Raw genomic sequence first — 115,343 nt, 5'->3', positions numbered from 1 at the left:
GAGAATCTAAGGCTACATCTCAGTTTTTTCCTACATTTACGCATTCAAAAAATAAAAATTCTTTATAATGAAAAAGACTCTAATCCATTTAATGGCGCTCTCTGGCATCGTTGCGATGACCAGCTGTGCTGCAAGTAAAAAAGGAAAGAATCTCCATGCCAACTGCAAAACAGAATGTGCTAAGGAGAATAAAACCTGTAAATCCAAAGACAACCAATGCTGCTCTGCCAAAGATACAGAGAAGTACGATGGTATCAACCCTGCGTATATGGACACTTCCGTTCGCCCGCAGGATGATTTCTATAGCTTCGTTAATGGCGGTTGGATGAAAGATGCCGTTATCCCAGCTGATAAAGCCTCTTGGGGTAGCTTTAATGAACTCAGAGAGAAGACCGATGAAGATTGTATGAAAATCCTCAACAATCTACTTAAAACAAAATATGAGGCAGGCTCCGAAGGAGAAAAAATCCAAAACCTCTACGAGGCATATATGGATATGAGCAAGAGGAACCAAGAGGGATTAAATCCTGTAAAGGCAGATTTAGCGAAGATAGACGCTATTAAAAATCTAAAAGATTTGCAGAGCTACCTCTCCAAAGCGGTACAGTCTGGTGATAATCCGCTCTTCGGCTGGGGGGTATATTCTGACCTCAAAAACTCAAAGATGAATGCCGTGTATATCGGTGCTCCAAGACTCGGAATTGGCAAAGATTATTACCAAAAAGAGAGCAAAGCAAATGATGAGGTGATCGCAAGCTATACCCATTTCGTAAGCCAGCTCCTCACTGTATTGGGTTATAAGAATGCAGATGATACGGCGAAGAAAATCGTAGCCTTTGAGAAGTCCGTCGCTAAAAAACTCCTCACCAATGAAGAGGGGAGAGATGCCAACAAACGCTACAATCCTAAAACAATGGATGAGCTCGCTACTCTTTCTAAAAACATCAATTTGCCTGCATACCTCAAAGCATCGGGTGCAGATATCAATATCGCCATTGTAGGTGAGCAAAGATTCTATGAGAGCTTTGATACTTTCATCAATCAAAAAAATCTCCCTCTTCTTAAAGATTATTTAAAACTCAGATTAATTGCAGGGGCAGCGTCCGAGCTTGATGAGAAGATGGACAAAATCTCCTTTGATTTCTATGGAAAAACAATGCAGGGGCAGCAGGAGCAAAGGGCGAGGAATAAAAGAGCACTCTCGCTTATCAACGGCGTACTCGGTGAGGCATTCGGCAAGCTCTATGTAGACCAATACTTCCCTGCGGAGGCTAAGGCAGAGATGGAAGTGCTCATCAGCTACTTGCTGAAATCTTATAAACAGCACATCTCTAACCTCGACTGGATGTCCAGCGAAACCAAAGTAAAAGCACTTGACAAGCTCAGCAAATTCACCGTAAAAGTAGCCTATCCAGATAAGTGGAAGGATTATTCCGACCTCCATATACAAAAAGGGGAATCCCTCTACACGATGCTAAAAAAAGTCTCAGAATGGAGATTCCAGCGAATGCTAAAAGAAGACCTCAACAAGCCAGTGGATAGGTCTAAATGGGGAATGACACCGCAGACCGTAAACGCTTATTACAGCGCTACGAATAATGAAATCGTCTTCCCAGCAGCTATTTTGCAAGCGCCTTTCTTCGATTTCAAGGCAGACCCAGCGGTTAATTTCGGAGGCATAGGAGCCGTTATCGGGCACGAAATCTCTCACGGATTTGATGATGGAGGAGCAAGATTTGACGGCAATGGAAACCTCAACAACTGGTGGACGGATACCGACCGAAAGAACTTCGATGCAAAAGTAAAACAGCTTGCCGACCAGTACAGCAGCTACGAACCTGTGAAAGGGCACTTCGTGAACGGGACATTCACCAGTGGAGAAAATATCGCTGACCTCGGTGGCGTAGCTATCGGAATTGATGCACTGAAAATGTACCTCAAAGATAATGGCGAGGTAGGGAAAATCAATGGATTTACTCAGAGCCAGCGCTTCTTTATGAGCTGGGCAACCGTATGGCGCACAAAATCTACTGAGAAATATATGATGAACCAAGTAAAGACCGATCCGCACACCCCTGGCTATTTCAGGAGCTTCGGACCGATAGTAAATGTAGATGAGTGGTACAAAGCCTTCGATGTAAAGGAAGGCGATAAGCTCTACAAAAAACCTGCTGACAGGATTAAAATCTGGTAAGCCTCGATTTCTTTAAAATATTCGTCCGCTCCGTAGTGGGGCGGACTTTTTTTATCCCATTTCTTTTTTTAGAAACACTATTTAACATAATGTAAATTATAGTAAAATTATATTTAGTAATAAATTTATACAAACTAATGGAGCCTTCCATAATAAATCTTTCTATTATTTCCTTTTTTTAATCTTTCCTTTTTTTAATCAAAACAAGGCTACTTAGAATTCTAAGTAGCCTTATCAATAATATAGTTATGAAAGAAATTATTTCTTCTTCTTAGGAGCAACTTTCCTTACCGGTGCTTTCTTAGCAGGAGCTTTTCCTTTTGCAGAAGTAGCTACTTTTTTCTTAGCTACGGGTACATCTGACTTGGATAGAGCTTCCCACTCACTTCCCGTGATGTGGAGAACTTCTACTCTTCTGTCTTTTTGTCGTTCCGCATCACTTGCTGTTGCTGGGGTTGTCGCCTCCTTAGAACCTACACCTTTGGATTTTAATTGATCTGCTGGTACACCTCTCTCTTCAAGAGCTTGTACTACTGCTGCTGCTCGCTCTCTTGAAAGTTTCAAGTTGTAAGCTTCGTTACCTTTTTTATCGGTATGCCCCACAAGAAGATAAGTACCTCCTTTAGAATCTTTGATAATCTTAGCTGCAGTATCTAATTTCTTATTAGATTCTGGGTTGATGGTAGCTTTACCAAAGTTGAACAAGATATCTTTCAGAGCAAGAGTAACTTCTTTAGCTACAGTTTCGTGAGCTTTCGGACAACCGAAGTTTTCTACTAAACCAGGTACGGTAGGGCATTTATCATCTTTATCAAGTACGCCATCGCCGTCTGTATCTGGCCAAGGGCAGCCGTTGTTTTCAATAGCTCCTGCTACATCTGGGCAAGCATCGTCTTTATCGAGTACGCCATCGCCATCCGTATCTGGCCAAGGACAACCGTTGTTCTCCACTGGTCCTGCTATATATGGGCATTGATCATCCTTATCAAACACACCATCACCATCAGAATCTATCGGTGATTCTACAGGTGGCACAATAGCTTTGGCCTGCTTTTTAAATAATTCAAAATGCAATCCTAAATACGCATTAGCACCTTTTGATTCTGTAAACAATAATTTAAGGTCATCAGAGCCAAGGGACAGAGGTCCTACTCTAAAGGCTAAACCTGGTTTGAAATCTTTACTCATCAGATTATAGGATAAAGGCACGGAAACATCAAACCATTTGCTTTCGAATCTCGGAGCAACACCTACGAAATTATAATAATAAGGATTTGTAGAATTGGTTTTTACTACATTGATTGATGCATTAGCACTTATGAAAAATTTCTTAGTAATAGCATAATCTCCATAAACATTTAAGTTTGTAGGCAGGCTGGTTGTAAGCTCTCTATTTGTAGATCTTACAACACTAAGCCCTTTAGATTGTAAATAATCTGCTGTAGAATTAAGGTCTAAAAGGTCAATACTACTCGCATCTATATTTACACCAGAGCCCTTTATAGACATAAAGTTAAGATTCTTATACTTGATAGAACCTATATCATTAACCGCAATACCAAATTTGAAAGCATAGGGCTTCTCTGCGTTATTCCCTTTAAGTTCTAATTCAGCACCGAAATCCCCGCCAAAACCTGTTCCGGCATTAGGAGAAGAGAAAGGTTTCCTAAGGGTTTCTTCAAGATTTTCATTATCTAAATTTGTATAAAATTCCCAATCTATATTATTAAAATTGATAGTTGAATTTGTAATACTGAAATTATAGTTTAAATCATACCTCTTGCTGATAAAACTATTGTATGCTAATCCTCTATAATATTTAAGAGCCGCTCCTAATGATAGTCTGAGTTTATCATTATCTACAACAGTATAAGCTCCCTTTACTCCTAAATCTAAAATACCATTAGCATTAAGACTAAATTCTTGATTATCCTTTATTGCAATATTATTTTTGAAATTTTTATTGAGAACATTGATGAAATCAGAATTTATATTGTCCCCCTGTGCAAAAGTTCTTATTCTTGAACTGAAACCAAAGCCTAATCTATCTCCTGTAGTAAACTGGAAAGATGGGGCTAATGTCTCCCCTATTACACCAAAACTTAGCCTCTTCTGACCAGCATCATAAGATAATCCCTGACCAAGTGTACTAAGACCTAAGTCTTTAAAATTATCAACACCTGTGAACTTGTAATAATCATTATCAAGCATTGCATTAACACTAATAAGATTTACAGACAACCTCACTTTCTTATCTGCAACCTTTGCAGGGCTATACTGCCCGCCATAGACTCCTGAGTAATTGCTATTACTCAATCCTAAATACTTTTGAGCCGAGAGCTCAGTGGTAGAGAAAATTCCTAAAAGAACCCCTGCTACAATTACTTTCCTTTTCATTTTATATATAGTTTTTATCTACCGAACATTTTCCCAAGACCACCCAAGCCAGGCATATTACCGCCCATTTTGCTCATCATCTGCATCATTTGTTTTCCTTGTGGGCCCTGCATCATTTTCATTACTTTTCCCATTTGGTCAAACTGCTTCATCAGCTGATTTACTTCCTCCAACTTTCTTCCGGATCCTTTGGCAATACGGTTTTTCCTTTGGGTATTGATGATGGAAGGCTTCCTTCTCTCCTCTGGGGTCATAGAATAAATAATCGCTTCTATATGCTTAAAGGCATCGTCATTAATATCTATATCTTTCACCGCTTTCCCTACTCCTGGTATCATTCCTACAAGGTCTTTCATATTCCCCATCTTCTTGATCTGGTTGATTTGTTTAAGGAAGTCATCAAAGCCGAATTCATTCTTTGCAATTTTCTTTTGGAGTTTCTTTGCTTCCTCTTCATCAAACTGCTCCTGAGCTCTCTCTACAAGGGAAACCACATCTCCCATTCCGAGGATTCTATCCGCCATTCGCTCTGGATAGAAGAGGTCAAGAGCTTCCATTTTCTCACCTGTGGAGATAAACTTAATCGGCTTTTCTACTACGGAACGGATGGTAAGCGCTGCCCCCCCTCTCGTATCGCCATCTAATTTTGTGAGGACTACCCCATCAAAGTTAAGGACATCATTAAAGGCTTTTGCGGTATTTACGGCATCCTGACCCGTCATAGAATCTACTACAAAGAGGGTTTCCTGAGGTTTAATGGTCTGGTGAACGGTCTTTATCTCGTTCATCATCTCCTCATCTACCGCGAGGCGACCAGCCGTATCTATTATTACGACATCAAAGCCGTTGGATTTTGCATAATGAATTGCATTCTCTGCAATAAGGGCAGGATTTTTATTCCCCTCCTCAGTGTATACCTCTACGCCTGTCTGGGTACCGAGTACTTTCAGCTGGTCTATCGCTGCGGGTCTATACACATCGCAAGCTACGAGCAGAGGTTTCTTTGATTTTTTTGTCTTTAAGAAATTGGAGAGCTTGCCAGAGAAGGTCGTTTTTCCCGAACCTTGAAGCCCTGCGATAAGGATAATGCTCGGCTTTCCTGAGAGGTTGATGCCCTCCTGCGAGCCTCCCATCAGCTCTACAAGTTCATCGTGCACAATCTTCGTCATCAGCTGCCCTGGCGTAAGGGAGGTCAGCACATTCTGACCGATTGCCTTATCCTGCACCCTCTTCGTAAGGTCTTTTGCTACTTTATAATTTACATCGGCATCTACGAGTGCTCGTCGTATTTCCTTTACGGTTTCCGCTACATTAATCTCGGTAATCTTCCCCCTCCCTGAGAGGCTGTGCAATGCCTTGTCTAATTTATCTTGTAAGCTATTAAACATATTTCTTTTTTAACAATTTTTAATAATTAAATGCAAATATAATAAAATCCTTATTGGAATAGTTTAGCATCTAAGGCTTTTTTTATAAAGTATCTCCTGAAATTTTTACTTAAAAAATGTAGTCTATAATTATTAACAGATATCCATCACCCCAGCTTTCTTCACCTGTCAGAATGGGGCAAAAATAAGTTTGGGAATGTAGTCTGGGTGTCCTAATAGGATAAGTACTCATCATATAACGACAGGATAATTACCTGTTGCAGTGTTTTATTATATGATAAGAAATAATTACTTTTGCCAAATGATAACAGGAGTTATTAGAAATCATTTTCACTCAAAAGACTTAGGCTATCTGTATGGAGAGATACAGATGGCTGTTTTTGTAAGGTCTTTTCAATATCAATCCTTAAAAAAATAGCATAATGACCGTACCCAGCGCTTTATTTTACCTTCTAAAAAGTTTTTCGCAGAGCATTTGGGAGGCAGTGCGGTCTTTCTATTCATCCTATTGAGAAAAAGTTAATTTATATAATCATCATTAAAAAAGTAAAAATGAACCAGAAATTAGAAATGCTTTATGAAGGCAAAGCCAAACAGATTTATGCCACTGAAAACCCAGAGGAGATCATCGTTTATTTTAAAGATGATGCCACCGCTTTTAACGCTCAGAAGAAAGGGCAAGTAAAGCTGAAAGGCGAGATGAACAATGCGATTACTACCCTTATTTTTGAGTATTTGCAAACGAAGGGTATCCCTACGCATTTCATCAAACAATTGAATGAAAAGGAGCAGCTGGTGAAGAAAGTTACCATTATTCCATTGGAATTTGTGGTGAGGAACTATGCTGCGGGGAGTATGGCACAGCGACTGGGTGTGGAGGAAGGCATAAAATCCCCCGTTACCATCTTTGATATTTGCTATAAAGATGACGCCCTTGGAGACCCGCTCATCAATGACCATCACGCGGTATTCTTAGGTGCTGCTTCGTATGAGGAGCTCGGTGAGATGTATGCTCTGGCAGGGAAAATCAATGATGCACTCAAAGAGCTGTTTGATAAAATCAATATTATCCTCGTTGATTTCAAGATTGAGCTCGGGAAGACGGCAGATGGGAAAATCATCCTCGCCGATGAAATCTCCCCAGATACTTGCAGGCTTTGGGATAAAGACACACTGAAAAAATTAGATAAAGACCGCTTCCGAAGAGACCTTGGCGATGTTACAGAAGCCTATGTAGAAATCTACCACCGATTGAAAGCGCTTTTAGGATAAGCAAGAAAAAAAGAGATGAAAGACTTAGAAGTTTTCAAAAAAGAATACCTCCAGCGAATCAAAAAACAGAGCTATGGCAGGAATACCTTCCGAACCAAAGACGAGGAGAGATTAGATGCTCCGAATGAAGAGTGCGGGATTTTTGGGCTCTACTCCGAGAATGAGGTGGATACCTTCTCACTCTCTCAGTTTGGGCTCTTTGCTCTTCAGCACCGAGGTCAGGAGGCGTGTGGTATTTCTGTGAGCAAGAATGGGCATATCGTTAATATTAAAGATGAAGGGCTCGTTCTCGATGTTTTTAAAGGCATCAATGAGCCTGAAACCTTTATGGGCAACTCTGTTATCGGTCATACTCGATATACCACCGCAGGCGATAAGAAGAAGTATAATTATCAGCCTTTTTTTGCGAAGAATGAATGGGATCAAATCATCCTCTCCATCGCTCACAATGGGAATCTCACCAATGCTAAACAGCTCCGCACCGAACTTGAAGCCGAAGGTGTAGTCTTTAAAGCGACTTCCGACTCGGAGATTATCCTAAGGCTGATTCAGAAGAACCTCGATTTGGGGCTTCGTGGGGCGATTAAACACACGATGGAACGAATAGAAGGAGCTTTCTCGGTAGTGGGAATGACCCGCAATAAGTTCTTTGCATTTAGGGATTTTAATGGTATTCGCCCACTCGTTCTGGGGGCATTGGATGAGAAAACTTTCGTAGTAGCATCGGAGTCGGCAGCATTAGATGCGGTAGGTGCGGCTTATGTTCGTGATATTCTCCCTGGCGAAATCATCTATACTTCATCGGATGAGAAAGGGCTGAAGTCTTACTTGGTAAAGGACGACTGCGTCAATAGAATTTGTGCTTTTGAATACATCTACTTTGCACGACCAGACACCACTTTGGAGAATATTAATGTCTATGAAGTAAGGGAAAAATCGGGAATGAAAATCTGGGAGCAGTCCCCCGTGGAAGCAGATATCGTTATCGGTGTGCCGGACTCGGGGGTGCCTGCAGCTATTGGTTTTTCAAAGGCATCGGGGATACCTTTCAGCCCTGTTTTGGTTAAGAACAGATACATCGGGAGGAGCTTCATCGTCCCTACCCAAGAGATGAGGGAGAGAATCGTTAATCTCAAGCTAAACCCCATTGTATCCGAAATTAAAGGCAAGAGAATCGTAATTATCGATGACTCTATCGTACGGGGAACAACCTCTAAACGATTGGTGAAAATCCTCAAAGATGCAGGCGTAAAAGAAATACACTTCCGAAGCGTGTCTCCACCCATTATAGCGCCTTGCTTTCTCGGAATAGATACCCCCTCTAAAGATGACCTCATCTCCGCAAATATGAGTGTCGAAGAGCTAAGAGACTATCTGGGAGTAGATTCATTAGACTTTCTCAGTTTGGAAAATCTAAAAGATATCCTCGGCAGCTCCGACCACTGCTTCGGATGCTTTACAGAGATTTATCCCGTGAAATCACCGTAAATTTTAGGTAGCAGGTATTTCTCCTGTTTAAATCATAATAGTGAGAACTTTGGTTAATAATTAGAAAATACCCGAAATGATAATAAAAAAAACAGTGCCCTATAAGGCGCTGTTTTTTTGTCTCTATTAGTTAATCCCTATTGTATAACTCACCCCGATATGAAACCATCGGCCTGGCATTTCTATACCGAAGGCATCGGTGTATTTATTATTTGTAAGGTTGTTGATGACCACATAGGTTTCAAAACCGTTTTTCCTATAGCTGAGCTTTTCATCAAGGGTATTGATGCTGTAGCCCCCCATCTGCCGGTCTTGGTAGCGGTAAATGGTTTGGTTATAGAAATTGCCCAAAACTCGGTTCTCCATCTTTGCTACGAGCTGGTGTCTCAGGTTTTCTAAAATGTATTTGGATTTATCGGAAACCTTATCGGATTTCAGCTCATTGTTAAGGTAGGTATAGCTAAGCCCAAAAGTGGTATTAATGAATGGAAGGCTCAGCTCGGAGCTGGCTTCAAAGCCTGTAACTCGGGTGGCAACCAAATTTTGGCTGTGCCATTTATTATCGAGGGTCTCAAAATTCCAATCAATCATATTATCGGTATCTCTACCGAAGCCGCTCACCTTAAAACTAAAATTCTTCATCTGAAAGGCATAGCCTACCTCGGCAGAAAGGGCAGATTCTGACTTTAAATCTGGATTTCCTTCCTCTGTTTTGCTCTTATAATAGAGGTCGGTAAAGGTAGGTACGCGGTGCACCTTCGCAATATTACCGTATATTTTATGGTGAGGATTAAACCTAAAACCTATATCTACCCCAGGATAGAAATAATCTCCTACGGAGGAGTATTTAGCCCAAGTAACCCCTGGTGTAATCTTTAAATTATCATTAAAGAAAGAGAAATTATGCTCAAAAAACACTTGGGTGATGAATCGGTCTCTCTCGCCTAAGTTGTTGGAGACAATTCCCTCGTTTCTCACCTCCGTACCCAAGCCCGTAGTACCGAGCAGCCACTGATAGCTGGCATTGAGCGTACCCCCGATATTATGGGTGATGTGCATATTTCGGTAGATCTCGGGCTTTTGTCGGTTATAGAGGTACATATCCTGCCCCCTACGCCAGTACACCGATGAATTAAGAGCAAAGTGCTGAAACTTCTGTGCATAATTAAAGCTCACGAGCGAGGTTTGGACTTCTTCATACTGCTCGGTAGCCTTTCTGCTCGCATAGAAACCATTTGCTCCGAATTTTTTCTCGGAGAAACCCGCTTGTACCCCAAAGCTGCCATTATTGAGGGGTATTTTCCCTTGATAGAAAACATTCCTCACGGTATAGTCGGTATTGTGCTTATAACCTTGCGAACCTGTGGAGGTGGTTTGGAGCAAGTTCTGGAATTTATCCGTTCCAAACGAGGAAACCAATCCCAAAGCATAGGTCTGGAAATCTCCTCCCTCTGCTTTTATCTTTACTTTTTCCTCCGCAGAAGGTTTTGTAATGATGTTAATAGCTCCAGCATAGGCATTATTTCCGAATCTCCTTGCTGCTGGGCCTTTCAGAATCTCTATTTTTTCTATTGCTGAGAGGTCTATCGGGAGGTTCATTACATTATGCCCCGTTTGAGCATCATTCATCGGAATGCCATTAACGAGGATTAATACCTGATCAAAAGTACCCCCACGAAGGGATATATCTGATTGTACGCCATTCGCTCCTCGTTTGCGAATGTCTAACCCAGAGAACTGCTGGAGTAGCTCATCTATACTCTGAGCGGGGGAGTTTTCTATCTCCTTTTTAGAAATCACTTCTATATTCTCTACAATCTTCTGATAGGGCGTGCTGAGGAATTTCCCCTGTATGAGTACCTCTTCTACTTCTTTGGTGTCTTCTTGAGCGAAAGATACCGTTGCAGCGAGGATTAGCACGGTTAAAAAAGTCTTTTTCACGGTTGATTTTTTCAATTAAACGGGGCAAATGTAATAAAATTTCTTTTCCAAGATTTATCTTTGCAGGCATTAACCCCTTTCCCAATGGCGAAACTTAAAACTTCTTATTTCTGTCAGAACTGTGGTATGCAGTACTCCAAATGGCTTGGGCAGTGCCAGAACTGCGGTGAGTGGAATACGATAGTAGAAGAGGTTGTGGAGAAGAAATCAAAGTCCATCCTTCCCAAAACTAAGCAGCACATCATCAATATTATTGAGGTAGAAACCAGTGAAGAGCCTCGCATTAAAACCCCTTCTGAGGAGCTCAACAGGGTGCTTGGTGGAGGCATTGTTCTCGGCTCGGTTACCCTTATCGGTGGGGAGCCCGGCATTGGTAAATCTACTTTACTGCTTCAGCTGGCACTCAAAATGAAGAAGAGAATCCTCTATGTATCGGGGGAAGAAAGCGCTTCGCAAATCAAAATGAGGGCAGACAGGCTTACGGAACTTCAAAACCCGAACTGCTATCTCTTCACCGAGACTTCCATAGAGAAAATCATCTACGAGGCAAAGAAACTCCAGCCCGACTTTATGATTATAGACTCCATTCAGACCCTTCATTCGGCGGAGATAGAGAGTTCGGCAGGTTCGGTATCTCAAATCCGAGAATGTTCTAATGAGATTATAAAGTACGCAAAGGAGAATAATACCCCCGTTTTCCTCGTGGGGCATATCACGAAGGACGGTCAGATTGCGGGTCCAAAGGTTTTAGAGCATATGGTAGATGTAGTCCTCAACTTTGATGGTGATAGGAACCACCTTTTCCGTCTCCTCAGGGCGAATAAAAACCGTTTCGGTTCTACCTCCGAGATTGGTATCTATGAAATGATTTCTCAAGGGCTGAAAGAGATTAAAAACCCATCGCAAATCCTTATTACCAAGAAATTAGAAGAGCTTTCGGGCAATGCTATTGCTGTAACTTTGGAGGGGAACCGGCCGATGCTTCTGGAGATTCAAGCATTGGTGAGCACAGCAGTCTATGGCACGCCACAGCGGAGCAGTACGGGTTTTGATGCCAAGAGGCTGAATATGCTCCTCGCCGTTTTAGAAAAGCGCGCGGGCTTCCAGCTCGGAGCGAAAGATGTTTTCCTCAACATTACGGGAGGCATTAAAACCGATGACCCCGCTCTTGACCTTGCCGTTATCGCCTCTATCCTTTCCAGTAATGAGGATATTGCCATCTCCGAGCGCTATTGCTTTGCGGGAGAGATTGGTCTTAGTGGAGAAATTCGCCCTGTTTCTCAGATAGAGCAGCGCATCTCCGAAGCCGAAAAGTTAGGGTATGAGAAAATTTTTGTCTCCTCCCTCAATAAAATTTCCAAAAAGAAATACGGCATCAAGATAGAAGAAGTAGGCAAAATAGAGGATTTCGTAGAACTGCTTTTTTAACCGATGGGCTTATTCTTATTAATATTTATCCTGCAAAAGCCTACTGCTTATTGCCTACCGCCTAAAGCAAATTAAAGTGAATTACTTAGCACATTCTTACCTCAATGAAACGGAGGAGCAGCTCGTAGGGCAGTTCTTGAACGACTATATCCGAAACCGAGACCGCCACCTCTTGCCCGAAGGCATACAGGACGGCATCCGCAGGCACAGGGCTATTGATTCTTTTACCGACACCCACCCCGCTATTATAGAGGCTAAAAAAGTATTTGCCCCACTCACGAGGCTCTATGCTGGGGCTTTTGTAGATGTAGCGATGGATTACTTCCTCGCCAATGACCCAAAAATCCTCTCCACAACCGAATGGAAAGCCCATTCACAAGCCACCTACGCCACCCTCCGAAACTACCTTTACCTCTTTCCAGAGAACTTTAAGACTGTGCTCCATTATATGGAGAAGGACGACTGGCTCTACAACTACCGTACGGATTGGGGGATGAAGCACAGCCTGCAAAATGTGCTCAACAAAGCGAAATACCTCGATAAATCCCTCCCCATCTTTGATGCTTTCTTAAAAGAAAAACCTTTCCTCCAATCCTGCTATGATGCCTTCTTCCCAGAATTAAGAGCAACTGTGGTTGTTTTAGACTTTAAACCGTAGTAGGCAGAATATTTAATTAATAAACACCTCACTTACTAAGGTGTGCTGTGCTATAGCTGAAATGATTAATCAATAGTCGGATTTCATGGAACTCAAATTCGGGAGGGAGGATTTTTTTCCAATCGGTGAGCGTGGTGGGATGAGTGGGCTTATGAAATTCCTGCTCGAAAAGGAGGAGCTTCTCTTGAGTCACGATTCTCCCAATATCCAAAACGCCTTGCTCGGCAAATTTTGCAAGATGTCCGTATATAGTACTGATTGCTAATCCTCTCTCCTTAACTATTTCTGGAATACTCTTCTCAGCCTCGAAGAGTTGGTAAGTGATGATATGGGTAGGGATTTTAGCAATTTTCTTGGAAACTTTCACCTCGTTCTTTTCCTCAAAGAGCTTCATTTCAAGGAGGCGTATCTGTTTTAAATCATTCAAATAGTCTTCTAAATCATCTATTAAAATTCTTATCTCCTCATTGTAGAGTTTTAGCCCTTTTACGCCTTTGGTTTCTGCATAGAACTGCTTGAGCTCCTCAAAGATTTTGGAATAAATGGTGGTAAAAAAGAAATTAACTGCTCCTTTTGCCTTGCTCTCTATCTCCTGCCAAAGTATCTCTCCATAGATGAACTTTTGGAGCTTCTGTAAAACTATTTTCTCAAACTTTGTATAAATCTGGATGAGGTTTTTATTCTCTTGGTTAATGATATGATAAAGGGTTTTTGCCTTGTCTTTATCCAGATTCTTGCTGGTAATGGCAACTGAATACCAGCGCTCCAACTGCTCTTGTAACCAATGGGAATCTATGCTCATCAGCATTTTATTTATTGCATAATCGTACTTTTCAGATTCGAGGATTTCCTCTATCCGCTCATTGGCATTAGTGGCGTATTGGAAGTTGTCTACTTGATAATTGGCAAAAATAATCTCGGGAGTTATCTTGGATTTGAGGACGATGCCCTCCAAAGTACGGCATCTGGAGAGAGCTACATAGACCTGTCCAGAGGTAAAGGACTTGCCAGCATCTACAATCACCCTATCGAAAGTGAGCCCCTGAGATTTGTGTATGGTAACCGCCCAAGCGAGGCGTATCGGGTACTGCTCGAAGCTGCCCAGCACATCTTCTACAATGTTTTTTTCGGTATCTAATGAATAGGCTTTCTGCTCCCAGCTTTCGGTTCGGAGTTTAAATTCCTCATCGCTGTCTTCCAGCCTCACCCAAACTTCATCCTCTGCAAGGCGGGTTACCTGTGCCAGCTTCCCGTTGTAGTATCTCCTGTCTCCACTTGTATCATTTCGTATGAACATTACTTGTGCACCTACTCTTAGCTCTATCTCAACATCGTTCGGGTATTGAGTTTCCTTAAAATCTCCCACTACTCTCGCTCCATAGAAATAACTTTTACCTCCGAGCTCGGAGAGTTTTTTCCTATTGACCTCGTCCGCCATTCTATTGTGGGAAGTGAGATAGACAAAGGATTCTTTTGTAGGTTCAAAATCGGGGTCATAACGCTCATTTAGCAGGTTGAAATCTATCTTCTCCCGCTCTCTATCTCGGATAGCATTAAGGAGATTGACGAATATTTCATCCGTTTGCCGATAGACAGTTGTGAGCTCTACGGTGATGAGGGGGAGCTGCTGAAGGGCAAGGCTACTGAAAAAGAAACTCGAATCGTAGTACTGCATCAGGATATTCTCGTCTCTCACCACTGGGGGTAGCTGGTATAGGTCGCCTATAAAAAGCATCTGTACTCCTCCGAAAGGTTTGGTACTCCTTCGGGTAAAGCGTAGTGAGAAGTCCATCATATCTAGAACATCGGCACGAAGCATAGAGACTTCATCTATAATAATAATTTCCAACTCGCGGAAGAGCTTGAGCTTATCTTTTCTATACTTGAAATGATGGGTAAGGTCTGCGATATTATTTGCCAGGTTTTGATCTATCCGCTCGGAAGTTGGCACAAAGGTTCGCAATGGGAGCCCAAACATAGAGTGAATGGTTACCCCACCTGCATTAATCGCTGCAATCCCCGTAGGTGCTACAATAATGTGTTTTTTCCGTGTCTTTTGCACAAAATTATTGAGGAAAGTTGTCTTCCCTGTGCCTGCCTTTCCTGTCAGGAAGATGCTTCTATTCGTATGCTCTATAAGCTGAAAAATGGACTCCTGCTGATTCATAGCCTCAAAAGTAGCTATTTTTTAAATATTAATTTTATATTATTTATAAAAAAAACAGCTGTTCGTCTATCTTATAAAGTATTAATAAATATATTTGTAATCCATTGTTTATAAAATTTAGTTTTTTTTATGTATTAATTTTGAAAATAAATAATAAACATATAAAGTTTTTTTTATATATTAGCATCTTCTAAAAGATATTAATATTTGCAAATAATTTTTACTAATCTTATCTTGTTGAAGATATTAAGCATATACTAAGAATAATATGACTCTTAATTTAGAAATAGATAACACTACACTTGATATCTTGACTACAAAACTAAAAGTTGTGAGTCAACTTGACATTCTAAAATGGTTGAGCAACTTTCCAAAGTCAGAACATAAATTTGCATTAAATATCCTTCAAAATCTCACAGTTTACACCATTGACGATATTGAAAATATATTAAACGATTCTTTTTCTGATTTGATTAAAGAAATTCCAGGAACCAATCAAGTAATAGTTATACCTCTTGGAAAGTTTGGTAAGAGCGGAAGTATGATTTCATATTTTTTTCAAAAGACAAGTACTTCTAAAAAAAACAAGAGAATTCATCTTAAAAGCAGTTTAGATAACATTGAAGACATTAGTAAACCCTATTCCTTGGTTATTATTGACGATTTCATCGGAACAGGTTCTTCCTTTGTTTCATTTTTTAATGAAAAAATATTAGTTCATAAAGAGAAATTCAGTGAAATTTATTTTATTGGTATTGCAGGAATGGACTTTGGGGTAAAAGAAGTAAAAAAGTATGTGTCAGTTCGTATTCCAATATCAAATATTTTCAAAAAAGCATTTTCAAGCGAAGCGAGTTATTTTGGTTATAGAAATTACAGCAAACATAGAGAATTTTGCTATAAATACGGGTCCAAGCTTGTTGCACCTAAAAAAAGTAAATCAGAAAAAGACAATGTCTTGGGATATGGCAATTCCCAATCTTTAGTCTCATTCTCATACGGAACACCCAATAACACGCTCCCTATTATTTGGGCAAACAAAGAAGATTGGATTCCACTAATACCAAGATTTTCCATAGATAGAATTAGTAATTCAAAGAATTTGAGAAAATCTATTTTGCACGAGCTTTCAATTTTAAGAGAGTTTGGTAGCGACCAATTGAAAGAAACCTTTTTTTCGTTTTCAATAAAAAGAGGAAAACGACATTTTTCATCAGTTAATAAAATTGACTTTTCAATTTATTCAATCATAAAATTGTCAAGGAGAAAATATACATCGGTTAGTATTTGTCAGATTTTAGGGATTTTACACAAGGATTATGAGGCAATCATTTCTGAATGTATAACCAAAAAGATTATGAATATAGATGGTTCGTTGACGTTGCTTGGACTTAATTTATATAATGACGCAAAAAAATGCATTGAATCAAGAAAAAGATATGCAGAGAAAGAATCACAAGATTATTATAAAATTAGAGAAGTTAAGTATTTACCTAAAATATTCAATGGAAAGTCATAAAGGGCAAGCCGTTTCAAGTCAATTTGTATTTAAAGGACGAGAATGCTTGGGTAGTAATCCGAGTTGGACTGAAGCATCTTTTCAACATTTTCAGCACAACACCTCACTGCGTGTGGGTCGTGCTGAAGACGCTTCGCATCTTCTTAAATTAGAGTTGCCCTTATGACTTCCCCATCAAATAAAACAATAGAGGATTACTCAGCTGAATATCAAAATGAAATTAATGCTTACCAAAGCGTTTTAAATAAAAATAACCTTCCAGTCATTTATTCATTAAATCATTTGTGCTTAATGGCTGAAGTTAATTTTGAAAAAATAAAAATTATTTGCGATTCCAATCGACAAGATAGCTATAAAAGATTTAAACTCAGAAAAAAAAGAGGCGGGTTTAGAGTTATTCAAACACCTCAAGATGAATTAAAATACTTACAAAGATGGATTCTTGAAAATATTCTTAATAAAAAATCTTCTCATAATGCTTGCAAAGGTTTTGACCCCAATACATCAATTAAACTCAATGCAGAAAAACATCTGGGACAAGATGGAATTTTAAAAATAGACTTGTTGAGATTTTACGATTCAATAAATGAAAAAAGGGTTTATGGTTTGTTCAAATCATTGGGATATCATCCAAATCTAAGTGTTTCGTTAGCTAAAATCTGTACAATAGTTCCAGACAATACCTTTTTATGTTCCTTCAAAAAAAAGGAACGACATTTAAAACAGAAAATACAACGACAAAGTAACTTAGGTGTTGTGCCACAGGGGGCACCATCAAGCCCTAAAATATCAAACCTTATTGCGATTAGCCTTGACAATAGATTACAAAAGTTAGCAAATAAACATGATTTGAATTACACTAGATATGCTGACGATTTAACTTTTTCGGGCAAGATTGAAATCTTATCTAAAATCAAAAAGGCTATTTACAGAATAATTAAAGAAGAAAATCTGTATCCAAACTATTCTAAAACTAAAATACTTAAGCGTGGCAATCCTTTTTTTGTAACAGGTTTATCTGTTCACAACAATATAGTGACTGTTCCAAAAAAGAAGAAACTTGAAATTGAACATCATTTACATCATTGTATTAAAAACGGAGTTCAAAGCCATCTAATAACTTCAAAAATTACAAATAGAAACTTTAAGGATTGGCTTTTAGGAAATATTGCTTTCGTAAATAGCGTAGAAAAAGAATTAGGAGAAAAATATTTTAAACAATTCAATGAAATACAATGGCCAATTTGAGATAATATTAATAAATCGGGTGATATTAAATTACTTAATTCATTATTTAGCTTTAAAAATAAAAGTTCTAAAGAATTATCTTTTTCATAAATATAAATTTGTACAAAGATAACTATAAACCTTATAAAAGAAATCGGTTTTTTAATTAAATATTTTAACTAATTTTTAGACATTGGCACTTAAATTGAAGGGAGGGAGAAGTGTTTTTTAATTAAATATTTTAAAATGAGAAAAAAAATCGCAGTAGCGGGTTTACTTTTAGGTATGCTTTCCGCTCATCAGCTATCAGCTCAGAAGTATTTAGGACTGAGCAATAGTAATTATTCTGGCGTGTATGGTAGCCAGTACAACCCAGCTAAACTGGCAGGAAACAAGTATGTATTCTCTATGAATTTCCTTAGTGTAAATGGGCTTGTGGATAATGATCTCTACAAGTTCAGCAGCATTGAAGCATTTAGGAATATGAACCTGAATAACTTTGGAAATATTGCTTCTAAGGAAAATCAAAATTTAGTTTCTACGCTTTATGTAGGTGAGGTATTAGGTCCGTCATTACAATTTACCGTGAATGACAGGCTGGGCTTTGGAGTGAGTAGCAGGCTGAGAACCTTTGGTCAGTCTGATAATCTGACTTCTGATTTCGTTAATATCATAAATAGCAATAGGGGAACTACTTCTGCAACAGGGCTTTTGAGTAACTCAGCAGGTAGCTTTACGGCAAGCTCTCTTTCAGACTTAGGCGTGAGTGGTGCTTATTCTGTTATTAATAATGATAAATTCAGATTAACATTAGGTGCTGGCGTAAAATTATACAGAGGTTTAAAACTCAACAACTTCAAATCTAACAACTACAACCTTGATTATAACTATAACAGTACTACAAATACCTCTACATTTGATGTAAATAGTGCCAATTGGGAATTCTATACCAATGTGCCTTCTGGAGGTAGTATAAGCAACCCTCTGGGAAGCATAGCTACTTCTATTGGTGATATGTATGATTTCAGCTCTGGTTCTACAGCAGTTGGTGGAAACTTTGGTGCAGAGGCAGTATTCAAAGGAAGTAACTCCGAAAAGCCCTATGCTTTTAAATTGGGAGCTGCCATCCACGATTTGGGTTCTATTAGCTATAAAGATGTAACTAAATATACCGTTAAAGGAAATGGAGCAGGTATTAACCCTCTTGAATTTAATCTTGCAGATGTTAATTCTACCGTAAATTACTTACAATCTAAAGGGCTTACAGTTACTAAAACTGCAAATCAAGAATTTAAATCTGATCTACCTACTCATGTAACAGCTTATGCTGATTATGCATTTACTAAGAAATTTTTTGTTAGTGCAAATGCATTGGTAAACTTGGCCGAAAAAGGAGCAAATTCTGTACATTATAATAGCTCTGTGAGCTTGGCACCAAGATGGGAAAGCAAGTGGTTTGATGTTTCTGTACCACTTACATATCAATTAGATAACAGTGATTTTAAACCAGGTTTAGCCTTTAGAGTTGGTCCTCTATCTGTAGGCTCTGATGATATAAAAGTACTCTTTACTGATGCAAAAGGTGCTAATGTATATGCTGGATTGAACTTCTCGCTTGGTAGGAAAAAAACAGCAGAACCTGAAGTTGTACCAGCAGAACCTGTACGAGAAGTAGATTCTGATGGTGATGGTATAGTAGACAATAAAGATAGATGTCCTTATGAGGCTGGTCCAGCAGAGAACCAAGGCTGCCCTTGGCCAGATACAGACGGCGATGGCGTACTTGATAAAGATGATAAATGCCCTACCGTACCTGGTTTAGCGAGCAATCAAGGTTGTCCGAAAGCTCACGAAACTGTAGCTAAAGAAGTTACTCTTGCTCTGAAAGATATCTTGTTCAACTTTGGTAAAGCTACCATCAACCCAGAATCTAATAAGAAATTAGATACTGCAGCTAAGATTATCAAAGATTCTAAAGGAGGTACTTATCTTCTTGTGGGGCATACCGATAAAAAAGGTAACGAGGCTTACAACTTGAAACTTTCAAGAGAGCGAGCAGTAGCAGTAGTACAAGCTCTTGAAGAGAGAGGTGTACCAGCAGATCAATTAAAATCCAAAGGTGTAGGTTCTAAGGAGGCGACAACCCCAGCAACAGCAAGTGATGCGGAACGACAAAAAGACAGAAGAGTAGAAGTTCTCCACATCACGGGAAGTGAGTGGGAAGCTCTATCCAAGTCAGATGTACCCGTAGCTAAGAAAAAAGTAGCTACTTCTGCAAAAGGAAAAGCTTCTGCTAAGAAAGCACCGGTAAGGAAAGCTGCTCCTAAGAAGAAGAAATAATTTCTTTCATAACTATATTATTGATAAGGCTACTTAGAATTCTAAGTAGCCTTGTTTTGTATATTTTTCCATCTCAATTATAAAAAAAATAAAGCCTAAAAAAATCATCAAACTGCCCTGTTAGAAAATAAAAAACTTTAAATTTGGCATTCTAATTATTTCCGTTATGAAAAGTTTAAAAGGTCTTGGTGTAGCTCTTGTAACACCTTTCAATGAAGATTTATCAGTAGATTTTAGTTCGCTTACTCGTCTTGTAGAGTATAATATTGCAAATGGCTGTAATTTCCTTGTGGTTTTAGGAACTACGGCAGAGGCTGCTACCCTATCCAAAGAGGAGAAAAAGCAGGTTACCGAGCATATTATAAAGGTTAATAATGGTAGATTACCACTCGTGCTGGGTATTGGTGGGAATAATACCGCTGAGGTAAAGAAACAGATAGAGGAAACCGACCTCAGTGCTTTTGAGGCAGTGCTTTCGGTATCGCCATATTATAACAAACCCAACCAAGAGGGCATTTATCAGCATTATAGAGCTTTGGCAGAAACAGGCAAGCAAATCATTATCTATAATGTACCTGGCAGAACGGGGCAGAATGTAGAGGCATCTACCACCCTAAGGTTAGCAAAAGATTTCACTAACCTTTCCATTATAAAAGAAGCGGCGCCTAACATCGCCCAGTATTTTGATATCCTAAGGAAAAAGCCTGCTGGGTTTAGCCTACTCTCTGGGGATGATGAATTTACCCTCCCTGTAACCTTAGCTGGGGGAAGTGGAGTGATTTCTGTGATTGGGCAAGCCTACCCTAAGCAGTTCTCCGATATGCTGAAGCTCGCTTTTGAAAGGAGAGTAGATGATGCCTATGCCATCCACAATTCATTAGTAGAAATCACCCGACTGATTTTTGCGGAAGGCAATCCAGTAGGGATAAAAACAGTACTCGCAGAGATGGGGCTTATAAAAAATGTGCTGAGGCTCCCCCTTGTAAAAGCCTCTAAAGACTTAGAGGAAAGAATCAAAGCTGAAATGAAGAACCTCTAACCCTCCGCCATCTAAAGAAATAAAAAGTGAAAGCAGATAAAAGGCTTTCGCTTTTTTATTTATAAGGTTGTAATGTTTCGCCCTAAGGCTTGGGATTTCAGCTCGGTTTCTCGCCACTCTTTCTCTGGGCTGCTCATACGGGTAATCCCCCCACCAACGAATAGCACTGCCGAGTTCTTATAAAACTTCCCACAGCGCAAATTCACGAAATAGTAAATCTTTTCATCTATCTCCACTTTGGAGTATCCCGCATAAAATTCCCTATCAAAGCCCTCTATCTCTCGGATTTTCTCTTTACAGAAGTCCTTCGGGATGCCGCAGACGGCAGGCGTAGGGTGGAGGTCATTAATTACATCATCGAGGGAGCTCTCCTCTATCTTTATGCTGAAGTCTGTTCTCAGGTGCTTGATATTCCCTGATACGAAATCATAGGTCTCTGAAGTTCTCACTTCCTGAGCATAGCGGCTCAAGATATTGTGGATATAGCTGCTCACGGGCTTTTGCTCTTCGATTTCCTTCTTCGTCCAGCTTTCTTCTACGGGGAGGGTTCCCGCAAGGCTCATCGTCTCAAAGAGGTGGGATTTCTTATCGTACTTTCCTAAAACTTCAGAGAATGCCCCCATCCACACGCCTCCTTTGTGCTGAAAGGCATAGACGAATGCCGAAGGATAAAATTCTGCTAAGTTTTTAAGAGTTTGCGGGATATCCACCTCATTAATATTGATGATTTTTCGCCTTGCGATGACGAGCTTGGGCAGTTGATGAGCATTAATCACCTGAATCGTTTGGCTGAGTTTATCAAAATATTCCTCCCTGCTCTCCCCTGCTTCATCGTTATTTTCGGAAAGGATGAAAGGCAGCTGCCCCACTTCATCAAGAGGAATTTCTTTAATATTTCCTTTGAAGCTGAGGGTTTCGGATAAATCAAAAGAGGAAAAGCTCACGAGAGACTCCTCCCCGAAAAGGTCTGTGCTAAGAAAGCGAGCCTCAAACGGCATTCTAAATACGAGCATTGCGGTGGTTTAGTGTGAGAGGATGGTATTGGTCATCGTCGTATGGTTGATGAGCTTGCCTTGCTCATCTCGAATTTCAATCTGGGAAATGTGCATCGTTCGCCCCTTTCGGATAAAGGTTGCCCTACCTGTAACGGTGCCTTCTTTCTTGGGTCTGAGGTGGTTGCTATTGATATTCGTGCCCACAGGATAAAACTTCTCTGGGTCTATGCTAAGGAAAGAGAGGCAGGAGCCTAAGGTCTCTGCCAGTGCCACGCTTGCGCCGCCGTGCAAGATACCATACGGCTGGTGAATTTTGGGGTTTACGGGCATTGTAGCCGAAAGCGAGTCCTCACTAACATCTGTAAATACGATTCCGAGTGTTTTTGCAAGGGTTTCGGTGCCCCAATTGTTGAGCCTTTCTAGAATCTCTTTTTTGTTTTCTTCGTCCATTACTATTCTTTTTGCAAAAGTAATGATTTTGTTGCTGGCTATTGGCTTCTGGCTTTTAGCAGTAATCTGTTTGAAATGGTTTTTATGCAGAAACCTTCCCTCATCAACAGGTAGGATATTAAAAAAATGTGTAGGAGGAGTTCCTACACCTGTCGGGGGAGTACCGACACCTTGTAAGGATATAAGTGCCTGCCACGCTGTGGCTCGGGGGATAATTGTGGCTAAGTGCGCCCCCTGCAAGGGGCCACGCGAGTAGGGAGATAAAAAAAAAACACCCCAATCTTGGGGTGTTTTATATTTTAGAAATGGGTGGGAGATTATTTCCCTTCTTCCATTTTCTTTTTAAGCTCTGCAAGAGCATCGATGTCTCCGAGGGTTGTTTTCTCTTCGGAAGAAGATTTAGCTGCTGCGTCTTTCACATTCTTTCTTTCTTCTTCACGGAAGATTCCTGTGTGAGAAACCACTACTCTCTTGAATTCTTTATTGAATTCTATTACTTTGAAGTCTGCCGTTTCTCCTTTTTTGATTTTAGAACCATCTTCTTTTTCTAACAATCTTGAAGGGCAGAATGCTTCTACTTCGGCATCTTCAAACTGTACTTGAGCACCTTTATCAAATACATCAAGAGCTACACCAGAGTGTACAGTACCTTCTGCATATTTAGTCTCGAATACATCCCAAGGGTTTTCTGTAAGCTGCTTATGACCAAGAGAGATTCTTCTTGCTTCTTTATCAAGCTCGAGAACTACTACATCCATTTTATCTCCTACGGAGCAGAACTCTGATGGATGCTTGATTTTCTTAGTCCAAGAAAGGTCAGAGATATATACAAGACCATCGATACCCTCTTCCAACTCTACAAATACACCAAAGTTTGTGAAGTTTCTTACGGCACCATTGTGCTTAGAACCTACTGGATACTTAGCTTCAATATCTGCCCAAGGGTCGTTGGTTAATTGCTTAATACCAAGAGAGATTTTTCTTTCATCTCTGTCGAGGGTAAGGATTTCAGCTTCTACTTCATCTCCTACTTTTACGAAATCTCCAGCGCTTCTAAGGTGGGTAGACCAAGACATTTCAGATACATGGATAAGCCCTTCTACACCTGGAGCAATCTCTACGAATGCACCATAATCTGCAAGAACTACTACTTTACCTTTTACTTTGTCTCCTACTTTCAAGTTAGCATCAAGAGCTTCCCAAGGGTGTGGCTCAAGCTGCTTCATACCCAACTGGATTCTTGTTTTCTCATCATCGAAATCGAGGATAACCACTTTTACCGTTTGACCATCTTCCAAGATTTCTGTCGGATGATTTACTCTTGACCAAGAAAGGTCAGTGATATGGATAAGACCATCTACTCCGCCAAGGTCTATAAACACACCGTAAGAAGTGATGTTTTTAACCGTTCCTTCAAGAACTTGACCTTTTTCTAGCTGAGCGATGATTTCTTTTTTCTGATCTTCGATATCAGCTTCGATAAGAGCTTTGTGGGAAACTACAACATTTTTGAACTCAGGGTTAATCTTCACCACTTTGAATTCCATTGTTTTTCCTACAAACTGATCATAGTCTTTAATAGGCTTAACATCGATTTGGGAACCAGGCAAGAAGGCTTCAATACCGTGTACATCTACAATCATACCTCCTTTTGTTCTTGATTTCACAAAACCATTTACAACCTCGCCAGACTGGTGCAGTTCATTTACTTTATCCCACGCTCTAAGCGTTCTTGCTTTTTTGTGAGAAAGCTGAAGCTGCCCTGTTTTGTCTTCTCTTCTATCTACCATTACTTCTACTTCATCGCCTACTTTAAGGCCAGCATTGTAACGGAATTCGTTAAGAGAGATAACACCTTCGGATTTGAAATTGATGTCTACAATCGCTTCTTTGTCTGTAAGTCTTACAACTTTACCTACTAAAACATCATTGTCTTCAAGGTCGTTTAAAGAGCCTTTGTAGATTTCTTCAAGATCAGATTTCTCTTTTCTTGCTTCTGCATCAAGACCAGATTCAAAAGAATCCCAATCAAATTGTTCAGGTGCCACATTTTGGTTCATTAGAACCTCTTCTTTGTTTGTCAATTCAGACATAAAAAAATAAATTTTGTATTCCTTAGTTTCTAATGGTTTGATGATTTACAGCTTAAAAACTCAGGAAGATGTTAATTATAATTCATTCGCTTTCCAAACCTCTACTGCAAAAAAGCGGTGCAAAAGTATTAAAAATAATTGATAATTATACTTTTAATTCAAAATTATTTCCCTACAAAGGTTGTACAAGTTGGAGGAACCAGTCTTTTACTTCTCCATCGAGGTGTTTAGAGAGTTTTTCTTCGCAGAGTTTGTGGTAATTATTCAGCCACTGAATTTCTTCTTCGGAGAGGAGTTCTCTTATGATAACATCTTTGAAGAATGGACAAATGGTAAGGGTTTCAAAGCCGTAGAACACACCGAAATCTGTAGTTTCAACTTCTCTTACTGCGATGAGGTTTTCCAAACGAATACCATATTCTCCTACTAGATAGAAGCCAGGCTCGTTAGACACCACCATACCTGGCATTAGCTCTACGGGGTTAAGGTCTTTCCTAATATTTTGAGGACCTTCGTGTACATTCATAAAACTACCTACACCGTGCCCTGTACCGTGGTTGTAGTCCTTCCCAGCCTGCCAAAGAGGGAGCCTTGCAAAGGCATCGAGCTGTACGCCTCTTGTCCCTTTGGGGAACTTCACCATAGAGAGGTTTATCATTCCTTTGAGTACAAGGGTATAATTTATTTTAAAATCTTGGGATACATCATTTCCTAAGGCAAAAGTTCGGGTGATATCTGTCGTGCCTTCTAAGTATTGTCCCCCTGAATCCACTAATATTGTCCCAGAGTTGGTTATTTCCTTACTCCCCTCAGATTTTGCTGAATAATGGATAATTGCACCATTTTCTTTATAACCGATAATACTATCAAAGCTCACTCCTACGAAATTCTCTTGCTCGGCTCTTAGGGAGGTGAGTTTTTCTCCTATGCTGTATTCATTCATCTCGATTTTCCCTGCGTTATGAGTAAGCCAGTGGAGGAATTTTACCATCGCAACGCCATCTTTCTCCATTGCGATACGGAAGCCTTCCAATTCTGTTTCATTCTTTTGGGCTTTCATCAGATTTCCTGGCACTGCTGCTTTTATGAAGGTATTTTTAGCTTTTAGTGCTTCAAATACGAGCTGATTGGTATTAGGCGAGATGAGAATTTTCTCCCCATCAATTCCCGAGAGGAAATGGAAGAAATCGTGATAAGAAACCGCTTTTACGCCCGATTTATCGAGCTGTTCCTTAGCATCGGTTTCCAGTTTTTCTAAATCTACGAACAGCACCGCATCATTCAAACTGAGGTAGATGTATCCTAAGAATACAGGATTTGCATTCACATCGCTTCCTCGGAGGTTGAGCGTCCAAGCGACATCATCGAGGCTGGAAATAATATGCGCCGTAGCCCCTGCTTCCTGTACTTTTGCTCTAATGGTGGAGAGCTTGTCCTGTACGGACTTTCCAGCCCTCTCTACGGGTTGTGTGAAGACTTTGTTTTTAGACGGCGAAGGTCTGTCGCTCCATATTTCATCAATGAGGGGGAGGTGGATGAGCGATGCACCGCCATTCTGTAGCTTGGAGGAGATTTGCTCCCAGTTTGCGTGGGATGTCGCTAGTGCGTTTACGGCTACCTTACCGCCCTGCGGAATATTCTCGAGAATCCAATCAATATAGTTCGGAGTACCTTCTACTCCATCTTTCATCAGGGTGATTCCGGTATCCTTCAGCTCTACTCCTGCTTGGGTGAAGTACCTTCCATCCGTCCAAAGCCCAGCTTTATCTCGGGTGAAGACCACAAAACCCGCAGAGCCCGTAAAGCCCGATACCCACGCTCTTTCTTGCCACTCGTGTGGGAGGTATTCGCTCATATGAGGGTCGGCAGAGAATACGATAAACGCATCTACATTATTGTCTCGCATTTTTGTGCGCAGTACTGAGATTTTTTCTGTTGTATTCATTATAATAGATTTTTTAGTATCATTAGAAATAAGTTATTTACCTTTATTTGGGGACAATGAGATGTGGTTCATCTGCTGCATTATCCACTTATGTTTTTTGTTGAGTTTTTTGGTCGGGTTCTTTGGGTCGTATTTTTTGGGATTGGGGAGTACTGCCGCTATCCACGCGGCTTCGCTTTTGGTTAAGTTTTTAGCTGGCTTATGGAAATAATAATCTGCAGCGGCTTCTATACCGTAGACCCCTTGCCCCATTTCTATCGAGTTCAGATACCTTTCGAGGATGATTTCCTTCGTCCAAACTCTTTCTATAATAAAGGTATAGATTGCTTCCAGACCTTTTCTCAGCCAGCTTCTTCCTTGCCAGAGGAAGACATTCTTTGCCGTCTGTTGGGAGATGGTGCTCCCGCCCTGCATCTTCCCTGAGGTAGATTTTTCATTAAACTTCATCGCGCGCTCTATCGCCTTAAAGTCAAAGCCCTGATGTATAAAAAAATTCTGGTCTTCGGAGGCTATCACTGCTTTTTTTATATTCTCGCCCATTTCATCGTAGGGGATATACTCACGCTGGAGCTTTCCGTAGTCTAAATACCCTCCGATTTGGGTAATTGTAATGGGAGGATTAAAAAACCTACCCCAAACGATAAAGAGAATATTCGCCAGAATGAGGATGAGGATTAATCTTTTGAGGGTTTTCCACATATTATTATGAAGGATTTAAAGCAATGCAAAAAAACGAAAAAATCTCGTCTTTCAAAAAAGAATTTCACATCTTATTTAGCTTAGTATGTGATAAAAATCATATTCGATTTTTTGAGAACTTTATGGATATTCTTATTTTTGTACAAATTCTAAATAAAAATTACAATGAAAAAAATCTATTGCTCAATTGGATTGTTGGCTTTCATCGGTATGAAAGCTCAGGTGTTTGAAGAAGTAACCCCTTCACCATTTAAGAACTCTTATTACTCCTCAATAGCCGTCGGGGATTATAATAATGACGGATATAAAGATGTATTCTTCGCAGGTGCATTAGATACTGATAATGACAATGATGTAGATACCACTATTAATGAACTCTACAAAAACAATAATGGAGTTTTCGAGCTTGCCCAAGTTATTGAAGATTATCCTGTGCATTTAAGTTCGGTTAAATTTATAGACTTCGATAACGATGGACTTTTAGATATTATAGATACTGGGCTTAGCTATAAAAATGTAGTTGATTACAGGCATTATCGCTTCAAGAATAATGGAAGTTCTTTTGAATTAGTCGATAATCTCCCAGGTAAAATTTATGGAAATATAGATGTATTTGATTTTAACCACGATGGTAAAATGGACTATTCCTTAAATGGAGTAAGATATGTGCAAGGTGTGGGATTTACTAAGTATGTAGATTTATACACAAACAGTAAATCTGGATTTACAAAAGAGGAAAATTGGATATTGGGAAGCCAGAACGGAAAAATGAAAGCGTTTGATTTCAATAATGATAATGAACTCGATGCCGTAGTAACAGGAGTAGATAATAAGAATAATTTCAGCTTCTTTATTTACAAAAATAATGGAAAAAAAATGGAGCTCCATTCCGAGCAAAAAGGCTTAATATCGGGAGATGTAACCTTCGCAGACTTTAATGCTGATGGATTCTTAGACATCGTAGTATCTGGTAAGGATAGCAATCATGACTCCCACCTAATAGTCCTTTGGAACGACGGTAATGGCAACTTTACAGAATCTGAAATTCCTAATGAAGGTTTAGAAATGGCTTCAATAGATGTAGGAGACCTTAATAATGATGGCTACTACGACTTTATTATCATTGGTAACGCTAAAGATGCAAACTCCCGCTATGTTCCAAACATTAATGTATTTATATACGACCCTAAAGGAAATAATTTCTCCAAATTTGATGATACTGATATCTATCACTTAGGCAGTAATGGCAGTATTGAACTCGTAGATTATAATAATGATAACCACCTCGATATCATTGCTACTGGCTTTGACTGGAAACTCCCTGATACACCCCTTTTCAGTAAGTTATTTAAGAACAAGGAAACCAAACCTAACGAAAAGCCTAATCCGCCTAAAAACCTCTCTGCAACAGTAAAAGATGACAGAGTTGTATTTGAGTGGAGCGGAGCTTCGGATGATAAAACCCCGGAAAAAGCTCTCAGATATGAAATAAGCGTAGGAAGCGAATCTGGAAAATCAGACATCGCCAAATATGAAGTAACCACCCCAAGTTGGTATTTGAAAAAAGAAAACCTGCCAAATACCATTTATTGGAGTATAAAATCTATTGACGCATCCAAAGTATTATCTGTAAGTTCCAAAGAGCAAATGGCTTATGACCTATCTGTAGATGACAGGGATATAAAGCACAAGGCACTCTATCCTAACCCTGTGAAAGATATTCTCAACATCAGCACAGATGCTAAGGTGAAATCTTATAAACTTACCAATATGTTAGGACAAACGGTAAAAGAAGGCAGCCTATCTGGTAAAGAGATTGACTTATCTGTATTAGAAAGCGGAATCTACATCATTGATATCCAGCTTCAAAATGGAGAGAATATCAATCAGAAAATTATTAAAAATTAATTTCATAAAACTCTAATATTCTTAAAAAGACTGCTGAAATCAGCAGTCTTTTTTTTTATTAATAAAATCTTATTCAGCCCATTATATGATAAAAATCATATTCGGTTTTTTGGAGACTCTATATATATCCTTATTTTTGTATAAATTCTAAATAAAAATTACAATGAAAAAATTCTATTGCTCAATTGGATTGTTGGCTTTCATCGGTATGAAAGCTCAGGTGTTTGAAGAAGTAACCCCTTCACCATTTAAGAACTCTTATTACTCCTCAATAGCCGTCGGGGATTATAATAATGACGGATATAAAGATGTATTCTTTGCCGGCGCACTGGATACGGACGGTAATGGCAAGGTGGATACTACTATTAATGAACTCTACAAAAACAATAACGGTGTTTTTGAACTTGCTCAGGTTATTGAGGATTATCCTGTGCATTTAAGTTCGGTTAAATTTATAGATTTTGATAATGATGGGCTCTTGGATATTATAGATACTGGGCTTAGCTATAAAAATGTAGTTGATTATAGACATTATCGTTTCAAGAATAATGGGACTTCATTTGAATTAGTGGATAATCTCCCTGGAAAAATCTTCGGAAATATAGATGTATTTGACTTTAACCACGATGGTAGAATGGATTATTCCTTAAACGGAATACGATATATACCTGGAGTAGGATTTACTAAGTATGTAGATTTATACACAAACACTAAATCTGGTTTCACGAAACAGGAGAACTGGATATCAGGAAGCCAAAATGGAAAAATGAAGGCATTTGATTTCAATAATGATAATGAACTTGATGCCGTAGTAACAGGAGTTGATGCTAAGAATAAATTTAGCTTCTATGTCTATAAAAATAATGGGAAGACGATGGAATTCCATTCCGAACACATAGGCTTAATATCAGGAGATGTAGCTTTTGCAGACTTCAATGCCGATGGATTTCTAGATATGGTGATTTCAGGTAGAAACAATAAATATACAGAACAACTCGTAGTGCTTTGGAATGACGGTAATGGTAACTTTACAGAATCTGAAATACTCGGCGAAGGTATAGAAATGGCATCAATAGATGTAGGAGACCTTAATAATGATGGCTATTACGACTTTATTATTATCGGTAATGCTAAAGATGCAAACTCTCACTATGTTCCAAACATTAATGTATTTATATACAACCCCAAAGAAAATAAATTCTCCAAATTTGATGACACCGATCTCTACCACTTAGGAAGTAATGGCGGTATTGAGCTTGTAGATTATAATAATGATAATCACCTTGACATTATCGCTACTGGCTTTGACTGGAAACTCGATGATAATCCTCTTTTCAGTAAGCTATTTAAAAACAAGGAAACTGAGCCTAACCAAAAACCTAAGCCTCCTAAAAATCTCTCCGCAACTGTAAAAGATGATAGAGTTTTTTTTGAATGGAGCGGAGCTTCAGATGATAAAACCCCAGAAAAAGCCCTCAGATATGAAATAAGTGTAGGTAGCGAGTCGGGTAAATCAGACATTGCCAAGTATCAAGTAACCACTCCAAGCTGGTACTTAAAAAAAGATGCTCTTCCAAATACTATTTATTGGAGTATAAAATCTATCGATGCCTCAAAAGTACTATCCGATAGCTCCAAAGAACAAGTAGTTTCTGATCTATCAGTAGATGATAGGGATATAAAACACAATGCACTCTATCCTAATCCAGTGAAAGATATTCTTAACATCAGCACAGATGCTAAGGTAAAATCTTATAGACTAACCAATATGCTAGGACAAACGGTACAAGAAGGTAGTCTGCTTGGTAAAGAGATAGATTTATCTGCATTAGAAAGCGGTGTTTATATCATCAACATCCAACTTCAAAATGGAGAGAATATCAATCAGAAGATTATTAAAAATTAATTTTATAGGACATATATTCTTAAACAGACTGCTGAAATTGGCAGTCTGTTTTTTATTAGTGATAATAGAAAGAGTTCCAAAATTTTGGAACTCTTTCTATTATTATACATTAAAAATACATTACCTCGCTATATTTACCGCTCTTGTTTCCCTGATAACGGTAACTTTCACCTGACCAGGATAGGTCAGCTCGTTTTGGATTTTCTCAGAGATATCATAAGAGAGTTGTGCTGCTACTTCATCATTTACTTTACCGCTTTCCACGATTACTCTGAGCTCCCTACCTGCTTGTATCGCGTAGGCACTGGATACTCCATCGAAGCTGAGGGCAGCAGCCTCAAGGTCTTTTAACCTTTGGATATAAGACTCGAGAACCTGTCTTCTGGCACCTGGTCTTGCCCCTGAAATAGCATCGGCAACTTGGACGATAGGCGATAAAAGTGAAGTCATTTCAATCTCATCGTGGTGCGCACCGATAGCGTTGAGAACCTCTGGATGCTCGCCGTACTTCTCTGCCCACTGCATACCGAGTAGGGCGTGCGGAAGTTCGGATTCCTGCTCTGGAACTTTCCCAATATCGTGAAGGAGACCTGCTCTTTTGGCTAATTTTACATTCAGACCGAGCTCGGCAGCCATAGTTGCAGCGATGTTTGCCACCTCTCGGGAGTGTTGTAGGAGGTTTTGACCGTAAGACGAACGGTACTTCATCCTGCCGACGATTTTCACAAGCTCTGGGTGTAGCCCATGGATGCCGAGGTCTATAATCGTCCTTTTACCAACTTCTATAATTTCCTCTTCGATATGTTTTCTGGTTTTCTCCACCACTTCTTCAATTCTTGCAGGGTGTATCCTGCCATCGGTTACGAGCCGGTGGAGAGAAAGCCTTGCAATCTCTCGCCTCACAGGGTCAAAGCAGGATAAAAGGATGGCTTCTGGGGTATCATCTACGATGATTTCTACCCCCGTAGCTGCTTCAAGAGCACGGATATTTCGTCCTTCCCTACCGATGATTCGTCCTTTTACTTCATCAGATTCTATATTAAAAACAGAAACTGAATTCTCAATAGCCTGTTCGGCTCCTATTCTTTGAATGGTTTGGATTACAATTTTCCTTGCCTCGTTCTTGGCATTCATCTGCGCTTCCTCCATTATACTCTGTACATGAGCTTGGGCTCTTGTTTTAGCTTCAGATTTGAGAGATTCTACAAGTTCGGCTCTAGCTTCCTCTGCTGAATAATTAGAAATTTTCTCTAAAATCTCCACTTTCTGTGCCGTAATAGCGTTGAGCTCAGCTTGCTTCTTTTCTACAATCTCATGCTTTTTAGTATAATCATAAATTTGCTTCTCAAGGTCTTTTTCCAATTTGCTGGTTTTAGAAAGCTCATCTACCAGCTTCTGTTCTTTTTCTTTTGCTCTCTTTTCTATCTCTTGGATTTTCTTTTCACGAGCTTGAATATCTGCATCGTGCTGAGATTTTAATTCTAAAAACTTTTCTTTGGTTTGTAGTTGTTTCTCTTTCTTGATTGCTTCTGCTTGTACTGTCGCTTTTTCTACTAAATTTTCTGCATTCTTCCTGGCATCTTCCATCATAAATTTCGCCTTAGAATTAAGGGAGCTTCTGGAAAATAGAATTCCTGCTGCAACCCCTACAATAAGGCCAATAATGCCCGCTATTATCTCTATCATAATTCAATTATTTATATCTCTTTTTTTAATCTTATTTCATAAAAAACCTACAATAGTTCAATGATTGAGAGTAAACTCCTAATCAACACGATTTGAGCTTATTTCTATCTTCTGTAATCTGGGTTACCAGCACGCCATAGGATAGACTTTTACTCGGTAATTGTTTAGCGTTGAGTTTACCTTTAATGTGTTAGAACTATTGTAGGCAATTCCTTTATAAATGACACTAATCTTCCTCAAAAAGTGAAAGTAAATGATCTACTTTCTCTTTAGAGGCTGAGATGATATTGTCATATTTCTGTTTATTAACTTCTACATTGGTACCCAATTGTAAGATACACAATGCCAAAGCATCTTGTTTATCTTTTATAGCATAATTTGCTTCAAATTTTTTAATCATACCCTCTACTTTTTTCTCTAAGTCTCTCAATATTTCCTCTTCTTCTGAAGGTATACTAAGCGGATAAAACCTTCCTCCTACCTTTATGTTAACTGATTTATTTTCCATAACATTATAATCCGCTATTTTGAAGCTCCGCAATACAGAAATCCACTTCTTTAATCAATCGGTTGAGATGATTCTTCATCAGTCTATTGTGCTCTGGATTGCCAGATATACTCGCTTGAAGTTTTATCTTTTTATTCTCTTCTTCCAATTCCTGATTCTTTTTTCTTTCATCTTCATATTTCTTTTTCATTTGCTCAAATTCCTTAGAAAGTTCTGTGTAGTCGTAATTTAAATTTTGAAAATTCTGCTTCATTTTCAAAATTTTTCTTTCCAACATCAAAAAACTATGTCCTAATTCATTGGGCATATCATCAGGTTATAATTCTAACTATATGCAAAAGTAAAAAAAAAATGCATTTTATACCTTATTTTTTTATTCAAATATTCAGTATTAGTCCAAAATAAAAAGAGAAAATGCAGTCAATTTTCTCTTCCAATGATATTTATAATAAAATATAAAACTACTCAAATTTAAGCACAAACATAAATGCTCTACTGCTAAGGTGGTTCATTGCACCTGCCCAATAAGGAGGCGTACCTGGGTTGTCTGGCACCAATTCATTATTGAGGAAAAAAGTACCTCTAACGGCTGGGGTAAGTTTAAATCTACTGAAATAGAACTGTATCCCAATCTCTCCCGTATAACCAAAATTATGAGTCTTTGTACGGAAAATCTGTTGCTGATTATCACTCTCAGAATTTTCATTACTCTGCAAATTCCCCAAATAATTCACCCCTAAAGCTACATAAGGGCGGGAATTATACCATCTGTTCCCGTGAAATTCTACAAGCAATGGCACATCTACATAAGTAGATTTTACATCTCTCTCGAGGTCTGTAGTGGCTGCACTTGGGTATAAGTCCTTAATATCAAAAGTTAATTTCCTTTGTACAAACTGCAAAGAGGGCTCAAGGCGGAGATCTATATATTCATTCACCCTCATTTTACCGATAAGCCCTGCCCCGAAACTTGCAGAACCTTTGGAAAGTACTCTGTTTTGATTCTTATTATTGAGTCCATTCTGAGGGTTCAAGTCTATTTTGTAATCAAAATAATTACCCGCGAGGAAGAAACCCCAACTGAATTTCTGATTATCAAAATCCACCAGATTATCCATCCTATCCCTTGTACGGAAGAGCTGTGCATCTACTGAATTAGAAAACAAAGCAGTAATGATGAGGGCAAGCACCCTGAATTTTCTTTTCATTTAGAGTAAAATTACTTCGTTGCCTTATATATCGTTGCAATACCGAGCGTGAGTTTTTTATATACCACAGTCGTAAAACCACAGTTAAGGAGAATTTTTCTCATTCCCTCTCCGTAAGGGAAGGCCTGCACAGAGTCTGGCAAATAGGTATAGGCTCTACTATCTTTGGAAATCATTTTACCGATTCTTGGCAGTATATTTTTAAAGTAAAACATATAGAAAGGTCTCATAAATCCTTCTACTTTGGAGAATTCCAGTATATAGACACTTCCTCCTGATTTTACTACTCTTTTCAGCTCGTTGAGCCCTTTTTCGAGGTTCTCAAAATTTCTTGCTCCAAAAGCAACGGTTACAGCATCAAAATTATTGTCCTCAAAGGGTAGATTTTCAGCATCGCCCTTCATCATTTTGATTTTTCCGTCCAGCTGTAGCCTTTTCACTTTATCTATCCCTACATTGAGCATTTGTTGGGAGAGGTCTAGCCCTACGATATCTGCCCCCGTACCTCTTTGAAGCGCTATCGCAAGGTCTCCCGTGCCTGTTGCTACATCAAGGATGGTTTTCGGCTGGTCGGCACTCAACCATTTTACTAATTTCTTCCTCCAAGATACATCAATATTCATCGAGAGGGTTCGGTTCAGGAAATCATATTTCTCGGCTATGTTATCAAACATATCCTCTACCTGCTGCTTCTTACTGCTATCGGTATTATATGGTGTTACTTGTTTCAAGGTCTAAAATTTATAGTATTCATTATAATAATTAAGGAAATCTCCTTTCCTAAAAATCTTGGTTCGGGATTCTAATTTGTCTATATTTTTAATGACTTTATCATAGTCTTCATCTACATTATAATAGAAATCCTCAGTATAGAGATTATGGAAATGTATAGGGTTTCCGTAGTATTTCTTACCGTCTATTTCGGTTTTTGGGAGTGCTGCAAGGAGGGAGTCTCTATCCACTCCATAGCCATAGTACTGCCGATTGATATAATAATCCGATTGGGAAATATTCAGTAGCCCACGAACTTTTTCCACTTGGAAGGTGGAGTCATAGAGGGGTTTCTTATCTTGGTCAAATACCTCCACTCTGTTTTTCCCTCTTCTGAGGTCTATTTTCAAGGACTGCCCCCCTGCAATAATCCTCTCCTCACCTCCATTAATCTTAAAATAATAGGTATTGGTCGTAGGATTATCTACCACATACTCATTTTTCTTGGCTAAGAACAAAAAATATATCCCAAACGCTACCATTAGAGCAAGCACTGAGATAATAAAACCCGAAACCGATGGATTCTTTTTAAGCATCAAGAAAATCTTTCGGCAAATGTAAGAATTATATTTACAATTTGCTTTATCCTCTTGTACCAAGAGACTTTTTTAATAAAAAACCACAGTAGAAATTCAGCTACTGTGGTTTAAAAATTAATCTTATGAAAATTGTATTATATCCTTCATCTTCTCATTTTCTTCTGCTACAAGCTGGTCATCTACCAGTATTTTTCCAGAATGCTCATCTATAATAATTTTTTTCCTTTGAGCGATTTCCATCTGCCTTTGTGGAGGTATCATAAAGAACGAACCTTTTGGCGCTCCTCTTTCTATACCTACTACTGCGAGACCATTTTTTGAATTATTACGAATTCTATTATAGGAAGCGAGCAATCTCTCATCGATTTTCTTAGAGAAATCTTTGGACTTTTCTACTAAATACTCCTCTTCTTTTTGGGTTTCAGCAATTAGGTCATCGAGTTCCTCTTTCTTGAATTTCAAATGCTCTTTAGAAGCAGAGATTCTATCATCAACTTGAGCAAGAGATTCATTTTGTTGAGAGATTTTAAGGTTAAATTCTTTTATTTTTTTCTCTGCAAGCTGAATTTCCAAGTCCTGATACTCTATTTCCTTTTCCAGAGACTCAAATTCTTTATTATTCCTTACATTATCCTGCTGAGATTTATATTTTTCAATAAGGGATTTTGATTGGTTAATCTCCTCATTTTTCCCTTTCACACTATCTTTAAGGTGTTTTATATCTTTTCGGAATTTATCGGCTCTCTTTTCAAGCCCCTCGATTTCATTCTCTAAATCTTCTACCTCTATCGGTAGCTCTCCTCTTGTATTTCGGATTTCATCTAATCTCGAATCGATGATTTGAAGGTCATACAATGCTCTTAGTTTCTCTTCAACTGAAATTTCGTTGCTCTTTTTCGCCATAATTTATAGAAAATAATTTACAGGGTTTGTATTCAAATTGGATTTTAAGACGGCAAATGTAGGAAATTTTTCCAATAAAATCTCAAAGATTTGTTGTACTACAAACTGTTCGGATTCGAAATGCCCAATATCACACAGTAGAACCTCCCCTTCAGCTTGAAAAAAATCGTGATATTTATAGTCGCCCGTGAGGTAGGCATCACAGTTTTTTGCTTTTGCAGCTACTATTCCTGAAGTTCCGCTCCCTCCGAGCACTCCTACTCTTTTTATTTTCTTTTTGGTGAAGTTCGAGTGGCGAATCACCTTTAAACCCAACTTCTCTTTTACCATTTTCAGAAAGTCGATTTCCTCCATTTCCTGTACTAAATCACCATATTTTCCTAAGCCAGAGTACGGGTTTTCATTATCTATTGAGATGATTTGATGCGCTACTTCCTCATAAGGATGCGCACTGTACATCGCTCTAAGGATTTTACTCATTTTATACTCCTCAAAGATGCAGGAGATAAGTTTCTCCTCCACATATTCCCTCTCGTTTTGCTTGCCGAGGAAAGGATTTGCCCCTTCCTTTGGGCGGAAACTCCCCTGCCCTTCCACTGAGAAACTACAATCATCATAGAAGCCAATCTCCCCTGCTCCAGCTTGTAAAATAGCATCTCTCACCGCTTCTGAATGCGTTTTGGGAACATAGACTTCCAGTTTTTTTAATGATGAAAATTTTGGCATCAATATCTTCTGATGATGAAGCCCAAGTGCATTGCAAATCGCATAATTCACTCCAAAATAATCGTTATCAAATGCCGTATGAATCGCATAGATTGCAATTTTGTTTTCAATCGCTTTCAAAACGGCTTTTTCTACATAATTTTTTGCTGTGATGGATTTCATCCCCGAGAAAATAATCGGATGAAAGGCAATGATAAGGTTTAGCTCCCTCTTGATGGCTTCATCTACCACCGTTTCCAAAGCATCGTGGCAAACGAGCATTCCACTGATTTCCCTCTCTGGATTACCGCAGAGCAGTCCTACATTATCAAAATGCTCTGCCGTTCTAATCTTAAAAATCTCATCCAGCCTGTGGGTAATTTCTCTTAAAATCATATTTAAAAGGTTTTAGCAAATATAAATATTTAGGTATAAAAGAAAACGGAATACCTTAGCAACACCAAATATAATTTGGTAATAGATTTATAAATAAGCTACACTATATATTAGAGACAAGTAGATAATCAGATTTTTAAAAGAAATACGCCTATTCTCTAAAATATTCGGAAAATTATAACTACATTTGTAAGCGTTCAACGAAAATGAAAAATAAATAATTAATAAAACAATAAACTATGGCTAATAAATCCAGAATTTACTACACGCTTACAGATGAAGCTCCTATGCTCGCAACACATTCATTTCTACCTATGGTAAAAGCATTTACCCGACTTGCAGAGGTAGAAATTTCTGTTCCAGACATCTCCCTCTCAGGAAGAATTTTGGCCAACTTCCCAGACTTTTTGAAGGAGGAACAAAAAGTTCCCGATGCCCTTGCAGAACTCGGCGAACTGGCAAAAACACCAGAAGCAAACATTATTAAATTACCAAATATCTCGGCTTCCGTACCGCAACTCGATGAAGCTATTGCCGAGCTTCAAAAGAAAGGATTCGCTGTGCCGAACTACCCTTCCGAACCGAAAAATGAAGAGGAGAAAGCAATTAAAACACGATATGCAAAAGTATTGGGCTCTGCCGTAAATCCTGTGCTGAGAGAGGGCAACTCCGATAGAAGAGCCCCAAAAGCAGTGAAAAATTATGCGAAGACCAACCCACACAGAATGGGTAGCTGGGCAAAAAACAGCAAAACCGATGTAGCCTATATGAGTAGTGGTGATTTCTACGGCACGGAAACTTCCACTACCGTTGAGAATGCTTGCGAATTCCGTATTGTATTTAAAAATGAAAATGGTGAGGAAAAAATTTTGAAAAACCTCGCTCCACTAAAAGTAGGAGAAGTGATTGACTCCTCTGTAATGAGTCTTAGGGCACTGAAATCTTTCGTGCAAACAGCCATTGAGGAAGCAAAAAAACGAAATGTACTCCTCTCTGCCCACCTGAAAGCTACAATGATGAAAGTCTCCGACCCGATTATCTTCGGAGCGATAGTAGAGACCTATTTTAAAGAAATTTTTACTGAATTTGCAGAGACTTTTAAGGCATTAGATATTAATCCGAATAACGGACTTGCTGATTTATTTGAGAAAATAAAGGGAAATACTAAAGAGGCAGAAATAAAATCAGCAATTGAGAAAGCCATCGAGAGCTCAGCAAGACTGGCAATGGTAAATTCCGATAAGGGCATTACCAATTTTCATATTCCATCAGATGTTATCGTAGATGCATCTATGGCAGCACTGATTCGTGGTGGTGGTAAAATGTGGAACAAAGAAGGAAAAGAGGAAGACACGGTTGCTATTATCCCAGACCGCTCCTATGCCCTCTTCTACCAAGCTGCAATTGATGATATGAAGGCAAACGGTGCATTAGACCCAACTACGATGGGGTCAGTGCCCAATGTAGGGCTAATGGCTCAAAAAGCCGAAGAGTATGGCTCCCACGATAAGACTTTCCAAGCAGAAGGAAACGGAAAGATAGAAGTGCAGGACGAAAATGGAACAGTCCTCCTAAGCCAAACTGTAGAAAAAGGCGATATTTTCAGAATGTGCCAAACCAAAGATGCCCCTATCCAGGATTGGGTAAAACTCGCGGTAAACCGCTCCCGACTCTCCAACACACCTGCTATTTTCTGGTTGGATAGCAACAGAGCGCACGACAGAGAAATCATCAAAAAAGTAGAAAAATACCTCAAAGACCACAACACCGAAGGCTTAGACATCAAAATATTAGATGTAACCGATGCAATGGCAGAAACCCTCAGAAGAGCGAGAGAGGGCAAGGATACCATCTCGGTTTCCGGAAATGTACTGAGGGATTACCTCACAGACCTCTTCCCTATTTTGGAATTAGGAACTTCGGCTAAGATGCTCTCCATTGTGCCGCTAATGAACGGTGGTGGCCTCTTTGAAACGGGTGCAGGTGGCTCTGCTCCTAAACATATAGAGCAGTTTCTGGAAGAGGGCTACCTCCGCTGGGATTCCTTAGGAGAGTTCCTCGCCTTGCAGGCTTCTTTGGAGCATCTGGCACAGACGCAAGGCAATGAAAAGGCTCAAATCCTTGCAGATGCCTTAGATGAAGCCAATGCCAAATTCCTCGCTAATGATAAATCACCTTCCAGAAAGTTAGGTGGGATAGACAATCGAGGCTCGCACTTCTACCTCGCGATGTATTGGGCAGAGGCTTTGGCAAATCAGACCAAAGACACGACACTCGCAGCCCATTTTAAGCCTATTGCCGATGAATTATCATCAAATGAAGCTAAAATTAATGAAGAACTTATCGGCTCACAGGGCAAAGCCCAAGACATCGGTGGGTACTACAAGCCCGATGAGGAAAAAACCTATTCAGCAATGAGACCAAGCCCTACTCTAAACTCAATTATAGATAAGATTTAAAGATGAAAACAAGACTCATAGCACCATCACTCCTCTCCGCAGACTTTGGAAACTTACAGAGAGACATAGAGATGCTCAACCGCTCGGTTGCCGACTGGCTACACATAGATGTTATGGATGGGCGGTTTGTACCGAATATCTCCTTCGGATTTCCTGTGATGAAAACCGTGAAAGAGCACAGTCAGAAGTTCATAGATGTACATTTAATGATTGTAGAGCCCGAGAAATATGTAGAAGAGTTCATTAATAGTGGTGCCGATTTGGTTTCTGTGCATTACGAGGCTTGTACCCACCTGCACAGAACGGTGCATCTCATCAAGAGCAAGGGTGCAAAAGCGGGTGTGGTTCTCAACCCCTCTACTCCCATTAGCTTTTTGGAGGATATTATTACCGATGCCGATTTAATCCTTCTAATGAGTGTAAATCCTGGGTTTGGAGGGCAGAAATTCATTGAGAATACTTATAAAAAGATCGGTCAGCTCCGAGATTTAATTGCCAAGACCCATTCTCAAGCTCTGATAGAGGTAGATGGTGGGGTAAATATGGAGAATGCAGGCAAGCTCTTCGATGTAGGAGCCGATGTTTTGGTGGCGGGCAATGCCGTCTTCTCGTCTGAAAGTCCAGAAGAGACCATCAGGCACCTCAAAGCCTAATAAAATAGGAATTTAATCTGTCTTAAATCCTATTATAGAGATAAAAAATAAATTCTCTATCATCCGCTGAGCAATATTGCCCAGCGGATGTATTTTTTACCCCTCTCCTATTCTACTATAGGAGCATTTTTTTTACATATAATCACCAAAATAAAATATCCAAAATTATTAAAAAGTATTTTAAAAGGTTTTGATTCTCATTTAATTTGTTTAGTTTTTGATTTGAGAGAGTAATATCAAAGAGGTGAAATATATAGAAGTAATAGTAGATAAAAAGATTATAAAATTACAAAGGTAGCCTTTCAGCTACCTTAAACCTTTATTTCAAGGGGGGCACAGTGGGAGGCATTACCCTGTCCCTCTGTGCTGCAAAGATATATAAACTTTTTTAATACCCAATTAAAAGTCTTTTAATTAGTAAAAAAATACAAGATATACAAAATGAAAGAAAAGAGATGAGATAAGTTATTTTAACAGTGTAGAGAAGAGAAAGTAATTTTATTAAATAGTAATTACCTCCTATGTTACAAATTATCCTTAATTTTTTAAAAAAAACATCAAAAAAAGGGATAAAAAAGATGAGGAATATCAGATGGAAATAAACCTTAGCATTAATAATAATAAGGAAGAGGAATTTATTATCTTTGCAAGCAAATAATTAATAATAATGAAAAATAGAAAATATGTTTGGCTATTATCATTAGCAATGCTCGCTTCGTGTAAATCACATTTGGGTATCAGCAATATAAAGCCTTACGAGAACACAAAGATTACAGCAGAGCTGGCAGAAGATCAGGAAATGGTGAAAACCATTATCCCATACAAAAAATCGATGGAAAGCCAGATGAATGAAAAGATTTCTCATACCAGCGTAGCGCTTACTAAGGACGGGGACGACAGCAATATGGGGAAAGTCTTGGTAGATTATACTTATGACGCCGCTGCAGAATGGGCAAAAAGCAATGGACTGCCAAGAGTAGATGCAGCGGTTATCAATATCGGAGGGATAAGGACGACCTTTGCGCCTGGCGATATTCTGCTCAAGCATATCTTTGAAGTAATGCCGTTTGAGAACGAAATCGTCATCATTGCAATGAAAGGCTCAGACTTGCAAGGCCTCTTTGATTATTATCTCAAAACTCAGGTAAACAACCCAGTATCTCGCCTTACAATAGAGACTAAGCAAGGGAAAATTACCAAAGCATTAATCAACGGCGAAGTACCTATCGCTGATAAGACTTATTACATTGCAACCACTGACTACCTCGCTCTCGGGGGCGACCGTATGTGGTACTTTGGCAAAGGCAAGATGATTCCCACAGGGCTAAAACTCCGAGAAGTCTTTATAGAAAGCTTTAGAAAAAATCCAGAAGTGAGCGTACCAACTGACATTAGACTTAGATTTAATAATTAAACAATGAACCGTAAGCAATTTATAAAAACAGCCATAGGAGGAGGGATAAGCCTTTCCCTCGCTCCGAATTTGATATTTGCAAAAGACAGCGTTGCCCTTAAAAAAAACGGGCTAAAAAAGCTGACGATACTCCATACCAACGACCAGCACAGCCGTATAGAGCCCTTTGACTCGTCTTATACCAAAAACCCTAATCAGGGCGGCTTTGCACGGAGAGCGTCATTGATAAAGAACATACGAGAGCAGGAAAAAAATGTATTACTACTCGACTGCGGAGATATTTTCCAAGGCACACCTTATTTTAATATGTTTGGTGGAGAGCTGGAATTTAAACTGATGAGTATGATGGGATATGATGCCGCTACTATGGGGAATCACGACTTTGATAACGGTCTTGAAGGTTTCCTTAAAGCCCTTCCAAATGCGAAATTCCCTTTCGTTACCTCAAATTATGATTTCAAAAATACCATCCTCGATGGGAAGACATTAGACTACAAAATCTTTAATAAAGATGGGATAAAAGTAGGAATCTTCGGACTGGGAGTAGAGCTCGCTGGCTTAGTAGGCAAAAAACAATACGGCGAAACGGTCTATAATGACCCTGTGGATGTAGCTCAGCACTATGCCGACTTCCTAAAAAAAGATAAGAAATGTGATATGGTGATCTGCCTATCTCATATCGGCTACCAATACCCAGAGCGAAAAGACAAAATCTGCGATGCCCTCCTCGCTACTAAAACCGATAATATAGACTTAATTCTCGGTGGGCATACCCATACCTTCCTCCCCGAGCCTCAGAAATATACTAACAGAGCAGGGAAATCCGTTCTTGTAAATCAAGTAGGCTGGGCAGGTCTCCTTCTCGGCAGAATAGAATTTTTCTTTGACAAGGATAAGAATGTACAACACATCGCGTGGAATACCCACATTATAGATGACAAGATAAAAGTATAATCATCTAAAACGAGAAATCAATAAGATGTATAAAAAGCACAGATTATACATCTTATTTTTTATTAACGAAACAAAATATTTGTGTAATGAGATTTATATACCCTTTAGTATTTGGTTTATCTGTTTCTGCACTGCAGGGGCAGGAGATTTCGTCCCCTCGCTGGTCAGATCTTTTTTCATATAACAACATCCTCCAAATTCGAGAAGATGGTGAAAGCCTACTGGCAGCATCCGAGAATGGTATCTTCCGATATACGCTCTCCTCTGGTGAGGTATCCAAATACCTTTCAAAAGCCAATGGGCTCCATAATGTGAATATTACTGCATTTGACTATAACCCTAATACTAAGACAGGTCTGGTAGGCTACAAAGACGGGAGTATAGATGTAATTACAGAGCGTGGTGTAACCTATGTGATAGATATCCCAATGAATAATGGATATACAGGCTCCAAAAAGATTAATCATATCTCCATTAATGGAAATCTTGCTGCTGTATCTACCGACTATGGTATCTCTATCTTCAAGCTCGATAGGAAGGAGTTCTCCGAAACTGCCTTTCTCCCCCACCCTGTAAAGGAAGCCATTATTAAAGACAATAAAGTATATCTCATTACCAATACAGGGATTCTTAGCCATAATATCGATTCTTCATTTGCCATAGCATCAAGCTGGGAGACTTTAAGAGCTGGGGACTTTAATAATATTGTCTCTGATGGGAATCTCATCTCTTTTTCATCATTGGATAAAGTCTATTACGGCGATGGAAATTCGTTCTCTGAAATCGCTCAGACCTTTTCGTCTGTAAAGGATATGAACATCAGTAATGGGCAGATCGTAGTAACCGACAGCAAGACAAAAGGAGGGAATGCGCCTTCTGCTATCTATGTCTTTAATGCCAGTGGAAACCTTGTAAAAAGCAAAACCAATTATACAGAAGAATTAAACACAGGCTGGATAAAAGACAATCATATCTACGCGGGAACTTTCCTTTCTGGGGTTTATAATGAAAGCCTGCAATCCATAAAACCCGATGGTCCTTACGCCAATAAAGCCTACAAAATGTCTTTCGTAGGAAATAAAATCTTAGTGTCAAGCGGTGGGGTATACGATTTCTATCAACAGCCTATCCTCTCCGATAGATTATTGGGCTTCTATTACTTTAATGGAACTAAGTGGGTTTATCCCTCCTTTTTCATCGATAATTACAACAATGCCAAAAAGGTTTTTAATGTCCTCGATGTCGTGATGAACCCATCTAACCCCAAAGAAATCTTCTTCGGGAGTTTTGGAAACTGGAACTATCGCTTCACCGATGGTATGTACAAAATGGAAGTAAATAGCGATGATATAGTACTTAAGAACTTCTACCCTACTTTTGAAGCAGGAAAAAAAATCACCAGCATCTCAGGTCTTACCTATGATGATAAAGGAAATCTATACGCTGTGGGAAGATACTATAATATTGCTGGAGCAGTACCTCCTGAGCGAACAGAAATCTTCTTCTATAACAGAAATAATGATAATTTTTCATCTATTCTTTCTTCAAAATCAAAATCTGCTCAGAAACCTTATTATAAAGAAGGTTTTCTCTGGATACCCACACCTCGTTCCAACTCTTTTCTAGCTTTAAACACTCAGAAATCTACAGCTATCAATGAAAATGACATCTTTGTTTTGGAAGGAACACAAAGCGGACTGCCAAACACTGCAGAAACGATAAGTACCGCTATGGACAAATCTGGCGACCTGTGGATAGGAACATCAAAAGGGCTCAGAGTACTACGAAATGCCTCTTCGGCAATCAGCAGAAACCCAAAATTAGAATCTATCATCATTGAGGAAAAAGGTATAGGAGAAGAACTGTTCAGAGATGCAGAAATACTCCAAATAGAAGCTGACTCTGGCAATCAAAAATGGTTTTCTACCAATGGAGGAGGAGTTTTTTACCTCAATGCAAGCGGTGAAAAGACCATTCATCACTTTACCAGTAAGAACTCTCCCCTACCTAATGATATGGTAACCGATATTAAAGTAGATGAAAAGACAGGTAAAGTCTATTTCGCTACTTCGGAGGGAATTGTGGTTTATCAAGGAGATGTGCAACAGGTATCTGACAAGTTTGGAAATGTACTCGTATATCCTAACCCTGTGGTTTCATCTCAATACAAAGGTAATGTGAGAATTAAGGGATTAGCAGAGAAAACCAATATCCGGATTACCGATACCGCAGGAAATTTAATCCACCAAGGTATTGCCAAAGGCGGTTATTACGAGTGGGATTTAAATTATCGTGGCAAGAGAGTAGCTTCAGGGATTTATTTTGTGCTAATGACCAATGAAGACGGCTCCGATACCGCAACTGCAAAAATCGCCATCATCAACTAGCCACAGCTTCCAGCTGACGGACTTAGCCGTAGCACGGCAGGCACTTAGCTAATTACCAAAAGCCAAAAGCTAATCGCTATAAGCCTCCTGCACAAAGATACCTCTCTAATATCTCTCCCCCGCTGCGGATGGAGTTTACTGCCCATCGTATCTTCAGCCTCAGCCGTTTTTCATCGTTTAAGAGATGAGGCGTCTGCGTTTTCACTAGCTTTTGTTTAAGTTCATATAAGCAAATCGCTGCTGCCACTGATACATTAAAACTCTGCGTAAAGCCATACATCGGAATCATCAGCGTCTCATCGGCAAAGTCCAATATCTCTTCCGAAATCCCCTCCCACTCGGTACCGAAAGTTAAAGCAATTGGCTCATCAATCCTAAAGTTTGGGAGGAGGGTCGCATTTTTCTCTGGAGAAACGGCTACAATTTTATACCCCCTCTGCCTGATTTCTTTCAATGATTCTATCCGTGCAGGGAGTTTTTCCACCTCTACCCAAGTATCTGCTCCTTTAGTAACTTCCAGATTAGGGTTAAAGACATTATGCTTTTGCAGTGCCACAATCTTATGAAAGCCACAAGCCTCCGAGCTTCGCACAATAGCTGCCGCATTTCTAAACTGATAAACATCCTCCATCACAGGGAGTACAAAATCTGAGCTCTGAGCAGAGAAGTGCTCAATCTTCCTCAGTCTTTCCTCCGTGAGAAATTGCTGAAGATATGCATAAGTCTGCTCTAATAAAGTATCTGGGATTGTCATAATATATGGCAGATTGTCTTATTTATTTGTTTTATTTACCCAAAGGGATGTTATAAGAAAGCGTTACACCAAAGTTAGCTGCACTGTATTTTTGTTCTCCAATCTTGCCTTTATTCGCAATAAAAACTTTCTGATAATGGATTCCTAAGTTCCAGTCCCTATTATGGAAACCTATTTCTGGTTTGAAATAAATCCCTCCCTTTGGTCTCTCTATTTCATTATTTTTAGCAACTTTATCATTTCCTGTAATGAAGCCATAACCAAGGTCTCCACCGAGGTAAAAGCCCAACTGCTTAGGATAGAATCTGAATAATAATGCAGCAGGAATCACCCCAAAATCATTATTATCTATCCCGTTATTCTCCTTACCAAAGTGGTGAATATAGCCTGTAGCAAAGCCCCAGCCAATTCCAGCGACAGAAATATTCTGATAGCTCGCATCTATTCCCATAACAAATGAAGAGTTATTGGAAGGTAATGATGCCCCTGAATTTAAACCTAATTTTAAGATATTTCTCATATCAGCACTCTGTGCACTAACAAAACTCATTGCCACAAGACCTATAGCCAAAGCTACTCTTTTAATCGTTGTCATTTTTTTATTTTGAAAACTAACGACAAATCATTATAAAAATTGCCTGAACAGCTTATACTTGCTGTACTTTATTAGCTTTTTTAGGAAAAAAAAACTTTCCCAAATTCAAGAGAAAGTTTTGACTTTATGCTGACTTAACGGATACCGTACCGTCGGGTTGTATTTTGTCTAAGGTGAGGAATTCTATGGTGTTGCAGGAGGCTTCATCGTAGGGTTTTTGTACGCGTACATAGTTTTCGGTAAAGCCAAACATCAGCCCATTTTTATTCTCATCCTCCCAAAGAACAGGGAGCGTACTGCCGAGCTGAGACTCGTAGAACTCCCGCTTTTTCTTTTCGGAGAGTATTCTTAGCATTTTATTTCGCCTTTTCCTTTCGGCTATGGGAACGGTGCCTTCCATTTCTACAGCTTCGGTATTATCCCTTTCGGAATAGGTGAAGACATGGAGGTAGGAAATCGGGAGCTGGTTAAGGTAGCGGTAGGTCTCGAGGAAATGCTCTTCGGTCTCCCCTGGGAATCCCACGATGACATCTACACCGATGGCGCAGTGCGGGATGGTTTCCTTGATTTTAGAGATGCGGTCGGTATAGAGTTTTGTAAGATATCGGCGCTTCATTTTTTTAAGGATGGTATCGCTACCACTCTGAAGCGGGATGTGGAAGTGCGGTACGAAACTCCTGCTGTGGGATACGAGCTCTATGGCATCATCTTTAAGGAGATTGGGCTCTATGGAAGAGATACGAATCCTCTCTATGCCCTCTACTTTGTCGAGCTCCTTAATAAGGTCAAGGAAGGTATGCTCGTGCCTTTTATTGCCGAACTCACCCTTGCCATAATCCCCGATATTCACGCCTGTGAGTACGATTTCCTTAATGCCTCGTTGGGAGATTTGGGTAGCATTTTTAATGATATTCTCTATCGTATCCGAGCGGGAAATCCCCCTCGCCATAGGGATGGTGCAGTAGGTACATTTGTAATCGCAGCCGTCTTGCACTTTTAGGAAGGCTCTGGTTCTTTCGCCTACCGAGAAACTGCCGATAAATGAGTTTGCCTCCCCTACTTCGCAGGAATGCACTACTCCATTGTTGCTGGTTTTCTCTAAATCTTCCAAATAGCTGAGGACATTGAACTTTTCCTTAGCTCCGAGAACTAAATCTACGCCGTCTATACTGGCAATCTCATCTGGTTTTAGCTGTGCATAGCACCCGATGACCACTACGAGCCCTTGAGGATTTGCCTTCATTGCCCGTTTGATGTGGAATCTGCATTCTTTATCTGCATTATCAGTTACCGAGCAGGTATTGATGACATAGACATCTGCCTTTTCATCAAATTCTACCTTATTATAGCCCGCACCTTTTAGCTGGCGAGCGATGGTTGAGGTCTCTGCAAAGTTGAGTTTGCACCCGAGAGTATGATATGCTGCTGTTTTGTATGTTGCTGTTTCCATAATATTTAAGTGGGCAAATTTAATTAAATAGATTTTGCTACCAAAAAAAGGAGGTATGGGGATGGGCTGAGGCAAATATTTATTATCATTATAAAAAAAGAAGATAGCACACTGGCTATCTTCCTTAGGGATTAGTTGTCTTTTTCGGGCTTTAGATACAAGTCAAAATAATCGGTGATTTTCTGCATCAGGTGTACCCTGTCTCTCCCCATCACATTGTGTGCGTGCCCTGGATAGACGAAGTAATCAAGCTGCACATTTCTATCTACTGCAGATTTCAGGAAGTTGATGGAATGCTGCCAAACGACTACATCATCCTGTGCACCGTGTATTAAGAGGAGTTTTCCTTTCAGGTTCTCTACCTTATCAAGGAGGTTGGATTGTTTGTACCCCTCTGGATTATCCTGCGGAGAAGCCATATACCTCTCGGTGTACATTATTTCGTACATATTCCAGTCCATTACGGGGCCTCCTGCTACTCCTACTTTAAATACATCGGGGTGTTTTAGCATCAGGCTGGTAGTCATAAACCCACCGAAGCTCCAGCCGTGTACGCCCATTCTGCTGGCATCTACATAAGGGAGCGTTTTGAGATACTCTACTCCTTTGAGCTGGTCTTTCATCTCGGTTTCTCCCAAGTTTTTATATACTGCCTGCTCAAATTTCAGCCCTCTGTTTGAGGAACCTCTACCATCCATAGAGAATACAATATAACCCTTCTGCGTGAGATAGTCATACCACAGGTTTCCAGACTTAGGGAATGAATTGGTGATGAGCTGTGCGTGAGGTCCATTGTAGAGATAGACAATAACAGGGTATTTTTTAGTGGCATCAAAGTCCTTAGGGAGCATCAGCTTGGCATAAAGAGGGGTGCCATCTTCTGCTTTTAGTGTGATGTTTTTCACTTCCGCCTGAGTGTAGCCTGTGAGAGGATTGCTCGCTGTAAGTAAATTGGTATTTGATTTCTTTTGAGTCTCTATAATATCTATTTTCCTTGGGACTTCTTCATTAGAATAAGAGTCAAAAAGATAATCTCCATTGTCTGAAAGCACACCGTAATGCGTGCCCGCCTCTTTATTGAGCTTTTCTACCTTACCAGAAGACCAGTTTACCTTATACAAATGCCTGTCAAGTGGAGTTTCCTTAGTAGAAATAAAGTAGATTTCCTTTTTCTTAGCATTAAAACCGAGGAGATCGGTTACCAACCAGTCGCCTTTGGTAACTTGCCTTACGAGGCCTTTATCTACATTATAATGGAAGAGGTGATTATAGCCCGTTCTCTGGCTTTGCCAGATGAAATCTTTCTCCGAATTCGGAAGAAAAACAAGAGGCTGCTGTGGCTCTACATACTTATCGGATTTCTCTTCAAAGAGGGTTTTAATGAATTGACCATTATCTGCATTGTAGAGGTTCATCTTCAGGTGGTTTTGCTTTCTATTGAGCACCCCGATAAACACATTCTTAGAGTTTGGTTGCCACGAAATAACGGTTAGATATTGCTCCTTATCACCTTCTGTATTCATATAAACCGTCTTTCCCGTAGGGATATCATACACTCCCAAGACTACCTGATGAGAAGTTCGCCCAGCCATAGGGTATTTTATATTTTGATTCTTAGCCGCTACCACCGACCAGTCAATGACAGGATAATCTTCCACCATCGTTTGATCCATTCTGTAAAAGGCGATTTTGGTTTTATCTGGCGAAATAAAAATCCCTTTATCTATGCCAAATTCATTTCTATGAACGGCAGAACCATTTACGATATTCTCCTCCTTATCTGAGGTAATAGCCACCTCTCCCCTTTCTGTTTTGTAGTAGAGATTGTTCTTTACGGTGTAAACGACCATAGATTTATCCAAAACAACCTCTTCATTCTGTGCATCGGCAGGGACTTCAAGCCATTTCTCCACCGACCACTGAGCATTATTTCTCTTAATTTTATAATAAGTATTCTCATTCTTGAAATAGCCAGAATCTGCGGTATTAAACACCACCAAAGGTAAGTAGCTCAGCTGCTCCTGCTTGGGCAGATGAGTATTAATATCATTTAATGTAAGTAGAGTTTCGGTCTTTTGAGTCTCTGCATTGGTGAGCAGATACTCCCCATTTTTGAAATAAGTAAGGCTGTTAGAATTCTTTATCCACGCAGGATACCAGTAATTCTCTACCCTAAGATTTGAGCGAAGCCCAAGTATGGCTTCATTCATCGTTAATTTTTGTTGTGCAAATAATAAACTCCCCGAAAACAATAGAGTTAATGCAATTTTGTGTATTCTCATCTTGATGATTTATTGATTTTTTTATTTATTAAACTTCGTTACACAGTTTTTAACCTGATGTAAAATTACTTCTCCCCGTCGCGCAGAGCAAAAGAATGATGTAAAATTTTTTCATCTTTTTTACTCCTGAAAAAACTCCCGAAAAACACCGATAGAATAATGAAAAACAGATTAAAGCCTCCAAAAATATAAACAAAGTACTCAAAGGAAAACATATCTTCTTTCTTATTCTCTTTCGCTTCTATTCTCAGCTTTCCTTCTGCATATTTTTCCTCCAAATCTTTCATTTCATCGGTATCTGGTTTAATGATTTCTTTGGCTTTTTGGTATTCATCTTCGAGAGATTGCTTATAGCTCTCTATATATTGATGATTAAGCAAATCCTTCGTGTCTGTATCTATATAGCTAATGTAGGTATAGATAAAGGATAAGGAGAGGACACCTGCTACAAACATCGGCATAAATGCCCTACCGAAAGCCTCCTTGAAAGATAAAACTTTCTTATACCTGCTGTAAGCCGTTACAGAGAGGTACGCCCCCACTGCACAAATGAAAGGCACAAAGAAAGCATTGAGCAAAACACTTGTATTATAATAATGAATATCTCTGAAAAAAATATTGGTAATAAAGAATACGGCTATGATGATAATAAATATCAAAAAACCAATAGTGTAAACATTCTTTGTCATAGTCTAAATACGATCTTTATTAGTGAGTTTATAATTTTTGATTTTGTTTTTTGAATTTTTGATTTATATTTGCACCGGCAAGTCCTAAACAACCAGCTCCTGAGAATCCTCCAGGGTGGGAACGCAGCAAAGGTAATCGGTCGTAGCGGTGTGATTTAGGTAGCTTGCCATTTTTTATTTCCCTTTGTTCAGATTGATACAAAAAAGCGAACTTCTCAGAGTTCGCTTTTTCTGTGTCTATCCTTCTACACTTAGAACTTCATTTATCTCTGGTGCCATTTGCTTAATGGTGGTCTCTACACCGAGCTTCATAGTAGAGAAACTCACAGGGCAACCGTTGCAGTTCCCGAGAAGCCTTACATAGACCTTATCGTCTACTACATCTATCAGTTCTATATCCCCACCATCTTTATGTAAGAATGGACGGATACTTTCCAATGCTTCGAGGACTCTCGTTACCGTTTCTTCGTGTTCCTCAAGGTCTTTCTCTTTTCTCATAAAATTATTGTTTGAATTTGCAATTTTACAAAATTATTTTTTAGTAGAGCAACCTGCCATAGTGGTAATCTTTACCGCTTCGGTAGGTGGTAGATTGGTATTTCTCTCTACAAGGCTTTCCACCATATTCTGTGCAGTTTCCTTATAGATATTTGCTACCAATGTTCCTTCTTGTAATGCTGCAGGTCTGCCCACATCTCCCGACTCTCTCACACTCTGAATAAGAGGAATCTCTCCAAGCACTGGAATATTTAAATCTCTGGCTAGGTTCTGAGCTCCTTCCTTACCAAAAATATAGTATTTATTATTCGGAAGCTCCTCAGGAGTGAAGTAAGACATATTCTCTATAAGCCCCAATACAGGGATATTGATGCTCTCCATTGTAAACATAGCGATACCTTTCTTCACATCTGCAAGGGCTACATGCTGTGGAGTGCTCACGATAACCGCTCCTGTAACCGGCACTTCCTGAACGATGGACAGGTGAATATCTCCCGTACCTGGTGGCAGGTCTATAAGGAGGAAATCCAGCTCACCCCAATTAGCATCACGGATAAGTTGCTGAAGTGCTTTGGATGCCATTGGTCCTCTCCACACTACAGCTTGGTTAGAACCAGAAAAATATCCAATAGAGAGTATTTTTACACCATAGTTTTCCAATGGTTGCATCAGATTTTTACCATTTACATTTACCGAGAAAGGTTTTTCTCCTACAGTATCAAACATTGTAGGGATAGAGGGACCGTAGATATCGGCATCCAACAGTCCTACTTGGAAGCCCATCTTAGCCAAAGTTACAGCAAGGTTTGCTGCTACGGTAGATTTACCTACGCCTCCTTTTCCTGAAGCTATGGCAATGATATTCTTAATACCTGGAATTTCTTTTCCTTTAATCTGATTCTTCTGAACTTCTGATGGCTCAGGGGAATTGATTTTCAGTTTAAGGTTGATATTCTCTCCAAATTCTGCAGTGAAGGCCTGCTTCATTGCTACTTCTAACTTTTTCTTTTCGTGCATTGCTGGGGAGTGCGCTGTCATATCAATATACACATCATCACCCATAATCTGTATGTTATGCACAAGATCATCTACTTCTATTTCTTTCAGGAAGTCCTGAATTTTTGCTTTCGTCAACATCTTATTTTAAAAATTTAATTACAAATATACAGTATTTCTTTCACTTTAAATGATAAGCCCATCCTTCATCACCAGCTTCCTGTCGGTAATCTCTGCAAGTTCTTTATTATGGGTTACAATGACGAAGGTCTGATTGTATTTATCCCTCAAATCAAAGAACAGATGATGCAGGTCATCGGCATTTTTAGAGTCGAGGTTTCCCGTAGGCTCGTCGGCAAAGATAATTTTTGGAGAATTAATAAGTGCACGGGCTACGGCAACCCTCTGTGCTTCCCCTCCTGAGAGCTGATTTGGCTTATGGTGGAGCCTGTCTATAATTTTCAAATCTTCAAACAGAGTAAGGGCTTTATCGATATAATCATTCCACTTGTTGCCAGAGATTCTAATCGGTAAGACTACATTTTCCAGTGCCGTAAATTCTGGCAAGAGCTGATGAAACTGAAAAACAAAGCCTATATTTTTATTTCTGAATTTGGAGAGTTCCTTATCTTTCATCGTGAGGAAAGATTGCTCGGCAATGCTAATCTCAGTACCATACAGCTGAGGATTGCTCGGCAGGTCTAATGTCCCAAGAATCTGCAAAAGAGTAGATTTCCCCGCTCCCGACTCCCCTACTATGGAGACCACTTCTCCTTCTTTTATATGTATATCTACGCCTTTCAGTACCTCTAAATCTCCGTAGAATTTATGGATATTCTTTGCTACAATCATAGCCCCAAAAGTATGTTTTTTTTATTCGCTTTGCAACTTATAAGTGATAAGCAGTAGGCTTGAGGTTTTAAGCGAAGGATTTTTCTTTTAAAACTCTTGCCACAAATCCCCTCACGCACCTCGCAGATGATGAACTTAAAAATAAAGGATCCCCACGCGAGTGGATAGATCCCTCAGCTGGAAGCTGTGCTACCCATTTGGATATTTTTTCCGAAATTCGGCGCTCAATTTTGCTGGGATGATAGCATTAGACACTCGGATAGAATTTTTAAAAGGTATCGGTAGCGAGAGAGCAAAGCTCATAAAATCGGTACTGGGCATAGAAACGGTGGAGGATTTACTTAACTTCTACCCCATTCGCTATGTGGATAAAAGTAAAATCTATAAAATCCGAGAGCTGACTGAAAACAACACCCTCGAAATACGGCTGAAAGGGAAAATAACCCACCTCCAAGAGGTGAAAACAGGAAAAACCAAACGGCTAACCGCACAGTTTATAGACGAAACAGGAGCTATGGACTTAGTATGGTTCCAATATTCTAATTGGTTAAAGGAGCAGATTCCTCAGCATAGGGAGTTGTATATCTTTGGTCGAGTGAATGTCTTTAATCAGCACTTTTCTATGCCTCACCCAGAGATAGAACCCATCGGGAAAGATGAGGGAGAAAATCGCCTACGACCGATTTATCCAAGCTCGGAGAAGCTCACAAAACGCGGACTTAACCAAAAGTTTTTCCAGACAGTACTCAGGAGCATTTGCCAAGAAATCCCTAACCTCATACAAGAGAACCTACCCAATGAGCTGATGAAAGCCCTCAATCTGATGCCTCGCCAGCTCACTTATCTCAATATTCATTTCCCTAAGGATATCGAGCATTTCAACAATGCCGAGAACCGATTGAAGTTTGAAGAAGCCTTTTTCTTTCAGCTCAGCTATGCCCTAAAAAAGCAGAGACATCATATATCAGCAGTGGGGAATCCTTTTCCAATTGTAGGAGATTACTTCAATGATTTCTACCAGAATCACCTTCCTTTTGAGCTTACCAATGCACAGAAAAAAGTCTTAAAGGAAATCCGCAGTGATATGAAAAAGCCAATACAAATGAACAGGCTCCTGCAAGGCGATGTAGGCTCTGGCAAGACGATGGTCTCCCTGCTCTCTATGCTTATAGCGATTGATAATGGCTTCCAAGCCGTGCTAATGGCACCTACGGAAATCCTCGCACAACAGCATTTCAATGGGATTTCAGACCTGTTAAAAGATACAGAAATAAAGGTAAAACTCCTCACGGGCTCTACAAAAACTGCAGAGCGAAGAGAAATACACGAAGAACTGCAATCTGGCGAGCTATCCATACTCATCGGTACGCACGCTGTACTGGAAGACCCTGTACAGTTTAAAAACCTAGGGCTGGCAATTATAGATGAGCAGCACAGATTTGGCGTAGCACAGCGGGCAAGGCTATGGGCAAAAAACAACCCGCCTCCTCACATTCTGGTAATGACGGCAACCCCCATCCCAAGAACGCTCGCAATGAGTTTCTATTCAGACCTCGATGTATCCGTTATAGATGAGCTCCCAGTAGGTAGAAAGCCCATTATCACCGCTCATAGAAGGGAGGCAGACAGGCTTTCGGTATTCAACTTCGCAAAGGGAGAAATACAAAAAGGCAGACAAATATATTTCGTATATCCACTGATTGAGGAGTCCGAAACATTAGACTATAAAAACCTGATGGCAGGCTACGAGCAGGTAGCAGAATTCTTTAAGGACTATAATGTAACGATGGTTCACGGAAAGATGAAGCCCACCGAAAAAGACGAAAATATGCAGTATTTCGCTTCGGGAGATGCGCAAATAATGGTTGCCACTACCGTAATAGAAGTCGGTGTAAATGTACCCAATGCCTCAGTGATGATTATAGAAAATGCCGAACGATTTGGGCTCTCTCAGCTCCACCAGCTAAGAGGGAGAGTCGGTAGAGGTGCCGAGCAGAGCTTCTGCATACTGATGACTTCCGATAAACTCTCACCCGATGGACGAAAACGAATCAAAACAATGTGCGAAACCAACGATGGCTTCAAAATATCCGAAGTAGATATGCAGCTTCGTGGTCCAGGCGATATTCTCGGTACTCAGCAAAGTGGTGTGGTAGATTTCAAGAAACTCAACCTCGTAACCGATGCTAAAATCATTAAAACCTCTAAAACCGTCGTAGATAAAATCCTAATCTCAGACCCCCTCCTCTCCCTGCCTCAGCATAAAATAATGAAAGATTTCCTCGCAAAGAACTTCAGAAGACAACAAAAATGGGGAAAAATCTCCTAACGCCGTAGCCGGCGAGGCACCCACTGGCGTGGGGAGCACTTAGTGATAATGCGAGAGGAGGTACATTAGTACAATGAACTATTAAAGCCCTATTAAAACAAAAAAGATACAGCGCTAAGTCTGTATCTTTTCTTATCATTGAGTTCCGATATTATATAATCAGCATTGCATCTCCGTAGGAGTAGAATTTATATTTCTCTCTAATGGCTTCCTCGTAGGCGTGCATTACGAAATCTTTACCAGCAAAAGCCGCAATCATCATTATAAGGGTAGATTTAGGCGTGTGGAAATTCGTAATCATAGAAGTAGCAACGCCGAAATCATATGGTGGATAGATGAATTTATTCGTCCAGCCGTGGTATGGACTCACCTTTCTATTAGATGATACTGAAGACTCCAAAGTTCTCATCGTAGTAGTACCCACAGCACAGATTTTTCTGTTTTCGTCTACTGCTTTATTGATAATAGCAGCGTTTTCAGCATCTATCATCGCCTCTTCACTCTCCATTTTGTGCTTGGAAAGGTCCTCCACTTCTATGGGATTAAAAGTTCCCAAACCTACGTGGAGCGTAACCTCTGCGAAGTTAATTCCCTTAATCTCCATTCGTTTCATCAGGTGTTTAGAAAAGTGCAAACCTGCGGTAGGTGCTGCTACTGCGCCTTCGTATTTCGCATAGATGGTTTGATATCTCTCAGCATCTTCTGGCTCTACGGCTCTTTTAATGTATTTAGGGAGTGGCGTTTCTCCAAGTTCAGTGAGCTTTGCACGAAATTCCTCGTGTGAGCCTTCATATAAGAATCTGAGGGTTCTCCCTCTTGATGTGGTATTATCTATTACCTCGGCTACTAAGGATTCATCTTCGGTAAAGAAGAGTTTATTCCCTATTCTGATTTTCCTTGCAGGGTCTACCAGTACATCCCAAATACGATTTTCTTTGTCGAGCTCCCTGAGGAGGAATACTTCTATTTTAGCTCCTGTTTTTTCCTTATTTCCATAGAGCCTTGCGGGGAACACTTTTGTATTATTAAAGATGAAAAGGTCATTTTCATCAAAATAGTCTATAACATCTTTAAAGAGTTTATGCTCTATAGTTTGGTTTCTTCTGTTGAGCACCATTAATCGTGCATCGTCTCTGTGGGTGGAAGGGTGTTCTGCCAATAGTTCAGCAGGCAGATGGAAATTAAAGTCTGATGTCTTCATCTTTTTAAATTACGGTTTAAAATTTAGCCTGCAAATATACTATATTAAAATATCGTTTGTCAATTTTTTTGTAGAATATGCATTTTGAATCTCCATTTTTAAGTAAAAAATAATATGTATCTTTACCCGAATTAAATTTTAAATAAAAATAATATGTCATTAGTAGAAATTTTGAAATCGGGAAATTACCGTGTAATCGATGTTCGCGAGCCATTAGAATTGGAAATGGACGGCAGCGTAGAAGGGGCAGAAAACATCCCTCTCGGTGAGGTAGAAAGCCGTAAAGATGAAATCCTGAGCAAGGATAACGAGACCAATACCATTATAATCTGCAAAAGTGGCGGGAGGAGCACCAAAGCGCTGGAATACCTCCAAAGCCAAGGACTAAAGAATGGCTACAACGGCGGTGGTTTTGCAAGTTTTAGAGAAACCCTTGAGAATTTGTAAACCCGATTTCAATTAGAAAATAAAATCTCTGTACCTTATATACAGAGATTTTATTTGATAAAAATATTATTGGAATAGTTCATAATTAAACCCAAGAGTGAACATTCTAGAATCACAAAATGAAAAACTTAAATTTCCAAGCAGACTTTCCTTTGTTTAATTGTTAAAACAAAGACTATATTTTAGTAGTCTGATTGTTTATTTTTTTACGAAGTAATTGATACATCGGGGGGAGGAATGCTGATTAAATTCATTAAGGTGATAATCTCCCCAGACTTTTATCCTTTCAAAACCAGTAGATTTGGCGTATTGGTTTATTTGCTCTGGCGTGTGGAGCTTTACTCGCTCGGTAAATTCAAAATCTTGCCCAGCATCGGAGAAATTAATCGTCTTCACTACATAATGATCCTCGATTTTTTTATGGATGTGGAAGAGGATTCCGCCCCTTTTTTCGGTAGAATTTTCTTTAAAATCCTGCTCTACGAAACCTTTGTTTAAGTAATCTAAAATGAAAACACCGCCAGTTTTTAGCCCTTGATGCACAGAAGTAAAGACGCTCAAGTCCTCCTCCTCTGTTTGGAAATACCCAAAGCTGGTGAAGAGGTTGAGGACGGCATCGGCATCAGAGGTAGGGAGGGCACACCTCATATCGTGCACTTGGAAGTGCAGCGAAGGGCTCTCGAAGCGCTTATTATGCGCGATGCTCTGCTGCGAAAGATCCAGCCCCAGAACTTGATATCCCATTTTGCTGAGGAAGATTGAGTGCCTACCTTTCCCACAAGCCAAATCGATGACTTTATCCCCCTTCGGAAGTTGGAGAATATTCATTAGTTTTTTGATGAAAATTTCTGCTTCTGTATAGTCTCTATTGCTGTAGAGGATGTGGTAATACGGTGTGTCGAACCACGATTCAAACCATTCCATAGCACGAAATTAGTTATTTTTGCCCAATGAAAAACAAATGTTCGTACAAGGAACAGCGAAAAATATAAACCGAAATGAAGACAGAAGACCTACAAATCCAGATAAAAACGCTTTTCGGATTGGAAGAAGCCCTTGCAGAGGAGGTGAAAAAACTCGGGGGGAAAAATGTGGAAATAAAAACCCGCGCGGTTACTTGTGAGGGCGATTTAGGTTTCCTTTACAAAATCAACTACTCTTCGCGATTGGCGATGAAAATCCTGGTACCGATTTTTGAGTTTCGGGCATTTAATGAAGATAAATTCTACCAAAAATTACTAAAATTCCCTTGGGATGAGTATCTGAAGCTAAGCCAAATATTTGCAATAGATGCTACGGTGCATTCGGAGCGGTTTAGGCATTCGAGATTTATGACGCTGAAAATGAAAGACGCAATTGTGGATTTCTTCGAGAAAAAATATCATAAACGGCCAAACATTAGCACTCAAAATCCAGAGATTAAACTCAACCTTCATATCGATAGGGACTTGGTTACCATCTCGCTTGACTCCTCCGGCGAGCCATTGTATAAGCGGGGATACAGAAGAGAGCAGGGCGAGGCGCCACTGAATGAAATTCTCGCCGCAGGAATGCTCCACCTAGCGGGCTGGGACGGAAAAGGAAATTTCCTAGACCCAATGTGCGGGAGCGGAACCCTCCTGATAGAAGCCGCAATGATGGCAATGGAACTGCCAGCACAGATTTTTAGGAAGGGATTTGCCTTCCAGAATTGGAGGAATTACGATGCCGAGCTCTTTAAAAAAATAAAAGAATTCCGAATAGCTCGGATAAAAGAATTTAGCGGGAAAATCATCGGTTATGATATAGACCCGAAAATGCTCTCCCACGCCAAAAAAAATATAGAAAACGCAGAAATGGAAGATGTAATAGAAGTGCGAAAACAAAACTTCTTCGAGAGTAAAAAGGAAGTTTTCCCACTGCTTATTGTCTTCAATCCTCCGTATGATGAGCGAATCAGCATAAAACAAGACGACTTCTACAAGAAAATAGGTGATACATTTAAGAATAAGTATCCCAATACGCTCGCGTGGCTTATTAGTTCGGACTTGGAAGCGGTGAAAAAAATCGGCTTACGACCTTCAAGGAAGATTAAGCTCTTTAACGGCAAGCTCGAAACCCGATTCCTACAATACGAAATGTACGAAGGCACGAAGAAAGCTCACCGCTCCGCTGAACAATAAAAAGGAGGGCTCAGATGGGTATTTTGTTGGGTGAAGAGGCTTGAAATTAACAGTGTTTAACAATATTTAAGTGTAATTTATTAGCTTGCTACCCACCTTCTATACAATATTTAGCTATTTTTGCTTGTTCTTTATCCGATAATACCACAAAAGGAAGTGGTTGGATTTTGTTTTAATCTTCAAAAACTTATTGATATGATGAGATTTAAAAATTTATATGCGGGATTATCCATCATCACAGCTACGATGGCTTTCGGGCAAACGCAGTCTCTTACCATCCCCAATGCTGGAAATTTCTTTTCAGAAAGGATAGAAGATGCTTTTATTAGCAGACTATCTCCAAAGCAATTGGTAGATTTTGGGGTGAATAATATGCTGTGCGACCCCGTGCTGAAAGATGCCAACTGGGGATTTGTAATCTACGACCCAAAGACGGGGAATATCATTAACTCGTACAACGAAACTATGCCGCTCATCCCTGCATCTACAACAAAACTGCTCACCACAGAAGCTGCAGTAGCACTCCTCGGAACTAAATTTAAATGGACTACCCAGCTGGAATATTCTGGTGAAATCGATGATAATGGAGTGCTGAATGGTAACCTTTACATCGTAGGAAGTGGAGACCCATCGCTTGGGACGGGCAAAGCAGGTGCATTGAGGTATAGTGCATTGGTTAGTGAATTTAAACGGGCAATCTCCGAAAAAGGAATAAGAAAAATTAATGGAGATATTATCATCCAAACTGCAGTATTCAAAGACAATAAAAGAGATATTTTACCCGAAGGAATCGTTTGGATAGAGCACGGGAATTATTACCTTCCCGCTGGTGCTACTGCCGATGTGGATCCGCAAAAAGAACAATCCGTAGCTAAAGGTAAAAGTTGGTTTAACAACAGTGAAAAAAGGTACTTCTATGTATCTCCTTTTACTGGGAAAATGTCTTTTAGTAGCGAGTTTAATGGTGATATCGTAACTTCAAAAATAGCAGAAGCCCCCGCTTATCTCGCCAATAATCTTAGAACGACACTCGTTAAAACAGGGATTGGGGTAACGGGAAAAGTAAGCCCAAAAATGATCGATAAAGAGCCAGAGAAGAGAAATTTGATTACGGCTTATAAATCTCCACTGCTAAAAGATATAGTTTATGATACCAACCAAAGGAGTGATAATGCCCTTGCAGAAGCGCTCCTCCGTACTTGTGGTTTCCAGAAATATGGAAATCAGACTTTAGAAGCGGGTAGAGAAGCTGTAAGAAATCACCTCCAAGATAATGGTTTTGATATGGAAGGTTTAACTTACTTTGATGGCAGTGGCCTCTCACGAAGCAATGCTGTAACACCCATTTCCCAAGTGAAATTCCTAACGAAGCTGATGAAAGAGCCTTATTTTAAGGATTACTTTGAGTCGTTACCTATCGGAGGACAATCAGGGACGCTTAAAAGGTCGTTTTCAGGCGCTGGTTATGGTCAGGTCTTTGCAAAAACAGGAACGCTCAACCGAGTGAAAACCTTAGCAGGCTACCTCAAAACAAATTCTGGAAAAACGCTTGCCTTCTCATTGATGATTAATAATTACAATGGTAGCGTAGCACAGGTAAAATCCAGAATGGAAAGCCTTTTAGCTCCCGCGATGAACTTATAAATCAAAAATTTTGCTCATAGAAAAAAGGATAATGAAAATCTATTATCCTTTTTTTATCTCCTAAATATCCATTAAAGAATGAAAATAATAGCCGTAATCCCTGCCCGATACGAGGCAAGCCGCTTCCCAGCGAAACTAATGCAAATGCTGGGAGAGAAAACCGTCATCGCAACTACTTATCAGAATGTGGTAGATACAGGACTCTTTGATGATGTATTCGTAGCAACAGATTCTCTATTGATATTTGATGAAATAAAAAATATCGGTGGTAAAGCGGTGATGACTGGGCAACACGAAACAGGAAGCGACCGCATAGCAGAAGCCGCTGAGAATATAGATTGCGATATTATAGTCAATGTACAAGGCGATGAACCCTTCCTGAAAACCGAACCTCTAAAAAAACTGATTGAAGTCTTCTACCAAGACCTGAAAAAAGAGATTTCATTGGCTTCATTAAAGATAAAAATCAATGAAGATGAAGAAATACAAAACCCCAATAATGTAAAAGTCATTACCGATTTAAACGATTTTGCAATGTATTTCAGCCGCTCAGCCATTCCTTATCACAGAGAGAAATCATTACCCGTAAGCTACTATAAGCACATTGGGGTTTATGCTTTCCGAAAAGAAGCCTTATTGAAATTTAGCAGTTTGGAAATGTCTCCTCTTGAAAAATGGGAAAAAATAGAAGCCATACGGTACCTCGAGCACGGAATGAAAATAAAAATGATTGAAACCGACTTCATCGGTGTAGGGATAGATACTCCCGAAGACCTTCAAAAGGCAAGAACGATGATCAATTCATCAAAATAAACTATTTTTGGACCTCCAAAATTCTATTAATGAAGAATATTATTGTTACTTTCCTGCTTGCTATTTCATCTGTCCTATTATACGCACAAACGGCAAAGGAAATTATTGATAAAAATATAGAACTCTCGGGTGGACTTACCCAGTGGAAGCTCCTCAATTCCGTGATATTATCTGGAAAAGTAAGTCTTGGTATTAAAGATGAATACCCTATAAAAATCTATCAGCAAAGACCTAATCTCACCAAAACGAGTATCGTTATTAACAAAAAAGAAACTCCTATTGAAGGGTTTGATGGCAAGAAAGGCTACGCAATGAACTATGCAACCAACAAACTCCAAGACTACCCAAACTATACACCAGAAAATTTTGATAACGACTTTATAGACTGGGAAAATAAAGGCTTTACGGCAAAATATCTTGGTAAGGAAAAACTCGGGAATACTCTCTGCCACAAGGTTGAGCTCATCAAAAATGTAAATAAAACCCTCTATTTTTTCGATGCTGAAACTTATATGCTCCTAAGGGAAATAAAAAAGGAGGAGACCATCATTTATTCCGATTATAAGAAAGTTGGTACCCTGAGTTTTGCCTTTAGAATCGAAGGCTCAAACCCAAAACAAAATACCGAATATGTGATTATCCTCAATAAAATAGACATCAATAGAGTTCTCCCTGAAAATACTTTTAAATTCTAACCTTTGCAAGGCAAGCACTTAGAGAATAAAAACAAAAGAGGCTTTTGCCTCTTTTATTTTATGGATTGGTGGAGAAAATAGAACCATTGGCAATCATTGCGCGTCGGTTCATTTTTAAGATATCTCTCACCCATTCTGCGAAGTCTTCTGACTGTAGTACTTTCTCTGGATTACCATCCGTAAGCCCTGTATTAATACTCATATCCGATGCTATAGTACTTGGCGTAAGGGTAAATACCCTGATATTAAACTTCCGAAGCTCTGCCATTAGCGATTGAGAAAGAGAGATAACAGCAGCTTTGGATGCTCCGTAGGCAGACATATTAGCACCTCCTTTTAGCCCTGCTGTAGAAGCTACATTTACAATATCTCCTTCAGATTTTGCTTTTAAGAAAGGAAGAACCGCTTTCGTTACATAATATACACCAAAGAGATTGGTCTCTATAATTTGTTTCCAAGTATCAGAAGGCATTTCTTCAAAACTTCCAAACTCTCCTATGCCTGCATTGTTAATGAGTATATCAATCCCACCCAGCTTATCTACAATTGCAGAAATTCCTCTCTCCACTTCAGTACTATTGCTTACATCAAAACTAATATACTCTGATTTTACACCAAGGGCTCTGATTTCTTCAGCTACTTGTTTCAAATTAGCTTCATTTCTACCAGTGATACCGATATTTACTCCTTCTTTTGCAAGGGCAAGGGCTACAGCTTTGCCGAGACCTCTACCTCCACCTGTTATTAATGCATTTTTTCCTGCTAAATTCATTTTTTATTGCTTTTAATTGATGATTTTTTATTCAGATACTACTTTTACTAAAGATTTAATGTGGATAAGACGCTCCATAAGCTCTTCCCTGGAGTCTGCAAGTACATTAATATGCCCCATTTTTCTTCCAGGTTTGGTTTCTGTCTTTCCATAGAGGTGTACATAGGTTTTGGGGAGCTTCAGAATTTCTTCTAACCCATTATATTTCACTTTTCCAGAATAGCCCACTTCACCAACGAGGTTGAGCATCCCCGAAAAACCTTTAGCCTCAGTATCTGCGAGTGGGAGGTTCTTAATCACACGATAGAACTGCTCAAATTGGGAATTAAAGTTCCCTTCTTGGCTCTGATGTCCAGAGTTATGAAGTCTAGGAGCGGTTTCATTTACCCAGACCTTACCTTTTTTATCAAGGAAGAGCTCTATAGCAAAAAGCCCTGCACCTTCTACGCTTTGGATAAAGGTTTTTGCAATTTCTTCTATCTGTTTTTCTGTATCCTGGCTAATATCTGCAGGGCAAATGTTAAAATCCAACAGGTTAAGCTCGGAGTCTGCCACCATTTCAGTGATGGGGAAAGCTTTTACCTCGCCTTTTTCGTTTTTTGCGAGGATAATGGAGAGTTCCTTGTCTATATCCACCAAATCTTCCACTACCGAAGGTGCTTGCCAGAAGTTCAGAAGCTCATCGGTGTTTTTAATTACTTGTACCCCTTTGCCATCATAACCTCCTGTGTTCATTTTTTGTACAAATGGAGGCTTCAGAGCAGAGAGATTTCTCTCGCCTTCCCAGAAGACTGAGAAATCTGGACTTGGGATACCGTTATTTTTATAAAATTCCTTCTGGAGAATTTTCTGCTGTATGGTTTTAATGATACTTGGGCTGGGGATTACCTTTACGCCTTGCTTTTCAAGGTCTTCGAGGGCGCGTACATTAATATGCTCTATCTCTATGGTAACTATATCTTTATCTTTTCCAAAGTTGAAGACCTCATTATAATCATTAAAGTCGCCTATTGTATGATGGGCGATCTTCGCACAGGGACAGTCCTCGCTTGGGTCAAGAACGAAGAACTCATCATCGTATTTCAATGCCTCTTGTATCAGCATTCTTCCGAGCTGTCCGCCTCCTAAGATTCCTATTTTCATTCTATTTTACTTTTTATCGTGATTAAAATATTATTATTCAATATCTTTAAAAAGGAAAGGCTCTTGATATAACCTTTCCTATTTCTTATTTATTTTTTCTAATGTTTGGAGGAAAACCTCGTCTTTACATTTCTTAAATCTAATGATGTACTGAGGCTTTTCCTTCGGTGAAAGCATCAAGTACTCGGGGCAAGGTTCTTTCTGGGCATCACTTTTATCGAAGTCAATTTCCCCAAGAGGGATAATGCTGTCTTTTACCTTAGCTTCATCTATCCCAAGACGCTGCATTTTGGTTTGAAACTCGGGACTGTAAATCATTTTTTTGCTTAGTGTTTCTGCGATAACACGGCTGTTGGGAAGATAACCACTACAGCTTGCTCCTTTCTGATTGAGAATAAAAAATACGAGCAACAGACCTGGGATAAACCCCGCAATGTAGAATTTAAGTTTGCGCATTGAGTTGTAGATTAAAAAATAAGAAGGTTGATATCGTGATAAGTAAGGTCAAAGCGGTCGCAGATGATTTTCTTTGTATGCCTGCCTTTGTACATATAGAGCGATTGCTTCATTTCATTATTTTTTACGAGCATATTTTCCAGTCCGCCTTCTTCATCATAAGCGAGTATATAGCTCAGGAAGAAATTCGAGATGGCTTTGGTTGTAGTTCTCGGCATTCTGGATGTTAAGTTGGGCAGTCCGCAGTGGATTACATCGTGTTTTACGATATATTGCTCTGCCATAGTCGTAAGCTCGGAAGTCTCGAAGACCTTACCATTATCTATGGCTACATCTATAATTACGCTTCCTTTCTTCATCATCTTCACCATATCTTCGGTTACTACGGGAGAGGCATTAATGCGGGGGAGCGCTCCTATAACCACATCTGCCCGTCTTAGGGCTTTACCGAGCTCTTTCGGGTCTATAATGGAGGTGGGCACACGGCTATCAACAAGGGTATGAAGCCTTCTGAGCTTGGAGAGGGAGTTATCAAATACGCGTACGCTTGCACCAAGCCCAATAGCGGCTTTGGTAGCAAACTCACCTACGATACCCGCACCTATAACCACTACTTCGGTAGGGCGAACGCCCGTAATACCACCGAGCATTAGTCCATTAGATAAAGACAATAATTCCGATGCGTAGAGGATAGATGCCGTGCCTGCAATCTCACCAATGAGGCGAACGAGAGCAAGCTGCTTGTATTCATCCTGTATAAATTCAAAAGCGATAGCATTTATTTTCTTTTCGCTGAGTTTTTGGAAATATTCCTTATCTCTCAAATTGATTTGGAGGGCAGAAACAAGATAGGAACAAGGCTTTAGGTAGTCCATTTCCTCCAATGTGGGAGGGTTTACTTTCAAAATTAAATTCTGCTGAAAGGCTTCCCTCGCGGTTTTTACAATTTTGGCACCTGCTTCGGCATATTGCAGGTCTGTGAAGAATGAGCCTTTGCCCGCCCCCTCTTCTATAATGATGCTATGCCCCGCTGCGGTGAGCACCTGTACCGCATCTGGAGTTATGCAGGTGCGCCTCTCATTAAGACAGGTTTCTTTTGGGATTCCAATGCTGAATCTCCTTTCTTTTTTCAGTACCTCGAGCTTTTCTTCTTTTGGGAGGAGTTCTTCTTCCTTAAATGGTGTGAAAATGGATTGTCCGCTCATCTCGTATATTTTTATTTACCTTGAAATTTCTCTTCCAATAACTAATTTCTGGATTTCTGATGTGCCTTCACCAATGGTACAGAGCTTCGAATCTCTGTAGAATTTCTCCACTGGAAACTCTTTGCTGTAACCGTATCCACCGAAGATTTGTACAGCATTATTGGCAATTCGTACACAGGCTTCAGAAGCATAATACTTAGCCATTGCTCCTTCTTTTGTCATTACTTTATTTGCCATTTTCATCTCGGCAGCGCGGTAAATCAACAATTCGGATGCATCGATTTCGGTAGCCATATCCGCAAGCATAAAATTAACCGCCTGAAATTTATTGATGGGCTGGCCAAACTGCTCCCGCTCTTTGGAGTATTTAAGGGCTGCTTTGTAAGCTCCTTTCGCAATGCCTAAGCTGAGGGCAGCAATAGAAATACGCCCACCATCTAAGATTTTCATCGCCTGCTTAAAGCCTTCGCCTACCGCTCCTAACCTATGAGAATCTGGCACTCGCACATTATCAAATATAAGCTCAGCTGTTTCGGAAGCACGCATACCGAGCTTGTTTTCCTTTTTACCAGACGAAAAGCCGGGCATACCTTTTTCCAAAACGAAAGCAGTGGCATTATTCCTCGTGCCTTTTTCTCCCGTTCGCGTCATCACAACTGCTATATCACCGCTGATGGCATGGGTAATAAAGTTTTTAGCCCCGTTGATGACCCAATCCTCCCCATCTCTTACAGCTGTGGTATTCATACTTCCAGAATCCGAACCCGAATTATGCTCGGTAAGCCCCCACGCACCTATGCTTTTACCAGACGCGAGCTGAGGGAGCCACTTCCTTTTCTGTTCCTCATTTCCAAATTCAAAAATATGGTTTGTACAAAGGGAATTATGTGCCGCGACCGACAGCCCAATAGAGGGGTCTACCTGAGAAATCTCATCTACAATCGCCACATATTCATTGTATCCCAAGCCAGAACCGCCGTACTCTTCTGGGACTATAATGCCCATAAAGCCCATCTGCCCGAGCTCTTTAAAAAGTTCTACGGGAAAGGTCTGAGCCTCATCCCACTCCATTATATGCGGTCTGATGTTTTTCTCTGCGAAGTCTCTTGCCGTTTCGGCGATAATCCTAATATTATCCATCTTTATCGTTTTTTAGACGACCAAAAATAAATATTTTTTTTAGACCGCCTCTACTTTTAGAGAATAAACCTTCTATATACACTCAATCTTAATTAGCTACTGGCTTGGTGGAGCGTGTTTTTCTTTTCGTAAAGAAGCCCACTTGCGTGGGGAGCACTTATACCATAGCCTATGGAGAATAAGGAAACTCAGAAATTATTTCTTTTAGAATAAAAAAAATTACAAAATAAAAAGGTGAATTGCAAGAAAATATAAATTGTCAACCAATTAATATAAATAAATGATATCATACTATGAGCTAATGATAAGTAGATTATTCGTTTTTTATCATAAAGAAGAGCTTATTAGTTGTACTACTGCCTAAAAGCTTACTACCTACCGCTCACTAATGATTTTATATATTTGTAGCTTCATTGGAGGGGGGGGAATTAGAGCGTATTTTAGATTTTAGATTCTTGAAAAATGAACGCTATCATTATCAATAAACCGAGTATAGAAGAGCTTTCCGAAGGAGTGAATGCACCCTATTATTTTATCTTCATCTTTCAGGGGGAGGCGAGTTTCAGTATAGACTTTACAGAATACAAATGCAGTGGCAGGAATTTAATTTTCCTCACCCCCTACCAAGTGATAAAATGGAAGGAAACAACAGCAAAAGAGATTACTGCACTGCAATTTCACGGAGATTTCTACTGCATAGAATATCACAAAAAGGAGGTAGCCTGCAACGGAATACTCTTTAATAATATCTATCAGCAGCCTTTTATCAGTGTAAATAAAGAGGTTTTTGAGGAAATCAACAGCATTTGCGAGAAGATGAAAAACCTTATAGACCTCCAAAATCATTATGATATTTCAATTGTAAGAACCTATCTACAATTGATTTTAGCACTCAGTAGCAAGGAAAAACAACAGCTTCAGCAGTCGGAAACATTGGATGAGCATTTTAGTTTTGAAAATATTACCAACTTCCAGAATATATTAGAAGAGCACTACTTGCAAACGCGAGAGGTGGGCTTCTATGCAGAGAAATTCGGTTTGTCTATCAACACCTTTTCAAAAAAGATAAAAAAACACTTCGGGAAGTCCCCTTCTAAACTCATTCAAGAGCGCATCGTTCTTGAAGCAAAGAAACTCCTGCACCTTACCTATAAGCCGATTAAGGAAATCGCTATGGAGCTACACTTTGAAGATGAATTCTATTTCAGCAGGTATTTTAAGAAAGAAACAGGCGTCTCCCCAAAGAAGTTTCGAGAAGATGTAGGCATCTCCATAGTGGCAAAATAGTCTATGTAATATCATTTTTTATCCATTCTTTAAGACTGAAGAGTGGATTATTTTTGCACCATCATTTATTAAAATTATCAATACAATGAAAAATCTTTTAGAATTTGTAGCCTCAGGACAGAGGAACTTTATCAACTTTATCAGAGTTGCAATATTTATAGTAATGGCTTGGATCGGTGGGCTTAAAGCCTTCCAATACGAGGCAGATGGCATTGTACCCTTTGTAACGAATAGCCCTTTTATGAGCTTTTTCTATCACAATACAGGGAAAATGGCAGTGAATGACGAAGGAAAATCTGTCCCTGAATATACACTGCACAAAAACCCAGAAGGGAAAATGGTAAAAGCCAATATAGAATGGCACAAAGAAAACGGTACTTATGTATTCTCTTACGGATTGGGAACAATGATTTGTAGCATCGGTATTCTGGTATTGCTTGGGATATGGTTTCCAAAGGTAGGGTTCTGGGGCGGACTGCTCACTTTCGGAATGGCAATCGTTACCCTTTCTTTCCTCATCACTACACCAGAAGTCTATGTACCCAACCTTGGAGGAGACCTGCCTACACCCAACTACGGCTTCCCTTACCTTTCAGGGGCAGGCAGGCTCGTACTGAAAGATATTATTATGATGGCAGGAGGGCTGATTGCAGCATCTGATAGTGCCAAAAGGATATTAGGAAAGTAGAGTTTTTCATATATATTTATTTAGTTAACACCAAACACCCTTATCATAGATGAGGGTGTTTTGCTTTGTCATCAGCAGTATTCTATATAAACCCGCTCGCCTACGCTAAGCCCGAGAAGACTCTGCGCACCGTTGGTTTTCATCCCTTTATAAATGGTGATTTCCAGTAATTCTCTGTTATTGAATACCGCCACAGCTTTACCTACACCATCTTGTTCCTCTTCCCAATTGGTGATAAACTCCGTGTAATAATTGTAGATTTTAGATAGAGAAAGCGTTCTGAATTTAATTTTGAAATCTGAAAACCCTGCTTTGGTTCGCATAAACAAATCTTTGGATATATTGGTAACCACATTCCCGAAATTATCTATATAAATAACTTCACCTATAATCATTTTCTCCTGAGTTTTGTAGGTAGGTATCGGAAGTTTGAGCTCTTTCGGATTGCTGAAACTCCTGCCGATAACCTCTGGAAGCCCTCCACTGCACAGATGTACTGCGATGGGAGCAAAGACATCTACCGAGAGGAGATTCACTACATCATCAAACCTGTTATTAAAGGTGATTTCATAAATGCCCTCTGGGTTTATATCTGGAAATACAAGGCTGAGAATGCCATTATCTGCCGATATGAAATAATGCCCATCTACTTTATAGACGAGGCTTTTGACTTCCTTTCTGTAAAAGCTATCCACCGAAATAATATGTACAGAGCCTTTGGGAAAGTACTTATAAGCATCTCTCACGATATAGGCGGCTTGCTTCAGATCGTATGCCTGTATGTCGTGGGTAATGTCTATTACTCTCACACTTTCATTCAAAGAGGCAATAGCACCTTTTATAGCTGCCACTCTGTAATCTACCAAACCATAATCGGAAGTAAGGGTTATTACCGCCATATTGTATTATTGAATATCAGGGTTCCAGTTTTCAGGGACTTTTGCTACTACATTGTGCTTTTTTATATAATCAGAAATCTCCTTCAGCATCTCTTCATATTTCATATGGATGAGTCTTTCGTAAGAGATTTTATAGCCCAATCGCATTGTTTTGGTTTTGAAATCGCCTACAGCGAGAACTATCGGCACTTTTGCTGTAATTGCCATATAGTAGAAACCTTTCCTCCATTTCTCTACTCTGCTGCGCGTACCCTCTGGGGTAATGACGAGGCTAAAGTCCTCCTTCTCAAATTCACGAGCCACAAAATTAACCAGATCATTTCTCTGGCTTCTATCTATGCCTATCCCCCCAAGAGCTTTTACCACAAAGCCATACCACGCTTTAGTATGTGCATCTTTTATAATGATTTTAAGAGGCTTTCCGAGTACCCAATACGCCAAGTTTCCCAGTATATATTCCGAGTTGTGGGTATGAGGGGCTACCACTAATATACACCGATTAAGGCTATCTTCATCGCCATCCAGCACAATTTTCCAGCCGATCAATTTAAGGATAAGTTTCGCTAAAATTTTCTTCATTCTCTAATAAAAAATTAAAAGCCCGACAAAGATAATTAAATAATCATTTCTCTATCGGGACTTCTTATGATTAAGGTTCCTCTATTTAAAGGTTTAATATCACACCAAAGGTTCCTGCTGGCTGAGGCAATGGAAACTGCCAAGCCCCCAAATAATCTCGGTGGAATCTATCCCTACTACCTTTCTATCTGGGAAGCACTGCTGGATAATCTCTAATGCTACAGCATCTTTATTGCATCTGTAAGTAGGCACAATCACGGTTTTATTAGCAATATAGAAATTGGCATAAGAGGCTGGGAGTCTCTGCTCTTCCCAATAAACAGGGTCTGGCATTGGAAGTTCTATAATATTGAGCGGCGTGCCATCTAATAAATGCATCTCTCTAAGCTGCCTGAGGTTGTGCTGAAGTATTTCATAATTCTCATCCTCTGGATTATCCTCTACTACGGCAAGCACTGTATTCTCATTTACAAATCGTATGGTATCATCTATATGCCCATCGGTATCATCGCCTATAATACCATCATCTACCCATAGAACCTGCTCTACCCCGTAATAATCTTTTAGATATTGCTCTATCTGCTCCTGATTAAGATATGGATTTCTATTAGGATTTAAAAGGCAGGATTTAGAAGTGAGCACTGTACCCTTACCATTGAAATCTACTGAACCTCCCTCCATTATAATCTTAGGATAGAAGACAGGCAGGTTTAGCTCCTCTCCTACTTTGGTAGGAATATCATCATCCAAATCAAAAGGTGGATACTTTCCTCCCCATGCATTATAGTCCCAATCTACAATCACCTTAGTCTCTGTTTCTTTGTTGATGAGAAAAGCAGGGCCGTGGTCTCTACACCAAGCATCATTAGTTGGATGTATATAGATTTCAATATTTTCCAAATTTGCTCCTGCCTGCATTATAGCATCCATTGCGGATTTATGCATCTCCTCATCGGCTACATTTATTCTTACGAATTCGTTTTCGGAAAGCACCTTTATAAACTCACAATAAGCGGGATAAATGGTATCAATTTTACCTGGCCAAGATTCCTCTTTATGTGGCCAGCTGAGCCAAGTTGCCTCGTGCTCTTCCCATTCGGCAGGGAAGAAATAACCTTGAGATTTCGGGGTTTTTGTAGTATCTACCTGAGTATTCATTTCTTTATCGAGTAGGGATTAATCTTCGTCTATAAATCTTTTAAGAATAGGTTGATAGCTATCTATTCTTCTGTCTCTAAGGAATGGCCAATGCCTTCTCATATAATCGGTTTGCCCGAGTTCTACTTCGGTTACAGCTACCTCTTCCTCATTGTGGGAAGCAAGATAAAGGAGCTTGCCCTGTGCATTGGTTACAAAACTTCCTCCCCAGAATTTCATTGCTCCATCCTGCTCATAACCCACTCGGTTTACGGAAACTACAGGCAAACCATTCGCTACCGAATGCGAACGCTGAATAATCTGCCACGCATTATACTGGTCTCTATTGGTCTCTTCATCCTGATCTGTAGCCCAGCCGATAGCCGTAGGATAGAAAAGAATATCTGCTCCCATCAATGCTGTAATCCTAGATGCTTCGGGATACCACTGGTCCCAGCAAATAAGTACTCCTACCCTACCGAATTGAGTTTTAAAGACTTTATAACCCATATCACCTGGTGTAAAGTAAAATTTCTCGTAATAAGCAGGGTCATCAGGTATATGCATTTTGCGATATTTCCCAAGGTATGAACCATCTGCATCGAGGATAGCCGTAGTATTATGGTAAAGCCCCTCAGCCCTTTTCTCAAAAAGCGAAGCGATAATTACCACCCCCAGCTCCTTTGCTACTGCAGAAAGTGCATCTGTGGAAGGTCCAGGTATAGATTCCGCAAGGTCAAAATTGTCATAATCTTCCACATCACAGAAGTATAGTGAAGTAAATAACTCTTGAAGACAAACAATCTGAGCACCTCTCGCTGCCGCTTCCCTCACTTTTTCTATGGCTTTATTCAGGTTTTCCTGCTTATCCTTTACGCAAGACATCTGTACTGTTCCTATTTTTACTGCTGACATAATCTATTTTTTGAGCTGCAAAAATAGAATTTTTAATTCAAAGCCAACCACCCTTATAGCACCATCACCAGTAAGACACACCGTAGCCGGTGAGGCTCTCATAATAAGCAAATTAGCCCTCAATACTAAATACTGAGAATTTCATCACTACGAAATTATATTTTCATCAGTACGAAATTATATTTTCATCACTATGAAATTTCTTTTTCATCAGTACGAAATAAAAAGAATTCAATTATAGATTTTTCTACTTCCAGATATAGAAAATGCCTTAACACAGTAAAAATTTTTCTTAATAAAGTTCATAGATTTCTATTGAGAAAGCTCTTCAATAAAAAAAGACGGAACTGTTCCGCCTTTTTCTTTAAATAAACACCTCTAAAGGGCGTTTATTTTGTGGTCAAAGAATGTTTTAAAAATGTTAGATTTTCTTCTCAAACTTTGTATCGTTCATCAACTTTTTGAGTCTTGCTCCTGCAGTAAAGATGAAATTCAATGCTTTAATACAAGATGCGTTTACTTCCTTTTCCTCTTTCTTACCTTCGCTGCTAAAACTCAGTCGCAGAGAACCTAAATCTCCCATTCTTACGATTTTACCCTCTGAAAGTTCAAGAGAAATTACATCTACCATCGAGTAAAGCACTGCGCGTACATCAGCACCACTTACTGTAGAGATTTTCTCTATTCTTGCTGTGAGCTCATCCAAATCTAACTCACCTGAATACACTGGGGAAGCGTAATACTTTTTTTCTCCGCCACCCACTACTCCGGGTTTTCCCTTTTTAATGATTTTAAACTTCATAATAATATAATTTAAATGGTTTAACTTAATACTTACCCTGCAAAAAGCAATTAGGCTCACTTGCATATGCAAGAAAGCCTAAGTACTCACTAAATCTCTTATATCTATCTCTATATTTTTAGGAATAAAAGAAGCTACTCGGAGGGATTTCATCCTCTGAAAATAGAACTCCATATGTATAGTTCCAGCCATAACTTCTTATATTTTTCTGCATATTTCCCTTTAAAAGTGAGACAAATATAGAAATTATTTTTGAAACATGATATTTTATCTATTTTTTTTCATTATTTTTTTGTACGGAGCTACTACCTACTCACCAGAATGTATAAAACTAAAACTAATATTCCCATACTTTCGGGTAGAGGAGATATTGGGGTGCTCCAGTTTCAGTCTACTGTTGTGCTCCAATACAAATACTGCATTTTCTTTCAGATATTTATTGCTCAGCACTTGGGAGATAAGCTCCTGATATTTACTCTCATCTGTAGAGTCAAAAGGTGGGTCTGCAAAGATAATATCATACCGCTTCCTGCCTTTGTTTTTTTTCAGCCAGTCATAGACATCTGCACGCTGTATATTCATTTGAAGAGACATTTCTAAATCTGCCGCTGTAGCATTGATAAAGGCAGTATGCTTGGGATTGAGCTCTACGGAGGTAATGTCCTGACAGTCACGAGAAGCGAACTCTAACGAGATAGAACCAATACCCGCAAATAAATCCAACACCATACAATACTCAAAATCGTACTTATTCTCCAATATGCTAAACAGAGCCTCTTTAGCAAAGTCGGTCGTAGGTCGTACTTCAAAATGCTTGGGAGCAGAGATTTTCTTAGCTTTCCATTTTCCAGATATAATTCTAAACATTCTAATTCATCATTTTATAAAGTTAAAAAACAGAGATTTTGGTTCTCGTAGTAAAGTCTTCGAGAAACTTCATCCCGCGATAGGAATTTCCTTTTGCATTAAGACTGGGGCTCCACACCACAATGCTGTAATGGTCAGGCATCACGGCAGCAATCCCTCCGCCTACACCACTCTTACCAGGTAGCCCTACACGAAAGGCAAACTCTCCAGACTCATCATAAAATCCACAAGTCTGCATTATAGCATTTACCCGCTTGGCAAAGCTGTTATTCAGCACAGTTTTATTATCGTGTAAGGTAATTCCATCATTTGCCAAAAAGGAAAAAGTGTAGGCAAGCTCCTCGCAGGTCATCTCTATGGAGCAGAGATTAAAGTAAAAATCCAGTACCTCCTCAGGGCTATTATGGATATTTCCTAACGATTTTAAATAGTAGCAAAGGGCATAATTACGGTATCCTACCGATTTTTCAGACTCTGCAATTCTTTTAGAATAATCAATATTGCTGTTATTAGCAAGATGCCTTACGAAATTCAGAAAACGCTCTGGAGCATCATTAAACAGGGAAAGAAGGATATCGCATACCACAATAGCCCCTGCATTGATGAGTGGATTTCTGGGGATTCCTGCATCTGTTTCCAGCTGAACCAATGAGTTGAAAGAAGTACCCGAAGGTTCTACATTTACCCTATTCCAAATATCTGCACCCAGCTCTCTGTAGGCGAGGGACATTGATAGTACTTTGGCAATACTCTGTATGGAGAACTTCTCTTGATAGTCTCCTATCCCGAAAGATTCTTCTTTCAACCCGAAGAAAAATACACCAAATTTATCTTTGCTCACCGAAGCCAGCTCGGGGATGTATGAAGGTAGGCTGCCCAAGTTTTCCCCTGCGAGAACATCGTTGTATATCTCGGTAGAAATTTGCTTATAATCCATCTAATCTCTAATTATAATACGGAATAAAAAATGTGGCAACTCTATTATTACCACATTTTAAGTTAAGGAAGTACTTGTTATTTCTTAGTAGAGCAACAAGCCTTTTTCTCTTTTTTGTTTTTGGTCTTGCAACAAGCTGCTGTCTTACCTTTTGCATCTTTCTTGCAGCAGTCTGCTTGCTTACCTTCGTTGTCTGCCTTGCAACAATCTTTATCTTTCTTTGCATCAGCTTTACAACATTCTTTTTTCTCAGTTTCCTGAGTTCCTTTTTCTTGCTCTTGTGCAAATCCGAAACTTAATCCAAATCCTAAAAGAGCTAAACACATTAACTTTTTCATAATTTATAAAACTATTTTAATGCTGCAAATGTATTAATTTCCGATTTAAAAAATATGACAAATATTATAAAAACCTTATTTAATCAATTTCTTTATCTCTTTTGCTTCGGATATAATATCTGGGTAATCGGTATAATTCTCTATCAGCTGATCTACCATATAGCTCGCCTGATATTTATCTTTTAGACCGATATAATTTCTTGCCATTACAAGTAGTGCTTTCGCTCCCCAATACTCTTCAGAGGAATAGTTATTTGCCAGTTTAAAGACCGTCTCGTTTGAGGACTTATATGCCTTTGCTTTATTTTGGTAGAAAGCCTTTACATAGAGCGCCTCTGCTGCCACCTCAGTATTTAAAGACTTTTCTAATGAAGCATAAGCCTTTTGAGCCTCTTTATCTCTACCGCTGTTCATCAGAGAACGAGCCTTAATGACTTTTGCTATTTCCAGAGTAGAGATAGAATTATTCGGGGTAGAGATAACAATATCAGCATATTTTTCAGCTTGTTTAAAATCTCCCTGAGCAGCAAAGAGCTTCATCAGTTCCACAGAGGCAAAGGTTTTAATATTTGTATTTGCGGACTGGCTAAGCACTTCCAGATATTGTTTCGCTTCATTGGTTTTGTTTTGAGAGAGATAGATTTGTGCTATCCTCGTCTGTGCATCTTCCTGATAATCGTTTTGCACCTCTGCCACTTGATGAAGCACAGCAAGGGCTTTATTAGTATTCTTGGTTTGATACAGAGATTCTCCCAGCTCATACTGCGCCTGATAAAGTCCCTCACCAGCAGGATTCTTAGAGAGGTATTTCTCATAATAAACGATGGCGTTTTTATAATCCCTCTTAGCATAAAGGCTCCTTGCTGTACTGAGATTGATTTCATCTATATCTGAAGATTCTACACCCACACCTAGACTGCTTGCAAAAGTTTCATAACCTGCTACATCTCCTTTCTTTATAAACACAGGACGCGCAGCCTGTACTATTTTGCTGGCATAAGCTGAGTTTTTATATTGGCTCCCTAAGGTTCTCAATTCATTTAAAGCCTTCTCGTCCTGACCTTGTGAGATGAGATTTTGAGCCTTATAAATCTGTGCATTTGCAATTAAATCCTTATCAGAACTGCTTTTAATCACTCGGGAGAAATACTCATTAGAATGAGTGAAATCATCCTGCGAAGCATAAGCCGTCCCAAGCTCGTAGAGGGCATCATCTGTATATTCAGAGTTTGGATGCTTAGTGATGAGGGTTTTCAAGCTGTTGATTTTCGCTTGTGTATCACCTTTAAAGCCCAGCGCCATTGCTTTTTGGAAAAAGGTATAATCTTCAGAAGCCTCGGTTTTATCGTAGATGGCTATGGCTTCATTCAGTTCATTATCGGCATAGAAAGTATCTGCCAGCCTGAGCTCTGCATCGGATTTAAATTCAGGCTTAGGATTTTTGAGATATTCCTTAAAGTATTGCTTCGCTTTATCAAATTTCTTCGCTTTGAAGTAGGCATATGCAAGGTCATACGGCAACTGGTGCCTCTCTGGGAAGTCCTCCTTCAAAATTCGTTCATATCGCTCAATCGCAGAAGGATAATTCGCCTTATTATAATAGGTCTGCGCAAGCCAGTAGGTAGCTCGAGGGGTTATTTCCTTATTCTGATGCGTTTCCAAGCTACGGAGAAAGTATTTCTCTGCTTCATCAAAATTACCTTTATTAAACTCCTCCGTACCGAGTAAAAACGATACTTCTTGGTCTATTTTATCGGTTTCTGGTGTGGAGTTCGGGAGCTTATCAATAGCCTCCAAAGTCTCTCGATAGTTCCCCGAATAGAGGTAAGACTTCACGAGTAGGGACTTCATTTCTGCCACCTTTGGGCTTTTAGGATACTTCTGAATATAATCTTGTATCACCGCAGGAGCAGACTCAAAAGGGTTCCCTATATCATAGCTGAGCTTTGCATATTGCTCATTGGCGAGTTGCTGTACTTTGAGGTCATAATCCATCTGAAAAGCCGAGCGAAATGCCGAAAGCGCCTCTTGCTTTCTTCCCGTTTGCAGGTAAGCATTCCCCAGCTGATAGTAGGCGTTTTGTGCCATAGCAGAACTCGAATGGATGAGCTGATTATAATACGAAACCGCCTCTTCATACTTCTGAAGCTGGGAGCAAACGAAGCCCATCTCATACAAATCATTCTCCGTAGGGCTCTGCTGAGTATTGAGATAGAGTCTCAAATGAGGATACGCCTGCTCATAATCGCCTTTCATAAAGTAGCTCTCCCCTATTATCTTGTGTACTTCGGCTTTGTATTCATCTGAAATATCATAGCCCAGCAGTTCATTTCCTTCGGCTATTGCCTTATCATAATTCTTCTCATTAAAGTAGAGCTGCACATAGTAGGGTCGCACGAGCTGTGCATATTTCTCATCCTCTTTTATGCTATCAAAATATTGGAAAGCCTCCTTATTATCCCCCTCGGCATAGTGCAAATGCCCGAGCATATAGGCTACCTCTGCCCTGTGCTCTTCATCAATCTGATGATGCGCTTGGTTTAGGTCTCGGATTGCTCCTTTCGTATCGCCTATCATAAATTTTGCATAGCCTTTTTTAAGGATGTAGTCCGTATTTTCTTCCTTTGAAAGCTGATGCCCATCTACCTTCTCCAAAGTTTCTAATGCCTTAGCAAAATCTTTTTGCGTGAGGTAATAATCTGCCAGCGGAAGGCTTGCTTTTGCGAAATAGGCGGACTGAGGATAGTCCCTCATAAATGCCTCTAAGCCTTTCTCCGCATAATTTTTTTGGAGAATGACGCCCACAATCGCATCAAAAAACTGCGAAGCCTCCTGCCGCGAGTGCGAAAGATGCGAACTAAAAAAATATTGCCTCGCATACTCGTACTGCGAAGCGCTATAGATTTTCGTTTGATAAAGATTCTCTGCTAAGCCCCATCGATAATTTTCCTTATCGCTGAAGTATTTTGACTGCTGTGCACCGCCCAAAACAAAAGAAAGCACCGCCACAGAAAGAAAAATTTTATGAGTATTCATATCCTCTTGTATCTTTTTATTTTTTAGGACAACGAAAATAAGAAAAACTTATTACCCAACCACAATTAGCTTTTGGCTTTTAGCTCTTAGCTTCTAGCACACCTTGCAGGTGATGCACTTAGACACTCGTATGGGGAACACTTGGTGTGGTATATGGTGCACACGCATCATAGCCAGTGAGGCGCACCATAATCTGAGGAGCATTTACTTATTCGAGGGATGATTATTCATAGCATAAAGTAAGGTTTTTATACAAATTCACTATACACTAAGATACAATCTCTAATCGCTCACCTTGCTACTGCTATTATGATTAAGCTATAAAATATGATTTAAATAATCTCGTAAGATAGGGGCTTGTGAGTGCTGCTCATCTTTAGCTGCAAAGACTAAGGTAACCTTTTGCTGGTCTTTTACTCGGGTAAGGAAATCCTCTACAGCAGAGGAATTGGTTTTGAGCTCGGCATTATATTTTTGTACAAAAGCCTCCCAACGATTGATACTATCCTCGTGAAACCACTTTCTAAGTTCATTGGAAGGCGCCAAGTCTTTATTCCATTCATCGAGCTGCGCTTCTTCTTTTGTAATACCACGCGCCCAAAGTCTATCGATTAAAACTCTGTATCCATCTTCTGCGGATGGTTGCTCATAAATCCTTTTGATGAAAAATTTTTGCATAGTTTCTATTTTGTGTTTATAATAAGTTTTAAGATTTATTTACATTTGAAAATTATCGTATAATAAAGAATTTCTTGGAGATTAAAAAGAGATATTCACACTACCCACAAGCTCGTGAGAGGTATAAATAATGAGCTTTTTACCAATTAGTGATAACTTACTTCTATAAAAGGATCCAGAAAAACGAGACTCTAATACCTCTGCTTCCCAACCACCCTTTTCTATCACTCTCAATTCTGATGGATAATACATATTTTTACTAATACCCAACCTGTTTCTCTCCTCCTCTGAAAAGATATTAACCTCTCCAAAAAGTTTAGCTACATATTCATTTACGGGCTGTTGATACACAATTTCAGGAATATCGTGCTGTACAATTTTGCCTTGTTTCAGTATAATGATTTCATCCAACCAAGGCATTATTTCCTCAATTTCGTGAGTAGAGATAAGCATAGAAATTTCCTCTTTCTGTGCATATTCAAAGAGATTTTCTCTAAGCTCTACCTTTCTTGGATAATCGAGATTACTAAATGGTTCATCTAATAATATCAGTTTTTGAGGAACAGATAACGCTCGTGCAATAGCAACTCTTTGCTGCTGCCCACCACTAAGAAATTTGGGTTTCACATTTGTAAACTCTTCCATACCCACTACTCTTAACAGTTCATTTACCCGCTCTCGTTTGTAGTTTAAATCAATATTAGAAATGAACTTACCTACATTATCTGCCACGGTTGCATAGGGCATTAAATCATAGTCCTGCGCTACAAATTTCATCTCCAGCTCACCAGGAACAAGGTTTCCTTTAGGTCCCCAAAGAGGTTTCCCTTCAAGGAAAATCTCCCCCTCCTGCCAGTCATAAAGCCCATAAATAAGACTTAAAAGTGTGGATTTTCCACAGCCACTTTCACCTGCCAGTGCGATAATTCTCCCTTTATCAAAACTGAGATTGAGATTTTTAAAGATGGGCTTATCTTCCTCATAGGAAAATGAAAGATTTTTTATTTCTAATAACATAATATCAATTTAATATCCTGATAACTTATACTATATCAAAATTTTGTGGAGAATCGAGCTTTGGGAAGAGGCTTTCACTCTTAAAATACTTATCAGTACAATCAATTTCTTCCCAACCTTTCTTTCTGCTACAATCACCAACTTCCACTACAATAGGTACAAAGGAAATCTCCTGATTTCCTTCCAAAATCTGCTCCTGGTACTGTACTGCAATATCCAGTACACAATCATAATCCGTATTGAGCTTTACATTCCTATATATAATGTCAAAATGGTCTTCTTTATTTTCTGGCAAATTAAAATAATCCTCCCAGTCTTTGGTTGAATTTGTGAGCTCTGAAATGGCTTTTAAGCCGTAATACAATGCTATGGTATAATACTTTCTGGTTTGATGTCTTAAATAATCTTGCTCAAAATGACCACCCTCAAATAAAATTGTAGGGATTCCCATTTTAGTAAAGTTATCTCCTGTGGAAGTGGGGTAAAACTCATCTGTATACCTCGCGATATGGTGGGGGATAATCCTCTCCATTTGCTTAGAAATATAGCTGATAACAGCCATACTTTTTTTCCTCGTTTCGGTAATCTCCCGCTCTTCATTCTCAGATGGCGATAAAAAAGACATCGTTGCAGGGTGAATACCATCCGTACTGTATATTGTCCTTTGTTCGTGGAGATTAAATGCATAGTCATAATGCAAACTTGATACAGTTTCTTTTAGAACACGGATCTCCTTACTTGATTCTTTAAAAAAATCTCGATTCACATCTATATCAATAGCATTTCTTCTTGTCCACCTCTCAGAGCCGTCAGGATTGAGCATAAAAATAAAATCTAACTGTACTTTTTGGAAGATTTCATCTAATAATGCAGGATGTTTTTTCCAGGTTTCCAATAAATCAAGCATAGCAAGGGTAGCATTACTCTCATTTCCGTGCATCTGAGACCAGGCAATTATTTTTATTTTTCCAGTACCAAAACTCGCTTTGTAGATAGGTTTTTCTAAGTGAGACCTTCCTATTTCTTCATAATTACTGAGATTCTCCTGTACAAATTGAAACAACTTATTTGGGCGAATATAACGACAGGGAAAATGGGGCGATTGTATATAATTTTCTTCAAAAATCATTTTAACAATGTTAATTAACTTTTCAAAGATAATCTATTTAGCTTTAAAAAGAACTTATTTACATTTGTAATACAACATAAACGCCAATATGTGACATTTTGTCTGTTAATATTTTTGTTAATTAAATTATATTCAACAACAAACACTACAATAAATTAAATCAGTTAATTACAATTTTTATATAAAGCTATAAATAATATTAGCTTTATATAAAATACAAGTCTCTATATACTGTATAGTGATAAATTTGATAAACACGGCATACTTTCCAAAAAAATCTAATTAATCTATGTTTTACAAAAGTTAATCACAGAGAAATATTTAGTTTTTGTATCTTTGGTAGCTTAAATTTTAAAAATGTCGCACGAAAATATATTCTTAATAGGCTTCCTACTTCTTGTAGGTTTTATATTGGTTTTAGATTTAGGGGTTCTAAGCAAAAAAAATAAATCTATATCTGTAAAACAGGCAGCTTTTATGAGTGTTTTTGTAGTTTCGTTAGCAGCAGGATTTTATATTCTCTTACGATACTATGGCTTTTACATTCATAATATTACAAGCATTGAGAAATTAGAATATATCGTAAACAAGCATCACCACCCTATTCAGATTATTCCAGATAATTTAGATAAAAGTATCAGTATATATAATCAAAATCTTGCTGTGGAATTTTTTACAGGCTATATAGTAGAATATGCTCTTTCTGTGGATAATATTTTTGTTATGCTGCTCATATTTACCTCCTTTAATGTAGCCAAAGAGAATTATCACAGAGTGCTTTTCTGGGGGATTTTAGGAGCGATTGTAATGCGTTTTATCTTCATATTCTTAGGGGCAACCTTAATTAGTAAATTTGACTGGATACTCTATATTTTTGGAGGATTCTTAATTTATTCCGGAATTAAAATGTTTTTTGATAAAGATAAGAATGAAGAAATAGATATTCATAATCACCCTGTTGTAAAGTTTACAAGTAAATATTTTAATATACACCACACTTTTATTGAGCAGAAATTCTGGGCTAAAATTGATGGGATTTTTAAAATCACTCCCTTGTTTTTAGTACTTATAATCGTAGAATTTACAGACTTGATATTTGCTGTAGACAGTATTCCAGCTATTTTCTCTGTTACAAAAGACCCTTATATTGTATTTTTCTCTAATATATTTGCAATAATAGGGCTTAGGTCTATGTTCTTTTTACTTGCAGGTTTTGTTGATAAACTGAGATATCTCAAACTAGGTTTAGCAGTATTACTTACTTTTATAGGACTAAAAATGCTTTTCCATACCTATTTGGAGCATATAGGATTTAAAACTTTACATTCGTTAATAGCCATTATCCTTATATTATGTACAAGTATTATTGCTTCTCTACTAAACCCTGTAAAAAATTCTAATCTTGATTAATTTACAATATTATACACTATAAAAGTCTACATATTAGTTATATAATTTATTATTTCACATAACTAAATAGGGTCTTCCTCTGTTTATTTCACATTTGTATTCTTGTGATTTTGTAAATTATGTTACATTTGTAATATAATTAAATTTTACAATTATGAATATCAATAATAGGATAGCTAAAATTATTGAGCATTTCAGACTTTCCTCCTCCGAGTTTGCGGATGAGATTGATGCGCCTCGCTCTTCAATTTCTCATATCACTTCTGGGAGAAACAAGCCTTCCTTAGATTTTATAACTAAGGTAAAAGGACGCTTCCCTAGTCTACAATGGGACTGGCTGATTAATGGAGAGGGAGAAATGCTCATAAATGAAAAAGATTCTCAGAAAAACATTTCGCCATCAGATTTATTTTCTATTATAGATGATGAGAATTTCGGCAAAGAAGAGATCCCTACGATGCCCACAGAAATTTCTGATAAATCTGAAAACATTAGCCCTTCCAAACCTATTTCGCGAGAATTTCCTATTCCCATACAAGATGTGGAAAAGAAAAATATAAGCGATTCTCAGCCATTAGAAATTTCTCCTAAAAAGGAGGAAAATCCATCCCCTTTGGCTATGGAGCAAAGCAAAAAGGAAGAAAGTAAAATCAAAAAAATCATTTTACTTTATGAGAATGGTAAGTTTGAGAGCTTTGAGCCTTAAATAATCAATCGATTTTAATTTTTTATTTTATCTTTAAGCCCCAAAAAAAGATAAATTATATGTTTGAACTTGCCTACGAACTCGTAGATATAGACATAAAAGCATTTTACGGTATTAGAAATCAAAATTTTAATCTAATAAAATCATTCTTCCCTACACTTAAAATCACGGGAAGAGATGCCCATATTCTCGCTTTAGGAAATAAGGAAACCTTGGCGATTTTTAAGGAAAAAATGGATGATATTGTCGCTTTTCTGTCAAGGAATAATAGTATAAATATCAATGATATAGAAAACATCTTAGCTTTAAAAGACGAAACTGAAAAGGCATTGATTTTCGATCAGGATATTATAGTAAAAGGGGTGAATGGTAAGAGCATAAAAGCTAAAACTACAAACCTGAAACGCCTCGTGCAGCAAGTAGAAAAGAAAGATATGGTTTTTGCTATTGGGCCTGCGGGCACAGGGAAAACCTATACAAGCGTTGCTCTTGCAGCTAAGGCTTTAAGAGATAAAGAGGTAAAAAGGATTATCCTAACTCGTCCCGCTGTAGAAGCAGGTGAAAATCTCGGCTTCTTACCTGGTGACCTTAAAGAAAAGCTCGATCCTTATCTGCAACCGCTCTACGATGCCCTTCGGGATATGATACCTCACGAAAAGCTGGAATCATTCATAGAAAAGAGAATAATAGAAGTTGCCCCTCTTGCTTTTATGCGCGGGCGTACTTTAGACGATGCTTTTGTAATCTTAGATGAAGCTCAGAACACTACCCACGCACAAATGAAAATGTTCCTAACAAGAATGGGAATGAATGCAAAATTCATCATCACGGGAGACCCTTCACAAGTAGATTTACCACTAAAACAAAAATCAGGTTTGAAAGAAGCCATTAGGATTTTAGATGGTATAGAGGAGATTGGTTTCGTATATCTTACAGCAGAGGATGTAGTAAGGCATCCCGTTGTGAAAAAGATTATCAATGCTTATAGCGAAGAAGAAAAACGCCAAAGAGAAGCTGAAGAATAGCTGCTTAATAAACCCCTAAATATATATTCTCAGGCTAGAATGAAAGAAAAATATTTTTGGATAAGGCTCTGTATTTTTAATTTTCTAATAGTTTCCCTACTCGGAGTGATAATGAGGTATAATCTGCTCTATCCTATTAATGGTGTAGAGCATAAGTTTTTCAGGTTCTCTCATTCTCATTTTGCATTTTATGGCTGGGTAACTGCCTTGCTCTACTTCCTCGTGGCAGAGCATCTAAGGGATAGCCTTGGAATCCATATCAAAAAATATAAAAAACTAATGGTCATCAACCAGATTGCCTCCTACGGAATGATGTTTTCGTTTATGTACAGAGGCTATTTCTGGCTTTCGATTATCTTTGCTACCCTTGCCCTATGCGTAGGCTTTGCCTATTTTTCCTTCATAATGAAAGATACTAAAGGGAGAATTTCCTCCGAGCTCCCTTGGCTCAGGATGGGGAGTTTCTCTGCTTTATTCTCAGCAATCGGTATCTTCGTTCTCGCGTATATTATGGCGAGTAAGAAATCATTACCAGAGCTTTACAGAGCTGCTACTTATTTCTATATGCACTTTCAGTACAATGGTTTTTTCCTTCTCTCGTGCATTGGAATTATGCTGATAAGCCTTAGAAAAAAAGGAATCCAAATCTCTGAAAAGGCAAACGATACTGCTTTTCATCTATTGACAGCGGGCACGCTCGTGGGCTATGGCCTATCGGTGCTATGGCTAAGAGGAATCCCTACTTCTGTAAGTATTTTTCTTGGGTTCGTAGCTATTGCGCAGCTCTACGGATTCGGATTAATAGTAAAACTCATAAAAAAACACTGGCCCAAAATCTCTGAAGATTGGTCGGCGGTGCAAAAGCTGGCATTCCTCGTCTCTGGCACTGCACTCATCCTGAAATTCTTATTTCAAAGCATTTCCGTGATTCCAGCTTGGGCTTTTATATTTGATAATCTCAATTTTGTCATTGGCTTCCTGCATCTCGTTTTACTAATGGGAATCAGTCTTTTCCTCATCTGGAAAATCCTTGAGATCCGTATTTTTGAATTAAATAAAGGGGTAAAAGCAGGGATTTATCTAATGATTTTTGGCATTATCCTCAATGAAATCATACTCGGCATAGCGGGGCTCTACCCCATTCCCTATCTTTTAGCTCCGAAAGGCCTGCTCCTCGCCTCTCTTATCATAATGACTGCGCTCATCATCCTGAACCTAAGTATTAGAAGAAATAAAAAACAGCCTTAGAAGTATATCTAAAGCTGCTTTTTGTTGAGAACTTATTCCCATTCTATGGTTGCTGGTGGCTTGCTGGAAATATCATAAACCACTCTGTTAATCCCTTTTACTTCGTTGATGATTCTACTGGATACCGTCTCGAGGAGGTCATAAGGCAGTCGGCTCCAAGTTGCCGTCATAAAGTCTATGGTATTTGCCGAGCGCACTGCAGCGGTATATTCATAGGTTCTCTCGTCTCCCATTACCCCGACAGATTTCACAGGGAGGAGTACCACAAATGCCTGAGAAACGCTATCGTATAGCTGGTTCTTATAGAGCTCTTCGATGAAAATATCATCTGCTTCTTGCAAGATTTTCACCTTTTCTGCATCTACTTCACCTAAAATTCTGATGCCTAAGCCCGGCCCTGGGAACGGATGCCTATGCACCAAGTGATGCGGAATGCCGAGCTCCTCACCTACTTTTCTCACCTCGTCTTTAAAGAGCTCTCGAAGAGGCTCGAGGAGTTCTAGCTTCATATCTTCTGGCAGCCCCCCTACATTATGGTGAGATTTGATGACCGCAGAAGGGCCTTTCACCGATTGGCTTTCTATCACATCTGGATAGATTGTGCCTTGTGCTAAGAACTTTGCACCCTCTAATTTATTGGATTCCTCATCAAAAACAGCGATGAATTCATTGCCTATAATTTTTCTCTTTTGCTCTGGATCTGAGATGCCTTTGAGTTTATTGAGAAACCTTTGGGAAGCATCAATCATTTTAATATTCATATTGAAATGCTCGCCATAGTTTTCCATTACTTTTCTGCCTTCATCTTTTCTGAGCAAGCCTGTATCTACAAATATGCAGGTGAGCTGGCTGCCAATTGCTTTATGGATAAGAACCGCTGCCACCGATGAATCTACCCCACCCGAAAGCCCTAAAATTACCTTCTCACGGCCTACTTTTTTGCGGATTTCTTCTATGCTTCGGTCTATATAGTTTGTAAGTTGCCAGTTTTTCTCTGCTTTACAAACCTTAAAGATAAAATTCTCTATCATCTTCTCTCCTTCTTCTGTATGAGAGACTTCAGGGTGGAATTGTAGGGTATAAATCTTCTGCTTTTCATTCGCCATAGCAGCGATGACACCTGATTTTCCAGAAATCTCAAAACCTTCTGGAGGAGTTTCTACTTCATCAAAATGGCTCATCCATACTGTAGAAGTCTGAGAGATTCCTTCTAATACGGAATTGGTTTTCAGTATTTCAAAATTAGCTTTTCCATACTCACCTTTCTCGCCTTTCTTCACCTTTCCACCGAGGAGATATGCAGTGAGCTGCATTCCGTAGCATATCCCAAGCACTGGAACTCCTGCTTCAAAAAGGGCTTTATCTACAAGGCAGGCATCGGGTACATTTACGGAGCTGGGCCCACCAGAAAGGATAATCCCCACAGGCTTGCGCTCTAAAATCTCATCGAGAGGAGTATCAAAAGGCAAGACTTCTGAATACACGCCTAAATCTCTTACTCTCCTTGCAATTAGCTGATTGTATTGAGAACCAAAATCAAGAATAATAATTCCGTTATTCATTTTATATTTTTTATTAAATTTTAAAAATTGCCCAAATGTAAGGCTTTAAGATGGAAGGATAAAATCACTTATTTTATAAAAAAAGCACTCAATACTGAGTGCTCTTGTGTTTTCATTAAAGGATTACTTTTTAAAAGCAACATCTTTAATTCTTGCTTTCTTACCTCTAAGGCTTCTGAAGTAGTAAATTCTTGCTCTTCTTACTTTACCTCTTCTTTCTACCTCAATTTTTTGAAGTGCAGGCATATTGATTGGGAATACTCTTTCTACGCCTACATCACCACTCATTTTTCTGATGGTAAATGTCTTGGTAGCACCTGTCCCTCTCAACTGGATAACAACACCTTTAAAGAACTGAGTTCTGGTTTTGTTACCTTCCTTAATTTCATAATACACTGTGATGGTATCTCCCGCTTTGAATGCAGGGAAATCTTTTTTTGCGATGTACTTGTCCTGTACGTACTTTACTAAATCCATTATTAGTTAAAAAAAATTGTTAAAGCTAAACAACATACACGGCTCTCGTCAGAGGTTGATTAACAGGTTGCAAAAATAAAAACTTTTTCCAAACCTGCAAAAAATATTTCATTTAATATTTATTACATTTGTGCGGCTTTAAAAACAGCCAGCTTTTAGGGCTTTCACAAGTATTGAAACATAAAACAACTTATATAATGAATAAAACAAAACTCACACTCGTTGCATTACTTTCATTGGGAAGTATGCTATTTGCCCAAGACAATTTGGTAAATAGCTTGAAAAACAATCAATCTGAAAATCCTGATTTTCAATTTACGATTATCAAAGAGAATGGTGTAACTTCCGTAAAAGATCAAGGCTCATCTGGCACTTGTTGGAGCTATTCTGGCAATTCATTCTTAGAATCTGAGATGATTAGAATGGGAAAAAAGCCAGTAGATTTAGCAGAAATCTTTACTGCAAGAAATGCTTACCACGATAAAGCTAAACTCTATGTACTCAATGATGGTACTGGAATCTCTTGGGGAGAAGGCGGTGCTCTACACGATGTTATCAATATGTACAGAAAATACGGTGCTGTACCTCAGGAGGCTTATACAGGCCTGAAAGACGGCAAAACCAGAAACAACTTCTCTGAAATGACTGCCGTATTGAAATCCGTACTCGATGCTTATGTAAAAAATCCTGCTAAGAAGCTCTCTCCAAACTGGATGGATAATGTAGATATGATTCTCGATTCCTACTTGGGGCAATACCCTTCCTCTTTTACCTATAATGGAAAGAAATACACCCCTCAGTCCTTTGCTAAGGAGGTAGTAGGCATTAATCCAGATGATTATGTAGAGCTCACTTCTTACAAGGACTATCCTTACTACAAGCCGTTTGTGGTGCCCGTACCTGATAACTGGAGCCACGACAGGCTTTGGAATATCCCTATGGAGGAGCTTACTACTATTATAGACTATGCCGTGAAGAATGGCTATACCGTAGGCTGGGCTACCGATGTCTCCGAGCCTTATTTCTCCTATAAAAATGGAGTAGCTTATGTACCCGATATTGATTTAAATAACATTAATGCCGCTACCAAGGCTGAACTTTTCAAAGGTCCAAAGCCTGATAAAAAAATCACTGAGGATATGCGTCAGTTGGGGCTTAATGACCTCACAACTACAGACGACCACGGTATGCAGATTACAGGATTGGCAAAAGACCAAACGGGTAAGGAGTATTATGTAGTGAAAAACTCTTGGGGTACTACGAATGACTATGATGGCTATCTGTATGTAACCAAGCCTTATGTACAGTTTAAATCCACCGCTATATTAGTTCACAAAAATGGTATTCCTAAGGATATCCTCAAAAAGCTAAAACCAAGCACCAGTCTCAACTGGCAATAATGAAAGAACGCCCTCAGTATCTGGGGGCTTTTATTTTTTCGTTCGGTTGATGAAGTCTATATTTCTTTTAAGTCCAGCGAGCTTAGCCCTCTTCACTGCCGACTTTCTAAAAATCTCCGAGAAGAGTTCCTGAGTAATCTCCTCCCACTCTATCTTATCCGCGTGTTGAAGATGATGATTCGGGCTAAATCTCGGCTGGTTATGAGGCAGAGAAAACCTGTTCCAAGGACATACATCTTGGCAGATATCACAACCAAACATCCAATCCTCAAGTTTATCTTCAAATGTGGAGGGGATTTCATCTTTCAGCTCTATGGTAAGGTAGGAAATACACTTGCTCCCATTGATAATCTTATCAGACACAATGGCTCCCGTAGGGCACGCATCGATGCACTTTCGGCACGAGCCACAGTGGTCGGTAGTCGGGTAGTCAGGCTCGAGATCCAAGTCGCAAATAATCTCCGAAAGCACAAAAAAAGATCCTCTCTTCTTGGAGATGAGCAAAGAGTTCTTCCCTATCCATCCGAGCCCTGATTTCCTTGCCCAAGCCTTCTCCATCACAGGAGCAGAATCCACGAAAATCCTAAAACCAAAGTCGCCAATCTCCTCCAAAAGCTCGGAAACCATCTCCCGAAGCACAGATTTCACTACATCGTGATAGTCCTCACCGTAAGCATACTTGGCGAGATTATAATCCATCTGGATTTTCTCTTGGGGAAAGTAGTTGTATTTTAAGGAGATTACGGATTTTGCGCCCTCCACCAATAGCCTCGGATCGAGGCGCTTGTCTATATTATTTTCCAGAAAGCTCATCGCACCGTTATAGTTATTTTTGAGGTAATTCTCAAGGCGTAGAGCTTCCTCCTCGAGGAATGCTGCTTGGGAAATACCACAACCATCAAAACCAAATTTCTCGGCTTTCTCCTTTATCAGTCTCGTGTATTTCTCGGCATTGCTCATCATTATTGCCTGCAAAACTACATTATTTTTATGAAAGCCCTCCTCGTTTTCCTATCTTTGCGCCTTGTATTTTAAATGGATATGACAACAATTATCGTGGCTATGGGGAGGAATAATGCCATCGGGAAGGGGAACCAGCTTCTCTGGCATCTCCCTAAGGATTTAAAACATTTTAAGGAACTTACCAGCGGGCACCCCATCATTATGGGGAGGAAAACCTACGAGAGCATTGGCAAACCTCTGCCAAACCGAACCAATATTGTGGTGTCTCAGAAGAAGGACTGGTTTCAGGAGGGCGTTCTCATTGTGGGAAGCCTAAAAGAGGCTGTGAAATTTGCCAAAAAGATAGATGAAAATATCTTCATCATCGGGGGAGGAAAGGTGTATGAGCAGACTATCAATCTTGCCGATAAGCTGGAAATCACCCTCGTAGATGCCGAAATAGATGGCGATACCTTTTTTCCAAAAATCAACCCAGAGAAATGGATAAAAGTTCAGGAAACCCATCACCACAAAGATGAAAAACACGCTTACGACTTCAGTTTTCAGACTTTTATTAAGAAAGAGGGCGATATCCATTTAACTAAGGATTAATCTCATCTACCCAAAGGAGAAATCCATCTGGATTATATACTCATCTATATGGATAAAGAGGAAATCCATCTGGATAATGTGCTCATCTATGTGGATGAAGAGGAAATCCATCTGGATTATAGATAAATCCATATGACTATTCTCCTCATCCATCTGGCTTATCTATCATCCCTGATAGATGTATTTAAATATAAGGTGGGAAGCTCCCCCATTTAAATGGAAAATGGTAATAGGAAGAAAACGGAGCAATGCCCTCAATTTGCTTTAAATAAAAGGTAGAAAGCCTCAATTTTTTTTATCTTTGCGCCACTTAATTTTATAAGATGAATAAGAATATAAAACTGATTTTTGCAGTACTGATGATGGCTCTTGGGCTATGGCTGATGCTGGGAACGAGGAGTATTGGCTGGGGCATTGTGGTCTTCCTGCTTTCGGGCTTCCCCATCCTGTTTTACTTTAAGAATGAATATGTTTTGCTCGCATTCTGGCAGCTGAGAAAGCAAAATATGGAGAAAGCGGGTGAATGGCTCATAAAAATAACGGATTATAAGGTGCAGCTCCATAGATCTCAGTTCGGCTACTATCATTATCTTCAAGCCCTTACGCTGGCACAGGACAGTCCTGCAAAAGTAGAGCCTCTGATGAGAAAAGCCCTCGAGTATGGGCTCAATATGAAGCAGGATAGGGCTTTGGCAAAGCTGAATTTAGCTGCCATTGCCATCTCCAAAGGGAGAAAACAGGAGGGGCAAAAGCTCCTCGAGGAGGCTAAGAGCTTGGACAGTGCAGGGCTAATGACGGAGCAAATAAAAATGATGAAAGACCAGCTGAAAATGCCGTCTATGCAGAAGCATATCCACAACCCGAATATGAGAAAAAGAGGGAAGTATTTCTAAAATCTCCTGTTTTTTAACGCTCTTTTTAAATCCTTTAACAGATGCGTCGGTTTCAGTATTTCCTGCTCGTCATCCTCCTTGTCTTCGGTGGTTTTGCAGTTTTCAAACATTATAATACCGCTGGGGAGATTCATATTTTTGTTGTACAAAAGGAAATCCCTTATCCATTAGAAAAGGTTTATCCTCAGTTTAGCAATTTCCAAAATTTCACACGGTGGAATCGCTATTTCTCAGATGAAAAGAATCTTGGGATAGACTATTTCCAACCTTATGAAGGTGTGGAGAGCTCTATCTACTTTAAAACAGAAAAAGGAAAACGAAACGGGGAAATGTACATCCGTGCTGAGAAACCTTATGAACTTTTAAAGTATGAACTCTTTGATACCAATACCTCTAAACCTTACCTTATTACAGTAAGATTTATAGAAACACCATCTGGGAACACAAAAATAGTATGGAGGATACGAACCCCAAAACGAACCCTAATTGAAAAGTATTCTGACTTCTGGGAAGATAAAACCAGCATCATCTACCTCGATAAAAGCCTGAATAATCTTACGGATATACTGGCAAATAAGGTAGATAGAGACAGGCAAATCAATACTATAAAATACGATAGTATTATTGTAGAACAAGGCAAGGAAGGTGTATTGCTTGGCATTAATTCTGGTGCGAAAAATAAGAAGGAAGAGCTCTTCCCATCCATAGTGAAAGACTACAACAAGGTCTATAATTTCGTAACCACCGACCTTGAAAAGCGAGAAGACGAGGTGGGATTTCCCGTGCTCATAGCCTCTACCGACAACTTCCACCAGAAAGAGGTTTCATACTACTTGGGAATCCCTGTATCCCACAAGGTAGAGGTGAGTGATAACAACTTCAGCTTTAGAAATATGAAGAATGAAAAGCTCTACTCGATATTCTACAAAGGAAAGTACGAAAACCGAAAGCCAAGCATAGATAAACTCCTCCAAAAAGCGAAAATGGATAACCTGAGACACGGCAATATAATGGAGACCTTTATCTCCCACCCCGAAGAAGACAAAGATGTGATGATAAAATTCTCAATTCCTGTTTTCAGGTAGGTGGATTTCCTTCTTGGGAATGTTGCTAAACTCGTAAGAGACATCACTTATATAAAGAACCTCCTTCTCATCATCGAGAGGGAGGTTTCTTATGATAAAATAAGCCTGTTTTTAATCTTGAGCTTCGTTGTTTTGCTCCTTAGCCACAACGGATGAGTCTCCAATTGCTTTGCTTTCCTCCTTTCCTTTCAGGTATTCTGGGAGGCTAAGCCCTGCCATATTAAATAAATCATTGAGCGGAGGTACGGTCTTCATCATTCCAGAGACGAAGTTCGCAGTGGAAGTATTTCCATCGGCATTGGTTCCGCTATCCCAAACCGTAACCTTATCAATCTTAATATTTTTAACGGCTTCCACTTGGGTTTTGACAAGCTCTGGCAATTTCTCGATGAGCAATAACTGGAATGCGGAATTGGTATCACCACCCGCAGCTTTTACTACTTGGTCGTACCCCTCAGCCTGTTTGGTAAGGATTTCAAGGAGACCTTTTGCTTCGGCTTCCATCTTGAGGTAGATAGCATCCGCCTCACCTTTGGCTTTGAGCCTGATCTTCTCGGCTTCGGCTTCAGCGTCTATAATGGCTTTCTGCTTGGAGATTTCAGCAGGCACCACGATATTGGCATTCTGTGTAGAGCGCTCTCTTTCAGCTCTTGCGGTTTCTGCTTTTTCCTCTGCGAGGTAAGATTCTTCCAGAGCTCTTGCTGCTTGTACCTTCTCAGCGGTGATGGCTATTTTAAGAGCTTCGGCTTCTTTCTCTCTCCTTTGAGCATCGGAATTGGCAATGGTAATTTTTGCCTCGTTCTCCCCTTTTACAGCCAGGGAATTGGCAAGAGAAGTCGCAATCCTTGATTCCTTCTCTGCCTCTGCCTTACCGATGGACTCGTCCTTAGCCGCAGAAGCAATGCTAATCTCCCTATCCTTTTGAGTGATGGCGATTTTTACATCCCTATCCCTATTGGTTTCTGCGATTTGTACATCTTTTTCTCTATCGGCTTCGGCTTTCCCTGTCTCCCCTATTTTCTCCTGCTCGGCTACGGAAATCTTAGCTTCGTTAATAGCCTTAGCAGCTGCCTCTTTACCAAGTGCCTCGATATAGCCTGACTCATCTTTAATATCGGTTACATTCACATTAATGAGCTTTAAACCAATTTTTTTGAGCTCTGTATCTACATTCTTCGAGATATTGTCGAGGAACTTATCTCGGTCGGAATTAATTTCCTCAATCGTCATCGTAGCGATAACCAAACGAAGCTGCCCAAAAAGGATATCCTTGGAAAGCTCTTGAATTTGGTCAGGAGTAAGCCCCAAAAGCCTCTCAGCAGCATTGCCCATAGTATCTGCCTCCGTAGAAATTGCGATAGTAAAGCGGCACGGAACATCTACACGGATATTCTGACGAGAAAGTGCATTGGTGAGATTTGCCTCAATGGAGATGGGTTTCAAATCCAAATACGCAAAATCTTGAATAACGGGCCACACGAATGCGCCCCCACCGTGGATACACTTGGCAGAACTACCACCCGTTTTTCCATAAATGACTAAAATCTTATCCGATGGACATCTTTTATACCTTGAAACCAAGGATACAAAAGTTACAAACAGCACGAATACAAGTGCTAAAATTAGAATGAATACTGGCATATTGTGAAATAATTAATGATTGATTTATATTTTTTCTACTACTAAGATTTCATCTTCTATTTCTATTACTTTTACAAACTCACCAGAGGAAATATCTTCTCCTGAGCGAGTAATGGCGTAGAGCTCGTGATGAGTGCCCTTTAATGAGATGAGAACTTTTCCTTTAGCTGCATTGTGGGCAGGGATTTTAAGATAAACCTCTCCTACTTTGCCTTTTAAAGCGGATATATTGAAAGTATTGTCTTCCGAGAGTTTTAAAATCTGCTTTAGGATGAAGAAAAACAACAGCACAAAACCTATACCTACCACTCCTGCGAGAAGGCTTAGGAGAATCTTATTCTCAAAGGTTGGATAGAAGGCAATACCTGTCCAGCTAAACCCTAAAAGGAAATTTACCAAATTCCTAAGAGAAAAAAGCTGAAATGGCGCATCTGTACCATCGAAATCTCCATCAAAATCGGTATCTATACCGTCTGAACTATCGCTCCCAATGAAAGTAAGCACCATCTGAACAACAAACACCAAACTACTCCCCAAAGCGATATACCAAAAAGCCTGATGTAACGCATCTAAATGATCTAAAAACTGAAACATATCCCTATTTTTAAATGCCTAAATATAGAGTTTTTTGGGGATATGGGCAATTTATAACAAGGTGATCTTTATAAAATTTTTCTTTCTATTAGAGGAGAGAGAATTACATTATTAATCTTTTTAGTATAGGAATTTTACTCAAAGAAATAATAATAACTGTGGAAATAAAAAGTGTAAATAATGAACACAAAAATATAAATAATAAAATGCTGATAGAAACTGATTCTATATAAACATATGAATATAGTATCTTATACACATAATGTAAGACAACTACATGAATAAAATAAATCCCAAAAGAATAATGCTCTATTAACTTTACTAATTTTAACATTTTTGGCTGCCAATATTTCATCAATAAGAAAAGGCTTGTGGACATTATTGCCACATTAAAAGTTTGATAAAGGGTATAACCGGTATAAAATCTATTTTCTAAATGAGATAAATAATAAGTCATTAAAAAAGTAAATATGACAACCAGAAAATAGATAATTGCGTGTATGTATGTATGTATGTATGTATGTATGTATGTATGTATGTATGTAAAACCAAACTTACTCAAGTAATAACCTAATATTAAATAAAAAATATAACCATCAAAATTTATAAAACTAATAGTTATTTGACTAATTCCATATTGCCTTGCCAGCATAACGATAAAACTAACTACAAGTAAATATTCCAAAGACCTCTTAGATGCTGTAACAGTAAATTTTCTCAAAATTGGAATAAAAGCATACAGCCCAATAATCATATACAAATACCAAAGATGATATGCACTACCATTTAATAAATTATTGATAAATACTTTAAGCAATTCTATATCAAAACTTAATAAGCTATCTTTATAATACCAACAAGTATAAATTAAACTCCAAAAAATAAAGGGAATAAAAATTCTATTCAGTCTTTTAGTAATAAATAGTTTAACAGACTCATCTTTTCCCAAGAGTAATGCTCCAGAAATCATAATAAATACAGGCACACAAAACCTTACACTACTATTAATAAATGTAGCCAATGCCCAAGTCTCATCATTTACATTACCATAATCCATAGATATAAAGCCCACCGTATGCAAAACAATAACAGCAATAGTTGCTATTACTCTTAGATAAGAAATATAATCTTTTTGATTATTCATTGGTTCTAATACTCCTTATTTTATAATATTTAGACACAGATATATTGATATAATGCTTTGTATCATCTGTAATATCTTTAAATAGAATAGTTCTTGGCTCTTCTTTTATTGGAGGGACAATACATTCATCACAAGTTTTTACTAGTTCTTTTCTTGCTTCCAATTGCTCTTTATACCTTCTAACTTTTCCAGAGAAAATATCAGAATAAATAAGTTGGAGGTTACTCTCAATCTGGAAAGAATTTTTAGGTATAAATAAATAAGCAGCTAATACCCCTGTCCCAATAATAAAATACTGCAACTTTGAAATTCTATGATTATAAGTCTCATAAAAAAGGTAGGATAGTATAAACACAAAAATCATTGAAAAGAATATTAACAGATTCTCTACGCGAGGAGGTGGGTAGTAGGTTAGCTTATAAATCGTAATGAATGAACCTATAAAAAGTAAAGCATTATAAAATAAAAATATAAATAAAGGATTTCTAAGATTCTTATGAAGCCTAATCTTAAGTTCTGTAACCCTAAAAAGAAGGAGAAAAAGAATAAAAGCAAAAATGAGATATCTGAGATTAATAGCTAAAATCTTTCTTAAAGCCATTATAAAAACATCTAAAAGAGATAAATCAGCCTCTTTTATCGTAGCTCTTGCAGCATTACCTGGACTCAGAGCTATAAATAGAACAATACAGGCAATCCAACTCGTTAACAAGAAATAGTACCTGCTAATCTTTTTATTCTCCACAAAATAAGCTAGCATAAAAAAGAAAGTAATAATCCCTGAAAATGCGATTAGTAATTCACTACAACCACCTATTATAAAAATACAAAATACCCCAAAAAAGAAATTTTTCAGCAGACTTTTATGTTTATAAATCCTTAGCAAACAAGACAAATAAAAAATGAATACAATAGATGGCAAGAAATAAGTAGCACTCCCCGCCAGCCAAAAATAATTCTCCACAAGAGAGGTTTGCAATAAGGTATAAATAGATATAATACTCAGATTTAACAAGAAGCGAATTCTATTATTTTCTACTCCTGCATCTTTCAATACTCGTAGATTTGCAAAATAAAAGAGGATAATATAAAAAATAGGATAAATCCCAAAATACTGATCAGTACCAAAGCTTAAAGGGCTTGTGATGAGGAAAGCTGTAGCCATATACCGAGAAGACCATCTATTATAAAAATCAACTTGCGTTTGTATAAATCCTTCAAAACCTTTATAAGATTCCATTCCGTAGGAAAAATCATCAGAAGAAGGATAAGTGTAAAAACTTAGATAAAACAGTGGTAAGATAACGATAAGATTGATAATAAACAATACCGTTAGTTTATTTAGTTTCATTTTTTAATAATTTTTCTACAATATATCTCGGTCTTCTTTTTACTTCCATATAGATTCTACCGATGTATTCTCCGAGTATCCCGATACCAATCAACTGTACCCCACCGATAAAAAATACCGATACAATAATAGATGCATAGCCGTGTTCTTCGATGCCAAAAAAGAATTTTTCAATAATAACTTTTGTACCTAGAATAAAGGATAAAAAAGCAATAAAAGAACCAATGTATAACCATACACGAATCGGCATTGTAGAAAAAGAAGTAATCCCATCTAATGCCAGATTCCAAAGTTTGAGACCATTAAATTTAGTATTTCCAGCTACTCGTTCCTCACTGTTATATTCTATAATTGTAGAATTAAAACCTACCCAATTGAAAATCCCTTTCATAAAGAGCTGATTTTCCTTGAGCCTTAATATCTCATCTACTACTTTCCTTGTCATCAGGCGAAAATCTCCTACATTAGGCTCCAATTTTACTTTAGAAATCTTGTTATAAACCTTATAAAACTGTCCCGAGGTAAACTTTTTTAAGAATCCATCTTTCTCTCTTTGTTTTCTTTTTGCTAAAACCACATCATAGCCTTCCTCATATTTCTCTATCATTGTTTTTGTAACCATCAGTGGATGCTGTAAATCTACATCTATTGGGATGACAATATCTCCCTCTGAATGTTCCAAGCCAGCAAAGAGTGCATTCTCCTTCCCAAAATTTCTGGATAAACTAACGATTGTAATATTAGGCTGTGTATTATACAACTTCTTTAGTATTTCTCCTGTCTTATCCTTACTTCCGTCATTTACAAAAACCAGCTCATAGGAATATAGTTTATTATTAATTTCAGTATGAAAGAAATTATGAAATTCTCTATAAAAAATATCAATGGTATCCTCTTCGTTATAGACAGGAATTACAAAACTTATACGCTTCAAGATTTATTATTTTCTTATGGATGGGCAAAGATAAAACAAAAATGATTATTCAACACTCCTATTAATACCATCAACAGTAAGGTAGCCGTAGCTTAACTAATATGGATTTTTTCAGGAATTATTAGGAACACCTATTCCCCACGAATGTCGGGAATAGGTTTATTATTGTCTAAGCGCTCTCCACCCAATAAGTGCCTCATCGGCTATGGTGCATCGTTTCCATTTTGAAGGTCATACTTTCGATGACTTTCAGGATGGCTTCTACGGTGTCCATAGAGGTGAGGCAAGGGATGCCGTTTTCTACCGACATACGGCGAATTTGAAAGCCGTCGCGTTCGGATTGCTTGCCTTTGGTCGTAGTATTCACCACATACTGCACCTTTCCTTTTTGAATAAGGTCTATAAGATTGACATCTTCTTCGCTGATTTTATAACCGATTTTTGCCGTTACACCTTTCTCAGCGAAATATTTTGCTGTGCCTTCTGTAGCCCAAATTCTAAAGCCGATATTACTAAACCTCCTCGCCAGTTCTACTGCTTCGGCTTTGTCTTTATCGGAAACGGTGAAGAGGATTGCACCATAGGTTGGCACCTTTCTGCCTGCCCCTACAAGACCTTTATACAAGGCTTTTTCAAGGGTTTGGTCTTTGCCCATTACTTCACCTGTAGATTTCATTTCTGGACCGAGAGAAATGTCCACCTTTGATAATTTACTGAAACTAAACACAGGCACTTTTACATAAACACCCTCTTTATTTGGTACGAGACCGTTTTGATAACCTAAATCTTTGAGTTTTGCACCGAGAATAGCCTTTGTAGCCAGCTTTGCCATTGGTACGGCGGTGATTTTGGAGAGGAAAGGCACGGTACGGGACGAGCGCGGATTCACCTCAATGACGAATACATCCCCATCCGAAATCACATACTGAATATTCATCAGACCGATGATATTAAGACCTTTTGCTAGCCTTTGGGTATAGTCCACGAGGGTATCAATTTGCTTTTGACTGAGGTTCTGAGGTGGATAAACTGCAATGGAATCCCCCGAATGCACTCCCGCCCTCTCGATATGCTCCATAATACCTGGGATGATGGTCGTCTCACCATCGCAGATGGCATCTACCTCAACTTCCTTACCTGTAAGGTATCTGTCGATAAGCACAGGATGCTCAGGGCTTGCCTCTACGGCATTTTCCATATAGTGGGCGAGCTCGTTTTCATTATAAACGATTTCCATAGCGCGACCACCGAGCACATAGCTCGGGCGAACGAGTACTGGGTAGCCAATCTCATTAGCAATGTGTATCGCCTCCTCTTTTGAGGTGGAAGTTTTGCCTTTGGGCTGAGGGATGGAAAGGTCTTGAAGCGCTTTCTCAAACTTGTCGCGGTTCTCGGCACGGTCAAGGTCTTCGAGGGAAGTTCCGAGAATCTTAACACCATTGGCAGCGAGCTTATCAGCGAGGTTAATCGCCGTCTGCCCACCGAACTGTACGACCACACCTTTGGGCTTTTCAAGCTCGATGATGTTCATTACATCTTCTTCGGCAAGGGGCTCAAAGTAGAGCTTATCCGATATTGAGAAATCAGTGGAAACGGTTTCTGGATTATTATTGATGATAATCGCCTCGTAGCCCATCTCCTTAATTGCCCAAACGGAATGCACAGTGGCATAGTCAAACTCCACCCCCTGACCGATGCGGATAGGCCCAGAGCCGAGCACGATAATCTTCTCCTTAGTACTGACGATGGACTCGTTTTCGTCCTCATAGGTTCCGTAGAAGTAGGGTGTTTCGGATTCGAATTCGGCAGCGCAGGTATCTACCATTTTGTAGGTAGGCATTATGCCGCTTTCTTTTCTAAATGCAAAGACCTCGTTTTGGGTAGTCTCCCAAAGGTGCGCGATATTAAGGTCGGAAAAACCGAGCTTTTTCGCTTTGAGGAGGGTGGTTTTATCAAATTTATTTTGCTTAATGGTGGTCTCAAAGTCAATCAACTTTTTAATTTTCCATATGAAGAACTTATCAATTTTACTCCACTCGACGATTTGCTCCCAGCTGTACCCCCTTCGGAGGGCATCTCCAATGATGAAAAGCCTCTCGTCGTCGCAGATTTTTATTCTTCTTTCAATCTCTTCATCGGTGAGGGCATCAGCTTGTTTTTTCTTTAAACCGATATGGCGAATGCCCGTTTCAAGGGAGCGAATCGCCTTTTGCAACGATTCCTCGAAGGTTCTACCGATGGCCATCACTTCACCAGTGGCTTTCATCTGAGTGGAAAGTCGGCGGTCGGCAGTTTCAAACTTATCAAATGGGAAGCGAGGGAATTTGGTTACGACATAATCCAGTGCAGGTTCAAAGCAGGCGTAGGTCTTGCCAGTAACGGGATTCATTATTTTATCGAGGGTAAGCCCAACGGCGATTTTCGCAGCGATTTTCGCGATGGGATAGCCTGTAGCCTTGCTGGCAAGGGCTGAGGAGCGGGATACTCGGGGATTTACCTCTATCACATAATAATTAAAGGAGTGAGGGTCGAGGGCAAGCTGTACATTACAACCGCCTTCTATGCCGAGCGCGCGGATGATTTTGAGGGAGGCATTGCGAAGGAGCTGATACTCCCTATCGGAGAGGGTTTGCGAAGGCGCCACCACGATAGAATCCCCCGTATGAATGCCCACAGGGTCTATATTCTCCATATTACAAACGACGATGGCATTATCATTAGAATCCCTCATCACTTCGTATTCTATTTCCTTGAAGCCCGCGATGGACTTCTCGATGAGGCATTGGGTAACGGGGCTGTGCTTGAGCCCGAGCTCAACGATTTCTGTTAATTCTTCTTGATTGGAGGCGATTCCTCCCCCTGTTCCTCCCAAAGTAAAGGCAGGGCGGATGATGAGTGGATAGCCGATTTTATTAGCGAAGTCTAAGGCGCCTTCTAATGTATTAACGATTTCTGATTCTGGGACGGGCTCTCCGAGCTCGTTCATCAATTCGCGGAAGAGGTCGCGGTCTTCGGCGCGGTTGATAGCGGAGAGTTTAGTGCCGAGCACTTCTACTTTGCATTCTTCTAAAATGCCTGATTTTTCGAGCTCGACGGCCATATTAAGCCCCGTTTGTCCTCCGAGAGTGGGGAGGAGAGCGTCGGGTCTTTCTTTTCGGATGATTTGGCTTACGAACTCTAATGAAATGGGCTCGATGTAGACTTTATCGGCGATTTCTACATCGGTCATAATGGTTGCGGGGTTGGAATTAATGAGAATGACTTTGTAGCCTTCTTCTCGTAGTGAGAGGCAGGCTTGTGCGCCTGCGTAATCAAATTCTGCTGCTTGCCCGATGATGATAGGCCCGCTGCCTATTACGAGGACTGTTTTGATGTCTGTTCTTTTCATTTTACTTTTAGCCTTTGAGGGGGCGGTTTTATTTAATTTTTTTTCTTTCTCGTCAGTTGATGAGAGCCTTGTTTTTAGGATGAGCAAATATATTGATTTTAGAGATTATATTGCTTATGTTTTCTATAAAGAAAAATTACCTTGCCGTGATATAAGAAAACCCGTTAAAAATGAGATTTTAATCTATGAGTATAGAGCTCGGAAGACTTTTTAAATCTGCCACGATAGGAGACTCCAACAGATAAAAAAGGTTCTGAATAAGGTGAAAAGATAGGCTGAGCAATGAGAAAATCAAACTGTATATCCGGCTTGAAAATGTAGGCAAGCCCTAAATCGATATTATGACTGGGAGCAGAGCCATTAGAAAAAGTAGCAAAATATTCGGTGAGGAGGTTGATTCTTTTCGAGAGGGAAAAGCTGAGCTCAGTAACCATATCGTACTGAGAAAAATGGGCATCAGCACCGAAATTAGTGCCCAAAGAGAACCTCGAAGAGAGGGCATGCTTCGTAACAATAAGGAAATCGGTGGAGTATTTTTCGGCGTTTTGTGGCTCGTATTGTAGATTGGCAAAAAGGCTGATGGCGGGTAGCAACCCACGTTGCTCAGTAACGCCATACTTGGCCGTGAGGGTAATGGCATCTACCTCGGTGGAGGATTTCTGAAAGGAAAAATCTGCAGAAAGTTTTAGCTCTACCCCACTTCCAACGCCATAACGAAAGGCAAGATTATCGGAATATGAAGATTCACTAAAAGTAAAAGCATTCTCTATATGAAAGAGATTTTTGGGGAGGATGTAGGGGTCTTCGCTCTGGCTTGGGTTATCGGCATTAAGGAAATCCTCCTCCTGAGAAAAAGCAAGAGCAGAGAGAAATAGAAAAGAAAAAAAGAGGAGAGAGCGGAGCATATAAAATATTTATTGGGGTTCCAATTCTATAAAAGTATCATTAATAAGTCCATTGGCTCGAAGAATAGTTTTCGAGTCTTCCTGAGCAATCTGCCACTCAGCAACTGGCATATGAGTGACAATATGATATTGTAAGCTATATGTATTCAAGTACCAAAGTTGCATTTCCTCTTGCTCCATAAGAGGGTATGAAATAAAGAAAATTCCATATTCCAACTCGTGATATGTATAAAAATATCTGTCCTTAAATAAATCCAAAGGAGGGTCTGATCTAAACTGAAAAATACATTCTAAATCATTGTCTACCATATCAAAATCAGAGAATTCTATTTCTGATTTTTCATTATCTGATAAAAAATGTTTTTCTATACGGATATGCTTATTCTGAAAAAAAGGAGTAAAATCTTCCTCTTCATAATCAACATTTTCATTCTTTCCAAAAAGCCACTTTGGAATATAGAAAATAAAGAGAACTAATAAAAAAAGGAGAATAACAGGAATAAAAATAAGAAATAGAGTTGGCAATATATACTTTTTTAGTATATATGACCATAGTCCTTTTTTCTCTGCATATAAGTTTATCTTAAAGTTCATATTTTTTAATAAAGGCTATTCCCTTGTAAGAAAATAGCCCCTTTGAATTACAATCTAAGAGTAGTAGCTAAATAATCTAAGGAAATGTATTGGGTATAGGTGTAATCATAGACGCTAGTATCATCTTTTACCCCATTAAAAGCGATGATTTGCTTTGTTTTTTTAAGGAGGGTATTTCCTTTATATAAATAAAGTGTGAGGACTACCTGGCGGTCTCCATTAGCAGAAATACTCGCAAGGGGAGTTTGGCTATTGGAGGATGTATTTCTATATATGGCAAAAATGGTATTCGCTGAAATCCTAATGAGCTCACCTGCCTGAGCAGAAAATTGGGTATTTTTATATGTAAAAGTTCCTGAAGACTCTGGTTTAATCCCTTCCCCTTTATTACCAAATATTAAATAATTAGGAGACTTACTGGCGTCACCCCCATTTCCTTCCATTGCTGTAGATGTTCTAAAATGAAGGCCATTAGCTTTATGACTCTGCAAGTTTATAGAAACACGAGACACCCCCGTACTATAAGCAAGAGTACCATCGGCTTTGGCAACAACAGCTCTTGAATAATCAGCATCACCTGTTTTATCAGGGAGTTGTCTTGCTCTAATATTCCCGTCTACATCTAAGACTTCAGTAGACTGCTCAGTATTAATGCCTACTTTACCATCATAGGGAGACTGTGCATAGAAAAAGCTACTAATTGTAGCTAAAATAAATAATAGAAATTTATCCTTCATATTTCATATACTTTTTGCAAAAATAAAATTATTTATGAAAAAATATAATCTTAAATATAAGTGATAGTGATTTATAAGGTCTATTAATCGGAATATTAATTACTACATAAAGGTAATTGATGACCTCAGTCTGTCTGAAAAAGTGCAGTTTTTAAAGGTTTGAAATCTTATGGAAAACTGTACCGTATTATTCCTATTCTCCTGAGTATATTTTTCTTTTTAAATTTTTAGATTCTCCTTCGCATTCGGCGTGAAAGAGAGTAGTTTTTAAAGGCTTGAAATCTTGTAGAAGAGAGTGTTTAAGAGGGATTTTTTTGTATTTTCCATTCTTCTTCTCATCGAGTTGGCGCTCGTATTGTGAGTAAGAGAATTCTTTTGGGAATAGTATTTCATCGATGAGCTCTATTCTAAAGTTTTCATCTAAATAGAAATTTTGTGTGGGAGCTTTTTTTAGAAATTCAAGGTCATCTTCAGAGAATGTTTCTTGTTTTTCTAATGGTTTTCCATCGAGATTTATAATACCCTTTGCCCCTATTGGAAATCGAAAAATCCCAGAGTTTTTATCATCTGCCGGCATATAGTCTATTATAAAATCATTATAACCATCCGTTTGAAATGAAAACTGGTCGGTGTATTTTACCTCACTTTTTTCGGAGTACCTCAATTCGTGAGTATTTAAGTCAGCCAAGATGAATTCTTTTGGTAGGTTTTTGCCTTTATAAGTATCCTTAGTGCTACTGAAACAATTAGGTGAAGGGTTGTAAAATGCCTGCATTTGAGACAATGAGCCACCGATATAAACGCTATCGGAAATCATTTCTTTGTCGGTAGTACTGTATTTAATTTGATACCCTGTTTTTATGTTAGGATTTTTTCGCCCAAAAACAGAAAATGGAAGCTCTGGACGGTAGGGAGTGAGCTCAATGAATTTCTGATTTTTTATCTTCTTTTTAGTTTGGATTTCTTTAAGCTCCCAAGTTCCCGTAATGAAAGTCCCAAAGCCTACGACTAAAAAAGTTTTGTCTTTTTTGAGGCAGAAATTTGTTCCTTTATCCCTATAACAGTCTATAAAATCAGGTGCATTCTTCTGTGCGAAAGTTATGCTAAATATGAATACCCCGAGTATTGAAAATAAATTTTTCATTTCAATTTTATAAATAAGGTAAGCTCTTTTTCTTAAAATCCTCCATCATTTGGATGAAGTCATCAAAGAGGTAGTTGGCATCTTCTGGACCAGGGCTTGCCTCTGGGTGATACTGAACGGAAAAACACGGATGAATCTTATGGCGTACGCCCTCATTAGTGCCATCGTTGAGTGCAATGTGGGTTTCCACAAGGTCGGTATGTTTCAAGCTCTCCTGGTCAATGGCATAACCGTGATTCTGAGAAGTGATGGAAACTTTATTAGCTTTTAAATCAAGAACGGGATGATTGCCTCCGCGATGCCCAAATTTAAGTTTAAAAGTCTTTGCACCACACGCAAGACCGATTACTTGATGCCCCATACAAATGCCGAAAATAGGGATTTTACCGAGTAGCTTTCTCACGGTTTCGTGAGCGTGAGGAACATCCTGAGGGTCGCCAGGTCCATTAGAAAGCATAATGCCATCTGGGGATATCAGCAGGATTTCTTCGGCAGTGATATTGTGGGAAACCACAGTGATGTCACAGTTTCTCTGGGAGAGCTCTCTGATAATACCGAGCTTAGCTCCGAAGTCTATCAGTACCACTTTGAAACCTCTACCAGGGTTGGCATAAGACGTTTTGGTAGAAACCCGCGCAATCTGATCCGTAGGGAAAGAAGTAGCTCTAAGTTCAGCAATAACAGTAGCATCATCCGCTTCGGATGAGACGATTTTGCCTTTAACTGCACCCTTGCTACGAAGCAATCGGGTGAGCTTGCGGGTGTCTATGCCCGAAATCCCTGAGAGGTTTTTCTTTTTGAAGAGCTCATCAAGGCTAAGCTGTGAGCGGAAGTTAGATGGCAAGTCGCAGAGCTCTTTCACAATAAGCCCTTTTATAGCAGGCTCTATACTCTCGTAATCATCTCGGTTAATCCCATAATTCCCAATAAGCGGATAGGTCATACACACGATTTGCCCACAATATGACGGGTCTGAGATGAGCTCCTGGTAGCCCGTCATCCCCGTATTAAAAACCACCTCGCCAGCCGTATCTATATCTGCACCAAAGCCCTCGCCATAGAAGACTTCTCCTGATTCTAATATGAGTTTCTTATTCATTTTTTCTTTTTATTATATTGGGATTAGTTAAATTCTACACCGATTTTCTCCAAAGCAGCCTTGATAATCGCCATACGGGCATAAACGCCATTTTCCATTTGTTTAAATATTCTGGATTTAGGACTTTCTACAAGCTCATCGGCAATTTCTACATTTCTATTGATAGGTGCCGGGTGCATAATGATAGCCGTAGGTTTCAGATGCTTCTCTCTCTCGGGAGTAAGCCCATATCTTCTGTGGTAGCTGGAGAGGGAGAGCTCCATTCGCTCATCGTGTCTCTCGTGCTGTATTCTTAGAAGGATGAGTACATCTACCTCCTTAATCAGCTGGTCGAGTTGAAGGAAAGTTCCGTTGATAATTGCCCCCTCATCAAACCAAGCAGAAGGTCCAGAGAAATAGACCTTAGCACCTAATTTTCTGAGAGCTTCAGCATCGGAATTGGCTACACGGCTGTGTTTTACATCTCCTACGATACCTACTTTAAGCCCTTCAAACTTGCCATACTCCTGATAAATTGTAAGCAAATCCAGCATACACTGAGAAGGGTGATTACCCGTACCATCACCACCATTGACAATAGCTCCATTTATAGATGATAATTCTTTATAATATTCGTTCTTTCTATGCCTGATAACAAATAATTTAACACCTATGCTCTCCAAAGTTTTTACTGTATCATAGAGGCTTTCGCCTTTATTTACAGAGCTTGTAGTAGCATCAAAAGGGATAACATCCAAACCGAGACGGCGCTCAGCAACATTAAAACTGGTTTTGGTTCTGGTACTGTCTTCAAAGAAAAGATTGGCAGCAAAGACCTGACCTTTCACTTTAAGCTCCTTACCTTTTGAAAAATCAATAGCATCATCAAGGATTTGTAGAATTTGTTCCTTAGTTAAATCTGAAATTGTAAGCATATCATTTAAGTGTTTAGTTTCAAAAAAAAGCGAAGCCCAAAAAAGACTTCGCTAATATAAATTATATTTCTCGGCAGAGCCTGCCTTCTAAAAATTCATTAAAAAATACATTTGCATTCATTGGGCACAAATATAGGGATTATTTTTTATTCTCCAAGCGCTTTACTTTAAAGAAAGAAAGCACCGAAAGTAGCAGCATAACCCCAGAGCCAATATATACCCAAACAGGTACTGGTACAGGGTCTCCCGCTGCATAGGAATGCAAGCCACTGAGGTAGTAATTTACCCCGAAATAAGTCATAATCACCGAAGAAATAGCAAACATAGATGCAGAGTGAAACAGCCACCTCCCTCTAAGCCCTGGAACAAGCCTTAGGTGAATCACAAGAGCATAAACCATCACAGAAATGAATGCCCAAGTTTCTTTTGGGTCCCAACTCCAATAGCGTCCCCAAGATTCATTAGCCCAAATCCCTCCAATAAAAGTACCCATCGTAAGAGCAAAAAGCCCAATGGTGAGCGACATTTCAGAAACAATCGTAAGCTCCTTAATACTCCTGTTGTTATGATATTTAAACAAATCTTTGCCTGCAAGGATGTAAAATAAAAGGCAGATCACCGAAATAACAAACGAAAGCCCAAAGAAACCATAGCTAGCAGTAATAATCGCCACGTGAATGATGAGCCAATAAGATTTCAGTACAGGAACAAGGGGCGTAATCTGAGGGTCTAATGCAGAACCACCGTGTGCAAAGCCCATCATAAGAACCGCAACCATAAATCCAGATGCGGGAATAAGCGCATTAGAGTTTTTATAGAGGAAAAGTCCAGCACTAATACCCACCCAAGAGATAAAGACAATTGCCTCATAGCCGTTGCTCCAAGGGGCGTGCCCGGAGATATACCACCTGCCTACCAAACCGAAAAACTGTAAGACATAACCTATACAGCCTATAGCAATGAGGGTTTTAATCGCCTTATTGAGGATTTTATTCGGTTTAAAAAGTTCTATAAAGCCGAGTAATGTGAGTAGTCCTCCGATAACGGAATAGAATATCATCAGAACAAAATTGATATTCACCTTATTCATAAAGACCTCTACCTCTACTTTATTCTTAGAAGGCACTACACTTTTACCCCAAGTTTGCTGGTACTCGGAGAGTTTTTTTAGCTCGGCATCTGCTGCTACCCAGTTGCCCGACTTCTGTGCTTGAATTACAGAGTAGAAATAAGGTCCGAGAATCTTCTGCGCTTCTTCATCGGGTTCAAAATTAGAATTGAGCCAAGAGTTCCAAGTATGGTTTGGATCGTTTTTCACAGGAACGATTCTCACGAACTGACCAGAGAAAAATTCATTAAAAATCTGTACTCTCTCATTCACAGAAATCACTTCCTTGTCATAATTAGACTGCTCGGAAGGTTTCTTAGCAAAGGCCGTATTAAAATCTTCCTCTAATATATAGGTTAGCTTTCCTGTTTGGGGATTTACGGGGAAGAGGTTCATCAGCGAGGTATATCCCTCATCATTTGCTTTTGTCTTTGTTTTGAGGAGCTCACCGCCTTTGGTCCCTACTTTTATGAGTGGCACCATCGTCCAGCTTTCGGTATCGGTATTTATGGCGAGGAACCATTGATTTGCATCGAGCGATTGCCCCTCCGAGCCTCTGAACTTATCCCTCTTATAGAGTTTCCTTAAAACCTCCAATGCTTGAGTATTTACAGGGACTATTCTCCCCTCAAAATTTTGCACCAATAGGTAGCCAAACTTATCCGCGTGTGCTTTGGAGATATTCGTCTTTGCGATAATCTGGTCTGGCGAGATGTATTTTATCTTCTGCATTGAGGAAGCCGAAGCCGTAGAATTCCCTTGTGCCAAAGCATTAAAACCAAATGGAAGCATTAGCAGAGCGATGGCTAAATTCTTATTCGTGCTCATCTTTTTAAGTGTAGCACTGAGATTCCAGAAGTGCGAGCCTTTCCAGAAGAAAGACACGAACATTCCCAAGAAAAGCACAGTATAACCGATGTAAGTAATCAGTGTACCCCACCAGTCGTGGTTCACTGAGAGCCTCGTCCCCTGCCTATCGGGGTCAAAGCCCGATTGAAAGAAGCGATAACCTTTATAATTAAGCACATTATTCATATAAATTCTGTAAGGGGTTTCTTTGCCTTCATCTACAATCTGTATATGGCTCTCGTAGGCACTCGGTGAGGTACTGCCTGGGTAAGTTTCCATCACAAAGTCATCCAACCGAAGGTGGAAAGGCGTCGTATATACTTTTGGACCTACCCCGAGCATTATGTTCATCCCATCGAGGTTGATTTGTTTAAAGAGATTAGGGTTGCCCTTTTCCACCAATAATTCTACCTGCTGGGTAGTTTGAGGACCTTTCACCTCTAATTTTAATATATCGGGGAGATGCTGCTCTTTGGTTTTATCACCCTCAAAGGATTTGAGTTTCCCGCGTTTTAAACCATCTGGCACTACGATTCTAAGGTTGGCAATCGTATAGAGGCTTTTGAGTGCAAGAGGCTGCGCTTCATCTTTTTTAATCTCGGTAGTTTGCTGTGTAGCCATCGTAAGGTAAGAGGCATCTACAGGGGTTTTTATGTATAAATCTGCTCCTTCTTTCTTAAACTCAACCGCTCCATCAATCGCACGATTAAAGCTCACCAGCATCCCTGAAATATTCTTTGCTTCGCCAGATTTCAGATAATAATTCTCCCTTCCTGCTTCGCCTGCTATCACAAAGTGGAGGTACTCCTCACCGTTTTTATCCGCAATAAGGCTGTCTTTTTTTCTCTGAATGAAATCCACCTGCTGTACACTGATTTTTTTATCATTGAAATCATAAATTGCCTTGAAACGATGCGGAATGAGCTTCGCGATAAGCGGCTTATCCGATGCAAATAAAAAAGGAATGTCCCGATAATTCAGCCTGTCGCCATTCTCCTCTATTTGTATCTTGAAGAAAGATTTATCGCTAATAATTTCATTAGACATTTCCTTTTCTCTGATGAGCATTATCCCCTCGAAGCTGATGTATCGAGTAATCGCCCCACCGATAAAAATAAGAGCAAAAGCGAGGTGAAACGCAAGGACCGACCATTTTTCTCTCCTCCACAGCCTGTACCTCTCGATATTACCGATGAAGTTAATGATGAGCAGCAGCATCACTAACTCAAACCATTTTGCCTCGTAGATATAGGCTTTGGCGGCGGGTGTGCCGTAGTCATTCTCCACAAAAGTAGCATACGCCATCGCTACGGCATACACCACAAGCAATACCGCCATAGTGCGGGTAGAAATAAGTATATCAACTATTTTTTTCATTAGTTTCTCTGAAGTTTCATTTCGGCGGCAAAAGTAAGGATTATTTGGACAAATTGTCCAGCAAATTATTATAATAGAAAGGCGATATCACCTAAAAAAAGGGGCGATGCCAGTCCCTCTTAAAAATTTGCTTTGAGCTGCATAGAACCTGTGTGTATGGTGCGGTCGTCGTGCATTCTGCCCTCGTAGCCGATACTAAGAGAGATAATGGAGGTAATGGCTTGATGAAAGTGGAGGCTCCAGACCTTGTTGGTACCGGCTTTTAGCCCATCGAGCATTTGATTTGCCACAACTGAAAAGCTATTGCCTGTAAAGTAATTATTGATAAGCGAAAAACTGCCCCTCAAACTGGTCTTTTGCGTCGTCCATAGCACAGCACCTGTAAAATCAAAGCTGCGGAGATGCTCCTCGCCATCTGTTCTATTCTTGTTGATATAGGCTGCAGAAAGCTCTGCCTCTGTGTTTTGGCTAAGTTGGTAGGTAGCTTTTGGTCGGGTCTCTATGATGCTGATTTTATAATTTCGGGTGGCAAAAATCTGAGAGAAATGGGTGCTTTTTCCCAATTTATTCTCCCAATCGGCTTTTAAATATTCATTAAATCGATAGCCTATATTGAGGAAATGCCCTGCTCTATGACTGTCTTCTATGCTAAAATTGGCATTGATAAGATTCTGATTATCGGTAAATCTGTAGCTACCACTCCAGCCTGATTTCTCATTAGAATTAAAGGTAGCAGAGGCGAGCAAGTTCTGGCTGCGCATTATATCTCCCCTCTCGAAAGGATTAAAAGCCACTGTTTTGTTATTTTTCAGGAAGGAATTATCCACCGAAAAGGAAAAATTAAAATTCCACCGTTTTAAGAAGGGGTTTTCTGAATAAAAAACTTGATGTGGATTAAGAAAAACGGAGAACTGCAATCTGTTTTTATTGCTCGGAAGGTAGCGCACCGAGTCAGTATACACCCTGATGTACTGGGCAAGGTCGGAGTACTCTGCGATTTCAAACTCATCGAGCTGTTGTATGCCATCGCCATTATAATCCGTCCATTTATAGACGCCCTGCCCATCGGTAACCTTTATATATTGGAAGGCGCGCTGTGCCTCCTGCCCATTGCCGAGCTCATAGAGCGTCTGAAAGCGCAAACCACCAGAAAATAATTGCTGATTATAGCTGATATTCCCGAGTATAAAGTCCTGGTGCCTGCTTCCATCTCCACCATTTTGATAGAAAAACTTTCGGTAATGCAATGCAGTGCTGAGCTCCGTTTTTTCGGTTTTAATGAGCTTTGCTTCTGCCTCCAAACCGAGGATGTGATTGAAATTCTGCAAGCGATTGCCCTGTATAGAATCATTATCCCTGAAATAAATTTTTGCAAGGAGCTTCGTACGGGCAGTATCACCGATTTTCTTTTGAAGAAAGACCTCCTTCCAGCTAAAACTGTTTGCCTCATAGCCTCCAATTGCTTCAATTCTCCTAAGATTATGCTCCATACTCCCCCCGATTGACCAGCTCCCTTTATCACCTTTGAGCTGTGATTCTACACTCCCTCTGATGAAATTCGTCTGCTCCTCCGCACCTTTGGTATTGAGGTAGGAGATCTTCCCTTGGGTAAGTATTCGCCCCTTCTCCCATACGAAGTCTATATCATTTTTAATCCCAGTATACGACGCCTTTTCGCTAAGGTAATTGAGCTTATAATTAATAAACGACTGGCCACTCCAGCGATTATCAAAGCTAAAAATCAATCGGTTTTGGGTCTTGTGGTTAAACTCCTGCGGGAGATTAAAGTCTCTGGAAAACTCTACACCATTTATCCTGTCAAGGATGTGAAATCTGCCGTCTATCCTTTGAAATTCTAATGAGGGAGTCCCCGTCCAATCTCCTTTTTTGAAACTTTTCTGTGCAAATATCCTCCCCGCATAGCCTGTATTCTGGTCATTATCCTTAGATGAAAAAAGGTTGATATCATAATTGCTAAGAGAGAGATCGGCACCGATTTTCCCATCGCTATCATCCAAAAGATACTCCCCATTGACAGAAAGTACCTGCCTGCGTTCTGGCGATGGGAGCTTCCTCACCGCTGAATAATCCCCCATCTGCTTGCCAACATACTGAAATACCCTGCCGTTATTCGTGGTTTGCATAAGTTTATAATCCCCCTTATCCTTCCCAAAGTAGTTGAAGGAAACTTCATAGAGTTTCTCATTTTTATCATTAGAAAATTCAAAATAATCACCGTGTGGGCTGCTTATCTTTCGGTAGAGGATTTTATTGACATCGTATTCAGCCTCTCGAGCAGAGGGAGCGTACATCAGTTGGGTGTTATTCCCTGCAAGGGAGAGAATTTTTTCATCTTCTTTACTTAGGTTGAGCGCCAGAGGAGCATTTTTATTATCGGTTTCGAGGAACCATTTGATACCGCCTTTAAATCTTTCCCTCTCGTGCCTGAGCCCTCCAGTTACAAGGAAGCGAGAATAATTCCTGTTGGTATAATTATACGACACGCTGATGAAATTCTGCTTATAAATAGGTCTAAGACTGGTAAAACTGAGCTCTCCAGTATTATAATTGATGATATAGTCGGCATCTTCGCCTCTTTTCATCAGTATACCATCGATAAACACCTGCTCGGAGCCTGAAATTATCGTGATAAAGTTCTCCCCATTCTTCCCTCTAAGCCTGTACGGGCCCTGATTGCCCTCCACCCCTTGAAACCTCATCCTGTGAAACTCCGAGCGGGCAACTCCTATCGACAAGTCGGTAAAAGTCTTGTTCTCCTCCCCAAATTCAGTCTGGAACTCCAAGCCCAAGCTCCTCCTCTGGTACTTTCCGAAATAGGTTTTATCATCTATAAGGTCAATATGCCCTGCTCTTAATATCGTCTTGTCCTTAATATTGAGCTGAATAAAAATCCTGTCAAAATCCTCCAAAGTCTGGGTATAGCCATCTGCCTGTACAGGGAGGCTGTGGTCATAAATACTCGCGAGGATGGAGACATCTTTGGAGAGCTTGCCACCAATCTGCAAGTCCATACTGCTCTGCACTGCCGAACCTTGATTGTTTCCAAAACTCAGCCCTCGGATAATGGAGCCCTTAGAAGTGAGCTCACCCAAAATCCTTTTCCTATCGGCTTTTATCAGAACAGCATCATCTATAATTCTCTTTTGAGGATGTTTTATAAAATCTACCGTATCCCGCTTGAAGAAATCTTTATTCATCTTAGCAGAAATAAGGCTATCTACCTTCAAGCTGTCCTTAATATTCGGATTTTCCCACGAGAAAATCTGGGCGTAAGAAGAGTTTATCCCTAAAAATCCGAATATCATACAAAATAAAAACAGCCTCAAAGCCTCCTTTTTAAAATAACGCCGTAAAATAACGAAATTAGAATGAATTTTTTGCCTCTGGCATAGAAGGACAACCTACTCAAATATGGGTATTTAATTTTTTCACTATCAAAAAATCTTTTTTAGCTACCTTTGTGCCTTTCCTTACGAAACTTATGTCATTTTCTACCTCCTTTCAGTGCTATATTCTCATTTTGTTTTTACTTTTTGGGCATTATGTTTCTGCACAGAGGGGAGCAGACAGCCTCCAAACAATACAAACACTGGAATTATACAAAAGGAATTTCAAAGAGGTGATTCCTGTACAAGTGCTTAGCGGTAAGGAGCTCCAAAGACTTAATTCTCATTCGGTGGCAGATGCTCTGAGGTATTTCTCTGGTGTTCAGATTAAGGATTACGGAGGTATAGGAGGGCTAAAAACCATTAATATTCGGAGTCTTGGGAGCCATCATACGGGTGTTTTTTATGATGGTATCCAGCTTGGAAATGCACAGAACGGAATTGTAGATTTAGGTCGGTTTTCTTTGGATGATGTAGAGGAAATAGCCCTTTATAATGGGCAGAAATCCGATATATTTCAGCCAGCGAAAGATTTTGGTTCGTCGGGGAGTATTTATATTCAGCCTAAAAGGCCTTTATTTTCAAATGGAAGGAAAACCAATCTCATTTTAAGGCTTAAAAATTCGTCTATTTCGCTTTTCAATCCCTCTTTTCGGCTGGAGCAGAGGCTTTCAGCTCATACTTCTGCGAGTATTAGTGGTGAGTTTCTGGAAAGTGATGGCATCTAC

General features: G+C 39.4%; 94 protein-coding genes, 1 other RNA gene and 2 pseudogenes (2 of these 97 only partly in view). 35 read left to right on the top strand and 62 right to left on the bottom strand.

The window, feature by feature from the left end; all coding sequences use genetic code 11:
- Together DBX24_RS08735 and DBX24_RS08730 are read left to right on the top strand one after the other, a co-directional pair.
- Positions 1 to 10 carry the end of an endonuclease MutS2 gene (locus DBX24_RS08735; RefSeq protein ID WP_160224615.1) on the top strand. The gene continues 2,138 nt to the left of window position 1, outside the view, so the window shows 10 of its 2,148 coding nt (coding positions 2,139-2,148); its start codon lies off the left edge, out of view; it ends in the stop codon at positions 8 to 10.
- Positions 11 to 67: 57 nt separating this feature from the next.
- Complete coding sequence (locus DBX24_RS08730) at positions 68 to 2,194, top strand: M13 family metallopeptidase (protein ID WP_160224614.1); 2,127 nt, start codon at positions 68 to 70, stop codon at positions 2,192 to 2,194.
- Positions 2,195 to 2,452: 258 nt separating this feature from the next.
- Here DBX24_RS08730 and DBX24_RS09475 read toward each other — a convergent pair.
- Positions 2,453 to 3,205: pseudogene (locus DBX24_RS09475) on the bottom strand (OmpA family protein); the annotation flags it as partial.
- Positions 3,206 to 4,605: 1,400 nt separating this feature from the next.
- Positions 4,606 to 5,979: a signal recognition particle protein gene (ffh, locus tag DBX24_RS08720; protein ID WP_120489018.1), complete on the bottom strand. Its 1,374-nt coding sequence runs from the start codon at positions 5,977 to 5,979 to the stop codon at positions 4,606 to 4,608.
- A 552-nt stretch (positions 5,980 to 6,531) separates the two neighbouring features.
- On the opposite strand from ffh, the gene purC reads away from it, so the two are divergent.
- Positions 6,532 to 7,251: a phosphoribosylaminoimidazolesuccinocarboxamide synthase gene (gene purC, locus DBX24_RS08715; protein ID WP_160224612.1), complete on the top strand. Its 720-nt coding sequence runs from the start codon at positions 6,532 to 6,534 to the stop codon at positions 7,249 to 7,251.
- Positions 7,252 to 7,266: 15 nt separating this feature from the next.
- A complete protein-coding gene (gene purF, locus DBX24_RS08710; RefSeq protein WP_120489020.1) occupies positions 7,267 to 8,739 on the top strand; it encodes an amidophosphoribosyltransferase in 1,473 nt (490 codons plus the stop codon).
- Positions 8,740 to 8,865: 126 nt separating this feature from the next.
- Here purF and DBX24_RS08705 read toward each other — a convergent pair whose 3' ends face one another.
- Positions 8,866 to 10,680 (bottom strand): TonB-dependent receptor plug domain-containing protein, encoded by a 1,815-nt coding sequence (locus DBX24_RS08705; protein ID WP_160224611.1) that lies wholly within the window; start codon positions 10,678 to 10,680, stop codon positions 8,866 to 8,868.
- An 84-nt stretch (positions 10,681 to 10,764) separates the two neighbouring features.
- Between DBX24_RS08705 and radA the strand changes: the two genes are divergently transcribed.
- Together radA and DBX24_RS08695 are read left to right on the top strand one after the other, a co-directional pair.
- Entirely contained in the window at positions 10,765 to 12,108 is a 1,344-nt protein-coding gene (gene radA, locus DBX24_RS08700) for a DNA repair protein RadA (RefSeq protein ID WP_120489021.1), read from the top strand.
- Between the two features lie 76 nt (positions 12,109 to 12,184).
- Positions 12,185 to 12,766 carry an acyl carrier protein phosphodiesterase gene (locus DBX24_RS08695; protein ID WP_120489022.1) on the top strand — a complete coding sequence of 194 codons (582 nt, stop codon included), beginning with the start codon at positions 12,185 to 12,187 and terminating at the stop codon, positions 12,764 to 12,766.
- Positions 12,767 to 12,794: 28 nt separating this feature from the next.
- On the opposite strand, the gene DBX24_RS08690 is transcribed toward DBX24_RS08695, so the two are convergent.
- On the bottom strand, positions 12,795 to 14,933 hold the full coding sequence (locus tag DBX24_RS08690) for a helix-turn-helix domain-containing protein (protein ID WP_160224610.1): 2,139 nt from the start codon (positions 14,931 to 14,933) through the stop codon (positions 12,795 to 12,797).
- A gap of 268 nt (positions 14,934 to 15,201) precedes the next feature.
- Between DBX24_RS08690 and DBX24_RS08685 the strand changes: the two genes are divergently transcribed.
- The 4 genes and pseudogenes from DBX24_RS08685 (at position 15,202) to dapA (ending at position 21,058) form a co-directional block, all read left to right on the top strand.
- A complete protein-coding gene (locus tag DBX24_RS08685; RefSeq protein WP_160224609.1) occupies positions 15,202 to 16,452 on the top strand; it encodes a phosphoribosyltransferase-like protein in 1,251 nt (416 codons plus the stop codon).
- A gap of 162 nt (positions 16,453 to 16,614) precedes the next feature.
- Complete coding sequence (locus tag DBX24_RS08680; protein ID WP_160224608.1) at positions 16,615 to 17,700, top strand: reverse transcriptase family protein; 1,086 nt, start codon at positions 16,615 to 16,617, stop codon at positions 17,698 to 17,700.
- A 1,653-nt stretch (positions 17,701 to 19,353) separates the two neighbouring features.
- Positions 19,354 to 20,019, top strand: a pseudogene (locus DBX24_RS09470) (OmpA family protein); the annotation flags it as partial.
- Positions 20,020 to 20,185: 166 nt separating this feature from the next.
- Entirely contained in the window at positions 20,186 to 21,058 is an 873-nt protein-coding gene (gene dapA, locus DBX24_RS08670; RefSeq protein ID WP_160224607.1) for a 4-hydroxy-tetrahydrodipicolinate synthase, read from the top strand.
- Positions 21,059 to 21,117: 59 nt separating this feature from the next.
- Here dapA and DBX24_RS08665 read toward each other — a convergent pair whose 3' ends face one another.
- The 5 genes from DBX24_RS08665 to mtgA form a co-directional block, all read right to left on the bottom strand.
- On the bottom strand, positions 21,118 to 22,071 hold the full coding sequence (locus DBX24_RS08665) for a chorismate-binding protein (RefSeq protein WP_160224606.1): 954 nt from the start codon (positions 22,069 to 22,071) through the stop codon (positions 21,118 to 21,120).
- A 9-nt stretch (positions 22,072 to 22,080) separates the two neighbouring features.
- Complete coding sequence (locus tag DBX24_RS08660) at positions 22,081 to 22,503, bottom strand: PaaI family thioesterase (RefSeq protein ID WP_120489701.1); 423 nt, start codon at positions 22,501 to 22,503, stop codon at positions 22,081 to 22,083.
- 317 nt (positions 22,504 to 22,820) lie between these two features.
- A complete protein-coding gene (gene rpsA / locus DBX24_RS08655) occupies positions 22,821 to 24,596 on the bottom strand; it encodes a 30S ribosomal protein S1 (protein ID WP_120489027.1) in 1,776 nt (591 codons plus the stop codon).
- 172 nt (positions 24,597 to 24,768) lie between these two features.
- A complete protein-coding gene (locus DBX24_RS08650) occupies positions 24,769 to 26,541 on the bottom strand; it encodes an aminopeptidase P family protein (RefSeq protein ID WP_160224605.1) in 1,773 nt (590 codons plus the stop codon).
- Between the two features lie 33 nt (positions 26,542 to 26,574).
- A complete protein-coding gene (mtgA, locus tag DBX24_RS08645) occupies positions 26,575 to 27,240 on the bottom strand; it encodes a monofunctional biosynthetic peptidoglycan transglycosylase (RefSeq protein ID WP_160224604.1) in 666 nt (221 codons plus the stop codon).
- A gap of 165 nt (positions 27,241 to 27,405) precedes the next feature.
- Between mtgA and DBX24_RS08640 the strand changes: the two genes are divergently transcribed.
- Positions 27,406 to 29,148 (top strand): T9SS type A sorting domain-containing protein, encoded by a 1,743-nt coding sequence (locus DBX24_RS08640; protein WP_160224603.1) that lies wholly within the window; start codon positions 27,406 to 27,408, stop codon positions 29,146 to 29,148.
- Positions 29,149 to 29,311: 163 nt separating this feature from the next.
- Positions 29,312 to 31,054 carry a T9SS type A sorting domain-containing protein gene (locus DBX24_RS08635; RefSeq protein ID WP_160224602.1) on the top strand — a complete coding sequence of 581 codons (1,743 nt, stop codon included), beginning with the start codon at positions 29,312 to 29,314 and terminating at the stop codon, positions 31,052 to 31,054.
- 120 nt (positions 31,055 to 31,174) lie between these two features.
- Here DBX24_RS08635 and rny read toward each other — a convergent pair whose 3' ends face one another.
- The 8 genes from rny to DBX24_RS08595 all read right to left on the bottom strand — a co-directional run bounded on the left by rny (position 31,175) and on the right by DBX24_RS08595 (position 37,770).
- Complete coding sequence (gene rny / locus DBX24_RS08630) at positions 31,175 to 32,740, bottom strand: ribonuclease Y (protein ID WP_185150749.1); 1,566 nt, start codon at positions 32,738 to 32,740, stop codon at positions 31,175 to 31,177.
- A gap of 226 nt (positions 32,741 to 32,966) precedes the next feature.
- The gene (locus tag DBX24_RS08625) at positions 32,967 to 33,248 is read right to left on the bottom strand and encodes a cell division protein ZapA (protein ID WP_120489033.1); all 282 of its coding nucleotides are present in this window, start codon (positions 33,246 to 33,248) and stop codon (positions 32,967 to 32,969) included.
- Between the two features lie 4 nt (positions 33,249 to 33,252).
- Complete coding sequence (locus tag DBX24_RS08620; protein WP_309568989.1) at positions 33,253 to 33,501, bottom strand: hypothetical protein; 249 nt, start codon at positions 33,499 to 33,501, stop codon at positions 33,253 to 33,255.
- Between the two features lie 208 nt (positions 33,502 to 33,709).
- Complete coding sequence (porT, locus tag DBX24_RS08615) at positions 33,710 to 34,456, bottom strand: type IX secretion/gliding motility protein PorT/SprT (protein ID WP_160224600.1); 747 nt, start codon at positions 34,454 to 34,456, stop codon at positions 33,710 to 33,712.
- Positions 34,457 to 34,467: 11 nt separating this feature from the next.
- On the bottom strand, positions 34,468 to 35,130 hold the full coding sequence (ubiE, locus tag DBX24_RS08610; protein ID WP_374210830.1) for a bifunctional demethylmenaquinone methyltransferase/2-methoxy-6-polyprenyl-1,4-benzoquinol methylase UbiE: 663 nt from the start codon (positions 35,128 to 35,130) through the stop codon (positions 34,468 to 34,470).
- A gap of 60 nt (positions 35,131 to 35,190) precedes the next feature.
- Positions 35,191 to 35,763, bottom strand: coding sequence for a hypothetical protein (locus DBX24_RS08605; RefSeq protein ID WP_120489037.1), 573 nt, complete (start codon positions 35,761 to 35,763; stop codon positions 35,191 to 35,193).
- Positions 35,764 to 35,886: 123 nt separating this feature from the next.
- Complete coding sequence (locus tag DBX24_RS08600) at positions 35,887 to 36,669, bottom strand: zinc ribbon domain-containing protein (protein WP_120489038.1); 783 nt, start codon at positions 36,667 to 36,669, stop codon at positions 35,887 to 35,889.
- 3 nt (positions 36,670 to 36,672) lie between these two features.
- Positions 36,673 to 37,770: a Nif3-like dinuclear metal center hexameric protein gene (locus DBX24_RS08595; protein ID WP_160224598.1), complete on the bottom strand. Its 1,098-nt coding sequence runs from the start codon at positions 37,768 to 37,770 to the stop codon at positions 36,673 to 36,675.
- Between the two features lie 239 nt (positions 37,771 to 38,009).
- Here DBX24_RS08595 and DBX24_RS08590 point away from each other — a divergent pair, with 239 nt between their 5' ends.
- From DBX24_RS08590 to porZ, 5 genes are all read left to right on the top strand, one after another.
- Positions 38,010 to 40,229, top strand: coding sequence for an NADP-dependent isocitrate dehydrogenase (locus tag DBX24_RS08590; RefSeq protein ID WP_160224597.1), 2,220 nt, complete (start codon positions 38,010 to 38,012; stop codon positions 40,227 to 40,229).
- Between the two features lie 2 nt (positions 40,230 to 40,231).
- Positions 40,232 to 40,882, top strand: a complete 651-nt coding sequence (gene rpe / locus DBX24_RS08585; RefSeq protein ID WP_160224596.1) for a ribulose-phosphate 3-epimerase — start codon at positions 40,232 to 40,234, stop codon at positions 40,880 to 40,882.
- A 667-nt stretch (positions 40,883 to 41,549) separates the two neighbouring features.
- On the top strand, positions 41,550 to 42,296 hold the full coding sequence (locus tag DBX24_RS08580; RefSeq protein ID WP_160224595.1) for a 5'-nucleotidase C-terminal domain-containing protein: 747 nt from the start codon (positions 41,550 to 41,552) through the stop codon (positions 42,294 to 42,296).
- A gap of 3 nt (positions 42,297 to 42,299) precedes the next feature.
- A complete protein-coding gene (locus DBX24_RS08575) occupies positions 42,300 to 43,250 on the top strand; it encodes a bifunctional metallophosphatase/5'-nucleotidase (RefSeq protein ID WP_160224594.1) in 951 nt (316 codons plus the stop codon).
- Between the two features lie 86 nt (positions 43,251 to 43,336).
- Positions 43,337 to 45,637, top strand: a complete 2,301-nt coding sequence (gene porZ / locus DBX24_RS08570; RefSeq protein ID WP_160224593.1) for a type IX secretion system anionic LPS delivery protein PorZ — start codon at positions 43,337 to 43,339, stop codon at positions 45,635 to 45,637.
- Between the two features lie 76 nt (positions 45,638 to 45,713).
- Here the strand turns inward: porZ and DBX24_RS08565 are convergent, their stop codons facing one another.
- From DBX24_RS08565 to DBX24_RS08545, 5 genes are all read right to left on the bottom strand, one after another.
- The gene (locus DBX24_RS08565; protein ID WP_160224592.1) at positions 45,714 to 46,391 is read right to left on the bottom strand and encodes a TrmH family RNA methyltransferase; all 678 of its coding nucleotides are present in this window, start codon (positions 46,389 to 46,391) and stop codon (positions 45,714 to 45,716) included.
- A 31-nt stretch (positions 46,392 to 46,422) separates the two neighbouring features.
- The gene (locus tag DBX24_RS08560; protein WP_160224591.1) at positions 46,423 to 46,986 is read right to left on the bottom strand and encodes a hypothetical protein; all 564 of its coding nucleotides are present in this window, start codon (positions 46,984 to 46,986) and stop codon (positions 46,423 to 46,425) included.
- 124 nt (positions 46,987 to 47,110) lie between these two features.
- Positions 47,111 to 48,436: a tRNA (N(6)-L-threonylcarbamoyladenosine(37)-C(2))-methylthiotransferase MtaB gene (mtaB, locus tag DBX24_RS08555; protein ID WP_160224590.1), complete on the bottom strand. Its 1,326-nt coding sequence runs from the start codon at positions 48,434 to 48,436 to the stop codon at positions 47,111 to 47,113.
- 131 nt (positions 48,437 to 48,567) lie between these two features.
- Positions 48,568 to 50,718 (bottom strand): S9 family peptidase, encoded by a 2,151-nt coding sequence (locus tag DBX24_RS08550; RefSeq protein ID WP_160224589.1) that lies wholly within the window; start codon positions 50,716 to 50,718, stop codon positions 48,568 to 48,570.
- A gap of 65 nt (positions 50,719 to 50,783) precedes the next feature.
- Entirely contained in the window at positions 50,784 to 51,407 is a 624-nt protein-coding gene (locus DBX24_RS08545; RefSeq protein ID WP_120489048.1) for a DUF4199 domain-containing protein, read from the bottom strand.
- Positions 51,408 to 51,482: 75 nt separating this feature from the next.
- Here DBX24_RS08545 and ffs point away from each other — a divergent pair.
- Positions 51,483 to 51,580, top strand: an RNA gene (gene ffs, locus DBX24_RS08540) — signal recognition particle sRNA small type.
- A gap of 64 nt (positions 51,581 to 51,644) precedes the next feature.
- Here ffs and DBX24_RS08535 read toward each other — a convergent pair.
- The 3 genes from DBX24_RS08535 to DBX24_RS08525 are packed head-to-tail and all read right to left on the bottom strand — an operon-like array spanning position 51,645 to position 53,753.
- The gene (locus tag DBX24_RS08535) at positions 51,645 to 51,905 is read right to left on the bottom strand and encodes a NifU family protein (protein WP_120489049.1); all 261 of its coding nucleotides are present in this window, start codon (positions 51,903 to 51,905) and stop codon (positions 51,645 to 51,647) included.
- Positions 51,906 to 51,938: 33 nt separating this feature from the next.
- Positions 51,939 to 53,042: an Mrp/NBP35 family ATP-binding protein gene (locus DBX24_RS08530; protein WP_160224588.1), complete on the bottom strand. Its 1,104-nt coding sequence runs from the start codon at positions 53,040 to 53,042 to the stop codon at positions 51,939 to 51,941.
- Positions 53,043 to 53,087: 45 nt separating this feature from the next.
- The gene (locus DBX24_RS08525) at positions 53,088 to 53,753 is read right to left on the bottom strand and encodes an ABC transporter ATP-binding protein (protein ID WP_120489051.1); all 666 of its coding nucleotides are present in this window, start codon (positions 53,751 to 53,753) and stop codon (positions 53,088 to 53,090) included.
- A gap of 241 nt (positions 53,754 to 53,994) precedes the next feature.
- Between DBX24_RS08525 and recG the strand changes: the two genes are divergently transcribed.
- Positions 53,995 to 56,082, top strand: coding sequence for an ATP-dependent DNA helicase RecG (recG, locus tag DBX24_RS08520; RefSeq protein ID WP_120489703.1), 2,088 nt, complete (start codon positions 53,995 to 53,997; stop codon positions 56,080 to 56,082).
- 151 nt (positions 56,083 to 56,233) lie between these two features.
- On the opposite strand, the gene queA is transcribed toward recG, so the two are convergent.
- Positions 56,234 to 57,283 carry a tRNA preQ1(34) S-adenosylmethionine ribosyltransferase-isomerase QueA gene (queA, locus tag DBX24_RS08515; RefSeq protein ID WP_160224587.1) on the bottom strand — a complete coding sequence of 350 codons (1,050 nt, stop codon included), beginning with the start codon at positions 57,281 to 57,283 and terminating at the stop codon, positions 56,234 to 56,236.
- A 153-nt stretch (positions 57,284 to 57,436) separates the two neighbouring features.
- Between queA and DBX24_RS08510 the strand changes: the two genes are divergently transcribed.
- On the top strand, positions 57,437 to 57,730 hold the full coding sequence (locus tag DBX24_RS08510; protein ID WP_120489053.1) for a rhodanese-like domain-containing protein: 294 nt from the start codon (positions 57,437 to 57,439) through the stop codon (positions 57,728 to 57,730).
- Positions 57,731 to 57,928: 198 nt separating this feature from the next.
- Here DBX24_RS08510 and DBX24_RS08505 read toward each other — a convergent pair whose 3' ends face one another.
- Positions 57,929 to 58,654, bottom strand: coding sequence for a class I SAM-dependent DNA methyltransferase (locus DBX24_RS08505; protein WP_160224586.1), 726 nt, complete (start codon positions 58,652 to 58,654; stop codon positions 57,929 to 57,931).
- 74 nt (positions 58,655 to 58,728) lie between these two features.
- On the opposite strand from DBX24_RS08505, the gene DBX24_RS08500 reads away from it, so the two are divergent.
- The 4 genes from DBX24_RS08500 (at position 58,729) to DBX24_RS08485 (ending at position 63,044) form a co-directional block, all read left to right on the top strand.
- Complete coding sequence (locus tag DBX24_RS08500; protein ID WP_160224585.1) at positions 58,729 to 59,892, top strand: THUMP domain-containing class I SAM-dependent RNA methyltransferase; 1,164 nt, start codon at positions 58,729 to 58,731, stop codon at positions 59,890 to 59,892.
- Positions 59,893 to 60,090: 198 nt separating this feature from the next.
- Complete coding sequence (dacB, locus tag DBX24_RS08495) at positions 60,091 to 61,536, top strand: D-alanyl-D-alanine carboxypeptidase/D-alanyl-D-alanine endopeptidase (protein WP_374210829.1); 1,446 nt, start codon at positions 60,091 to 60,093, stop codon at positions 61,534 to 61,536.
- Between the two features lie 78 nt (positions 61,537 to 61,614).
- Entirely contained in the window at positions 61,615 to 62,349 is a 735-nt protein-coding gene (gene kdsB, locus DBX24_RS08490; RefSeq protein ID WP_160224583.1) for a 3-deoxy-manno-octulosonate cytidylyltransferase, read from the top strand.
- A 29-nt stretch (positions 62,350 to 62,378) separates the two neighbouring features.
- Complete coding sequence (locus DBX24_RS08485) at positions 62,379 to 63,044, top strand: LolA-like protein (RefSeq protein ID WP_160224582.1); 666 nt, start codon at positions 62,379 to 62,381, stop codon at positions 63,042 to 63,044.
- Between the two features lie 58 nt (positions 63,045 to 63,102).
- Here the strand turns inward: DBX24_RS08485 and DBX24_RS08480 are convergent, their stop codons facing one another.
- The 5 genes from DBX24_RS08480 to DBX24_RS08460 all read right to left on the bottom strand — a co-directional run bounded on the left by DBX24_RS08480 (position 63,103) and on the right by DBX24_RS08460 (position 67,760).
- On the bottom strand, positions 63,103 to 63,816 hold the full coding sequence (locus DBX24_RS08480; protein ID WP_160224581.1) for a 3-ketoacyl-ACP reductase: 714 nt from the start codon (positions 63,814 to 63,816) through the stop codon (positions 63,103 to 63,105).
- Positions 63,817 to 63,843: 27 nt separating this feature from the next.
- The gene (locus DBX24_RS08475) at positions 63,844 to 64,959 is read right to left on the bottom strand and encodes a 5-(carboxyamino)imidazole ribonucleotide synthase (RefSeq protein WP_160224580.1); all 1,116 of its coding nucleotides are present in this window, start codon (positions 64,957 to 64,959) and stop codon (positions 63,844 to 63,846) included.
- 78 nt (positions 64,960 to 65,037) lie between these two features.
- Entirely contained in the window at positions 65,038 to 65,415 is a 378-nt protein-coding gene (locus DBX24_RS08470) for a DUF4258 domain-containing protein (protein WP_160224579.1), read from the bottom strand.
- Positions 65,416 to 65,426: 11 nt separating this feature from the next.
- Positions 65,427 to 66,620 carry an alanine dehydrogenase gene (locus DBX24_RS08465; protein WP_120489062.1) on the bottom strand — a complete coding sequence of 398 codons (1,194 nt, stop codon included), beginning with the start codon at positions 66,618 to 66,620 and terminating at the stop codon, positions 65,427 to 65,429.
- Between the two features lie 15 nt (positions 66,621 to 66,635).
- The gene (locus DBX24_RS08460; RefSeq protein WP_160224578.1) at positions 66,636 to 67,760 is read right to left on the bottom strand and encodes an acyl-CoA dehydrogenase family protein; all 1,125 of its coding nucleotides are present in this window, start codon (positions 67,758 to 67,760) and stop codon (positions 66,636 to 66,638) included.
- Between the two features lie 462 nt (positions 67,761 to 68,222).
- On the opposite strand from DBX24_RS08460, the gene DBX24_RS08455 reads away from it, so the two are divergent.
- Positions 68,223 to 69,047 (top strand): helix-turn-helix domain-containing protein, encoded by an 825-nt coding sequence (locus DBX24_RS08455; RefSeq protein WP_160224577.1) that lies wholly within the window; start codon positions 68,223 to 68,225, stop codon positions 69,045 to 69,047.
- An 85-nt stretch (positions 69,048 to 69,132) separates the two neighbouring features.
- The gene (locus DBX24_RS08450; protein WP_120489065.1) at positions 69,133 to 69,735 is read left to right on the top strand and encodes a DUF417 family protein; all 603 of its coding nucleotides are present in this window, start codon (positions 69,133 to 69,135) and stop codon (positions 69,733 to 69,735) included.
- Between the two features lie 71 nt (positions 69,736 to 69,806).
- Here DBX24_RS08450 and DBX24_RS08445 read toward each other — a convergent pair whose 3' ends face one another.
- The 12 genes from DBX24_RS08445 to DBX24_RS08390 all read right to left on the bottom strand — a co-directional run bounded on the left by DBX24_RS08445 (position 69,807) and on the right by DBX24_RS08390 (position 82,069).
- On the bottom strand, positions 69,807 to 70,634 hold the full coding sequence (locus tag DBX24_RS08445) for an SAM hydrolase/SAM-dependent halogenase family protein (protein WP_160224576.1): 828 nt from the start codon (positions 70,632 to 70,634) through the stop codon (positions 69,807 to 69,809).
- Positions 70,635 to 70,640: 6 nt separating this feature from the next.
- The gene (locus DBX24_RS08440; protein ID WP_160224575.1) at positions 70,641 to 71,213 is read right to left on the bottom strand and encodes a 1-acyl-sn-glycerol-3-phosphate acyltransferase; all 573 of its coding nucleotides are present in this window, start codon (positions 71,211 to 71,213) and stop codon (positions 70,641 to 70,643) included.
- A 99-nt stretch (positions 71,214 to 71,312) separates the two neighbouring features.
- Positions 71,313 to 72,371 (bottom strand): agmatine deiminase family protein, encoded by a 1,059-nt coding sequence (locus tag DBX24_RS08435; RefSeq protein ID WP_120489068.1) that lies wholly within the window; start codon positions 72,369 to 72,371, stop codon positions 71,313 to 71,315.
- A gap of 18 nt (positions 72,372 to 72,389) precedes the next feature.
- A complete protein-coding gene (locus DBX24_RS08430; RefSeq protein WP_160224574.1) occupies positions 72,390 to 73,265 on the bottom strand; it encodes a carbon-nitrogen hydrolase in 876 nt (291 codons plus the stop codon).
- 421 nt (positions 73,266 to 73,686) lie between these two features.
- Complete coding sequence (locus DBX24_RS08425) at positions 73,687 to 74,067, bottom strand: HU family DNA-binding protein (protein WP_374210807.1); 381 nt, start codon at positions 74,065 to 74,067, stop codon at positions 73,687 to 73,689.
- Between the two features lie 309 nt (positions 74,068 to 74,376).
- Positions 74,377 to 74,934: an RsmD family RNA methyltransferase gene (locus DBX24_RS08420; protein ID WP_120489070.1), complete on the bottom strand. Its 558-nt coding sequence runs from the start codon at positions 74,932 to 74,934 to the stop codon at positions 74,377 to 74,379.
- A 22-nt stretch (positions 74,935 to 74,956) separates the two neighbouring features.
- Positions 74,957 to 75,871 (bottom strand): glutaminase, encoded by a 915-nt coding sequence (locus DBX24_RS08415; protein ID WP_120489071.1) that lies wholly within the window; start codon positions 75,869 to 75,871, stop codon positions 74,957 to 74,959.
- Positions 75,872 to 75,948: 77 nt separating this feature from the next.
- The gene (locus DBX24_RS08410; protein ID WP_120489072.1) at positions 75,949 to 76,209 is read right to left on the bottom strand and encodes a hypothetical protein; all 261 of its coding nucleotides are present in this window, start codon (positions 76,207 to 76,209) and stop codon (positions 75,949 to 75,951) included.
- A 75-nt stretch (positions 76,210 to 76,284) separates the two neighbouring features.
- Positions 76,285 to 79,245 carry a tetratricopeptide repeat protein gene (locus DBX24_RS08405; RefSeq protein WP_160224573.1) on the bottom strand — a complete coding sequence of 987 codons (2,961 nt, stop codon included), beginning with the start codon at positions 79,243 to 79,245 and terminating at the stop codon, positions 76,285 to 76,287.
- Positions 79,246 to 79,563: 318 nt separating this feature from the next.
- Entirely contained in the window at positions 79,564 to 79,923 is a 360-nt protein-coding gene (locus DBX24_RS08400) for a DUF488 domain-containing protein (RefSeq protein WP_120489074.1), read from the bottom strand.
- 81 nt (positions 79,924 to 80,004) lie between these two features.
- A complete protein-coding gene (locus tag DBX24_RS08395; protein WP_120489075.1) occupies positions 80,005 to 80,940 on the bottom strand; it encodes an ABC transporter ATP-binding protein in 936 nt (311 codons plus the stop codon).
- Positions 80,941 to 80,965: 25 nt separating this feature from the next.
- Complete coding sequence (locus tag DBX24_RS08390; protein ID WP_160224572.1) at positions 80,966 to 82,069, bottom strand: M14 family zinc carboxypeptidase; 1,104 nt, start codon at positions 82,067 to 82,069, stop codon at positions 80,966 to 80,968.
- Positions 82,070 to 82,426: 357 nt separating this feature from the next.
- On the opposite strand from DBX24_RS08390, the gene DBX24_RS08385 reads away from it, so the two are divergent.
- From DBX24_RS08385 to DBX24_RS08370, 4 genes are all read left to right on the top strand, one after another.
- Positions 82,427 to 83,479 carry a TerC/Alx family metal homeostasis membrane protein gene (locus DBX24_RS08385; protein ID WP_120489077.1) on the top strand — a complete coding sequence of 351 codons (1,053 nt, stop codon included), beginning with the start codon at positions 82,427 to 82,429 and terminating at the stop codon, positions 83,477 to 83,479.
- A gap of 154 nt (positions 83,480 to 83,633) precedes the next feature.
- Entirely contained in the window at positions 83,634 to 84,185 is a 552-nt protein-coding gene (locus DBX24_RS08380; RefSeq protein ID WP_160224571.1) for a helix-turn-helix domain-containing protein, read from the top strand.
- Between the two features lie 59 nt (positions 84,186 to 84,244).
- Positions 84,245 to 85,210 carry a PhoH family protein gene (locus DBX24_RS08375; RefSeq protein WP_160224570.1) on the top strand — a complete coding sequence of 322 codons (966 nt, stop codon included), beginning with the start codon at positions 84,245 to 84,247 and terminating at the stop codon, positions 85,208 to 85,210.
- Between the two features lie 111 nt (positions 85,211 to 85,321).
- Positions 85,322 to 86,458 carry a hypothetical protein gene (locus DBX24_RS08370; RefSeq protein WP_120489080.1) on the top strand — a complete coding sequence of 379 codons (1,137 nt, stop codon included), beginning with the start codon at positions 85,322 to 85,324 and terminating at the stop codon, positions 86,456 to 86,458.
- A 32-nt stretch (positions 86,459 to 86,490) separates the two neighbouring features.
- Here DBX24_RS08370 and guaA read toward each other — a convergent pair whose 3' ends face one another.
- Together guaA and rplS are read right to left on the bottom strand one after the other, a co-directional pair.
- A complete protein-coding gene (gene guaA, locus DBX24_RS08365; RefSeq protein ID WP_160224569.1) occupies positions 86,491 to 88,020 on the bottom strand; it encodes a glutamine-hydrolyzing GMP synthase in 1,530 nt (509 codons plus the stop codon).
- Between the two features lie 123 nt (positions 88,021 to 88,143).
- Positions 88,144 to 88,497, bottom strand: a complete 354-nt coding sequence (rplS, locus tag DBX24_RS08360) for a 50S ribosomal protein L19 (RefSeq protein WP_160224568.1) — start codon at positions 88,495 to 88,497, stop codon at positions 88,144 to 88,146.
- Positions 88,498 to 88,694: 197 nt separating this feature from the next.
- Here rplS and DBX24_RS08355 point away from each other — a divergent pair, with 197 nt between their 5' ends.
- Entirely contained in the window at positions 88,695 to 89,897 is a 1,203-nt protein-coding gene (locus tag DBX24_RS08355; protein WP_160224567.1) for a C1 family peptidase, read from the top strand.
- 30 nt (positions 89,898 to 89,927) lie between these two features.
- On the opposite strand, the gene queG is transcribed toward DBX24_RS08355, so the two are convergent.
- Positions 89,928 to 90,860, bottom strand: a complete 933-nt coding sequence (gene queG, locus DBX24_RS08350; RefSeq protein WP_374210828.1) for a tRNA epoxyqueuosine(34) reductase QueG — start codon at positions 90,858 to 90,860, stop codon at positions 89,928 to 89,930.
- Positions 90,861 to 90,938: 78 nt separating this feature from the next.
- Here queG and DBX24_RS08345 point away from each other — a divergent pair, with 78 nt between their 5' ends.
- Entirely contained in the window at positions 90,939 to 91,451 is a 513-nt protein-coding gene (locus DBX24_RS08345; protein ID WP_160224566.1) for a dihydrofolate reductase, read from the top strand.
- Between the two features lie 6 nt (positions 91,452 to 91,457).
- Here the strand turns inward: DBX24_RS08345 and DBX24_RS09360 are convergent, their stop codons facing one another.
- On the bottom strand, positions 91,458 to 91,604 hold the full coding sequence (locus DBX24_RS09360; RefSeq protein WP_221411194.1) for a hypothetical protein: 147 nt from the start codon (positions 91,602 to 91,604) through the stop codon (positions 91,458 to 91,460).
- Positions 91,605 to 91,774: 170 nt separating this feature from the next.
- On the opposite strand from DBX24_RS09360, the gene DBX24_RS08340 reads away from it, so the two are divergent.
- Entirely contained in the window at positions 91,775 to 92,344 is a 570-nt protein-coding gene (locus DBX24_RS08340; protein WP_120489085.1) for a DUF2892 domain-containing protein, read from the top strand.
- Positions 92,345 to 92,385: 41 nt separating this feature from the next.
- On the top strand, positions 92,386 to 93,429 hold the full coding sequence (locus DBX24_RS08335) for an SRPBCC family protein (protein WP_160224565.1): 1,044 nt from the start codon (positions 92,386 to 92,388) through the stop codon (positions 93,427 to 93,429).
- Positions 93,430 to 93,540: 111 nt separating this feature from the next.
- On the opposite strand, the gene DBX24_RS08330 is transcribed toward DBX24_RS08335, so the two are convergent.
- The 14 genes from DBX24_RS08330 to DBX24_RS08265 form a co-directional block, all read right to left on the bottom strand.
- Positions 93,541 to 95,070: a flotillin family protein gene (locus tag DBX24_RS08330; RefSeq protein WP_160224564.1), complete on the bottom strand. Its 1,530-nt coding sequence runs from the start codon at positions 95,068 to 95,070 to the stop codon at positions 93,541 to 93,543.
- 24 nt (positions 95,071 to 95,094) lie between these two features.
- Positions 95,095 to 95,664: an NfeD family protein gene (locus DBX24_RS08325; protein ID WP_160224563.1), complete on the bottom strand. Its 570-nt coding sequence runs from the start codon at positions 95,662 to 95,664 to the stop codon at positions 95,095 to 95,097.
- Positions 95,665 to 95,767: 103 nt separating this feature from the next.
- Positions 95,768 to 96,808: an acyltransferase gene (locus DBX24_RS08320; RefSeq protein ID WP_160224562.1), complete on the bottom strand. Its 1,041-nt coding sequence runs from the start codon at positions 96,806 to 96,808 to the stop codon at positions 95,768 to 95,770.
- Positions 96,801 to 98,159 carry a DUF6056 family protein gene (locus tag DBX24_RS08315; RefSeq protein WP_160224561.1) on the bottom strand — a complete coding sequence of 453 codons (1,359 nt, stop codon included), beginning with the start codon at positions 98,157 to 98,159 and terminating at the stop codon, positions 96,801 to 96,803. Before DBX24_RS08315 ends, DBX24_RS08320 begins: the two co-directional genes overlap by 8 nt.
- On the bottom strand, positions 98,146 to 99,093 hold the full coding sequence (locus DBX24_RS08310; protein WP_120489090.1) for a glycosyltransferase family 2 protein: 948 nt from the start codon (positions 99,091 to 99,093) through the stop codon (positions 98,146 to 98,148). Before DBX24_RS08310 ends, DBX24_RS08315 begins: the two co-directional genes overlap by 14 nt.
- Positions 99,094 to 99,289: 196 nt before the next feature.
- Entirely contained in the window at positions 99,290 to 102,481 is a 3,192-nt protein-coding gene (carB, locus tag DBX24_RS08305) for a carbamoyl-phosphate synthase large subunit (protein WP_160224560.1), read from the bottom strand.
- 164 nt (positions 102,482 to 102,645) lie between these two features.
- Positions 102,646 to 103,386 (bottom strand): transporter, encoded by a 741-nt coding sequence (locus tag DBX24_RS08300; RefSeq protein ID WP_160224559.1) that lies wholly within the window; start codon positions 103,384 to 103,386, stop codon positions 102,646 to 102,648.
- Between the two features lie 9 nt (positions 103,387 to 103,395).
- Complete coding sequence (locus tag DBX24_RS08295) at positions 103,396 to 103,980, bottom strand: hypothetical protein (protein WP_160224558.1); 585 nt, start codon at positions 103,978 to 103,980, stop codon at positions 103,396 to 103,398.
- A gap of 47 nt (positions 103,981 to 104,027) precedes the next feature.
- Positions 104,028 to 104,717, bottom strand: a complete 690-nt coding sequence (locus tag DBX24_RS08290) for a hypothetical protein (RefSeq protein ID WP_160224557.1) — start codon at positions 104,715 to 104,717, stop codon at positions 104,028 to 104,030.
- A 193-nt stretch (positions 104,718 to 104,910) separates the two neighbouring features.
- Complete coding sequence (locus DBX24_RS08285) at positions 104,911 to 105,861, bottom strand: hypothetical protein (RefSeq protein WP_120489094.1); 951 nt, start codon at positions 105,859 to 105,861, stop codon at positions 104,911 to 104,913.
- Between the two features lie 7 nt (positions 105,862 to 105,868).
- Positions 105,869 to 106,960, bottom strand: coding sequence for a glutamine-hydrolyzing carbamoyl-phosphate synthase small subunit (gene carA / locus DBX24_RS08280; RefSeq protein ID WP_120489095.1), 1,092 nt, complete (start codon positions 106,958 to 106,960; stop codon positions 105,869 to 105,871).
- A gap of 23 nt (positions 106,961 to 106,983) precedes the next feature.
- Positions 106,984 to 107,874: an aspartate carbamoyltransferase catalytic subunit gene (locus tag DBX24_RS08275; protein ID WP_120489096.1), complete on the bottom strand. Its 891-nt coding sequence runs from the start codon at positions 107,872 to 107,874 to the stop codon at positions 106,984 to 106,986.
- 139 nt (positions 107,875 to 108,013) lie between these two features.
- On the bottom strand, positions 108,014 to 111,208 hold the full coding sequence (locus DBX24_RS08270; protein WP_160224556.1) for a cytochrome c biogenesis protein CcsA: 3,195 nt from the start codon (positions 111,206 to 111,208) through the stop codon (positions 108,014 to 108,016).
- Positions 111,209 to 111,327: 119 nt separating this feature from the next.
- Positions 111,328 to 114,534: a DUF8818 domain-containing protein gene (locus DBX24_RS08265; RefSeq protein WP_160224555.1), complete on the bottom strand. Its 3,207-nt coding sequence runs from the start codon at positions 114,532 to 114,534 to the stop codon at positions 111,328 to 111,330.
- 215 nt (positions 114,535 to 114,749) lie between these two features.
- Here DBX24_RS08265 and DBX24_RS08260 point away from each other — a divergent pair, with 215 nt between their 5' ends.
- Positions 114,750 to 115,343, top strand: partial view of a TonB-dependent receptor plug domain-containing protein gene (locus tag DBX24_RS08260; protein WP_260392815.1) — the beginning only. 1,380 nt of this gene lie beyond the right edge of the window; only the first 594 of its 1,974 coding nucleotides appear in the window; its start codon is at positions 114,750 to 114,752; its stop codon lies beyond the right edge, outside the window.

Source organism: Bergeyella cardium, assembly GCF_009914665.1.
GTDB lineage: Bacteria > Bacteroidota > Bacteroidia > Flavobacteriales > Weeksellaceae > Bergeyella_A > Bergeyella_A cardium.
Note: the sequence above shows the minus strand (reverse complement) of the source record. Positions and strands in the feature narration are given on the sequence as shown.

Excerpts from the sequence above, each read along its gene's own strand:
- DBX24_RS08530 (WP_160224588.1), bottom strand. The coding sequence starts at position 53,042 with ATGTTGACGAAAGCAAAAATTCAGGACTTCCTGAAAGAAATAGAAGTA.
- purF (WP_120489020.1), top strand. The coding sequence starts at position 7,267 with ATGAAAGACTTAGAAGTTTTCAAAAAAGAATACCTCCAGCGAATCAAA.
- ubiE (WP_374210830.1), bottom strand. The coding sequence starts at position 35,130 with ATGTTTGATAACATAGCCGAGAAATATGATTTCCTGAACCGAACCCTC.
- DBX24_RS08550 (WP_160224589.1), bottom strand. The coding sequence starts at position 50,718 with ATGAGAATACACAAAATTGCATTAACTCTATTGTTTTCGGGGAGTTTA.
- DBX24_RS08400 (WP_120489074.1), bottom strand. The coding sequence starts at position 79,923 with ATGCAAAAATTTTTCATCAAAAGGATTTATGAGCAACCATCCGCAGAA.
- porZ (WP_160224593.1), top strand. The coding sequence starts at position 43,337 with ATGAGATTTATATACCCTTTAGTATTTGGTTTATCTGTTTCTGCACTG.
- rny (WP_185150749.1), bottom strand. The coding sequence starts at position 32,740 with ATGATAGAGATAATAGCGGGCATTATTGGCCTTATTGTAGGGGTTGCA.
- guaA (WP_160224569.1), bottom strand. The coding sequence starts at position 88,020 with ATGAATAACGGAATTATTATTCTTGATTTTGGTTCTCAATACAATCAG.
- DBX24_RS08335 (WP_160224565.1), top strand. The coding sequence starts at position 92,386 with ATGCGTCGGTTTCAGTATTTCCTGCTCGTCATCCTCCTTGTCTTCGGT.
- DBX24_RS08430 (WP_160224574.1), bottom strand. The coding sequence starts at position 73,265 with ATGTCAGCAGTAAAAATAGGAACAGTACAGATGTCTTGCGTAAAGGAT.
- DBX24_RS08480 (WP_160224581.1), bottom strand. The coding sequence starts at position 63,816 with ATGAATTTAGCAGGAAAAAATGCATTAATAACAGGTGGAGGTAGAGGT.
- mtgA (WP_160224604.1), bottom strand. The coding sequence starts at position 27,240 with ATGTGGAAAACCCTCAAAAGATTAATCCTCATCCTCATTCTGGCGAAT.
- DBX24_RS08325 (WP_160224563.1), bottom strand. The coding sequence starts at position 95,664 with ATGTTTCAGTTTTTAGATCATTTAGATGCGTTACATCAGGCTTTTTGG.
- DBX24_RS08315 (WP_160224561.1), bottom strand. The coding sequence starts at position 98,159 with ATGAAACTAAATAAACTAACGGTATTGTTTATTATCAATCTTATCGTT.
- DBX24_RS08525 (WP_120489051.1), bottom strand. The coding sequence starts at position 53,753 with ATGATTGTAGCAAAGAATATCCATAAATTCTACGGAGATTTAGAGGTA.
- DBX24_RS08660 (WP_120489701.1), bottom strand. The coding sequence starts at position 22,503 with ATGGACGAAGAAAACAAAAAAGAGATTCTAGAAAGGCTCAACAATTGG.
- DBX24_RS08575 (WP_160224594.1), top strand. The coding sequence starts at position 42,300 with ATGAACCGTAAGCAATTTATAAAAACAGCCATAGGAGGAGGGATAAGC.
- carA (WP_120489095.1), bottom strand. The coding sequence starts at position 106,960 with ATGAATAAGAAACTCATATTAGAATCAGGAGAAGTCTTCTATGGCGAG.
- DBX24_RS08650 (WP_160224605.1), bottom strand. The coding sequence starts at position 26,541 with ATGAATACAACAGAAAAAATCTCAGTACTGCGCACAAAAATGCGAGAC.
- DBX24_RS08445 (WP_160224576.1), bottom strand. The coding sequence starts at position 70,634 with ATGGCGGTAATAACCCTTACTTCCGATTATGGTTTGGTAGATTACAGA.
- DBX24_RS08425 (WP_374210807.1), bottom strand. The coding sequence starts at position 74,067 with ATGAAGTTTAAAATCATTAAAAAGGGAAAACCCGGAGTAGTGGGTGGC.
- DBX24_RS08370 (WP_120489080.1), top strand. The coding sequence starts at position 85,322 with ATGAGGTATAATCTGCTCTATCCTATTAATGGTGTAGAGCATAAGTTT.
- DBX24_RS08665 (WP_160224606.1), bottom strand. The coding sequence starts at position 22,071 with ATGCTCGTATTTAGAATGCCGTTTGAGGCTCGCTTTCTTAGCACAGAC.
- DBX24_RS08485 (WP_160224582.1), top strand. The coding sequence starts at position 62,379 with ATGAAGAATATTATTGTTACTTTCCTGCTTGCTATTTCATCTGTCCTA.
- DBX24_RS08510 (WP_120489053.1), top strand. The coding sequence starts at position 57,437 with ATGTCATTAGTAGAAATTTTGAAATCGGGAAATTACCGTGTAATCGAT.
- DBX24_RS08330 (WP_160224564.1), bottom strand. The coding sequence starts at position 95,070 with ATGCCAGTATTCATTCTAATTTTAGCACTTGTATTCGTGCTGTTTGTA.
- radA (WP_120489021.1), top strand. The coding sequence starts at position 10,765 with ATGGCGAAACTTAAAACTTCTTATTTCTGTCAGAACTGTGGTATGCAG.
- DBX24_RS08450 (WP_120489065.1), top strand. The coding sequence starts at position 69,133 with ATGAAAAATCTTTTAGAATTTGTAGCCTCAGGACAGAGGAACTTTATC.
- DBX24_RS08465 (WP_120489062.1), bottom strand. The coding sequence starts at position 66,620 with ATGAGCGGACAATCCATTTTCACACCATTTAAGGAAGAAGAACTCCTC.
- DBX24_RS08625 (WP_120489033.1), bottom strand. The coding sequence starts at position 33,248 with ATGGAAAATAAATCAGTTAACATAAAGGTAGGAGGAAGGTTTTATCCG.
- DBX24_RS08545 (WP_120489048.1), bottom strand. The coding sequence starts at position 51,407 with ATGACAAAGAATGTTTACACTATTGGTTTTTTGATATTTATTATCATC.
- DBX24_RS08455 (WP_160224577.1), top strand. The coding sequence starts at position 68,223 with ATGAACGCTATCATTATCAATAAACCGAGTATAGAAGAGCTTTCCGAA.
- DBX24_RS08380 (WP_160224571.1), top strand. The coding sequence starts at position 83,634 with ATGAATATCAATAATAGGATAGCTAAAATTATTGAGCATTTCAGACTT.
- DBX24_RS08635 (WP_160224602.1), top strand. The coding sequence starts at position 29,312 with ATGAAAAAATTCTATTGCTCAATTGGATTGTTGGCTTTCATCGGTATG.
- carB (WP_160224560.1), bottom strand. The coding sequence starts at position 102,481 with ATGAAAAGAACAGACATCAAAACAGTCCTCGTAATAGGCAGCGGGCCT.
- DBX24_RS08415 (WP_120489071.1), bottom strand. The coding sequence starts at position 75,871 with ATGGATTATAAGCAAATTTCTACCGAGATATACAACGATGTTCTCGCA.
- DBX24_RS08290 (WP_160224557.1), bottom strand. The coding sequence starts at position 104,717 with ATGAAGGATAAATTTCTATTATTTATTTTAGCTACAATTAGTAGCTTT.
- DBX24_RS08500 (WP_160224585.1), top strand. The coding sequence starts at position 58,729 with ATGAAGACAGAAGACCTACAAATCCAGATAAAAACGCTTTTCGGATTG.
- DBX24_RS08320 (WP_160224562.1), bottom strand. The coding sequence starts at position 96,808 with ATGAATAATCAAAAAGATTATATTTCTTATCTAAGAGTAATAGCAACT.
- DBX24_RS08605 (WP_120489037.1), bottom strand. The coding sequence starts at position 35,763 with ATGCTTAAAAAGAATCCATCGGTTTCGGGTTTTATTATCTCAGTGCTT.
- ffh (WP_120489018.1), bottom strand. The coding sequence starts at position 5,979 with ATGTTTAATAGCTTACAAGATAAATTAGACAAGGCATTGCACAGCCTC.
- DBX24_RS09360 (WP_221411194.1), bottom strand. The coding sequence starts at position 91,604 with ATGGATGAGGAGAATAGTCATATGGATTTATCTATAATCCAGATGGAT.
- rplS (WP_160224568.1), bottom strand. The coding sequence starts at position 88,497 with ATGGATTTAGTAAAGTACGTACAGGACAAGTACATCGCAAAAAAAGAT.
- DBX24_RS08355 (WP_160224567.1), top strand. The coding sequence starts at position 88,695 with ATGAATAAAACAAAACTCACACTCGTTGCATTACTTTCATTGGGAAGT.
- porT (WP_160224600.1), bottom strand. The coding sequence starts at position 34,456 with ATGAAAAGAAAATTCAGGGTGCTTGCCCTCATCATTACTGCTTTGTTT.
- DBX24_RS08440 (WP_160224575.1), bottom strand. The coding sequence starts at position 71,213 with ATGAAGAAAATTTTAGCGAAACTTATCCTTAAATTGATCGGCTGGAAA.
- DBX24_RS08435 (WP_120489068.1), bottom strand. The coding sequence starts at position 72,371 with ATGAATACTCAGGTAGATACTACAAAAACCCCGAAATCTCAAGGTTAT.
- rpsA (WP_120489027.1), bottom strand. The coding sequence starts at position 24,596 with ATGTCTGAATTGACAAACAAAGAAGAGGTTCTAATGAACCAAAATGTG.
- DBX24_RS08580 (WP_160224595.1), top strand. The coding sequence starts at position 41,550 with ATGAAAAATAGAAAATATGTTTGGCTATTATCATTAGCAATGCTCGCT.
- DBX24_RS08285 (WP_120489094.1), bottom strand. The coding sequence starts at position 105,861 with ATGAAAAATTTATTTTCAATACTCGGGGTATTCATATTTAGCATAACT.
- DBX24_RS08375 (WP_160224570.1), top strand. The coding sequence starts at position 84,245 with ATGTTTGAACTTGCCTACGAACTCGTAGATATAGACATAAAAGCATTT.
- DBX24_RS08300 (WP_160224559.1), bottom strand. The coding sequence starts at position 103,386 with ATGCTCCGCTCTCTCCTCTTTTTTTCTTTTCTATTTCTCTCTGCTCTT.
- DBX24_RS08690 (WP_160224610.1), bottom strand. The coding sequence starts at position 14,933 with ATGAATCAGCAGGAGTCCATTTTTCAGCTTATAGAGCATACGAATAGA.
- dacB (WP_374210829.1), top strand. The coding sequence starts at position 60,091 with ATGAGATTTAAAAATTTATATGCGGGATTATCCATCATCACAGCTACG.
- dapA (WP_160224607.1), top strand. The coding sequence starts at position 20,186 with ATGAAAAGTTTAAAAGGTCTTGGTGTAGCTCTTGTAACACCTTTCAAT.
- DBX24_RS08345 (WP_160224566.1), top strand. The coding sequence starts at position 90,939 with ATGACAACAATTATCGTGGCTATGGGGAGGAATAATGCCATCGGGAAG.
- DBX24_RS08590 (WP_160224597.1), top strand. The coding sequence starts at position 38,010 with ATGGCTAATAAATCCAGAATTTACTACACGCTTACAGATGAAGCTCCT.
- DBX24_RS08460 (WP_160224578.1), bottom strand. The coding sequence starts at position 67,760 with ATGGATAATATTAGGATTATCGCCGAAACGGCAAGAGACTTCGCAGAG.
- kdsB (WP_160224583.1), top strand. The coding sequence starts at position 61,615 with ATGAAAATAATAGCCGTAATCCCTGCCCGATACGAGGCAAGCCGCTTC.
- DBX24_RS08565 (WP_160224592.1), bottom strand. The coding sequence starts at position 46,391 with ATGACAATCCCAGATACTTTATTAGAGCAGACTTATGCATATCTTCAG.
- DBX24_RS08505 (WP_160224586.1), bottom strand. The coding sequence starts at position 58,654 with ATGGAATGGTTTGAATCGTGGTTCGACACACCGTATTACCACATCCTC.
- DBX24_RS08395 (WP_120489075.1), bottom strand. The coding sequence starts at position 80,940 with ATGTTATTAGAAATAAAAAATCTTTCATTTTCCTATGAGGAAGATAAG.
- DBX24_RS08275 (WP_120489096.1), bottom strand. The coding sequence starts at position 107,874 with ATGCTTACAATTTCAGATTTAACTAAGGAACAAATTCTACAAATCCTT.
- DBX24_RS08410 (WP_120489072.1), bottom strand. The coding sequence starts at position 76,209 with ATGAAAAAGTTAATGTGTTTAGCTCTTTTAGGATTTGGATTAAGTTTC.
- queG (WP_374210828.1), bottom strand. The coding sequence starts at position 90,860 with ATGATGAGCAATGCCGAGAAATACACGAGACTGATAAAGGAGAAAGCC.
- purC (WP_160224612.1), top strand. The coding sequence starts at position 6,532 with ATGAACCAGAAATTAGAAATGCTTTATGAAGGCAAAGCCAAACAGATT.
- DBX24_RS08385 (WP_120489077.1), top strand. The coding sequence starts at position 82,427 with ATGTCGCACGAAAATATATTCTTAATAGGCTTCCTACTTCTTGTAGGT.
- DBX24_RS08390 (WP_160224572.1), bottom strand. The coding sequence starts at position 82,069 with ATGATTTTTGAAGAAAATTATATACAATCGCCCCATTTTCCCTGTCGT.
- DBX24_RS08535 (WP_120489049.1), bottom strand. The coding sequence starts at position 51,905 with ATGAGAAAAGAGAAAGACCTTGAGGAACACGAAGAAACGGTAACGAGA.
- DBX24_RS08295 (WP_160224558.1), bottom strand. The coding sequence starts at position 103,980 with ATGAACTTTAAGATAAACTTATATGCAGAGAAAAAAGGACTATGGTCA.
- DBX24_RS08265 (WP_160224555.1), bottom strand. The coding sequence starts at position 114,534 with ATGATATTCGGATTTTTAGGGATAAACTCTTCTTACGCCCAGATTTTC.
- DBX24_RS08470 (WP_160224579.1), bottom strand. The coding sequence starts at position 65,415 with ATGCGCAAACTTAAATTCTACATTGCGGGGTTTATCCCAGGTCTGTTG.
- DBX24_RS08405 (WP_160224573.1), bottom strand. The coding sequence starts at position 79,245 with ATGAATACTCATAAAATTTTTCTTTCTGTGGCGGTGCTTTCTTTTGTT.
- DBX24_RS08600 (WP_120489038.1), bottom strand. The coding sequence starts at position 36,669 with ATGGCGAAAAAGAGCAACGAAATTTCAGTTGAAGAGAAACTAAGAGCA.
- DBX24_RS08475 (WP_160224580.1), bottom strand. The coding sequence starts at position 64,959 with ATGAAAATAGGAATCTTAGGAGGCGGACAGCTCGGAAGAATGCTGATA.
- DBX24_RS08270 (WP_160224556.1), bottom strand. The coding sequence starts at position 111,208 with ATGAAAAAAATAGTTGATATACTTATTTCTACCCGCACTATGGCGGTA.
- DBX24_RS08560 (WP_160224591.1), bottom strand. The coding sequence starts at position 46,986 with ATGACAACGATTAAAAGAGTAGCTTTGGCTATAGGTCTTGTGGCAATG.
- DBX24_RS08340 (WP_120489085.1), top strand. The coding sequence starts at position 91,775 with ATGAATAAGAATATAAAACTGATTTTTGCAGTACTGATGATGGCTCTT.
- DBX24_RS08640 (WP_160224603.1), top strand. The coding sequence starts at position 27,406 with ATGAAAAAAATCTATTGCTCAATTGGATTGTTGGCTTTCATCGGTATG.
- queA (WP_160224587.1), bottom strand. The coding sequence starts at position 57,283 with ATGAAGACATCAGACTTTAATTTCCATCTGCCTGCTGAACTATTGGCA.
- DBX24_RS08620 (WP_309568989.1), bottom strand. The coding sequence starts at position 33,501 with ATGAAGCAGAATTTTCAAAATTTAAATTACGACTACACAGAACTTTCT.
- mtaB (WP_160224590.1), bottom strand. The coding sequence starts at position 48,436 with ATGGAAACAGCAACATACAAAACAGCAGCATATCATACTCTCGGGTGC.
- DBX24_RS08730 (WP_160224614.1), top strand. The coding sequence starts at position 68 with ATGAAAAAGACTCTAATCCATTTAATGGCGCTCTCTGGCATCGTTGCG.
- DBX24_RS08595 (WP_160224598.1), bottom strand. The coding sequence starts at position 37,770 with ATGATTTTAAGAGAAATTACCCACAGGCTGGATGAGATTTTTAAGATT.
- DBX24_RS08685 (WP_160224609.1), top strand. The coding sequence starts at position 15,202 with ATGACTCTTAATTTAGAAATAGATAACACTACACTTGATATCTTGACT.
- rpe (WP_160224596.1), top strand. The coding sequence starts at position 40,232 with ATGAAAACAAGACTCATAGCACCATCACTCCTCTCCGCAGACTTTGGA.
- DBX24_RS08420 (WP_120489070.1), bottom strand. The coding sequence starts at position 74,934 with ATGTTTAGAATTATATCTGGAAAATGGAAAGCTAAGAAAATCTCTGCT.
- DBX24_RS08680 (WP_160224608.1), top strand. The coding sequence starts at position 16,615 with ATGACTTCCCCATCAAATAAAACAATAGAGGATTACTCAGCTGAATAT.